Source organism: Limimaricola variabilis, assembly GCF_034371605.1.
Classification (GTDB): Bacteria; Pseudomonadota; Alphaproteobacteria; order Rhodobacterales; family Rhodobacteraceae; genus Limimaricola; species Limimaricola variabilis.
Map to the genome: position 1 here is coordinate 169,574 of NZ_CP139692.1, position 112,086 is coordinate 281,659.

The 112,086-nt window shown below is 68.4% G+C and carries 106 protein-coding genes and 3 pseudogenes (2 of these 109 only partly in view); 74 read left to right on the forward strand and 35 right to left on the reverse strand.

The window, feature by feature from the left end:
* Both T8T21_RS16590 and uraH read left to right on the forward strand, forming a co-directional pair.
* Positions 1-626 carry the 3' portion of a BadF/BadG/BcrA/BcrD ATPase family protein gene (locus T8T21_RS16590; protein WP_322337536.1) on the forward strand. It extends 262 nt beyond the left edge of the window, so only the last 626 of its 888 coding nucleotides appear in the window; its start codon lies beyond the left edge, outside the window; the stop codon is at positions 624-626.
* Between the two features lie 80 nt (positions 627-706).
* The gene (gene uraH / locus T8T21_RS16595) at positions 707-1,060 is read left to right on the forward strand and encodes a hydroxyisourate hydrolase (protein ID WP_322337537.1); all 354 of its coding nucleotides are present in this window, start codon (positions 707-709) and stop codon (positions 1,058-1,060) included.
* Here the strand turns inward: uraH and T8T21_RS16600 are convergent.
* From T8T21_RS16600 to puuE, 4 genes are all read right to left on the reverse strand, one after another.
* Complete coding sequence (locus T8T21_RS16600; protein ID WP_322337538.1) at positions 1,045-1,425, reverse strand: DUF4260 family protein; 381 nt, start codon at positions 1,423-1,425, stop codon at positions 1,045-1,047. The genes uraH and T8T21_RS16600 overlap by 16 nt on opposite strands.
* A 70-nt stretch (positions 1,426-1,495) precedes the next feature.
* Positions 1,496-2,929 (reverse strand): uracil-xanthine permease family protein, encoded by a 1,434-nt coding sequence (locus T8T21_RS16605; protein ID WP_322337539.1) that lies wholly within the window; start codon positions 2,927-2,929, stop codon positions 1,496-1,498.
* Between the two features lie 52 nt (positions 2,930-2,981).
* On the reverse strand, positions 2,982-3,485 hold the full coding sequence (locus T8T21_RS16610; RefSeq protein WP_322337540.1) for an ureidoglycolate lyase: 504 nt from the start codon (positions 3,483-3,485) through the stop codon (positions 2,982-2,984).
* Positions 3,482-4,891, reverse strand: coding sequence for an allantoinase PuuE (puuE, locus tag T8T21_RS16615; RefSeq protein WP_322337541.1), 1,410 nt, complete (start codon positions 4,889-4,891; stop codon positions 3,482-3,484). Before puuE ends, T8T21_RS16610 begins: the two co-directional genes overlap by 4 nt.
* A gap of 205 nt (positions 4,892-5,096) precedes the next feature.
* On the opposite strand from puuE, the gene T8T21_RS16620 reads away from it, so the two are divergent.
* The 3 genes from T8T21_RS16620 to T8T21_RS16630 are packed head-to-tail and all read left to right on the forward strand — an operon-like array spanning position 5,097 to position 8,049.
* The gene (locus tag T8T21_RS16620; RefSeq protein ID WP_322337542.1) at positions 5,097-5,945 is read left to right on the forward strand and encodes a bifunctional allantoicase/(S)-ureidoglycine aminohydrolase; all 849 of its coding nucleotides are present in this window, start codon (positions 5,097-5,099) and stop codon (positions 5,943-5,945) included.
* A gap of 32 nt (positions 5,946-5,977) precedes the next feature.
* The gene (locus T8T21_RS16625) at positions 5,978-6,688 is read left to right on the forward strand and encodes a hypothetical protein (protein ID WP_322337543.1); all 711 of its coding nucleotides are present in this window, start codon (positions 5,978-5,980) and stop codon (positions 6,686-6,688) included.
* Entirely contained in the window at positions 6,685-8,049 is a 1,365-nt protein-coding gene (locus tag T8T21_RS16630) for an aldehyde dehydrogenase family protein (protein WP_322337544.1), read from the forward strand. The genes T8T21_RS16625 and T8T21_RS16630 overlap by 4 nt, the downstream gene beginning before the upstream one ends.
* A 103-nt stretch (positions 8,050-8,152) precedes the next feature.
* Here T8T21_RS16630 and T8T21_RS16635 read toward each other — a convergent pair whose 3' ends face one another.
* Genes T8T21_RS16635 through crtI form a run of 4 tightly spaced genes read right to left on the reverse strand, consistent with a single transcriptional unit; the run spans position 8,153 to position 13,116 of the window.
* Positions 8,153-9,268 carry a glycosyltransferase gene (locus tag T8T21_RS16635; protein WP_322337545.1) on the reverse strand — a complete coding sequence of 372 codons (1,116 nt, stop codon included), beginning with the start codon at positions 9,266-9,268 and terminating at the stop codon, positions 8,153-8,155.
* Positions 9,268-10,047, reverse strand: coding sequence for a lysophospholipid acyltransferase family protein (locus T8T21_RS16640; protein WP_322337546.1), 780 nt, complete (start codon positions 10,045-10,047; stop codon positions 9,268-9,270). Before T8T21_RS16640 ends, T8T21_RS16635 begins: the two co-directional genes overlap by 1 nt.
* Positions 10,031-11,569, reverse strand: coding sequence for a phytoene desaturase family protein (locus T8T21_RS16645; protein WP_322337547.1), 1,539 nt, complete (start codon positions 11,567-11,569; stop codon positions 10,031-10,033). Before T8T21_RS16645 ends, T8T21_RS16640 begins: the two co-directional genes overlap by 17 nt.
* On the reverse strand, positions 11,566-13,116 hold the full coding sequence (gene crtI / locus T8T21_RS16650) for a phytoene desaturase family protein (RefSeq protein ID WP_322337548.1): 1,551 nt from the start codon (positions 13,114-13,116) through the stop codon (positions 11,566-11,568). The genes T8T21_RS16645 and crtI overlap by 4 nt, the downstream gene beginning before the upstream one ends.
* 121 nt (positions 13,117-13,237) lie before the next feature.
* On the opposite strand from crtI, the gene T8T21_RS16655 reads away from it, so the two are divergent.
* The 5 genes from T8T21_RS16655 to T8T21_RS16675 all read left to right on the forward strand — a co-directional run bounded on the left by T8T21_RS16655 (position 13,238) and on the right by T8T21_RS16675 (position 17,080).
* Positions 13,238-14,152: a squalene/phytoene synthase family protein gene (locus T8T21_RS16655; protein WP_322337549.1), complete on the forward strand. Its 915-nt coding sequence runs from the start codon at positions 13,238-13,240 to the stop codon at positions 14,150-14,152.
* Positions 14,149-14,982, forward strand: coding sequence for a squalene/phytoene synthase family protein (locus T8T21_RS16660; RefSeq protein ID WP_322337550.1), 834 nt, complete (start codon positions 14,149-14,151; stop codon positions 14,980-14,982). Before T8T21_RS16655 ends, T8T21_RS16660 begins: the two co-directional genes overlap by 4 nt.
* The gene (locus T8T21_RS16665; protein ID WP_322337551.1) at positions 14,979-16,220 is read left to right on the forward strand and encodes a hydroxysqualene dehydroxylase; all 1,242 of its coding nucleotides are present in this window, start codon (positions 14,979-14,981) and stop codon (positions 16,218-16,220) included. Before T8T21_RS16660 ends, T8T21_RS16665 begins: the two co-directional genes overlap by 4 nt.
* Positions 16,221-16,339: 119 nt before the next feature.
* Complete coding sequence (locus T8T21_RS16670; RefSeq protein WP_322337552.1) at positions 16,340-16,549, forward strand: DUF1127 domain-containing protein; 210 nt, start codon at positions 16,340-16,342, stop codon at positions 16,547-16,549.
* Between the two features lie 324 nt (positions 16,550-16,873).
* Positions 16,874-17,080, forward strand: coding sequence for a cold-shock protein (locus T8T21_RS16675; protein ID WP_322337553.1), 207 nt, complete (start codon positions 16,874-16,876; stop codon positions 17,078-17,080).
* Between the two features lie 153 nt (positions 17,081-17,233).
* Here the strand turns inward: T8T21_RS16675 and T8T21_RS16680 are convergent, their stop codons facing one another.
* Complete coding sequence (locus tag T8T21_RS16680; RefSeq protein WP_322337554.1) at positions 17,234-18,313, reverse strand: ParB/RepB/Spo0J family partition protein; 1,080 nt, start codon at positions 18,311-18,313, stop codon at positions 17,234-17,236.
* On the reverse strand, positions 18,291-19,694 hold the full coding sequence (locus T8T21_RS16685; protein WP_322337555.1) for an AAA family ATPase: 1,404 nt from the start codon (positions 19,692-19,694) through the stop codon (positions 18,291-18,293). The genes T8T21_RS16680 and T8T21_RS16685 overlap by 23 nt, the downstream gene beginning before the upstream one ends.
* Positions 19,695-20,288: 594 nt before the next feature.
* Between T8T21_RS16685 and T8T21_RS16690 the strand changes: the two genes are divergently transcribed.
* The 4 genes from T8T21_RS16690 to T8T21_RS16705 all read left to right on the forward strand — a co-directional run bounded on the left by T8T21_RS16690 (position 20,289) and on the right by T8T21_RS16705 (position 24,074).
* Positions 20,289-21,614 (forward strand): replication initiation protein, encoded by a 1,326-nt coding sequence (locus T8T21_RS16690; RefSeq protein ID WP_322337556.1) that lies wholly within the window; start codon positions 20,289-20,291, stop codon positions 21,612-21,614.
* Between the two features lie 66 nt (positions 21,615-21,680).
* On the forward strand, positions 21,681-22,457 hold the full coding sequence (locus T8T21_RS16695; RefSeq protein WP_322337557.1) for a hydroxypyruvate isomerase family protein: 777 nt from the start codon (positions 21,681-21,683) through the stop codon (positions 22,455-22,457).
* A complete protein-coding gene (locus tag T8T21_RS16700; RefSeq protein WP_322337558.1) occupies positions 22,424-23,389 on the forward strand; it encodes a 2-hydroxyacid dehydrogenase in 966 nt (321 codons plus the stop codon). The genes T8T21_RS16695 and T8T21_RS16700 overlap by 34 nt, the downstream gene beginning before the upstream one ends.
* A 103-nt stretch (positions 23,390-23,492) precedes the next feature.
* Entirely contained in the window at positions 23,493-24,074 is a 582-nt protein-coding gene (locus T8T21_RS16705) for a hypothetical protein (RefSeq protein WP_322337559.1), read from the forward strand.
* A gap of 38 nt (positions 24,075-24,112) precedes the next feature.
* On the opposite strand, the gene T8T21_RS16710 is transcribed toward T8T21_RS16705, so the two are convergent.
* A complete protein-coding gene (locus tag T8T21_RS16710) occupies positions 24,113-24,958 on the reverse strand; it encodes a fumarylacetoacetate hydrolase family protein (protein ID WP_322337560.1) in 846 nt (281 codons plus the stop codon).
* A 139-nt stretch (positions 24,959-25,097) separates the two neighbouring features.
* Between T8T21_RS16710 and T8T21_RS16715 the strand changes: the two genes are divergently transcribed.
* The 4 genes from T8T21_RS16715 to T8T21_RS16730 all read left to right on the forward strand — a co-directional run bounded on the left by T8T21_RS16715 (position 25,098) and on the right by T8T21_RS16730 (position 28,849).
* Positions 25,098-25,862: an SDR family oxidoreductase gene (locus tag T8T21_RS16715; protein ID WP_322337561.1), complete on the forward strand. Its 765-nt coding sequence runs from the start codon at positions 25,098-25,100 to the stop codon at positions 25,860-25,862.
* Between the two features lie 133 nt (positions 25,863-25,995).
* Positions 25,996-27,009 (forward strand): TRAP transporter substrate-binding protein, encoded by a 1,014-nt coding sequence (locus tag T8T21_RS16720; RefSeq protein ID WP_322337562.1) that lies wholly within the window; start codon positions 25,996-25,998, stop codon positions 27,007-27,009.
* An 8-nt stretch (positions 27,010-27,017) separates the two neighbouring features.
* Positions 27,018-27,533, forward strand: a complete 516-nt coding sequence (locus T8T21_RS16725) for a TRAP transporter small permease (RefSeq protein WP_322337563.1) — start codon at positions 27,018-27,020, stop codon at positions 27,531-27,533.
* On the forward strand, positions 27,530-28,849 hold the full coding sequence (locus T8T21_RS16730) for a TRAP transporter large permease (protein WP_322337564.1): 1,320 nt from the start codon (positions 27,530-27,532) through the stop codon (positions 28,847-28,849). Before T8T21_RS16725 ends, T8T21_RS16730 begins: the two co-directional genes overlap by 4 nt.
* A 7-nt stretch (positions 28,850-28,856) precedes the next feature.
* Here T8T21_RS16730 and pcaQ read toward each other — a convergent pair whose 3' ends face one another.
* Positions 28,857-29,774, reverse strand: a complete 918-nt coding sequence (gene pcaQ / locus T8T21_RS16735; protein ID WP_322337565.1) for a pca operon transcription factor PcaQ — start codon at positions 29,772-29,774, stop codon at positions 28,857-28,859.
* Positions 29,775-29,867: 93 nt separating this feature from the next.
* On the opposite strand from pcaQ, the gene pobA reads away from it, so the two are divergent.
* From pobA to T8T21_RS16770, 7 genes are read left to right on the forward strand one after another with little or no spacing between them, the layout of a single operon-like run.
* Positions 29,868-31,037 carry a 4-hydroxybenzoate 3-monooxygenase gene (gene pobA, locus T8T21_RS16740; protein WP_322337566.1) on the forward strand — a complete coding sequence of 390 codons (1,170 nt, stop codon included), beginning with the start codon at positions 29,868-29,870 and terminating at the stop codon, positions 31,035-31,037.
* 16 nt (positions 31,038-31,053) lie between these two features.
* Positions 31,054-31,431 (forward strand): 4-carboxymuconolactone decarboxylase, encoded by a 378-nt coding sequence (gene pcaC / locus T8T21_RS16745; protein WP_322337567.1) that lies wholly within the window; start codon positions 31,054-31,056, stop codon positions 31,429-31,431.
* Positions 31,428-32,204 carry a protocatechuate 3,4-dioxygenase subunit beta gene (gene pcaH, locus T8T21_RS16750; protein ID WP_322337568.1) on the forward strand — a complete coding sequence of 259 codons (777 nt, stop codon included), beginning with the start codon at positions 31,428-31,430 and terminating at the stop codon, positions 32,202-32,204. The genes pcaC and pcaH overlap by 4 nt, the downstream gene beginning before the upstream one ends.
* The gene (gene pcaG, locus T8T21_RS16755) at positions 32,201-32,806 is read left to right on the forward strand and encodes a protocatechuate 3,4-dioxygenase subunit alpha (RefSeq protein ID WP_322337569.1); all 606 of its coding nucleotides are present in this window, start codon (positions 32,201-32,203) and stop codon (positions 32,804-32,806) included. The genes pcaH and pcaG overlap by 4 nt, the downstream gene beginning before the upstream one ends.
* A 9-nt stretch (positions 32,807-32,815) precedes the next feature.
* Positions 32,816-33,658: a BKACE family enzyme gene (locus T8T21_RS16760; RefSeq protein WP_322337570.1), complete on the forward strand. Its 843-nt coding sequence runs from the start codon at positions 32,816-32,818 to the stop codon at positions 33,656-33,658.
* Positions 33,655-34,443, forward strand: a complete 789-nt coding sequence (gene pcaD, locus T8T21_RS16765; protein ID WP_322337571.1) for a 3-oxoadipate enol-lactonase — start codon at positions 33,655-33,657, stop codon at positions 34,441-34,443. Before T8T21_RS16760 ends, pcaD begins: the two co-directional genes overlap by 4 nt.
* On the forward strand, positions 34,440-35,495 hold the full coding sequence (locus T8T21_RS16770; RefSeq protein ID WP_322337572.1) for a 3-carboxy-cis,cis-muconate cycloisomerase: 1,056 nt from the start codon (positions 34,440-34,442) through the stop codon (positions 35,493-35,495). Before pcaD ends, T8T21_RS16770 begins: the two co-directional genes overlap by 4 nt.
* A gap of 103 nt (positions 35,496-35,598) precedes the next feature.
* On the opposite strand, the gene T8T21_RS16775 is transcribed toward T8T21_RS16770, so the two are convergent.
* The 5 genes from T8T21_RS16775 to T8T21_RS16795 all read right to left on the reverse strand — a co-directional run bounded on the left by T8T21_RS16775 (position 35,599) and on the right by T8T21_RS16795 (position 40,192).
* The gene (locus tag T8T21_RS16775) at positions 35,599-36,027 is read right to left on the reverse strand and encodes a hypothetical protein (RefSeq protein ID WP_322337573.1); all 429 of its coding nucleotides are present in this window, start codon (positions 36,025-36,027) and stop codon (positions 35,599-35,601) included.
* A 222-nt stretch (positions 36,028-36,249) separates the two neighbouring features.
* Entirely contained in the window at positions 36,250-36,981 is a 732-nt protein-coding gene (locus T8T21_RS16780; RefSeq protein ID WP_322337574.1) for a peptidase, read from the reverse strand.
* Positions 36,982-37,000: 19 nt separating this feature from the next.
* Positions 37,001-37,804, reverse strand: a complete 804-nt coding sequence (locus T8T21_RS16785) for a transglutaminase family protein (protein WP_322337575.1) — start codon at positions 37,802-37,804, stop codon at positions 37,001-37,003.
* A gap of 22 nt (positions 37,805-37,826) precedes the next feature.
* Positions 37,827-38,771: an alpha-E domain-containing protein gene (locus T8T21_RS16790; RefSeq protein ID WP_322337576.1), complete on the reverse strand. Its 945-nt coding sequence runs from the start codon at positions 38,769-38,771 to the stop codon at positions 37,827-37,829.
* Positions 38,768-40,192, reverse strand: a complete 1,425-nt coding sequence (locus T8T21_RS16795; protein WP_322337577.1) for a circularly permuted type 2 ATP-grasp protein — start codon at positions 40,190-40,192, stop codon at positions 38,768-38,770. The genes T8T21_RS16790 and T8T21_RS16795 overlap by 4 nt, the downstream gene beginning before the upstream one ends.
* Positions 40,193-40,526: 334 nt before the next feature.
* On the opposite strand from T8T21_RS16795, the gene T8T21_RS16800 reads away from it, so the two are divergent.
* From T8T21_RS16800 to T8T21_RS16820, 5 genes are all read left to right on the forward strand, one after another.
* On the forward strand, positions 40,527-41,135 hold the full coding sequence (locus T8T21_RS16800) for an EF-hand domain-containing protein (protein ID WP_322337578.1): 609 nt from the start codon (positions 40,527-40,529) through the stop codon (positions 41,133-41,135).
* Between the two features lie 209 nt (positions 41,136-41,344).
* Positions 41,345-42,076: a sporulation protein gene (locus tag T8T21_RS16805; RefSeq protein ID WP_322337579.1), complete on the forward strand. Its 732-nt coding sequence runs from the start codon at positions 41,345-41,347 to the stop codon at positions 42,074-42,076.
* A gap of 356 nt (positions 42,077-42,432) precedes the next feature.
* Positions 42,433-42,696 (forward strand): hypothetical protein, encoded by a 264-nt coding sequence (locus T8T21_RS16810; RefSeq protein ID WP_322337580.1) that lies wholly within the window; start codon positions 42,433-42,435, stop codon positions 42,694-42,696.
* A gap of 320 nt (positions 42,697-43,016) precedes the next feature.
* Positions 43,017-43,676, forward strand: coding sequence for a sugar transferase (locus T8T21_RS16815; RefSeq protein WP_322337581.1), 660 nt, complete (start codon positions 43,017-43,019; stop codon positions 43,674-43,676).
* 47 nt (positions 43,677-43,723) lie between these two features.
* A complete protein-coding gene (locus tag T8T21_RS16820; protein WP_322337582.1) occupies positions 43,724-44,494 on the forward strand; it encodes a metallophosphoesterase in 771 nt (256 codons plus the stop codon).
* Between the two features lie 267 nt (positions 44,495-44,761).
* Here T8T21_RS16820 and T8T21_RS16825 read toward each other — a convergent pair.
* A pseudogene (locus T8T21_RS16825) lies at positions 44,762-45,613 on the reverse strand (IS3 family transposase); the annotation flags it as partial.
* 65 nt (positions 45,614-45,678) lie between these two features.
* On the opposite strand from T8T21_RS16825, the gene T8T21_RS16830 reads away from it, so the two are divergent.
* On the forward strand, positions 45,679-46,728 hold the full coding sequence (locus T8T21_RS16830; RefSeq protein WP_322337583.1) for an IS110 family RNA-guided transposase: 1,050 nt from the start codon (positions 45,679-45,681) through the stop codon (positions 46,726-46,728).
* 226 nt (positions 46,729-46,954) lie between these two features.
* Here T8T21_RS16830 and tnpA read toward each other — a convergent pair.
* A pseudogene (gene tnpA, locus T8T21_RS16835) lies at positions 46,955-47,218 on the reverse strand (IS66 family insertion sequence element accessory protein TnpA); the annotation flags it as partial.
* 189 nt (positions 47,219-47,407) lie between these two features.
* On the opposite strand from tnpA, the gene T8T21_RS16840 reads away from it, so the two are divergent.
* Positions 47,408-47,602 (forward strand): hypothetical protein, encoded by a 195-nt coding sequence (locus T8T21_RS16840; protein ID WP_322337584.1) that lies wholly within the window; start codon positions 47,408-47,410, stop codon positions 47,600-47,602.
* A gap of 62 nt (positions 47,603-47,664) precedes the next feature.
* Positions 47,665-48,924: an IS256 family transposase gene (locus tag T8T21_RS16845; protein WP_322337585.1), complete on the forward strand. Its 1,260-nt coding sequence runs from the start codon at positions 47,665-47,667 to the stop codon at positions 48,922-48,924.
* 349 nt (positions 48,925-49,273) lie between these two features.
* On the opposite strand, the gene T8T21_RS16850 is transcribed toward T8T21_RS16845, so the two are convergent.
* Positions 49,274-51,451, reverse strand: coding sequence for a GumC family protein (locus T8T21_RS16850; protein ID WP_322337586.1), 2,178 nt, complete (start codon positions 51,449-51,451; stop codon positions 49,274-49,276).
* A 563-nt stretch (positions 51,452-52,014) separates the two neighbouring features.
* Between T8T21_RS16850 and T8T21_RS16855 the strand changes: the two genes are divergently transcribed.
* Entirely contained in the window at positions 52,015-52,272 is a 258-nt protein-coding gene (locus tag T8T21_RS16855; protein ID WP_322337587.1) for a hypothetical protein, read from the forward strand.
* A gap of 105 nt (positions 52,273-52,377) precedes the next feature.
* Positions 52,378-53,211 (forward strand): sulfite exporter TauE/SafE family protein, encoded by an 834-nt coding sequence (locus T8T21_RS16860; RefSeq protein ID WP_322337588.1) that lies wholly within the window; start codon positions 52,378-52,380, stop codon positions 53,209-53,211.
* Between the two features lie 61 nt (positions 53,212-53,272).
* Here the strand turns inward: T8T21_RS16860 and T8T21_RS16865 are convergent, their stop codons facing one another.
* From T8T21_RS16865 to T8T21_RS16890, 6 genes are all read right to left on the reverse strand, one after another.
* Positions 53,273-55,183: a beta-galactosidase gene (locus T8T21_RS16865; protein ID WP_322337589.1), complete on the reverse strand. Its 1,911-nt coding sequence runs from the start codon at positions 55,181-55,183 to the stop codon at positions 53,273-53,275.
* Positions 55,184-55,194: 11 nt separating this feature from the next.
* Positions 55,195-57,279: an alpha-galactosidase gene (locus T8T21_RS16870; RefSeq protein WP_322337590.1), complete on the reverse strand. Its 2,085-nt coding sequence runs from the start codon at positions 57,277-57,279 to the stop codon at positions 55,195-55,197.
* Positions 57,276-58,124: a carbohydrate ABC transporter permease gene (locus tag T8T21_RS16875; RefSeq protein ID WP_322337591.1), complete on the reverse strand. Its 849-nt coding sequence runs from the start codon at positions 58,122-58,124 to the stop codon at positions 57,276-57,278. Before T8T21_RS16875 ends, T8T21_RS16870 begins: the two co-directional genes overlap by 4 nt.
* A gap of 1 nt (position 58,125) precedes the next feature.
* Positions 58,126-58,491 (reverse strand): MmcQ/YjbR family DNA-binding protein, encoded by a 366-nt coding sequence (locus T8T21_RS16880; RefSeq protein ID WP_322337592.1) that lies wholly within the window; start codon positions 58,489-58,491, stop codon positions 58,126-58,128.
* A complete protein-coding gene (locus T8T21_RS16885) occupies positions 58,488-59,426 on the reverse strand; it encodes a carbohydrate ABC transporter permease (RefSeq protein ID WP_322337593.1) in 939 nt (312 codons plus the stop codon). Before T8T21_RS16885 ends, T8T21_RS16880 begins: the two co-directional genes overlap by 4 nt.
* A gap of 71 nt (positions 59,427-59,497) precedes the next feature.
* Complete coding sequence (locus T8T21_RS16890; protein ID WP_407660142.1) at positions 59,498-60,763, reverse strand: ABC transporter substrate-binding protein; 1,266 nt, start codon at positions 60,761-60,763, stop codon at positions 59,498-59,500.
* Between the two features lie 142 nt (positions 60,764-60,905).
* Here T8T21_RS16890 and T8T21_RS16895 point away from each other — a divergent pair, with 142 nt between their 5' ends.
* The 12 genes from T8T21_RS16895 (at position 60,906) to T8T21_RS16950 (ending at position 72,872) form a co-directional block, all read left to right on the forward strand.
* A complete protein-coding gene (locus T8T21_RS16895; protein ID WP_322337594.1) occupies positions 60,906-61,733 on the forward strand; it encodes an IclR family transcriptional regulator in 828 nt (275 codons plus the stop codon).
* Positions 61,726-62,787: an ABC transporter ATP-binding protein gene (locus T8T21_RS16900; RefSeq protein WP_322337595.1), complete on the forward strand. Its 1,062-nt coding sequence runs from the start codon at positions 61,726-61,728 to the stop codon at positions 62,785-62,787. The genes T8T21_RS16895 and T8T21_RS16900 overlap by 8 nt, the downstream gene beginning before the upstream one ends.
* A gap of 492 nt (positions 62,788-63,279) precedes the next feature.
* The gene (locus T8T21_RS16905; RefSeq protein ID WP_322337596.1) at positions 63,280-64,428 is read left to right on the forward strand and encodes a muconate/chloromuconate family cycloisomerase; all 1,149 of its coding nucleotides are present in this window, start codon (positions 63,280-63,282) and stop codon (positions 64,426-64,428) included.
* An 80-nt stretch (positions 64,429-64,508) separates the two neighbouring features.
* Positions 64,509-65,897 carry a benzoate 1,2-dioxygenase large subunit gene (gene benA / locus T8T21_RS16910; protein ID WP_322337597.1) on the forward strand — a complete coding sequence of 463 codons (1,389 nt, stop codon included), beginning with the start codon at positions 64,509-64,511 and terminating at the stop codon, positions 65,895-65,897.
* A 4-nt stretch (positions 65,898-65,901) separates the two neighbouring features.
* Positions 65,902-66,429, forward strand: coding sequence for a benzoate 1,2-dioxygenase small subunit (benB, locus tag T8T21_RS16915; RefSeq protein ID WP_322337598.1), 528 nt, complete (start codon positions 65,902-65,904; stop codon positions 66,427-66,429).
* Positions 66,430-66,504: 75 nt separating this feature from the next.
* Entirely contained in the window at positions 66,505-67,518 is a 1,014-nt protein-coding gene (gene benC / locus T8T21_RS16920) for a benzoate 1,2-dioxygenase electron transfer component BenC (RefSeq protein WP_322337599.1), read from the forward strand.
* Complete coding sequence (gene benD, locus T8T21_RS16925; RefSeq protein ID WP_322337600.1) at positions 67,515-68,294, forward strand: benzoate diol dehydrogenase BenD; 780 nt, start codon at positions 67,515-67,517, stop codon at positions 68,292-68,294. Before benC ends, benD begins: the two co-directional genes overlap by 4 nt.
* Before the next feature lie 43 nt (positions 68,295-68,337).
* A complete protein-coding gene (locus T8T21_RS16930; protein WP_322337601.1) occupies positions 68,338-69,504 on the forward strand; it encodes an ABC transporter substrate-binding protein in 1,167 nt (388 codons plus the stop codon).
* Positions 69,505-69,572: 68 nt separating this feature from the next.
* Entirely contained in the window at positions 69,573-70,445 is an 873-nt protein-coding gene (locus T8T21_RS16935; protein ID WP_322337602.1) for a branched-chain amino acid ABC transporter permease, read from the forward strand.
* A 4-nt stretch (positions 70,446-70,449) separates the two neighbouring features.
* Positions 70,450-71,442, forward strand: a complete 993-nt coding sequence (locus tag T8T21_RS16940; RefSeq protein ID WP_322337603.1) for a branched-chain amino acid ABC transporter permease — start codon at positions 70,450-70,452, stop codon at positions 71,440-71,442.
* Positions 71,435-72,178 (forward strand): ABC transporter ATP-binding protein, encoded by a 744-nt coding sequence (locus T8T21_RS16945; RefSeq protein ID WP_322337604.1) that lies wholly within the window; start codon positions 71,435-71,437, stop codon positions 72,176-72,178. The genes T8T21_RS16940 and T8T21_RS16945 overlap by 8 nt, the downstream gene beginning before the upstream one ends.
* Positions 72,171-72,872, forward strand: a complete 702-nt coding sequence (locus T8T21_RS16950; RefSeq protein WP_322337605.1) for an ABC transporter ATP-binding protein — start codon at positions 72,171-72,173, stop codon at positions 72,870-72,872. The genes T8T21_RS16945 and T8T21_RS16950 overlap by 8 nt, the downstream gene beginning before the upstream one ends.
* 43 nt (positions 72,873-72,915) lie before the next feature.
* Here the strand turns inward: T8T21_RS16950 and T8T21_RS16955 are convergent, their stop codons facing one another.
* Positions 72,916-73,806 carry a LysR family transcriptional regulator gene (locus T8T21_RS16955; RefSeq protein ID WP_322337606.1) on the reverse strand — a complete coding sequence of 297 codons (891 nt, stop codon included), beginning with the start codon at positions 73,804-73,806 and terminating at the stop codon, positions 72,916-72,918.
* 101 nt (positions 73,807-73,907) lie between these two features.
* Positions 73,908-74,783: a dioxygenase family protein gene (locus T8T21_RS16960; RefSeq protein WP_322337607.1), complete on the reverse strand. Its 876-nt coding sequence runs from the start codon at positions 74,781-74,783 to the stop codon at positions 73,908-73,910.
* A gap of 221 nt (positions 74,784-75,004) precedes the next feature.
* On the opposite strand from T8T21_RS16960, the gene T8T21_RS16965 reads away from it, so the two are divergent.
* Genes T8T21_RS16965 through T8T21_RS16975 form a run of 3 tightly spaced genes read left to right on the forward strand, consistent with a single transcriptional unit; the run spans position 75,005 to position 77,495 of the window.
* Positions 75,005-75,385 carry a hypothetical protein gene (locus T8T21_RS16965; protein ID WP_322337608.1) on the forward strand — a complete coding sequence of 127 codons (381 nt, stop codon included), beginning with the start codon at positions 75,005-75,007 and terminating at the stop codon, positions 75,383-75,385.
* The gene (locus T8T21_RS16970) at positions 75,382-76,245 is read left to right on the forward strand and encodes an alpha/beta fold hydrolase (protein WP_322337609.1); all 864 of its coding nucleotides are present in this window, start codon (positions 75,382-75,384) and stop codon (positions 76,243-76,245) included. Before T8T21_RS16965 ends, T8T21_RS16970 begins: the two co-directional genes overlap by 4 nt.
* Positions 76,242-77,495 carry a benzoate/H(+) symporter BenE family transporter gene (locus T8T21_RS16975; protein ID WP_322337610.1) on the forward strand — a complete coding sequence of 418 codons (1,254 nt, stop codon included), beginning with the start codon at positions 76,242-76,244 and terminating at the stop codon, positions 77,493-77,495. The genes T8T21_RS16970 and T8T21_RS16975 overlap by 4 nt, the downstream gene beginning before the upstream one ends.
* Here T8T21_RS16975 and T8T21_RS16980 read toward each other — a convergent pair.
* The 3 genes from T8T21_RS16980 to T8T21_RS16990 all read right to left on the reverse strand — a co-directional run bounded on the left by T8T21_RS16980 (position 77,447) and on the right by T8T21_RS16990 (position 80,294).
* Positions 77,447-78,730: a TRAP transporter large permease gene (locus tag T8T21_RS16980; protein WP_322337611.1), complete on the reverse strand. Its 1,284-nt coding sequence runs from the start codon at positions 78,728-78,730 to the stop codon at positions 77,447-77,449. The genes T8T21_RS16975 and T8T21_RS16980 overlap by 49 nt on opposite strands.
* Positions 78,730-79,260: a TRAP transporter small permease gene (locus T8T21_RS16985; RefSeq protein WP_322337612.1), complete on the reverse strand. Its 531-nt coding sequence runs from the start codon at positions 79,258-79,260 to the stop codon at positions 78,730-78,732. The genes T8T21_RS16980 and T8T21_RS16985 overlap by 1 nt, the downstream gene beginning before the upstream one ends.
* Before the next feature lie 62 nt (positions 79,261-79,322).
* Entirely contained in the window at positions 79,323-80,294 is a 972-nt protein-coding gene (locus tag T8T21_RS16990) for a TRAP transporter substrate-binding protein (protein ID WP_322337772.1), read from the reverse strand.
* Between the two features lie 250 nt (positions 80,295-80,544).
* On the opposite strand from T8T21_RS16990, the gene T8T21_RS16995 reads away from it, so the two are divergent.
* On the forward strand, positions 80,545-81,261 hold the full coding sequence (locus tag T8T21_RS16995) for a ribonuclease activity regulator RraA (protein WP_322337773.1): 717 nt from the start codon (positions 80,545-80,547) through the stop codon (positions 81,259-81,261).
* The gene (locus T8T21_RS17000) at positions 81,237-81,998 is read left to right on the forward strand and encodes a FadR/GntR family transcriptional regulator (RefSeq protein WP_322337613.1); all 762 of its coding nucleotides are present in this window, start codon (positions 81,237-81,239) and stop codon (positions 81,996-81,998) included. The genes T8T21_RS16995 and T8T21_RS17000 overlap by 25 nt, the downstream gene beginning before the upstream one ends.
* A gap of 56 nt (positions 81,999-82,054) precedes the next feature.
* Here T8T21_RS17000 and T8T21_RS17005 read toward each other — a convergent pair whose 3' ends face one another.
* Positions 82,055-82,402, reverse strand: a complete 348-nt coding sequence (locus T8T21_RS17005) for a cupin domain-containing protein (protein ID WP_322337614.1) — start codon at positions 82,400-82,402, stop codon at positions 82,055-82,057.
* A 361-nt stretch (positions 82,403-82,763) separates the two neighbouring features.
* Between T8T21_RS17005 and T8T21_RS17010 the strand changes: the two genes are divergently transcribed.
* The 11 genes from T8T21_RS17010 to T8T21_RS17060 all read left to right on the forward strand — a co-directional run bounded on the left by T8T21_RS17010 (position 82,764) and on the right by T8T21_RS17060 (position 97,434).
* Positions 82,764-83,873: an ABC transporter ATP-binding protein gene (locus tag T8T21_RS17010; protein ID WP_322337615.1), complete on the forward strand. Its 1,110-nt coding sequence runs from the start codon at positions 82,764-82,766 to the stop codon at positions 83,871-83,873.
* A 59-nt stretch (positions 83,874-83,932) separates the two neighbouring features.
* Positions 83,933-84,862 carry an ABC transporter permease gene (locus T8T21_RS17015; protein ID WP_407660145.1) on the forward strand — a complete coding sequence of 310 codons (930 nt, stop codon included), beginning with the start codon at positions 83,933-83,935 and terminating at the stop codon, positions 84,860-84,862.
* 13 nt (positions 84,863-84,875) lie between these two features.
* A complete protein-coding gene (locus tag T8T21_RS17020; protein WP_322337617.1) occupies positions 84,876-85,754 on the forward strand; it encodes a carbohydrate ABC transporter permease in 879 nt (292 codons plus the stop codon).
* Positions 85,755-85,783: 29 nt separating this feature from the next.
* On the forward strand, positions 85,784-87,331 hold the full coding sequence (locus T8T21_RS17025) for a type 2 periplasmic-binding domain-containing protein (RefSeq protein WP_322337618.1): 1,548 nt from the start codon (positions 85,784-85,786) through the stop codon (positions 87,329-87,331).
* A 72-nt stretch (positions 87,332-87,403) separates the two neighbouring features.
* Positions 87,404-89,737 (forward strand): DUF4962 domain-containing protein, encoded by a 2,334-nt coding sequence (locus tag T8T21_RS17030; RefSeq protein ID WP_322337619.1) that lies wholly within the window; start codon positions 87,404-87,406, stop codon positions 89,735-89,737.
* A 65-nt stretch (positions 89,738-89,802) separates the two neighbouring features.
* Complete coding sequence (locus tag T8T21_RS17035) at positions 89,803-90,549, forward strand: SDR family NAD(P)-dependent oxidoreductase (protein ID WP_322337620.1); 747 nt, start codon at positions 89,803-89,805, stop codon at positions 90,547-90,549.
* A 166-nt stretch (positions 90,550-90,715) separates the two neighbouring features.
* On the forward strand, positions 90,716-92,236 hold the full coding sequence (locus T8T21_RS17040) for an aldehyde dehydrogenase (NADP(+)) (RefSeq protein ID WP_322337621.1): 1,521 nt from the start codon (positions 90,716-90,718) through the stop codon (positions 92,234-92,236).
* Positions 92,233-93,177 carry a sugar kinase gene (locus T8T21_RS17045; protein WP_322337622.1) on the forward strand — a complete coding sequence of 315 codons (945 nt, stop codon included), beginning with the start codon at positions 92,233-92,235 and terminating at the stop codon, positions 93,175-93,177. Before T8T21_RS17040 ends, T8T21_RS17045 begins: the two co-directional genes overlap by 4 nt.
* A 63-nt stretch (positions 93,178-93,240) precedes the next feature.
* Entirely contained in the window at positions 93,241-94,704 is a 1,464-nt protein-coding gene (locus tag T8T21_RS17050; protein WP_322337623.1) for a polysaccharide lyase family 7 protein, read from the forward strand.
* A 151-nt stretch (positions 94,705-94,855) separates the two neighbouring features.
* Entirely contained in the window at positions 94,856-96,220 is a 1,365-nt protein-coding gene (locus tag T8T21_RS17055) for an MATE family efflux transporter (protein ID WP_322337624.1), read from the forward strand.
* 125 nt (positions 96,221-96,345) lie between these two features.
* A complete protein-coding gene (locus T8T21_RS17060; protein WP_322337625.1) occupies positions 96,346-97,434 on the forward strand; it encodes a DUF2332 domain-containing protein in 1,089 nt (362 codons plus the stop codon).
* 46 nt (positions 97,435-97,480) lie between these two features.
* Here T8T21_RS17060 and manD read toward each other — a convergent pair whose 3' ends face one another.
* From manD to T8T21_RS17075, 3 genes are all read right to left on the reverse strand, one after another.
* Positions 97,481-98,707, reverse strand: coding sequence for a D-mannonate dehydratase ManD (gene manD / locus T8T21_RS17065; protein ID WP_322337626.1), 1,227 nt, complete (start codon positions 98,705-98,707; stop codon positions 97,481-97,483).
* Between the two features lie 13 nt (positions 98,708-98,720).
* Positions 98,721-99,869 (reverse strand): Gfo/Idh/MocA family protein, encoded by a 1,149-nt coding sequence (locus tag T8T21_RS17070; protein ID WP_322337627.1) that lies wholly within the window; start codon positions 99,867-99,869, stop codon positions 98,721-98,723.
* Between the two features lie 194 nt (positions 99,870-100,063).
* Positions 100,064-100,210, reverse strand: a complete 147-nt coding sequence (locus T8T21_RS17075) for a hypothetical protein (RefSeq protein ID WP_322337628.1) — start codon at positions 100,208-100,210, stop codon at positions 100,064-100,066.
* A 412-nt stretch (positions 100,211-100,622) separates the two neighbouring features.
* On the opposite strand from T8T21_RS17075, the gene kduD reads away from it, so the two are divergent.
* From kduD to T8T21_RS17130, 11 genes and pseudogenes are all read left to right on the forward strand, one after another.
* Positions 100,623-101,366, forward strand: coding sequence for a 2-dehydro-3-deoxy-D-gluconate 5-dehydrogenase KduD (gene kduD / locus T8T21_RS17080; protein ID WP_322337629.1), 744 nt, complete (start codon positions 100,623-100,625; stop codon positions 101,364-101,366).
* 334 nt (positions 101,367-101,700) lie between these two features.
* Positions 101,701-102,039, forward strand: a complete 339-nt coding sequence (locus tag T8T21_RS17085) for a MarR family EPS-associated transcriptional regulator (RefSeq protein WP_322337630.1) — start codon at positions 101,701-101,703, stop codon at positions 102,037-102,039.
* A gap of 270 nt (positions 102,040-102,309) precedes the next feature.
* Positions 102,310-103,441 (forward strand): annotated as a pseudogene (locus T8T21_RS17090) (IS3 family transposase).
* A 189-nt stretch (positions 103,442-103,630) separates the two neighbouring features.
* Positions 103,631-104,962: a nucleotide sugar dehydrogenase gene (locus T8T21_RS17095; protein WP_322337631.1), complete on the forward strand. Its 1,332-nt coding sequence runs from the start codon at positions 103,631-103,633 to the stop codon at positions 104,960-104,962.
* 12 nt (positions 104,963-104,974) lie between these two features.
* A complete protein-coding gene (locus T8T21_RS17100; protein WP_322337632.1) occupies positions 104,975-105,925 on the forward strand; it encodes a Gfo/Idh/MocA family protein in 951 nt (316 codons plus the stop codon).
* Positions 105,922-106,527 carry an acyltransferase gene (locus T8T21_RS17105; protein ID WP_322337633.1) on the forward strand — a complete coding sequence of 202 codons (606 nt, stop codon included), beginning with the start codon at positions 105,922-105,924 and terminating at the stop codon, positions 106,525-106,527. Before T8T21_RS17100 ends, T8T21_RS17105 begins: the two co-directional genes overlap by 4 nt.
* Positions 106,524-107,642: a DegT/DnrJ/EryC1/StrS family aminotransferase gene (locus T8T21_RS17110; protein WP_322337634.1), complete on the forward strand. Its 1,119-nt coding sequence runs from the start codon at positions 106,524-106,526 to the stop codon at positions 107,640-107,642. Before T8T21_RS17105 ends, T8T21_RS17110 begins: the two co-directional genes overlap by 4 nt.
* A 350-nt stretch (positions 107,643-107,992) precedes the next feature.
* Positions 107,993-108,625 (forward strand): glycosyltransferase family protein, encoded by a 633-nt coding sequence (locus T8T21_RS17115; RefSeq protein WP_322337635.1) that lies wholly within the window; start codon positions 107,993-107,995, stop codon positions 108,623-108,625.
* A gap of 6 nt (positions 108,626-108,631) precedes the next feature.
* Positions 108,632-109,660 (forward strand): glycosyltransferase, encoded by a 1,029-nt coding sequence (locus T8T21_RS17120; protein ID WP_322337636.1) that lies wholly within the window; start codon positions 108,632-108,634, stop codon positions 109,658-109,660.
* Between the two features lie 5 nt (positions 109,661-109,665).
* The gene (locus T8T21_RS17125; RefSeq protein WP_322337637.1) at positions 109,666-111,069 is read left to right on the forward strand and encodes a hypothetical protein; all 1,404 of its coding nucleotides are present in this window, start codon (positions 109,666-109,668) and stop codon (positions 111,067-111,069) included.
* Positions 111,066-112,086 carry the 5' portion of a glycosyltransferase gene (locus tag T8T21_RS17130; RefSeq protein ID WP_322337638.1) on the forward strand. Its footprint extends 89 nt past the window's final position, so the window shows 1,021 of its 1,110 coding nt (coding positions 1-1,021); the start codon lies at positions 111,066-111,068; its stop codon lies off the right edge, out of view. The genes T8T21_RS17125 and T8T21_RS17130 overlap by 4 nt, the downstream gene beginning before the upstream one ends.

Consider the following 112,086-nt stretch of genomic DNA (forward strand, 5'->3'; position numbering starts at 1 on the left):
TGCAGAGCCCGGCCCAGGCGTCGTGGCTCGCCGCCCGGCTGCCCGGCCGCTGCCGCGTCACCGAGGATCGCGACACCGCCGTCGCCGGCGCGCTCGGCGCCACGGGCGACGGCGCGGTGGCGGCGATCGGCACCGGCAGCTTCGTGGCGCTGCGCCGGGACGGTGTGCTGCGCGCGGCCGGCGGCTGGGGGCTGGCTCTGTCGGACAATGCCTCGGGCGGCTGGCTCGGCCGCGAGGCGCTCGCCGCGACGCTGGCGGGCTGCGACGGCACCGGCCCGCGCTCGGAACTGACCGCCGCGCTGCTGGCCCGCTTCGGCGCGGCGCAGGACATCGCCGCCTTCGCCGCCACCGCCCGGCCCGCCGATTACGCCGCGCTGGCCCCCGAGATCGTCGCCGCCGCGCAGGCCGGCGACACCGTGGCCGGGGCGCTGATCGCGCGCGGCGCGGACTGGATCGAGGCCGCGCTCGCCGCGCTCGGCCATCGCGACGAGCCGATCTGCCTCACCGGCGGGCTGGCGCCCTGCTACCGCGCCGCGCTCGACCGGCCCGGCCGCCGCTTCATGGCGCCCATCGGCACGCCGCTCGACGGCGCGCTGGCGCTGGCCCGATCCGCAGGGGTTTCTTGAAACTGTCTCGCCGCCCGACCGGGTTTCGCCGCCCCGCCGGGCCGCGCTAGGCTCGCGCCGACTGAAAGAGGAGCGACCCGATGCCCGGCTACCTGACCACCCATGTTCTCGACACCGCCCGCGGCCGCCCGGCCGAGGGGATGCGCGTGACGCTCTACCGCCTCGACGGCGGGGCCCGCGAGAAGCTGCGCGAGACCGTGACCAACGCCGATGGCCGCACCGACGCGCCGATCCTGCCCGAGACCGAGTTCGCGACCGGCGGCTACGAGCTGGTCTTCGAGGTCGGCGCCTGGCTCGACGCGACCGGCACCCCGCCCGAAAGCCCGCGCTTCCTCGACGAGGTGCCGCTGCGCTTCGGCATGTCCGAGGCCGCGCATTACCACGTGCCGCTGCTGGTCTCGCCCTTCGGCTACTCGACCTATCGCGGCAGCTGAGCCCGGCCGATCCGGCCCAGATGCGTCTCGTTGAAGCCCCGGCGGGACTTGAGCCCGTAGCCCAGCATCCGGTCAAAGCCCGAATGGCCGAGCCAGAGCGCGCCGAGCGCACCGAGCAGCGGCGCGGCCAGCAGGATGCCGAGCGCGAGGCACAGCGCCCCCAGCGCGTAGAGATGCACGGCGTTGTAGGCCGCGGCGCCCGCGCGGGGGCCGATCGCATAGGCCGCGAAGCTCAGATCCGGGGCGAAGAACAGCGCCAGCGCCCATCCCCATGACAGCTCCGCCGGGCTGGCCGCGAACAGCGCCAGCCCGGCGGCGAAGACCAGCGCCCCCTCGACGCGCTGCCACAGGATCGTTCCGCTCATCGCCTTCTCCCTGCGCGCCCCGACAAAACGTCGATCCGGGCGCGCCCGCGCCCGGACCTTTCTGCCGCGCTCAGTGGCGCGGCGTCTCCATCGGCATGCCGCGCGGCTTGGGCGCGGGTACCGGCTCCGGCGCCTCGTCGGCCAGAACCTCCGGCAGCACGAGGTTCAGCACGATGGCGAGGAACGCCGCCGGCAGCAGCCCCGAGGTCAGCAGCACCCGCGCCGTCTCGGGCAGGTACTGCACCGCCTGCGGCTCGAGCTGCAGCCCCAGCCCGAGGCTGAGCGACACCGCGAAGATCACCATGTTGCGGCGGTTCCACTCCACATCCGCCAGCATCGACACGCCGGCCGCGACCACCATGCCGAACATCACGATCACCCCGCCGCCGAGCACCTCAATCGGCACGGTGCGGATCACCGCGCCGACCTTGGGCACCAGACCGCACAGGGTCAGGAACAGCGCGCCGCAGGTAACGACGTGGCGGCTCATCACCCCGGTCATCGCGATCAGGCCGACATTCTGGCTGAACGAGGTGTTGGGCAGCCCGCCGAACACCCCGGCCAGCGCGGTGCCGAGGCCGTCGGCATAGGTCGCGCCCTCGATCTCGCGGTCGGTCGCCTCGCGGCCCGCGCCGCCCTTGGTGATGCCCGACACGTCGCCCACCGTCTCGACCGCCGAGACGAAGGCCATCAGGCAGAAGCCGAGGATCGCGGCCACGGTGAACTCCACGCCGTAGCGCAGCGGGTCCGGCAGCGAGAAGGCCGCCGCGTTCGACCACGACGCCGACACGTCGGCGGGGGTCAGGATGCCGACCGCCATGGCATAGGCATAGCCCGCCAGCAGGCCGAGCAGCACCGCCGAGACCGCGATCATGCCACGCGCGAAGAACTTCAGCGCCAGCGTCACCACGATCACCACGCCCGCCGCCGACCAGTTCAAGAGCGAGCCGTATTCGGCCGCGCCCGCCGCCTTGGCCGGCACGCCGCCCGCCGCGTACTGGATGCCGACCTGCACCAGCGCGAGGCCGATCAGCGTCACCACCAGTCCGGTCACCAGCGGCGGCAGCGCGAAGCGGATCCGGCCGATGACGAGGCCGAGCGAGGCATGGAACAGACCCCCGACCATGATGCCGCCATAGAGCGCCGCGAGCCCGTCGACGCCCTTGCCGGCGACCAGCGGGATCATGATCGGCAGGAAGGCGAAGCTGGTGCCCTGCACGATCGGCAGCGCCGCGCCGACCCGGCCCAGCGTGATCGTCTGCAACAGCGTCGCCACCCCGGCGAACAGCATCGACATCTGGATCAGGTAGAGAAGCTCCGGAAAATCCGGGCTGTTCGAGCCGAAGCCGAAGCCCGCGGCGCCGGCGACGATGATCGCCGGGGTAACGTTGGCCACGAACATCGCCAGCACGTGCTGGATGCCGAGTGGCACCGCCTTGTAGAGCGGCGGCGTATAGTCCGGATCGCGCAATTGCGCCGGGGTTCCGATGGATGCATCGGCCATGAACTTCCCTCCTGTTGGGAGCGGGCCCGGTCTTGGCGCCGGGTCACCGCGGTCAGCCGGTGACGCGCCAGGGCACGTCGTACCGGAATTCCTCGAGATTGGCGGTGTCGCCGATCCGGTCGACCACCGCGAACAGCCCCGGCGCGGCGAGCGGCGTCAGCACGCCGTGCCAAGTGTTCCTGAGCAGGTTGATCCCCTGCCCCGGCGTCGTCACGAAGGCGCGCGGCGCGCCGGGCCGGCCATCCTCGTCGGGGGCCACGATGACCAGAAAAGAGGCGAGGCTGAGCGGAATGAAGGCCTGGCTGCCATCGGGGTGCCGCTCGACCAGCGTGAACTCGTAAGGCAAGGCGCGGGGCTTGGCGTCGAAGACCGAGATCCCGGCCCGGCCATCCGCGCCGAAATCAAGGCGGGCGAGGTCGTGATGCCGCCCGCACATCCCCTCGTTGATGATCTTGTCCGGCGCGCCGCTGGCCTCGATCACGTCGCCATAGGCCGCGAAACTCGCGCGGGTCAGCGGCTCGGTGCGGATCTCGCGCGCGGTCGCTCCCAGGCTCACGGCAGCATCGCCTTGAGCCGGTGCAGCGCGATCCGCTCGACCTGCCGGCAGGCCTCGGCGAACTCGGTCTCGCGGTCGCTGTCGATCCGCCGCTCGAAGGCGGCGAGGATGCCCGCCTTGTCGTGGTCGCGCACCGCGATGATGAAGGGAAAGCCGAACTTCGCCACATAGGCGTCGTTCAGCTCGGTGAAGCGCGCCCGCTCCGCATCGGTGAGCGCGTCGAGCCCGGCGCTGGCCTGCTCGGCGGTGCTCTCCGCCGTCAGCCGCTTCGCCGCCGCGAGCTTGCCGGCGAGGTCGGGGTGGGCGGTCAGCACGCCCAGGCGCTCCTCCTCCGAGGCCGAGCGGAACATCCGCGCCAGCGCGTTGTGCAGGCCGATCGCGGTGTCATGCGCGCGCCCCAGTTCCAGCCCATGCGCCCGCTCGGCGATCCAGGCCGAATGCTCGAACACGCCGCCGAACCGGGCGACGAAGTTCTCGCGATCCATCTCCGAGGGCCGCTCGCGCGGCGCCGGCGGATGGGTCGCGGCCCAGTGCTCGGCGATCTGCAGCCGGGTGGCGAACCACACGCCCTCGTGGCTCTGCGCGTGCTCGATGAAGCGCTTGAGCGCCATCGCCCGGCCCGGCCGCCCGACCAGGCGGCAATGCAGCCCGACCGACATCATCTTCGGCGCCCCGGCGCAGCCCTCCTCGTAGAGGCAGTCGAAGGCGTCGCGCAGATAGGCGAAGAACTGGTCGCCCGAGTTGAAGCCCTGCGGCGTGGCGAAACGCATGTCGTTGGCGTCGAGCGTGTAGGGCACCACCAGCTGGTCATGCGCGCCGAACCGCATCCAGTGCGGCAGGTCGTCGTCATAGACATCCGCCGCATAGGCAAAGGCGCCGGTCTCGGCGATCAGCCGCACCGTGTTTTCCGAGGAACGCCCGGTGTACCAGCCGCGCGGCGCCTCGCCGGTGACCTCGGTGTGCAGCCGGATCGCCTCGGCGATGGCGGCGCGCTCCTCGGCCTCGCCCATGTCCTTGTGCTCGACCCATTTCAGCCCGTGGCTGGCGATCTCCCAGCCGGCCTGCTGCATCGCCGCCACCTGCTCGGGGCTGCGCGCCAGCGCCGAGGCCACGCCATAGACCGTGACCGGCAGGTCCCTGAGCATCCGGTGCAGCCGCCAGAACCCGGCACGGGCGCCGTAGTCGTAGATCGATTCCATGTTCCAGTGCCGCTGGCTCGGCCAAGCCTGGGCGCCGACGATCTCCGACAGGAACGCCTCCGAGGCCGGGTCGCCATGCAGGATGTTGTTCTCGCCCCCTTCCTCGTAGTTCAGCACGAGGTTGATCGCGATCTTGGCACCGTTCGGCCATTTCGGGTCGGGGGTCTCGGCGCCATAGCCGATCAGGTCACGGGGGTAGCGGTTCACTGTGGGCCTCCTTGTTGCGGCCGAGCATAACCGCTCGCCCGGCGCCGCACTTCAAGGAATTATTTGAAACTGTCTCGTTCGCGCCCTGCCGGATTTCCGGGCAGCGATTATCAAGCGCAGGCTGAAACAGCCTGTGCCCCGCCACCGCTTTCCCCCGGCGCCGCGCCCGGCCAGACTGGCCACCGACCCGCCGCAGGAGAGAGCCATGACCGAACGCAGCTATTTCGACAGCCCCGGCGGCCACCCGCCGCAGACCGCGCTGATGACCGGTCGCGCCGTCTTCACCGAGGCCTATGCCCTGCTGCCGCGCGGCACGATGCGCGACATCACCCACAGCCTGCTGCCATTCTGGGACAAGACCCGGCTCTGGGTGATCGCCCGCCCGCTCTCGGGCTTCGCCGAGACCTTCTCGCAATACCTGATGGAGGTCGGACCGGGCGGCGGCTGCGCCCGCGGCGAGACGGCCCCGGGGGTGCAGGGGGTGATCTTCGTCACCGCGGGCCAGCTCGCGCTGGAGATCGCCGGCGCCCATCACGATCTCGGCCCCGGCAGCTTCGCCTACCTGCCGCCCGACACCGACTGGTCGCTGCGCAACCCCGGCGACGCCACCGCCGGCTTCCACTGGATCCGCAAGCGCTACGAGGCGGTGGACGGGCTCGACCGGCCCGACCCGCTGGTCACGCGCGACGCCGACGTCACCCCTTCCGAGATGCCGGGCACCGAGGGCCGCTGGGCCACCACCCGCTTCGTCGATCCCGCCGACCTGCGCCACGACATGCATGTCACCATCGTCACCTTCCAGCCCGGCGGCGTGATCCCCTTCGAGGAGACCCATGTGATGGAGCACGGGCTCTACGTGCTGGAGGGCAAGGCGGTCTACAAGCTCAACCGCGACTGGGTCGAGGTCGAGGCCGGCGACTTCATGTGGCTGCGCGCCTTCTGCCCGCAAGCTTGCTATGCCGGCGGTCCGGGGCCGTTCCGCTACCTGCTCTACAAGGACGTGAACCGCCACGCCGCGCTGATCGCCCCTTGGGGCCGGGCGCGGCCGCGCTAGGTGATGCGCCGACGCCCCCGACCGAGGCCCCGATGACCGACACCGCGCGACCGCCGACCCGTGCCCGACCGGCCCCCGCCCGCCTGCCCCGGCTGATCCTGTGGGGCGGCACCACGGCGCTGGCGGCGGGGGCTGCGCTGGCCGGGCGGCCACTGCTGGCGCTCGCCGCGCTCGGCGCGATGGCGCTGGCCGGGCTGCTGCCGCTCTACACCCGCGTCTCGGGCATCCACATGCCGCGCGGGCTGGCCAGCGGCGTGCTGCTCTACTGCCTCGCCGCCTTCGTGGCCGGCGAGGCGGTGGGCCTCTACCAGAACAGCGCCGTTTGGGATCTCGCGCTGCATGTCCTCTCGGCCATGGTGCTGGCGCTGGCCGGGCTGGCGCTCGCGCTCCTGCCCACGGCGGGCGCGCCGCCGCGCACCGCCGCATGGGTGCTGGGGGTGCTGGCGGTGGGCTTCGCCGCGCTGGTCGGCGCGGCCTGGGAGCTGTTCGAGTTCTCGATCGACCAGATCTTCGGCACCAACGCGCAGCGCTCGGGCCTGCCCGACACGATGGGCGACGTCGCCGCCAACCTCGCCGGCGCCGTCTACGGCGCTATCGCGGGCATCGCCCGGCTCTCGACCGGGGCGCGCTGGCCGCTCTCCGGGCTGCTGGCCGAGTTCTGCGCCCGCAACCCCGTCATCTACGGCGACTGGCGCCCGCGCCCCTTCGCCCGGCCGCGCGCCGCCACCCGGAGCCCCCGATGATCGACGACGCCGACCCGATCGCCGCCGCCTTCGCCGCGCTGCCGCCCGAGGACAGCCCGCCCGACCGCCGCGCCCGCGACGCCCATCTCGCCGCGCTGGCGCGCGAGACCCGCCGCCACGCCGAGGAGGCGGCCCGCGCCGTGTCGCGCGATTACGGCCACCGCCCGCGCCCCGAGACGCTGCTCGCCGAGGTGGCGATGGTGCTCGAAGGCGTGCGCCATGCCCGCCGCAACCTGCGCCGCTGGATGCGTCCCGAACGCGCCCCCCTGCCCTACCACCTCTGGCCCTCCAGCGCCCATGTCACCCGCGTGCCCCTGGGCCGGGTCGGCATCATCGGGCCGTGGAACTACCCGCTGCAGCTCACCCTGCTGCCGCTGGTTGCGGCCATCGCCGGCGGCAACCGCGCGATCCTGCACCCGTCGGAGCACACGCCCGAGACCGCCGCGCTGGTGGCCCGCATCGCCGCGGCCGCGCTGCCCGGCCGCGTCGTCACCCTCGCCCCCTCGGCCCGCACCGCCGCCGCGCTGGCCGCGGCCCCGCTCGACGGGCTGTTCTTCACTGGCTCCACCGCCACCGGCCGCCGCGTCGCCGAGGCCGCGGCCCGAAACCTCGTGCCGGTGACGCTGGAGCTTGGCGGCAAGTCACCCGCGATCCTGCTCGACGGCGCCGATCTCGACGCCGCCGCCCGCTCGATCATCGCCGGAAAGCTCCTGAACGCGGGCCAGACCTGCGTCGCGCCAGACTACCTGATGGTGCCGCGCGCGCAGGTCGAGCCGATGCTCGCGGCGCTCCGCCGCGCCACCGCCGCGCTCTATCCCGACCCCTCCGGCCCCGACTACGCCGCCATCGCCCGCGCCCCCGACCGCGACCGGCTCGAAGCGCTCCTCTACGGCGCCCGGGCCGAGCCGCTGATGGAGCGGATGCCCGCGCCGCCGCGCATGGGCGCATGGGCGCTGATCGATCCGGCCCCCGACCACCCGGCGATGCAGGCCGAGATCTTCGGCCCGGTGCTGCCGATCCTGCCCTATGACGACCCCGCCGAAACCCGCGCCTTCGTCAGGGCCCGCCCCTGCCCGCTCGCGCTCTATGTCTACGGCCCGGAACGCGCGGCCCGCGCGCTGGCCGAGGCCACCCCGTCGGGCGGCGCGGTGGTCAACGAGACGGTGGTGCATGTCGGCGTGCAGTCCCTCGCCTTCGGCGGCGCGGGCGAGAGCGGCATGGGCGCCTATCACGGCGCCGAGGGCTTCCGCGCCTTCACCCGGCCGCGCGCGCTGATGGTGGCGCGACCCTCGCTCGCCCGCCTCGTGCGCCCGCCCTATGGCCGCAACATAGAACGCATCCTCGCCTCGCTGATCCGCTAGGCCGGGTCGCGCGGAACGCGCGCAAGCCGAGTAATCGCGGAACGCGCGCAAGCTGGGTAATCGCGAGACGCGCTCAGGCAGAGCAGTCACGCAGACACCCCCTTCAGGCCGGATAGTCGCGCCCCCGCCACGAGGCCCGCCCGCCGCGCCGGGCGCGGGCCAGCGCCGCGAACTGGATCGCCAGCACCACCAGCACGCCCAGCGGATGCGCCGCCACCGACAGCCAGGACTGCCGCAGCCGCACCGCCATCGCCACCCGCGCGCCCAGCACCAGCGCGCAGGCCAGCGCCGAAAACGCCGCCGCCCAACCCGCCCCGGCGACCAGCGCCGCCGCCAGGGTCAGGAACGGCAGCACGTGCCCGCCGAACAGCAGCAGCGTCCAGATGGGGAGCGCGCGCGGCGTCGCCATCCCCTCGGTCGCGTTCTTGGAAAACCCGTCCCAGATCTGGCGCGGCGTGGCGTACATCCGGCAGGCGGCGATCCCGGTCGCGTCGCACAGATCGCTGCGCCCGCCCGCCGCCCGCACCCGGCGCGGCAGCTCCAGCCCGTCATGCATCTTGCCCGCAAAGGCCGCGTGCCCGCCCGCCGCCCGGTAGGCCGCGCCCCGCACCATCAGAAGCTGGCCGCAACCCGCGCCGAAGGCCGGATCGGGCCGGGCGCGGGCCATCGGCAGCGGCAGGTAACCCAAGAGCGTGGTGAAGATCTGCGGGATCACGATCCGCTCCGCCCATGTCGGCGTCAGCTGCCGGGGAAAGCCGCTCAGCAGGTCGAGCCGCTGCCGCCCCATCTCGCTCGCCAGCCGCGCCGCCGCGTCCGGCGCCAGCCGCACGTCCGCATCGACGAAGAGCAAGAGCGGATGCCGCGCCGCCCGGCCGAGCTGGGCGCAGGCATGCGTCTTGCCGATCCAGCCCACTGGCAGCGGCGCGCCGCGGATCAGCCGCAGCCGCGCATCGCGCCCGGCCCGTTCGGCGACGATGGCGTCGGTCCCGTCCGTCGACCCGTCATCGAGCACCACCACCTCGACATCGACGCCGCGCTGCCCCAACGCCGCGTCGAGCGCGGCCCGGATGTTGCCCGCCTCGTCGCGCGCCGGGATCAGGATCGACACCGGCTCGGCGGCCTCGCCCTCCGGCGCGCGCAGCACCGTGAGGTTCACCGCCACCATCACCGCGAAGAGCGCGGCCAGCGCGAGGCCAAGGATCGACAGCGCCAGCAGCATCACCCCTCCTCGTGGTCGGGCACGAAGCGCCGTCCGGCAAGTGCCGCCCGCCCGCGCTGCCACAGCCCATAGACCCCGCCGGTGCCGCGCGCGCCGCCGATCACCGTGCGGAACGCCGCCGGATCGCGCGCCATCGCCAAGGCCGCCAGCGCGTCGCAGCTCGCGGTCAGCGCCGCCTCCAGCCGCGCCCCGACCTCCGCCGCCGCCTCGCCCTCGCGCGCCGCCACCGGCGTGCCGAAACGCAGCATCGCCTCGGGCCGCTTCTCGGACCAGAACGGGTATTCGAGCGCCAGCGGCAGCGCCACCAGACCGGGCTGCCGCGCCAGCAGATGCGCCGCACCGGGGCGCAGCCCGAGGGGCCGCTCGCGCGGATCGGCGAACCGGCCCTGCGCGGTGATCCAGAGCACCCGGTCGGGCCGCGCCATTAGCCGCCCCGCCACCCGCAGGAACCCGGCCGCGCCGCGCGCGCCCTCCTCGACCCCGAACAGGCCGATCCGCCCCATGAATGGGTATTTGTCGAGCATCGCCGCCTCGATCGGGCCGAACCCCGTCCGCCCCGGAAACAGCGTGTCGTGCAGCGCGATCATCACCGCCGGGTCCCACCATGAGGGGTGGTTGGTGACCACCATCACCGGCCGCGCCACGTCGAGCGGCGGCAGCCCGGGCCGGGCGATCCGCACCGCCCGGAACTGCCGCGCGAGCTGGCGCCGCATCACCCCCGCGAAGAACCGCGCCATCCGCGCGGAGCGCGCGGCCTCGGGATCACTCGGCCGCGACATCGGCCCTCTCGCGCGCCACGTCGCCTGCGCCCCGCGCATCGGCGTCGAGCGTGTCGGCGGCGATCCAGCCCGACATCAGCGCCATCGGCATGCCCGGCCCCGGATGCGCCGAACCGCCCGCAAGATAGAGCCCCTCGACCTGCCGCGACCGGTTGCCCGGCTTGAAGGCGCCCATCACCTTGCCGTGGCTGGCAAGGCCGTAGATCGCGCCGTTCAACACCTTGTAGCGCTCGTGGATGTCCTGCGGGGTGAGCGCGCGCTCGACCTGGATGCGCGACCGGATGTCCTCCATCCCCGCCGCGCGGCCCAGCTTGTCGAGGATCACCTCCCGGTAATGCGGCAGCATCCGGCTCCAGTCGTGATGCGAGCGCAGATAGGGCGTGTGGACGAGCACGTAGAGCGCCTCGCCGCCCTCCGGCGCCACGCCCGCCTCGGTGCGCGCGGGTGCGGCGATGTATGCGGTCGGGTCCGGCGCCGGCTCGCCGTGATCGTAGATCGCGCCGAACTCCTCCTTTGGGTCGCGCGAGAAGACGAAGTTATGATGCGCCAGATGCTCATAGGCCCGGTCGATCCCGAGATAGAGCACCACCCCCGAACAGGCCGCCTCGCGCTTGCGGGTCCGGGCAAAGGCGCGGCCCTCGGCGCCGCCGACCAGCTCGGCATAGGTGCGCACGCTGTCCATGTTCGACACCACCCGGTCGCAGGCCACGCGCTCGCCGGTATCGGTGATAACGGCCCGCGCCCGGCCCGCCTCGACCTCGATCCGCTCGACCCCGGTGCCGGTGCGGACCTCGACGCCGAGGCTCTCGGCCAGCCGCGCCAGCGCCAGCGGCACGGCCCGCGTCCCGCCCATCGGGTACCAGACCCCCTCGCCCTGCTGCATCTGCGCGATGCCGCAAAGCACCGCCGGAGAGGCCAGCGGCGAGGAGCCGACATACTGGATGAAATGCTCCAGCATCTGCGCCACGCGGCCATCCTTCACGTCGCGCTTGATCTGCCCGGCCACGGTGCGATGCATCCTGAGCGCCATCACGTCCTTCAGGGTGGCGAGGCTCATATTGGCCTTGAGATCCATGGTGTCGCGCAGATCCTCGACCGACTTCCAGAAGAAGAACCGGTCGGAGACATCCGACAGCCGCGACGCCACCGCCATGAACCGCTCGAAGCCTGCGCGGTCCTCGGGCGACAGCCTGCCGATCTCCTCGGCCGCGCGCTTCGGGTCGTCGCGCAGGTCGAGCACGGTGCCGTCGTCGTAGAAGCAGCGCCATTGCGGATCGAGCCGGCGCAGATCCAGCTCGCGGTGCAGCTCGCGCCCGGCCTCGGCAAAGATCCTCTCAAGCACCCGCGGCATGGTCAGGATGGTCGGCCCCATGTCGAAGCGGTAGCCGCCCTGCTCCAGCAGCGCCGCCTTGCCGCCGAGCCAGTCGTTCTTCTCGAACAGCACGACGTCATGGCCGCGCGCCGCCAGCGTGCAGGCCGCCGCCAGCCCGCCGAGGCCGCCCCCGATGATCCCCGTCTTCATTCCGCAGCCTCCATCGGCAATGTCGTTGATATGTCGCCCGCCCCCGGCAGGCCCAGATCCTCGCCGCAAAGCTTGGCCGCGATCCGCGCGCTCTCAAAGATCGTCGGCAGGCCCGAGCCGGGATGCGTGCCGCCCCCGGTGAGATAAACCCCGTCGATATCCTCGAACCGGTTGCGGGGCCGGTAATGCAGCATCTGGCCGAGATTATGCGCGAGGTTGAAGGTCGCGCCATTGTAGACGGCGAGCTTGGAGCGCCAGTCCTCCGGCGTGAACATCAGCTCGGTGCGGATCAGCGGCCGGATGTCGTGCCCCGCCAGCTTCGAGACCCGGTCGAGGATCTTCTCGCGGTAGGCCGGCGCCAGCGCCGCCCAGTCCTCGCCCCCGGTCAAATTGCCGACCGGCGCCAGCACGTAGAGCGCCGAATGCCCCGCGGGCGCCAGCGTCGGATCGGTGCGGCTGGCGTTCTGCACGTAGATCGTCGGCTCGACGGGTGCCTTTCCCGCGTCGATCTCGGCGACGTTGCGCTGGTAGTCGCCCGAAAAGGCGATGGTGTGATGCTGCATGTCAGGCAGCGTCCCTTCGATGCCGAGATAGAGCATGAAGGTGGAGCAGGAATAGCTCTTGGACTTGATGCGCTTGTCGCTCCAGCGCCTGCGCGCCGCATCCGGCACCAGCGTCGTCATCGCATGGGCGAAATCGGCGTTCATCACCACCGCGTCGGCGTCGTGATCGCCCCTAGCGGTCACCGCGCCCACCGCGCGCCGCCCTTCGAGCTTGAGCCGCTCGACCGGCTCCGACAGCCGGATATCGACCCCCATCCGCCGCGCCACCCGCGCCATGGCGGCGGTGATCGCGTTGCAGCCGCCCTTGGGGTGCCAGACCCCGAAGCCGTATTCGACATGGGCGATGATGGTGAAGAGCGAGGGGCACTTGAACGGCGACATGCCCAGGTATTTCGACTGGAAGGAGAAGGCCACGCGCACATCGGGGTTGCGAAACCAGCGATGCAGCTCGCCATCCACCGTCGACCAGGGCCGGAACTTGGGCAGCGCGCGGAGCATGTCCGGCTGGGCGAGATCGCGCAGGCTGGCGAAGGGCCGCTGCAGGATCGGGCGGAACGCCTCGAACTTGGCGCGGTTGGCCTCCAGATAGCCCGCCACGTTGCGCGCGTCGCGGGCGTCGATCTTGGCCACCTGCGCGGTCAGCCGCTCGACATCGGCGGTGGCGTCGATCATCCGCCCGTCGTCGAATTGCAGCCGGTACATCGGGTCGAGCTTCACCAGCTCGACCTCGGCGTCGAAATCATAGCCGCAGGCCGCAAAGATCTCGCGCGGGATCTCGGGATAGAGAAAGAAGGTCGGCCCGATGTCGAAGGTGAAGCCGTCGCGGCGGATCGCGCCGGTGCGCCCGCCGGGCTGGTCTTCCTTCTCGAGGATCGTCACCTCGGCCCCGGCCGCCCGCAGCAGCATCGCCGTGGCCAGACCGCCGGGGCCCGCGCCGATCACCAGCACCCTGCGCGGCGCGGGTCGCGCCTGCATCACGTTCATCGCGGAACCGCCGCGCCGGCCGCGATCGTCTTGCGGTTTCCGCTCTCTACCATCAGTGTCACCTTTCGATCCCCGCTTTCGCGCGGGCGCAGGACCAATTAGGGCGCGGATGGGCGGCGACATGGAAAAAATCGACACCGCCCCCTCTTCCGGCGCGACGTCGCAGCCGGTGCGCCCGACCCGGCCCGCGCGCCCGCGGCCGCCCGCGCGCCCGCGCGGCCCTGAGCACGAGAACTTCCCCGTCGCCTCGCGGCTGATCGCCGCACCGCTGCGCGCGCCGGTCCGCGCCTTCTACGCGGTGGTGCGCGCCGCCGACGAGGCGGCCGACGCGCCCGGCCTCGACCCGGCGCAGCGCCGCGCCCGTCTCGACGCGATCGAGGCCGGGCTGCGCGGCGAGGCCGAGGGCGATCCGCGCGCGCTGACGCTGCGCGCCAGCCTCGCCGCCATCGGCCATCCCGGGCTGGAGCGCCACGCCGCCGACATGCTGCGCGCCTTCCGCGCCGACCTGACGCTGGAGCATTGCGACAGCTGGGAGGCGCTGCGCGACTATTGCCGCGCCTCGGCCGAGCCGGTCGGCCGCTTCCTCCTCGACCTGCATGACGAGGCCGAGGCCGACCGCGCCAGCGCCGACGCGCTGTGCACCGCGCTGCAGCTGCTCAACCACCTGCAGGACCTGCGCGAGGACAAGCGCGAGCTGAACCGGATCTACCTGCCCGCCGACTGGATGCGCGGCGCCGGCGCCACGCCGCGCGATCTAGCCGCCGATCAGGCCTCGCGACCACTGCGCCGCGCCATTGACCGCGCGCTCGAAACCTCCGAGGCGCTGCTCGCCCAGGCCGCCCAGCTGCCCCCCACGCTGCGCTCGCGCCGGCTGCGGGCCGAGACGGTGGTGATCCTGTCGCTGGCCCGCGCCCTGCACAGGCGGCTGCGCGACGAGGACCCGCTCGCCACCCGCGTCGCCCCGTCCCGCGCCGACCGCGCCCGCGCCATAGGCCGCGGTCTGGCCGCGCTCATGCTGCCCGCGCCGCGGCGATGACCGAGGCCCGGCGCGAGGTCGCGCGCATCGTCGCCGCGTCGAACAGCAGCTTCGGCGCCGCGATGCGGCTGCTGCCCGGCCGCCGCCGCCGGGCGATCCTCGCCGTCTATGCCTATTGCCGGCTGCTCGACGACATGGTCGACGGCCCCGCGCCGCTCGCCGAGAAGCGCGCCTTCCTCGACGGCTGGGCCGACGAGCTGGGCCGGATCGAGGCCCGCATCCCGCAGACCCCGGTCGGCCGCGAGCTGCGCCACGCCATCGACGCCCACGCCCTGCCGATCGAGGAGCTGGCGCTGGTGCTCGAAGGCATGCGCATGGATCTCGACGGCGTCGTCGCCCCCTCGCCCGAGCGGCTCGACGCCTATGTCCGCCGGGTCGCGGGTGCGGTCGGCATCCTGTCGATGCATGTCTTCGGCGCCTGGCGCGGCGCCCCCTCGCGGCGCTTCGCGCTGGCCCTGGCCGAGGCGCTGCAGCTCACCAACATCGCTCGCGACATCGAGGAGGATGCCGGTTTCGGCCGCCTCTATCTGCCCGCGCCGCTCCTGGCCGAATGCGGCCTGCCCGCCGATCCCGCCCGGCTGCCCGACGCCGCCGGGCTGGCGCGGGCGCGGCTGCAGCTCGCCGCGCGGGCCCGCGCCGGCTTCGACGCCGCCCGGGCCGAGATCCCGGCCCATCCCCGGCTGCGGCTCGCGCCCGCGCTGATGATGATGGGCGCCTATGCCGCGCTGCTGCGCCGGATCGAGGCCGCGCCAGACCGCCCGCCGCCGCGCCAGACCCGCTGGGACAAGCTCGCGGCCGGGCTGCGCTGCCTCGCCACCGGCCAGGCGTGAGGCGGGTCCATGTCATCGGCGCGGGGCTCGCCGGCCTCGCCGCCGCGCTGCGGCTCAGCGAGGCCGGCATCGAGACCCATCTGCACGAGGCCACCGCCCGCGCCGGCGGCCGCGCCTGGAGCTTCCACGACGCCGCCACCAACCGGCTGGTCGACAATGGCAACCACCTGATCCTTTCGGGCAATGCCGGGGCGCTTGCGCATTGCGGCCGGATCGGCAGCCGCCACATGCTCGAGATCGCGCCGCGCGCCGCGCTGCCCTTTCTCGACCTCGCCAGCGGCGCGCGCTGGCGTTTCGCGCTGCCCGACGGCCTCTCGGGTCTCTGGCGCGACCTGCGGCTGCCCCCCGGCGCCGCCCTGACGCTCGGCCCCGACCTCGCCCGGCTGATGCGCGCGGGGCCCGGCGTCACCGTGGCGCAGGCGATCCCCGGCCGCGGCGCCGCCTGGACCCGGCTGTGGGAGCCGCTGACCCTGGCCATCCTCAACGCCCCGCCCGAGCACGCTGCCGCGCAGCCGCTGGCCGCGACGCTGCGCCAGAGCGCGCTGCGCGGCGGCCGCGCCTGCCATCCCGTCACCCTGCCCCGCGGCCTCGGCCCGACGCTGGTCGACCCGGCGCTGGCGCTGCTGGCGCGGCGCGGCGTGACGCTGAACGCGCGCCGCCCGCTCACCGGGCTGGAGAGCGGCGCCCGTCTCACCGCGCTGCGCTTCGGCGAGGAGCTGGTGACGCTTGGCCCCGACGACGCCGCCATCCTCGCCCTGCCGCAGGAGGCGGCGGCCCCGCTGCTCGGGCTCGCGCCCCGTCCCGGCGCGCCGATCCTCAACGCGCATTTCCGCGTCGACCCGGCGCTGGCCGCGACGCTGCCGCCGATCCTCGGGCTGGTCTCCGGCCTGTCGCACTGGCTGTTCACCCGCGACGACGTGGTCTCGGTCACGATCTCGGCCGCCGATGCCTGCCTCGCGGCGCAGGGCCTCGGGGACGCCGACCGCGCCGCGCTGACGGCAAGGATCTGGGCCGATGTCGCCCGCGCGCTCGGCACGGACGCGCCGCCGCTCGCCGCCCGGCTGGTCCGTGCCCGCGCCGCCACCGCCGACCCCTCGCCGGCGGCGCGCGCCGCCCGGCCCGACCCGCGCCCGCTGCCCAACCTGATGCTGGCGGGTGGCTGGCTCGATCCGGTGCTGCCCGACACGATCGAGGCGGCGCTGCTCTCGGGCCGCGCGGCGGGTGCCGCCTTCGCCTGACGTACCGGGAGTTGCATCAGGCGCAACCCGGCCATGGCGAAGCGTCTGTTGTCCCGCGCGGGCCACGGGCGCATATCCTGTGACAGAACAAGGCATTCAAGCAGATGAGAGGCCATCCCATGGCACAGACCGCCACTTCCTCGCTGACCAGCATCCTCGTCGCCCCCTTCGCCGCGATCGGTCGCGGTCTGGTGGCGCTCGCCGAGGCCGGGCCGCGCATGCAGCAGGTGCGTCGCCTCAACGAGATGAGCGACGAGGACCTCGCCGCGCTCGGCACCACCCGCGCCGAGATGGTGCGCCGGATCTTCGGCGGCTCGGTCTACCTCTGAGCCGCGCGGCACCCGCCATCGGGCGGGGCGCGACCACCGGGTTCGACCCGGTCGATACGGGGGCCTTCATGGCCCCCTTTCTCGTGGCGCGGGCCCCCCTGCCCCGCCCTTCGCCCGTCGGGGCCCGCACGGCGGTCCATCCTGCCTTTCGGGACAATCGGGCGGCCAAGGCTTGCAATCTGTGGCGACTGCGCCATATGTGACGGGCTGACGTTTTCTTTGTCGACCCTACTGTCTCCGCTCATCCGGCTCAGTTGATCGATCCAGACTGCAATGCCGTGCTGCCGCAATCTCGCGGGCAGCGGACAGACAGGAGACACGGATATGGCCACTGGCACCGTGAAATGGTTCAACACCACCAAAGGCTTCGGCTTCATCGCGCCCGATAACGGCGGCAAGGACGTCTTCGTCCACATCTCCGCCGTCGAGCGCTCGGGCCTGAACGGCCTGGCCGACGACCAGAAGGTGTCGTTCGACATCGAGTCCGGCCGTGACGGCCGCGAATCGGCGGTGAACCTGTCGCTCGCCTGAGCGCCTGACACCTCTGATACGAAAAACGGGGCCCTTGGGCCCCGTTTTTTTGTGGCATTGCGGAACGTGGCGGGCGCTTCGCTTCGCCAAACCACATTTTATCGTTATCGATCAATGCCTTAGGGCGACACCCTGAGGCATCGCCCGAGCTGTTCAGCCGCGCGCTTCCTCGGCGATCACGGCCATCAGCCGCTCCGCCAGCGCCCGCCGGGCGCCATGCTCGCCCGGCCCTTCCAGCGCCAGAACGATCCGCGTCCCCTCCTCGCGCAGCCGCGCCCGCGTGCCATCCGGCAGCACCGTCTCGGCCAGCGTCTCGGGTGCCTTGCGCTTGGGCCGCCCGCCGCGCGGGCTCGGCTTCGGCGCGGCTTCGAGCGGCGCCAGCGCCGCCTCCAGCAAGGCCCATTCCTCCGCCGCATCCGCAGGGTCGCCATGCTCCAGCGCGTCGCGGAGTTTCGCCGCGAAACCGGCCTTGAGTGCCCCCGCCAGCCGCAGCCCCGCCGCCTCGCTCAGCGCCCGGCCATGGGTCAGCAGATCGCTCAACTCGAAATGCACCAGCGCGAAGCTGCGGATCTTCGACCGCTTGGCCTTGGACGCCGCGGCGAAGATCGCGTCGACCGCCGCCTCCATGCTCTCGAAGGCACCGCTATGGGCGGCGACGGCAGCGATCCGGCCGCGCTCATAGGGGGTGAGCTGGGCGCGGATCTCGTTCTCTTCGACCATCGCGGCATAGGCGTCACCCGCCTCCCCGCGCGGCCGGATCACCGCCTTGGCCGTGGCCCGCGTGCCGTCCTCGGCGGCGATCAGCGCCAGCGCCCGCAGGCGGCGCCAGCCGGAGACGAGGCCGTAGCGCCCCTCGCCCAGCTCCACCACCTCGACCGGCAGCCGCTGGCCGCTGGCGCGGATCGAGGCCATCAGCTCTTCCATCGCCTCGGCGTCGGTTTCGATCCGGTCGCGGGTCAGGTGGTCGAGCGCGATCGCCTCGATCGGCAGGGTGACGATCACCCGCCCCTCGGCCCGGGCATCGCGCCACGAGGCGGCATCCGCAGCGGTACGCGCCGCCGCCGCGCGGTCGGCGGCGGGACGGGCGTCGCGATCGGCGGCAGCCTCGGCCGCGACCTGGGCGATCGGGGCCGCGAAGCCCCCCGGTCCGCCCGTCGGTTTCGCGGCGAAACCCGCCTCGATCTCCGCCAGTGCCTTGGGGTCCGGTGCCTCAAGCGTCCTGCGTCTGGCCATGGCTCTGCTCCTCCTCCTCGATCATGTCGCGATACCAGCTGCCCAGCAGCAGCTCCTTGAACTCGGCATAGGTCCGGTCGAACGCCTCGCGGCCGCGCAGATAGGTCTCGCGGTTGAAGTCGCGGTGATCGGCCTCGTAGATGCCGTTGATCTGTTCCCCGGCCTGTCCGACCAGCGCGGTGAACTCCTGCCGGTAGGCGGTCATGAAGTCGCCGAAATAGGCCTGGATCACGTTCGCCAGGTCGGTCTGCTGCGCGGCGTCGTAGCGGGTGATGATGGCCCGCACCACGTCCCACTCGAACCGCATCTCCGGCAGGCCCGCCCGCCGCCGCTGTGCGTTCTCGCCTTCCTCGATCGAGGCGAAGGTCGAGTAGAGCATGTCGAAGAACCGGCCCGTGGAGTCGAACTCGAGGAAGGAGGCCCCGAGCGGCACCAAGAGAATGTCGGCGGCGGACAGCGAATTGATCGTAAGGTACCCAAGTGCAGGAGGCGTATCGAGGAAGACGATGTCGTAATCGTCGAGCAGACCCTCCTCGTTGAGCGCGTTGTTGAGCGCGTCCCACAGCGACCAGCTCTTGAGGTTCATCCGCCAGACCGGGATCTGGAACTCCGACCAGTAGAGGTTCAGCTGCGCGCCGATCAGGTCGATGTTCGGCCAATGCGTCGACTGGATCAGGTTTCGCGGCGAAACCTCCAACGCCTCGGTCAGCGTCTCGTCGAGGGGCAGGGGGGGCTGACCCTCGGCCTCGCGCACGGCGTTCTCCTGGGTCACGGCGCGGGCGTAGTCGCGAGCCAGCAGCGGGAAGACGGTCTGCCATTCATCGGCGACCTTGCCGCCCAGCAGCGAGGTCATCGAGGCCTGGCTGTCGAGGTCGATGACCAGCACCTTGTAGCCGTCGAGCGCGGCGGCCATGGCGAGATGGACGCAGGTCGTGGTCTTGCCGGAGCCGCCCTTGAAGTTGGCGACCGCGGCGATCTTGGCCGGCAGCCCCTCGGGCCGCCAGGGGCGGTATTCCTTGTTGGCGGCGCCTTCCTCGGCGAAGTGGTCGCGCAGGCGCAGCACCTCGTTGAGGCTGAACCACTTGGCGCCGGCCTCGCCTTCGCCCTGGGGCAGGTCGGGGTTGGCCTTGAGCACCCGGCGCAGATGCGCGGCGGCGACCGGGATCAGGTAGCGGGTGATCTCCCAGATCGAGAACTTGCGCAGCCGCTTGGTGCCGTCGGGGGCGTAGCCGCGCCGGGCCATGTCGTCGCGGCCGCGGGCGCAGAAGGTGGCGGCCTTGGCGAATCGCGTGGTATCCACGCGGGGGCCGAGACGGGCCGCTGCTCGGGCCGGGTCGATGTTGTGGAAGGGCGGGGGGGTCGCGTCCGCGCGCTTGGTCATGCGAATCCTGTCCTCATGTGCGCCGTTCGTGGCGCTATCGACGGAACTGTCGCACATCGTCGCGCGCGGTGGAATATGCCGCCGAGATCGGTTGGCGCAGCGTGGCAAATCGGGTTTCGCCGCGAAACCCTGCCCCAAAACCCCAAATAATTCTCGAAAACACAGCCCGCGTGATGTTTGAATCCTTTGGAATCTTTAAGAGTCTTTGGCTGGGAAAAACGACGTTTTTCCATGAGGATACGCGGCATTGGGTACCCGGTTACGGGATCAACGGCACCCGAGTTCGGGGCCAAGGGTACCCGTCTTCGGGATGGTGGGAACCCGGCTGCGGGGGGTGCGAAACCCGCGAAACCATGGGGTCGGATGCATGAAAACCGCGCAGATCGGGGCCGAAACGGGCCTCGATTCGCCGGATCGGACCCCGCTGGCAACCCGTTGCGCGGCGCTTGGGGACCCGCGCACGGTGGCTTCATCGAAAGGTACCCCTTTACGGGATAGGCTGGTCGCGATGCTGAGGTACCCGGATCGCGCTTGCGTGAAGGTGCCGATCGGTGCAGCCTGCGGGCGAGCCGGCAACCGGCGGGGAATCGGACCATGGCGAGCGAAAAGCAGGCAAAGGGCGGAGGCCGCATCGACATCGATGCGCTGCCGGGCGCGCTGCGTCGGGGCACCGTCAAGAAGAACGTCGCCGCGATCCATATCGGCGGCAAGCTGACCCTGTTGCAGCGCAAGCTGTCGAACGTGCTGCTGCTCAATGCCTATGACACGCTGCTCAGCCAGCAGGTCCACCGGATCGATGCGCGGACCCTGTGCCTGATGATCGGCTACAACTCGAACGACATCGACTCCCTGCGCGACGCGCTGCGCGGCCTCGCCGAGACGGTGGCCGAGTGGGACATGCTCGACGAGAAGGGGCGGCAGGAATGGGGGGTCTCGGCGCTGCTGGCGCATGCGCGGCTGCGCGACGGGGTCTGCGACTACGCCTATTCACCGGCGCTGGCCGAGAAGCTGCACGACCCGCGGGTCTTCGCGCTGATCAATCTCGACATCCAGCGGCGCTTCACTTCCGGGCACGGGCTGGCGCTCTACGAGAACTGCTACCGCTTCGTGCGCACCGGCTCGACCGGCTGGTGGCCGCTCGAGGTGTTCCGGCGGCTGATGGGCGTCGATGACAGCGACTACTACCGCAGCTTCAAGCATCTCAACGCCAAGGTCATCAAGCCGAGCGTCGAGGAGGTGAACCGCTCCTCGAACATCCTGATCGAGCCCGAGTTCAAGCGGATGGGCCGCTCGGTCACCGAGCTGCGCTTCCTGATCCGCGAGAACCCGCAGCTCGCCATGCTCGACATCGATGACGGCCACGCGACGCGCAGCCAGCCGGTCTATGAGCGGCTCAGGGCGCAGGGCGTGTCGGACCGGCTGGCGCGGCAGTGGATCGCCGAGCACGGCGCCGAGGCGGTGGCCGAGAAGCTCGACTGGGTGGCGACCAAGGAGAACGTGCGCAGCCCGGTCGGCTATCTGCGCGCGGCGCTCGACCAGGGCTGGGCCGGGGAGACGGTGCCCGAGGCCACGCCTGCGGCCGCGCCCGCCGCGCCGCCGAGCGAGGCCGCCCGCCGGGCGGTGTCGACGCGGGCGGCCAAGGTCGCCGAGGAGGAGGCCGAGATCGACGCCCGCGCGGCGCGGCGCGCCGCCCGGGTGGCGCGCTTCGAGGCGGTGGCCGAGGCGGCGCGCAAGCGCAACCCGACCCAGCGCGACGCCGACCGGCGGCTGATGGCGGCGCGGCTCGAGGGCGAGCTGGAGCGCGAGGACTTCCGCCGCCATGGCTGGGAGAGCGCGCTCAATGCGCGGGCGATCTTCGGCTTCTGGGAGGAGATGCAGCCGGGCATCTTCGACGAGCTTCCGCCGCTGCCGCCGGAATGAGCGATGTTGACGGGGCAGGGGGGTGTAGACTGTGCTGAATGAGGGCCAAGACGGGATGCGCGTCTGATGTTCTCCGCCAATCTGGGCATGCTGTTCACCGACCGCGACCTGCCGGGCGCGATCCGCGCCGCGCGCAACCACGGCTTCGGCGCGGTGGAGTGCCACTGGCCCTACGGCGTGGCGGCGGAGGCGGTGTGCGCCGCGCTCGACGAGACCGGGATGGAGATGGTGTCGATCAACACCGTGCCGGGCGAGCGGGCGGGCGGGGATTTCGGCCTCGCGGCGCTGCCGGGCCGGGAGCTGGAGGCGCGGGCGGCGATCCGGCAGGCGGTGGATTACGCCGCCCGGATCGGCGCGCGCCACGTCCATGTCATGGCCGGGCGCAGCACCGATCACGAGGCCGCCGAGGCGGTGTTCCGCGAGAACCTGCGCTATGGCTGCGACCTCGCCGGGCCGCAGGGCGTCGGGCTGCTGATCGAGCCGATCAACCGGCGCGACGTGGCGGGCTATCACCTCGCCCATATCGAGCAGGCGGCGGCGACGGTGGCGGCGGTCGGCTCGGACTGCCTGCGGATCATGTTCGACTGCTACCATCTGCAGATCATGCAGGGCGACCTGATCCGCCGCTTCGAGGCGCATCGCGAGATGGTGGGCCATGTGCAGATCGCGGGCGTGCCCGACCGGCACGAGCCAGATGGCGGCGAGGTGCATTACGCCAACCTCGTGAAGGCGCTGCGGCGGCTCGGCTGGGACGGGCCGATCGGCGCGGAATACCGGCCGCGCTCGGGCCGGACCGAGGACGGTCTGGGATGGCTCGCGGCGTTCCAGGGGGAGCGGGCGTGAGCGCGATCCTCGGGCTGGGCCGTTACCCGGAGGCGGAGCGCGCGGCGCTGGAGGCGCTCGGCGCGCGGATGGTCGCGGATCTCGACGCGCTGCGCGGGCTCGACGCGGCGGCGCGGGCCGGGGTGCGGGCGCTGGCCTTTCGCGGCCACGCGCCATTCGGCGCGGCGGAGATGGCGCTGCTGCCGCGGCTCGGGCTGATCGCCAATTACGGCGTGGGCTATGACGCGATCGACATCGCGGCGGCGGACGCGGCCGGGATCCGGGTCAGCAACACGCCAGACGTGCTCACCGACGACGTGGCCGATCTGGCGGTCGGGATGCTGCTGATGCAGCAGCGGCGGATGCTGGCCGGCGACGCGCATGTCCGCACCGGTCGCTGGGCGGCGGGGCAGGGCTTCGGGCTGTCGCGCAAGCTGTCGGGGCGGCGGGTCGGCATTCTCGGGCTGGGCCGGATCGGTCGGGCGGTGGCCGAGCGGCTGGCGGCGTTCAACTGCGAGATCCACTACTTCTCGCGCAGCGAGAAGCCGACGCCGGGCTGGCGCTACCACGCCGATGCGGTGGAGCTGGCGGCGGCGGTCGACCATCTCGTGGTGACGCTGGTCGGCGGGCCCGCGACCGAGGGCGCGGTCTCGGCCCGGGTGATCGCGGCGCTGGGGTCCGAGGGGGTGCTGATCAACGTCTCGCGCGGGGCGGTGGTCGACGAGGACGCGCTGCTCGACGCGCTGGAGGCGGGACGGCTGGGGGGTGCCGGGCTCGACGTGTTCTGGGACGAGCCGCGGGTGAACCCGCGTTTCGCGGCGTTGGAGCAGGTGGTGCTGCAGCCGCATCAGGGCTCGGCCACGCGGGAGACGCGGGCGGCGATGGCCCGGCTGCAGCGCGACAACATCGAAGCCTTTCTCGAGGGGCGCCCGCTGCCGACGACGGTGAACTGAGCCCGCCCGGGGAGCGACGAAATCAGCGCAGGACGGGGCGATTTGCGCTATAATGCGCGGCGCCGGCCCCGTGCCGGGGCGCGGCCTTCCGTGGAGGTTTGCGATGTTCAGGACATGTGCTGCAGGCGCGGCGTTGGGGCTTTTGGCGACCCCGCTCGCTGCCGAAACCTACGATCTCGAGGCGCTGCGCGCGGCGACCGAGAAATACCGCGATGTCGAGGTGGCCCTGGCCGATGGCTACATCCCCGACCCGTCGGGTCATTGCGTCTCGGCGGCGGCCGAGGGGCTGCCCGCCGAGCTCGGCGCGATGGGGATCCACTACCTGCATCCGGCGCTGCTGGGACTGGCGGAGCCGGGCGACCGGGTCGACGGGACCGGGACCCACACCGATTTCACGAAGCCCGCGATCCTGCTCTACGAGCCGCAGGCGGATGGCTCGGTCGAGCTGGTCGGAGTGGAGAACCTGGTGTTCGCGAAGGCCTGGGCCGAGGCCGGGCATAACGGGCCGCCCGAGATCAACGGGCGGCTGTGGGACGCGATGGCTGACGACCCGGCCACCGATGCCGACGAGGCGCATGGTTTCACCGATCACTTCGATCAGCATGTCTGGCTGTTCCGGGAGAACCCGGCCGGTCCGCTCGAGCCGATGAACCCGAACGTGACCTGCGACCACGCCGGTCACTGACACGCGGCGCGGCCCCGTCGATGGCGGGGCCGCCCGGATCAGCCGGCGGCGACGACTTCCTGCCGCTGCCGGCCCAGCCCCTCGACCTCCAGCTCCATCACGTCGCCCGGGCGCAGGAAGCGCTGCGGCGACATGCCGAGCCCCACGCCCGAGGGGGTGCCGGTGGCGATCACGTCGCCGGGCACCAGCTTCATGAAGCGCGACATGTAGGCGACGATCTCGGCCACCGAGAAGATCATGTCGGCGGTGCTCTCGTCCTGCATCCGCGTGCCGTTGAGGTCGAGCGTCAGCCGCAGCGCCTGCGGGTCGGGCACCTCGTCGGCGGTCACCAGCCACGGGCCCAGCGGGCCGAAGCCGGGGGCGGACTTGCCCTTGATCCACTGGCCGCCGCGCTCGGCCTGGAAGGCGCGCTCGGAGACGTCGTTGATCACGCAGTAGCCCGCCACGTGGTCGAGCGCCTCCGCCTCGGAGACGTAGAGCGTCTCGCGGCCGATCACCACGCCGAGCTCCACCTCCCAGTCGCATTTCTCCGAGTCGCGCGGGATCACCACCGGGTCGTTCGGACCCGACAGCGCCGAGCTGGCCTTGGAGAACAGGATCGGCTCCTTGGGGGGCTTGGCGCCGGTCTCGGCGGCGTGCTTGCTGTAGTTCAGCCCGACGCAGAAGAAGTTCGGCACCCGCGCGAGGCAGGGGCCGATCCGGCCAGGCTTCTCGACCATAGGGAGGCCTTCGGGATCGAGGCCGCGCAGCCGGTCGAGCGTGGCCGGCTCGAGCGCCGCGCCGGCGAGGTCGGGCAGATGCGCCGACAGGTCGCGGACCCGGCCCGCGGCGTCGAGCATCCCGGTCTTTTCCTGCCCCGCGGGGCCGTGGCGCAGCAGCTTCATCGCTCTCTCCCTCAAGCCGTGGCCGTCGCGGCGGCCCTCGCGCACCGGTATAACAAGCCCCGCCGGGCTGTCGAGCGCCGCCACTTGCACCCCGCCCGGGCCTCGCCGATGCTGCGGCAACCGGCGAGGAGGGCAGGGCATGACGGACGGCAATGGCGGGGCGGGCGAGCAGCGGACGATCCTGATCACCGGCGCGGGCAGCGGCATCGGACGCGCCACGGCGCGGCGGTTTCTCGAGGCGGGCTGGCGGGTCGCGCTCACCGGGCGGCGGGAGGCGCCGCTCAAGGAGACCGCGCGCGGCCATGACGCGGCGCTGGTGCTGCCCTGCGACGTCGCCGACCCGGCCTCGGTCGACGCGCTCTACGAGGGGATCGAGACCGAGTGGGGCCGGCTCGACGCGCTGTTCAACAATGCCGGCGTCGGCGCCTTTGGCCGGCCGATCGACGAGATCCCGGTCGAGGATTGGCTGCGGGTCTGTGACACCAACATCACCGGCATGTTCCTGGTCGCGCGCGGCGCCTTCGGGATGATGCGCCGCCAGCAGCCGCGCGGCGGGCGGATCGTCAACAACGGCTCGATCTCGGCGCATGTGCCGCGGCCGGGCTCCACTCCCTATACCATGTCCAAGCACGCGGTGACCGGGCTGACGCGGTCGCTGTCGCTCGACGGGCGGGCCTATGGCATCGCCTGCGGCCAGATCGACATCGGCAACGCGCTCACCGAGATGGCCGCGCCGATGGCCCAGGGCGTGCCGCAGGCCGACGGCCGGATCATGGCCGAGGCGGTGATGGACGTGGCCCATGTCGCCGACGCGGTGCTGCACATGGCCTCGCTGCCTCTGGAGGCGAATGTGCAGTTCATGACGGTGATGGCGACCAACATGCCCTTTATCGGGCGCGGCTGACCGGTTGCTTGCCCGGAACGGCAAGCATCTCCGCCAAGAAGTCACTTTTCATTCCAGTTTCCTGTGCCATCCTGCCCGCCAGGAGGGGACCCGTGCCACGGGCGCGGGCCGGATGGATATGGGAGACATCGCGATGACGAGGATTCTGAGCGCCGCGCTGGCCGTGGCGATGATGGGCGGCGCGGCCCAGGCGCAGGAGGTGACGCTCCGGCTGCACCATTTCCTGTCCGCCGAGGCGCCGATGCATGCCGGGCTGTTCGAGGTCTGGAAGGAGCGGGTCGAGAGCCAGTCGGACGGCCGCATCGAGGTCCAGCTCTACCCGTCGATGCAGCTCGGCGGCAAGCCGCCGCAGCTCTTCGACCAGGCCCGCGACGGCATCGTCGACATCGCCTGGACGCTGCTCGGCTACACCCCCGGCCGGTTCCCGATCGCCGAGGTGTTCGAGCTGCCCTTCGTCGCCGGCACCGCGACCGAGACCACCATGGCGCTGCAGGGCTTCCAGGACAAATACCTCGCCGAGGAGCTGGACGACGTGCATCCGCTGCTGCTGCATGCGCCGGCGGCCTACAAGTTCCACATGCGCGGCGGCCCGGTGGAGAGCCTCGACGACCTCGCCGGCAAGAAGATCCGCGCCCCCTCGCGCACCATGACCGAAGGCCTGGGCGCGCTCGGCGCGACGGCGGTGGGCATGCCGGTGCCGGAGGTGGCGCAGGCGCTGACCACCGGGGTGATCGACGGCGCGGTGCTGCCCTGGGAGGTGTTCGGCTCGCTCCGGATCGAGGAGATGGCGAAGGACCACACCGAGATCGGCGTCGAGAATGGCGGTCTGTCGACTTCGGTGATGGCGCTGGTGATGAACAAGCGGGTCTATGAGGGGCTGCCCGAGGATCTGCGGCAGGTGATCGACGACAATTCCGGCGCCAATCTCGCGCCGCTGGCGGGCGAGGTGCTCGACGCGGCCGAGGCCGAGGAGCGCGAGAAGGCGCTGGCGGCGGGCGGCACTGCGGTCGTCATCCCCGAGGAAGATCTGGAGGCGTGGAAGGCAGCGACGCAGCCGGTGATCGACGACTGGGTCGCGAACACCGAGAACGGCGCCGAGATCCTCGCCGCGGCGCGCGCCGCGATCGACGCGCAGCGCGGCGAATAGGGCGCGCCATGTCGCAGACCGAGACCATCGAGGGGGGGCGCGCCGCGCTCCCTTGCTGGCTGATGTCGCTGGTGCGGCTGTTCGCCGGGATCGGCGGGGTGGCGCTGCTGGCGATCATGCTGGTGACGGTGACGAGCGTGACCCTGCGCGGGCTGATCGGCCGGCCGATCCCCGGCGATTACGAGCTGGTCGAGATCGGCTCGGCGATCGCGATCTTCTGCTTTCTGCCCTGGTGCCAGGCGACCGGGGGCAACGTGGTGGTCGATTTCTTCACCCAGAAGGCGGGGCCGCGACTGACCCATGCGCTCGATGCGATGGGCGACCTCGTCTATCTCGCCATCGCCGCGCTGCTGCTGTGGCGGCTGTCGCTGGGGGGCGTCGAGATGCATGAATACAACGAGCAGACCATGGTGCTGCGGCTGCCGGTCTGGTGGAGCTTCTTCGTCGTGCTGCCGGCGATGGCGCTGTTGGTGGCGACCTGTGCCGCGACGCTGGCCGGGCATCTGCGCGGGGTGCGGTCGTGACCGGGATCGCCGCCGGGATGGCGGGCTTCGCGGCGCTTCTGGCGCTGATGGCGGTGCGGGTGCCGATCGGGGTGGCGATGCTGGCGGTCGGGATCGCGGGCTACGGGCTGCACACCGGGACGGTGCCGCTCCTGGCCTTTCTCAAGACCTCGACCTTCCACCAGTTCTCCACCTATTCGCTGTCGGTGATCCCGCTCTTCGTGCTGATGGGCGAGTTCGCGACCCGCGCCGGGATGAGCCGGGCGCTGTTTCGCACCGCGGCGGCGTTTCTCGGCCACCGCAAGGGCGGGCTGGCGATGGCCTCGATCGGCGGCTGCGCCGCCTTCGGCGCGATCTGCGGCAGCTCGCTGGCGACGGCGGCGACCATGGCGCAGGTGGCGCTGCCGGAGATGCGGCGGCACAATTACTCCGGCGCGCTCTCGACCGGCTCGCTGGCGGCGGGCGGCACGCTGGGCATTCTCATTCCGCCCTCGGTGATCCTCGTGCTCTACGCGCTGATGGCCGAGCAGAGCATCGCCAAGATGTTTGTCGCGGCGATGGTGCCGGGGCTGATGGCGGCGGTGGGCTACATGATCGCGGTCGCGGTCTTCGTGCGCCGCAACCCCGAGGACGGCCCGGCCGGGCCGCGCATGGGCTGGGGCGAGAAGCTCTCGGCGCTGCGCGAGACATGGACGATCATCGCGATCTTCGCGCTGGTGGTGATCGGCATGTATCGCGGCTGGTTCACGCCGACCGAGGCGGCGGCGATCGGCGCCTTCGGCACCGGTCTGCTGGCGATCGCGCATGGGGGGATGCGGCTCGAGGGGCTGATGGCCTGCCTGCGCGGCACCGCCGGGACCACGGCGATGATCTTCCTGATCCTGCTCGGCGCCGAGACCTTCAACGCCTTTCTGATGCAGACCCGCACGCCGCTCCTGATCGCGCAGGCGATCGGCGAGGCCGGGCTGTCGCCGATGCTGGTGCTGATGGCGATCCTCGCGCTCTATCTGGTGCTGGGCTGCGTGATGGATTCGATGTCGATGCTGCTGCTGACGATCCCGATCTTCTACCCGATCGTCGCCGGGCTCGACTTCGGCATGTCGCAGGAGGAGACGCTGATCTGGTTCGGCATCATCGCCGTGGTGGTGGTCGAGGTCGGGCTGATCACGCCGCCCGTCGGCATGAACGTCTTCGTCATCAACGGCATGGCGCGGGACGTGCCGATGATCGAGAGCTTTCGCGGCGTGCTGCCCTTCCTGGTCTCGGACGTGATCCGGATCGGCGCGCTGATCGGCTTCCCGGCGATCACGCTGGGGCTGGTGCGGCTGCTGGGCTAGCGGCCGCTCAGGCCAGCTCCAGCGCCGTCGCCGCGTCGGTGAGCGATTGCCGGAAGAGCCGCTGCGCGGGCAGCGGCTCTTCCTCGGCGCGCATCATGATGCCGACCGGCCCGGCGGTGGCCGCCATGTCGATCGGCAGCGCCACCAGCCGCCCGGCGGCGATGTCGCGCTCCACCACGCCGTGGCTGATGAACCAGACCGCCCGCGCCTCGCCGAGCGCCATGTTGCGGCCGAAGGCGCCGGAGACGCTCTCGATCCGGGTTTGCGGCACGCCCGCCCCGGCGGCGATCAGCGCGCGGTCGACCAGCGGCCGGATCGCCGAACGCTCGGACGGGTAGACCACCGGCCAGCCGGTGATCAGCGCCGGATCGTCGGTTCCGGCCAGCGGGTGATCGGGCGCGACCACCACGGCGACATGTTCGGAATAGAGCTGGGTAAAGCTCAGCCCGCGCATCGTCTCGGCCGCGCCGAGCCGTCCGACCACCATGTCGAGCGCGCCCTCGCGCAGCCGGTCGGTGAGAAAGCCGTGCGGCCCGTCCTCCATGTGCAAGAGCGCGCCCGGCGCGCGGTCGGCATGGATCCGTACCGCCTCGGGCAGCAGCCGGGCCGCGACCGATGGCAGCGCGCCGACCGCCAGCCGCGCCGCGGTGCCGGCGCCGATCCCCTCGATGCTGTCGAGCCCCTGCTGCAGCGCCGCGATGCTCATCTGCGCGAATTGCAGGAACACCGCCCCCTCAGGGGTCAGCGTCACCCCGCCGCGATCGCGCAGGAGCAGCGTCGCGCCGAGCTGGGTCTCCAGCTCGCGCAGGGTCTTGGAGATCGCGGGCTGGGTCAGGTGCAGCCGCTCCGCCGCCGCCTTGAGGCTGCGCCGGCGGGTGATCTCGACGAAGACCTCGACCTGCCGGAATTTCAGTCGGCGATCCATTTGCTTTCCATTCTTCGCAATGAAATGGGCGGAAACGTCATTTTACTTGTGATAATCGCGCGGCTAGCCTCTGCGCAAGAGAGGGAGGACGCGATGCGCACACAGGTGGTGATCATCGGCGGCGGGCCATCGGGGCTGCTGCTGTCGCAGCTCCTGCTGCGGCGGGGCATCGACAACGTGGTGCTGGAGCGCAAGACCCGCGACTACGTGCTGAGCCGGATCCGGGCCGGGGTGCTGGAGCGGGGACTGCTGGAGCTGATGCGCGAGGCCTGGGTGGCCGGGCGGATGGAGCGCGAGGGCTTCGCCCATGACGGCGCGCTGATCGCCCATGAGGGCGGGACCTTCCACATCGACTTCAAGGCGCTGACCGGCCATTCGGTGATGGTCTATGGCCAGACCGAGGTGACCCGCGACCTCTATGACGCGCGCGAGGCGGCCGGGGCCGAGACGCTGTTCGAGGTCGAGCAGGTCGAGATCCACGACGCCGATGGCGACGCGCCCTATGTCAGCTTTCGCCAGCATGGCGAGACGCGGCGGATCGACTGCGATTTCGTGGCGGGCTGCGACGGCTTCCATGGGGTGAGCCGGCAGACGATCCCGCTCTCGGTGCGGCGCGAATACGAGAAGACCTACCCGTTCGGCTGGCTCGGCATCCTCAGCGAGACGCCGCCCGTAGATGACGAGCTGATCTACGCGAACTCGGCGCGCGGCTTCGCGCTGTGCTCGATGCGCAACGCCAATCTGAGCCGCTACTACATCCAGTGCGCGCTTTCGGACAAGCCGGAGGACTGGACCGACGCCGCCTTCTGGCAGGAGCTGAAGCGGCGGCTGCCGGGCGAGGTAGCCGAGCGGCTGGTCACCGGGCCGTCGATCGAGAAGTCGATCGCGCCGCTGCGCAGCTTCGTCTGCGAGCCGATGCGCTGGGGCCGGCTGTTCCTGTGCGGCGATGCCGCGCATATCGTGCCGCCGACCGGGGCCAAGGGGCTGAACACCGCCGCCTCGGACGTGCATTACCTCTATAACGGGCTGCGGCAGTTCTACGAGGAGGGCGATTCCGAGGGGATCGACCGCTATTCCGAGCGGGCGCTGGCGCGGGTCTGGAAGGCGGAGCGGTTCTCGTGGTGGTTCTCCTCGCTGCTGCACCGCTATCCGGACCAGAGCGCGTTCGATCTGCGGATGCAGACCGCCGAGCTGGAGTTCCTGCGCACCAACCGGGCGGCGCAGCAGGCGATGGCCGAGAACTATGTCGGGCTGCCATATTGATACGGGGGACGAGGCGATGAGCGATCTGACAAAGACCGGGACGGCGACGCGAAGGCGGGTGCTGGGCGACGCCCATGTCGACCGGGCCGAGGCGGCCCGGACCGGCTTCGACGCGCCGTTTCAGGCGCTGATCACCGACGCGGCCTGGGGCCATGTCTGGAGCCGCGACACGATCAGCGACCGCGAACGCTCGATGCTGACCATCGCGCTGCTGGCGGGGCTTGGCAACGACGCGGAGCTGGCGCTGCATATCCGCGCCACGGCCAATACCGGCGCGAGCCGCGACGACGTGCTCGAGGCGCTTTTGCACGTGGCGATCTATGCCGGGGTGCCGCGCGCCAACCACGCGATCGCGATCGCCAAGCAGACATTCGAGGAGATGGAGGCGTCATGACCCCCGACCGGAAGCCCCCCGTCACCCAGACCCCGGGCGGGCAGTCGCGCCCGGGCGGCGGGCTCTATGCGCGCGACCGCGCATGGCATCCCGCGGCGCTGACCCCGGCCTACAAGACCTCGGTGGCGCGCTCGCCCGCGCGTGCGCCGATCTCCTTTCCGACCACGCTGAGCGAGGAGACCGGGCCGGTTTTCACCCGCGACATGCTCGGCCCGCTCGACGCCGACCTTATCCACAACTACGCCAAGCGCCCCGAGGGCGCGATCGGGCCGCGCATCGTGGTGCAGGGCAGGGTGCTCGACCAGGACGGGCGCGGCGTGCCCGGCGCGCTGGTCGAGGTCTGGCAGGCCAATGCCGGCGGGCGGTATCGCCACAAGAAGGAAAGCTACCTCGCCCCGCTCGACCCGGATTTCGGCGGCTGCGGGCGCTGCCTCACCGACGAGGTCGGCAATTACGAGTTCCGCACCATCCAGCCGGGGCCGTATCCGTGGCCCAACGGGCCGAATGACTGGCGGCCCGCGCATATCCATTTCTCGGTGTTCGGCCGAAGCTGGGGCCAGCGGCTGATCACCCAGATGTATTTCGATGGCGACCCGATGATCTGGCACTGCCCGATCGTCGGCACGATCCCGTCGCGCGAGGGGATCGAGAGTCTGGTGGCGAGGCTCGACATGGAGGCGACGATCCCGATGGATGCCCGCGTCTACCGCTTCGACATCGTGCTCAGGGGGCGGCGGCAGACCCTGTTCGAAAACCGCATGGAGGGGCTGTGATGCAACGGATCGAGCGGCTGAAGGAAAGCCCGAGCCAGACCGCCGGGCCCTATGTGCATATCGGCGCGTTGCCGAACTTTGCCGGGATCGACGGGGTCTATGACGAGGATCTCGGCCAGAAAATGGTGCTCGGCGCGGTGCGCGGCGAGCGGATCACCCTGCGCGGCACCGTCTATGACGGCACCGGCGCGGCGCTGCGCGACGCGATGGTCGAGATCTGGCAGGCCGACGCCGCCGGGCTCTATGCCGGGCAGGACGGGGCCGACCCGGCCTTTGCCGGCTGGGGCCGGCAGGCGGGCGACATGGAGACCGGCGCTTTCGCCTTCGAGACCGTGAAGCCGGGGCCCGTGCCGTTCCGCGACGGGCGGATGCAGGCGCCGCATGTCTCGGTTTGGATCGTCGCGCGCGGCATCAATCTCGGCTTGCAGACGCGGATCTACTTCGCCGACGAGGAGGAGGCCAACGCCGCCGACCCGATCCTCGCCCGGATCGAGCATCGCGACCGGATCGCGACGCTGATGGCCCGGCCGGAGGGGCAGGGGGTGTACCGTTTCGACATCCGGCTGCAGGATGAGAACGAGACGATCTTCTTCGACATCTGAGGTCCGCCCATGTCCGATCCCTGTATCATCTGTGTCGCCATCACCGGCTCCGTCGCCGGCAAGGCCGACAATCCCGCCGTTCCGATCAGCATCGAGGAGCAGGTCGAGAGCACCCACGAATCCTTCGAGGCCGGGGCCAGCATCGCCCATTGCCATGTCCGCGACGATGCGGGCCGCCCGAGCTCGGACCCGGAGCGCTTCGCCCGGCTCAAGGAGGGGATCGAGCGGCATTGCCCCGGCATGGTCATCCAGCTCTCCACCGGCGGGCGGTCGGGCGCCGGGCGCGAGCGCGGCGGCATGCTGCCGCTCGCGCCGGACATGGCATCGCTGTCGGTGGGGTCGAACAACTTTCCGACCCGGGTCTACGAGAACCCGCCCGACCTCGTCGACTGGCTGGCCTCGGAGATGCGCGCATATAAGGTGAAGCACGAGATCGAGGCCTTCGATCTGAGCCATATCGTGCAGGCGGCGCGGATGGCGCAGGACGGGCGGATCGAGGGGCCGCTCTACGTGCAGTTCGTGATGGGGGTGAAGAACGCGATGCCGCTCGACGAGCCGATCTTCGATTTCTACATCGAGACGCTGAAACGCCTTGCCCCCGACGCGCTGTGGTGCGCGGCCGGCGTCGGCGCGGCGCAGATCACCGTCAATGAATGGGCGATCGCCAAGGGCGGGCACACCCGCACCGGGCTCGAGGACAATGTCCGGCTCGACCGCGAGACGCTGGCGCCGTCGAACGCGGCGCTGGTGAAGCGGGCGGTCGAGCTGTGCGACAAGCACGCCCGCCCGGTGGCGACATGGCGGCAGGCGCGCGAGATGCTCGGGCTGCGGATGCCGGAGGGCGTGGCATGAGCGGGCTGCGTTTCGCCGCGCCGCATGGCGCCGTGCTGCACCACGTGATCCGCGAGGGGCGCGGCCGACCGGTGGTCTTCGCCAATTCGCTCGGCACCGATCTGCGGATCTGGCAGGCGGTGGTGGCGCGGCTCGACCCGGAAACGCCGGTGCTGCTGTGGGACAAGCGCGGCCACGGGCTGTCGGAGGAGGGGCCGGTCGGGATGGAGGGCCACGCCGCCGATCTCGCCGGGCTGATGGATCTGCACGAGCTGTCGGGCGCGCTGGTCTGCGGCGTTTCGGTCGGCGGCATGATCGCGCAGGCCCTCTCGGCGGAGCGGCCCGATCTCGTGGCCGGGCTGATCCTGTCGAACACCGGCCACAGGATCGGCGACGACGCCAGCTGGAACGCGCGGATCGACACGGTTGAGCGCGAGGGCATCGCCGCGATGTCCGAGACCATCCTCGAACGCTGGCTCTCGCCGGGCTACCGCGCCGCGCAGCCCGAGATGCTGGCGGGCTGGCGGATGATGCTGACCCGGACCCCGGCCTCGGGCTATACGGCGGTTTGCCGGGCGATCCGCGACGCAGACCTGACCGAGGTGGCGCGCGGCATCGCGGTGCCGACGCTCTGCCTCGCGGGCAGCGATGACGGCGCGACCCCGCCGGAGCTGGTCTCGGCGCTGGCCGCGCTGGTGCCGGCGGCCGAGTATCGCTGCCTCGACGGGGCGGGGCATCTGCCCTGCATCGAGCGGCCCGAGGAGGTCGCGACGATGATCCGCGAGATGCTGGACCGGATCGGGTGAGCGGGGTCTTCGACCATCCCTGGCTGTCGGGGCTGTTCGGCGATCCGCAGGCGGCGCGGATCTGGAGCGCCGAGGCCGATCTGGCGCGGATGATCGCCTTCGAGGCGGCCTATTCCCGGGCGCTCGGCGCCGCCGGGCTGGTCGCGCGCGACATCGCCGAGGCGGCGGCGGCGGCGATCGAGGCCGCCGATATCGATCCCGCCGCGCTGGCCGAGGGCACGGCGCGCGACGGGCTGCCGGTGCCGGCGCTGGTGGCGCAGTTGGAGATCGCGGCGGGACCGGCAGCGGAGGCGGTGCATCGCGGCACGACCTCGCAGGACGTGATCGACAGCGCGCTGGCGCTGGCGCTGCGCGAGACCTCGGGCCTGCTCTCGGCGCGGCTGGCGGAGCTGGAGCAAGGGCTGGCCGGGCTGGAGCGGCGGTTCGGCGCGCGGGCGCTGATGGGGCGGACGCGGATGCAGGCGGCGCTGCCGATCACCGTGGCCGACCGGATCGGCGCCTGGGCCGCGCCGTTGGCCGATCACCGCGCCCGGCTGGCCGCCCTGGCGCCGCGCGTCGAGCGGCTGCAATTCGGCGGGCCGGTGGGGCTGCGCGACGGGTTCGACGGGCGCGGCGTGGCGGTGGCCGATCATCTGGGCCGGGCGCTCGGGCTCGCGGTCGCGCCGCAATGGCAGACCCGGCGCGACGGGCTGGCGGAATATGCGGGGCTCATGTCGCTGATCACCGGCAGCCTGGGCAAGATCGGGCAGGACGTGGCGCTGATGGCGCAGCAGGCGCCGCGCGAGGTGTCGATCGCCGGGGCGGGCGGCTCCTCGGCGATGGCGCACAAGCAGAACCCGGTGCTGGCCGAGCTGCTGGTGACGCTGGCGCGGTTCAACGCGACGCAGCTCGCCGGCATGCATCAGGCGCTGGTCCATGAGCAGGAACGCTCCGGCGCGGCGTGGAGCCTGGAGTGGATGATCCTGCCGCCGATGGCGCGGGCCACGGCGCGCGCGCTCGGCGCGGGCTGCGACCTATGCGCGGCGGTGACGTCGCTGGGGGCCGAGGGCTAGGAGCGCGCCGACCACTTTGGCAATCAAGAAACCCAACGGCGGCGCCGTGTGGCGCCGCCGCGTTGCAGGTCGGTGGGGTCGGTCCGGAATTCGGGCGTCGGGGTCAGACCGGGGTGGCGTGGCGGCCGCGACCGGCGAGGCGGACGATCTCGGCCGAGCCGTTGATCCATTCGCTCTCGGTCTCGTTGACCTCGCGGACCACGTGCTGGGCGCAGCGTAGCCAGAGCCGCATCCAGTCCTCGGCATCGGCGGCGAGCCGGGTCCGCGCGCCGTCGCGCCACAAATCGAGCGCGTGGGCGGCGCGGCCGGTATCGGGGCCGGCGGCGATCATTTCGGCGGTGAGATCGCCCAGATCGGCCATCGCCTGGCGGCGGCGCTCGGCCCAGGCGGCGTGGAAGGTGCGGGTCTCGTCGAGCAGCCGCGACTGCACCGCCTGCAGATGGCGCATCTGCGGCGAGACGAACTGTTCGGGTGACGGCATCGGCGCGTCCGGCCTGAGCCGGGGCGCGGCGGAACGGGAGGTGCGGGTCATGTCGGATCTCCTTCGAGATGGCGCGGGACCGCGCGGGCCGCCGGGCACAACGCCCCGGCCCGGATCGGTCGACAGGGAATGACGCAGCCTTGATGTCCGCGATCCGGGCCGGGCCCCGTGGCGGGGCGGGCAGGGGTCGCGCGCCCCGGTGATAGCATGATCGGGCCCCGCTGTCAGTTGGCCGAAAATGCAGGCGGCCGCATCGCGCCGATCCGCGCCGGATCAGAGCGCGACATCGGGCAGGCTGTCGAAGGCCGATTTCAGCGCCGCGCTCCAATTCTCTGAAACCGCGAGATATTGCGGGTCCTCGGCCTCGATCCGGCGGGTCGGGCCGGGGGTCAGGCTGTCGGCGGCGTAGATCTGCAGATCGAGCGGCAGGCCGACAGAGAGGTTGGCCTTGATGGTGGAATCATAGCTCACCATCAGCAGCTTCACCGCCTGCTCGAAGCTCATCCCCGCCTCGAAGGCGCGCACCAGGATCGGCCGGCCATATTTGGTCTCGCCGCTCTGGAACCAGGGCATGTCGTCGCCGGCCTCGATGAAGTTGCCCTCCGGATAGATCAGGAACAGCCGCGGCGGCGAGCCGCGGACCTGGCCACCGAGGATCAGCGTCGCGCCGAAGGTGCCGGCATCGGCGTTCATCTGGCCCGACCCGGCGCGGGCGATCTCCTCCTTGAGCAGGTCGCCGACCATCCGCGCCACCGCGAACATCGAAGGCAGGCCGAGGATCGAGGGGTGCCGCTCGCCCGGCGATTTCAGCCGCTCGTCGATCATGCTGACCACCGCCTGGGTGGTGGCGAGGTTGCCGGCGGTGAGCAGGGTGATCACCGCGTTCTCGTCCGACCAGCCGAACATCTTGCGGCAGCTCGAGATGTTGTCGACCCCGGCATTGGTGCGGGTGTCGGACATGAAGACGAGGCCGCGGTCGAGCCGCAGCGCGCAGCAATAGGTCATCGGGGGTCCTTTACTGGCGTCATTGCTGTTGGCGTACGTCGAGCGCGACGTGCAGATCCTCGCGCGCGCCGCCGGTGCGGAAGCCGTTGACCGGCGCGGCCTCGGCGTAATCGAGCCCGGTGGCGACACGGACATAGCGCGCATCGGGCGAGATGCCGTTGGAGACGTCGAAGCCGACCCAGCCGAGATCGGGCAGATGCGCCTCGGCCCAGGCATGGGTCGCCTCCTGCGCCACCCGGTCGTCCATCATCAGGTAGCCCGAGACGTAGCGCGCCGGCTGGCCCATGGCGCGGGCGCAGGCGATGAAGGCATGGGCGTGGTCCTGGCAGACGCCTTCGCCGGCGGCGAGCGCCTCCTCGGCGGTGGTGGCGATGCCGGAGCGGCCGGTGCGGTAGGCGATCGTCTCGCGCACCAACTCGGAGAGCAGGTGCAGCCGCTCCAGCGGGCCGGAACGTGGCTCGATCCGGGCCACCAGCCTGCGGCAGCCGGCGCCGGGTCGGGTCAGCGGGGTCTGCCGCTCGAACAGCCAGAGCGGCATGTGCCCGGCATGGGGGCCGTGGACCCCGGCGCGGTCCTCGATCTCGATCTCGCCCTCGGAGACGATCTCGATCTCGGTGGCGCCGGGATCGACCGAGACCAGATCGACGGTGTTGGCGTGGTGGTCCTCGAAGGTCAGCTCGCGGCTGCCGCCGCCGATCCGGGTCGACCAGTCGATCACCCGCTGGCCGCCGGTCGATTTCGGGGTCAGCCGCAGCTGCTGCATGCCGAAGGCGACGGGGCCGTCATAGGCATAGGTGGTGCGGTGCGAGATGCTCAGCCGCATGGGCGCGCTCCGAAAATGGGGATCATCGGTAGAAACTGAAATCGATCTCGATCTGCGCGCTGAGCCGGCCGATACAGCCTTGGAAATCGACCAGGAACTCGTGCAGGCCGCTCTCGAAGATGGCGCCGATCGGCCGCGACAGCAGCTTGTCGTTGAGCGCGTCGGCAAGATCGTGCGCCGGCAGCCGGGCGCCGTAATCCTGGGCGATGTAGTTCAGGTTCTCGCGCAGCTTGTGGGCGCAGAAGGCGAGGCTGCGCGGCATCGCCCGGTCGTGGATGATGAATTCGGCGATGGCGCGCGGGCACAGCTCCTGGCCGAAGCGCATCTGGTAGGCGCCGACCCCCGAGACCGAGCGCAGGATCGTCTCCCACTGCACGTCGTCGAGCCGCGAGCCGACCGCGCTGGCCGAGGGCAGCAGCACGAAATACTTCACGTCGAGGATCCGCGCGGTGCAGTCGGCGCGCTCCGCGAACATGCCGAGCCGGCAGAAATCATAGACGTCGTTGCGCAGCATGGTGCCGTGGATGGCGCCGCGCACGAAGGCGGCGCGCTGCCGGATCAGCGCCAGCACCTGGCCGAGGTCGCGATCCGTCACCCGCCGCGCCAGCGCCGCCGAAAGCGTCATCCAGGCCTCGTTCACCGCCTCCCAGACCTCGCGGGTCAGCGCGGTGCGCACGACGCGGGCGTTGTCGCGCGCCAGCTTGATCACCGACAGCACCGCCGAGGGGTTGTCGGCGTCGCGCAGCATCCAGTCGATCGCCGCCTCGCGGCTGACCGTGCCATGCGCGGCGGCGAAACCGTCCCAGGTGCCGGAGGCGCGCAGCACGCTGGCCCATTGGTCGTCATCGGCCGAGCGGGTCAGCGCGATGCGCTGGCCGGTCTCGATCATCCGGGCGGTGTTCTCGCTCCGCTCGAGATAGCGGAACATCCAGTAGAGCCCGCCCGCCGTCTTGCCAAGCGTCGTCATTCTTCCAGCACCCAGGTGTCCTTGGTGCCGCCGCCCTGGCTCGAATTGACCACCAGCGAGCCCTTCTTGAGCGCGACCCGGGTCAGGCCGCCCGGGGTGATCGAGACCCCCTCGGGCGAGACCAGCACGAAGGGGCGCAGGTCGACATGGCGCGGCGCGAGCCCCGCGCGGGTGAAGATCGGCACCGTCGACAGCGCCAGCGTCGGCTGGGCGATGTAGTTGCCGGGCCGGGCCTTGAGCTTGTCGCGGAAGGCGGCGATCTCCTTCTTGGAGGCGGTCGGGCCGATCAGCATGCCGTAGCCGCCGGAGCCGTGCACCTCCTTGACGACCAGCTTGGACAGGTTGTCGAGCACGTAGGCCAGCGCCTCCGGCTCGGCGCAGCGCCAGGTCGGCACGTTCTTCAGGATCGCCTTCTCGCCGGTATAGAACTCCACGATTTCGGGCATGTAGGAATAGATCGCCTTGTCGTCGGCGATGCCGGTGCCCGGCGCGTTGGCCAGCGTCAGCCGTCCTGCGCGGTAGACATCCATCAGCCCCGGCACGCCGAGCGCGCTGTCGGGGTTGAAGTTCAGCGGGTCGATCCAGTCGTCGTCGACCCGTCGGTAGAGCACGTCGATTGCCCGGTAGCCCTGGGTGGTGCGCATCGCCAGTCGGCCGTCGACCACCCGCAGATCGTGGCCCTCGACCAGCTCCACCCCCATCTTGTCGGCGAGGAAGCTGTGCTCATAATAGGCGGAGTTGTAGCTGCCCGGGGTCAGCACCCCGACCACCGGCCGGCCCGAGACCCCCGACGGCGCGCAGGCGCAGAGCGAGCGGTGCAGCATCGACGGGTAGGAGGAGACCGGCCGCACCCGGGTCTGCATGAACAGCTCGGGGAACATGTGCAGCATCGTCTCGCGGTTCTCGAGCATATAGCTGACGCCCGAGGGGGTGCGGGCGTTGTCCTCGAGCACGTAGAACTCGTCCTCGCCGGTGCGCACCAGGTCGGTGCCGACGATATGGGTGTAGACCCCGCCCGGCGGGTCGACGCCGATCATCTGCGGCAGGAAGGCGGCGTTGCGTGCCACCGCCTCGACCGGCACCCGCCCGGCGCGCAGGATCTCCTGCCGGTGGTAGATGTCGTGCAGGAAGGCGTTGATCGCCCGGACCCGCTGCTCGATGCCGCGCGACAGCCGGTCCCATTCGCGCGCCGCGATCACCCGCGGCACGATGTCGAAGGGGATCAGCCGCTCGCGCGCCTCGCTTTGCCCATAGACGTTGAAGGTGATGCCGGTGAGCCGGAACAGGTCCTCGGCCTCGCGCGCCTTGCGGCGCAGTCGGGCGGGGTCCTCGGCGCTGAACCAGCTCTCGATCGCCCGGTAGGGGCGGCGCAGGGCGGCGTCGCGGCCCCACATCTCGTCGAATGTCGCGTGTTCGGTCATGAGTCGAGGCTAGGAGGGCGCCGCGGCGGGGTCTGCCGGGATCATGCGCGGCGGCCGGGCGGCGCGCCGCATTTCGCGCCGCCGCGCCCGGATCATGGGCGTTTCGCCGCTTTACTGGGCGACTGGGGAACTGAGGCGCTCTCCTTAAGCGTGTGTACGGTGGGGCACGGGGAGGAGGAGTTGTCGCAAGCTGTAACGCCCGGACGGCCTGCGACAGCGGGCGACAAAGCCAGCGTGGTGCGGCTCTGGCGCGGCTGGCATCACGGTCCCAGTTGATCGACACGGCACCAAGACGACGGGCCGCGACGACACGACAGACACAAAGGTTGAAGCCATGAAGACGACCAAGATCCTCCCCACCGCCTTTCTCGTGACCGCGCTGATGGGCGCGGGCGCCGTGGTCGCCACCGCGCAGAGCAACGACGCCGCGCCTGAGGCCCCGGCCGCAACTGCGACCGAGGTCGCACCGGAAGCCGCGCCGGAGCGGGGCCCGGCCGAGCGTGACGGCCGCGGCTTCTTTGCCCGGATGCGTGGCGGTGACGATCACCGCGGCGAGCATGGCGAGCGTCGCGGCGGTCGCGACGAGCATCGCGCCATGCATGGCGGCCACGGCATGCGCGGCGGCATGATGATGCAGCAGATCCTGACTGAGGCCGACACCGATGGCGACGGTGCCCTGACCCAGGCCGAGATCGACGCCTATCGCAGCGCGCAGGTGAGCGCGGCCGACGCCTCGGGCGATGGCAACCTCGAGATCGAGGAATTCGCGACGCTCTATAACCAGTTCATGCGCCCGCATATGGTCGACGCCTTCCAGGAGCTCGACGCCGATGGCGACGGCGCGATCACGGCCGAGGAGCTCGACACCCGGGTCGATGGTCTGGTGGACCGGCTCGACCGGGATGGCGACGGCGCGATCAGCCCGGCCGACCGTCGCCGCTGACCCCTTCGATCCGCGAGACGGATGATGCGCGGGCCCGGCAATCGCCGGGCCCGCCGCATGTGAGTCTGGGAAGGAGGCGCCTTCGCGGCGTTGTGCGGGCGTGGCCGGTGAGGGGAGCGGCGCATCTACCATCGGACCAGCGGGCCAGCTCTTTTCGGGGCGGTCGCCGGCCCCATATCGCGAGGCGATCAAGGCAAGGGAGACGAACGATGTTCGGCAAGGTTCTGTCCAGTCTCGGCATCGGCGGCGCGACCGTCGACGCGGTTCTGGAGCACGAGGCACTGGCGCCCGGCGACACGCTGCGGGCCGAGATCCGCATTCAGGGCGGGAATGCCGCGCAGGAGATCCGTGCCGCGCATCTGTCCCTGGTCACCCGCTGTCTGGTCGAGGGCCCGCATGGCCGCCGCCATGGCGACATCGTGCTGGTGGAGGGGCAGGCACCGATCGGCCGGATCGAGGTCGGCGAGAGCCTGATCCTTCCGATCGAGATGGACCTGCCGCGGGCCGCGCCGATCACCATCGGCTCGACCAGCACCCGGCTGGAGACCCGGCTCGAGGTGCCGGGCGCGGTCGACCCGCGCGATTCCGACCCCGTCACGATCCGCCCCGGCGTCACGATGGCGCGGGTGCTGCAAGGAATCGAGGCGGCGGGCTTCCGGCTGAGCGAGACCGAGGTGGAGTACCAGCCCCGCCGCGACCCGCCCTTCCTGCAGGAGTTCGACTTCCGCCCGGTGGGTTTGGGCGATCTGGGGATCGAGGAGGTCGAGGTGGCGTTCCTGCCCTATGCGGGCGGGGTCGAGCTGCTGCTGACCGTGGACCGACGCGGCGGTCTGTTCCTCGGGGGTGGCGAGCGGATGATGCGGCTGCGGATCGACGACGCCGAGGCGGGGCGTATCGACATGGCCGCGGAGTTGCGCCGGGTGATTGAGCGGCTGCGTTGAGGGAGGGGGGGCGGCTATTCGACGGATAGGGTCGACTGGACCGCTGAAGCCGGCTTTTCAGCCTAAAGTTGAATCGATGTGGCTCGGGATCCAGCGTTTTCCCCGTGAGAGAGACGGCGGCTCTCAGAACCACTTTGTCCAGGTTGGTCACCGGAGCTACCGTTGAACGAGCGCCAAGTGGCCGCTTTGCAACGAATAATCCGATTATTGGCTGGATGAGGTCGAAAACATACACTGATTCTTCAGGCAAGCATAGATCTGTCGCGGCTTCGATTGACGCCGTGACAGCCTTGCCACTGGCAGGCTAGATTCCGCTGTGCTACCACAACTCCGAAGTGCTCTATAAGGATATATTCATGCTGCGTTATGTTTCCGCTGCTGGCCTCGCCCTGACCGTCGTTCTGGCTGGCCCGGTGCAGGCCGGTGGTCTCGCCAACGAAATCGTCGAGCCGGCCGTTGCCGCTCCCGCTGCCGGCGGCCCCATCGTTGCCGTGCCGCCGCGCGGGCTCTTTGGTGGCCTCGGTGCTCCCGCCGTCGCCGGCCTCGGGGCTCTTGCTCTGGCCAGCGCCGTTCTGCTGAGCTCGAGCGACAGCACCAACTCGACGACCGACACCCAGTAAGACTGGTTCGGGCGGCCCTCGTCGGCCGCCCGACTTCTTCGGGCTGCTCTCGACGGCAACCCCGTCAGGAGCGGCCGATTGAGCCTAATCTCTTTGAATTTTCTTGGGAAACGGTGTTTTTCCAAGCCAGTATTAGTGAGCATCGCAATGCTACAAAAGAATTGCGTAGTCACAACTTAAGCGTGAAATTTTTTCGAGCAGATATTGACCTTTTAGACAGGTTGGTCGAATGAGGGCAGAGAGATCGCGCCTGGTGCGCATTGGTTGAAAATCAAGAGAAGCAGCGGCAAGAGGCTTCCGCGCTGAGGTGCGTTTCCATTATGAATGACACGGTAGTCACGGAGGCGTTCATCCCCGCCGAGAAAAGCGAACCATCGAAATTTCGGGTCTTCGAAACCCATGGCCGCCCCGGCAAACGCGCGTTTGATCTGCTGATGTGCCTGGCGCTTCTGCCGTTCTTCCTGTCAGCGGCACTCCTGCTTCTGGTTCTCAACCCGTTCTTCAACCGTGGTTCGCTGTTTTTCGTGCAAACCCGCATGGGCCGCGACTGTGAGCCGTTCCGCGCCTTCAAGTTCCGCACCATGACCGAGGCGCCCGCCATTATCCGTGGTCCTTTCGACGCGCTCGAGACCAACCGGATCACCCGGCTGGGTCGCATCCTGCGCAAGTCGCGCGTCGACGAACTGCCGCAGATCCTCAACGTGCTCGCCGGACATATGAGCATGATCGGGCCGCGGCCGGATTTCTATGATCACGCACTGGTCTATGTCGGTAACGTCCATGGCTACCGGCGGCGCCACGACGTGCTCCCCGGTATCACCGGCCTGGCGCAGACCGAGGTCGGTTATGTTGTCGGGCTCGACGGACTGCGCCGCAAGGTGGCTGCAGATTTGCTCTATATTCGTCGTTCGTCGATGCGCTTCGATCTCTGGGTGACCTGGCAGACGATCGGCACCGTCCTAGGCCGGCGCGGCGCCTAAACGGGCGCTCTGGTCAAGCCGGTCCGCGCGAGGATAAAGTCCCGCTCATGCGTGGATTCATCTTATCCTTGCGGAACCGGCTGACCGGCCGGACCGCTACCGCCCCCGAATTCGACGCGCCGCTGGCGCCCGAGGCGCCGATCGCCGTGATCGGCGACGTGCATGGCCGCGACGATCTGCTCGGACAGTTGCTGGACCAGCTCGCCGATGAAGCGCCCGAGTACAAGATCGTGCTCGTCGGCGATTATGTCGATCGCGGCGAGCAGAGCCGCGCCGTGATCGAGCGGCTGCGCGCCAGGCCGGATCTGATCTGCCTGAAGGGCAATCATGAGGCGATGTGCCTGGCCTTTCTCGACGACCCCGAGAAGCATGGCACGCGCTGGCTCCGGAATGGCGGGCTGCAGACACTGGCGAGCTTCGGTGTCGGCCTCTCGGGGCAGGGAACGGATGTCGAGCGGATGACCGCCGCCCGGGACGCCTTTGTCGAGGCGCTCGGTGCCGAGGGCCGGGCATGGATGGCGGCACTGCCGCTGCAATGGCGCAGCGGCAACATCGTCGTGGTTCATGCCGCCGCCGACCCGGCGCAGCCGCTGCAGCTTCAGGCCGAGCGGACCCTGCTCTGGGGCCATCCAGATTTCGAGAACCGAGTACGTGAAGACGGCATCTGGATCGCACATGGTCACGTCATCCATGACCGGCCCGTGGCGGATCAGGGCCGCATCGCCACGGATACCGGCGCCTATGCAAGCGGTCGCCTCACCGCCGCGCTGATCGCGCCGGGCGAACTGCGCTTCGTGCAGACAGGGGCGGTTCGATAGCGTACCCGATCTTTTATCGACGACATGGTTTCCAAGTGAAGTCGGTAGAGATCAAACAAAAGGGCGCCCGATGGGCGCGAGCCCATGCTGTAAATGTTGTGTCTGAGGCGAGCCGCCTTGCCTTATTGGGGTTGCGAGGCACAACAACTGGCGCGTGCTCTCGAAGATTTCTTCGGGAAGGCAGAAACCTCGGCGAGCCGAGGAAACCATGCTCGTCTAGAGGCAGGGTATGGGAAGGTAATGACCCGCTCCCCTGAGAGTCCTCGTTTATAGGTTAGCTCTGTTCAGGGTTTGGTCGTTTTCGGCCCGGTGGTGATACTCGCGGGGCGTCAGCCCGTCGAGGCTCGTATGGGGGCGGTGGTGGTTGTAGTCGTCCCGCCAGGCCTCGATCAGCTGACGGGCATGGCGCAGGTTCGAGAACAGGTGCTCGTTCAGGCATTCGTCGCGCAGTCGCCCGTTGAAGCTCTCGACGAAGCCGTTCTGCATCGGCTTTCCCGGGGCGATGTAATGCCATTCCACCTTGCGGTCCTCCTGCCATTTCAGGATCGCATTGCTGGTCAGCTCCGTGCCGTTGTCGCTGACCACCATGCAAGGATAGCCCCGCAGTTCGGCGATCCGGTCGAGCTCACGTGCCACCCGCAGGCCGGACAGCGGGGTATCGACGACGGCTGCCAGGCATTCCCGGCTGAAGTCGTCGATCACGCAGAGCACCCGGAACCGCCGGCCATCGGCGAAGCTGTCGGATACGAAGTCCAGGCTCCACCGCTGGTTCGGCCCCTGCGGGATCGCCATGGGCGCCCTTGTCCCGATGGCGCGTTTGCGGCCGCCGCGCTTGCGCACGGTCAGCCCTTCCTCGCGGTAGAGCCGATACAGCTTCTTCCAGTTCAGCACCCAGCCCTCCCGCTCCAGCAGGAGGTGCAGGCGGCGATAGCCGAAGCGTCGTCGCTCGCCGGCAAGTGCTCGCAGCCGTCGGCGCAGTTCCTCGTCGGAGGGTCTGGTGGGTCGCCGCCGATACACGCGCGGGTCGATCCCGACCAAGGCGCAGGCGCGCCGCTGCGAATAGCTTTTCTCTGTCATGGCCCAGTCCACGGCACGTCTCCTCGAACCAGGCCTCAGAAGTAATGGGATGGTCCGCCCCGCATCCAGGCATAGCCTTTGTCGCTATAGGAGAAGGAGGATAACGGATGCGCATCAATCCCAAACCGGAAGCCGCCGTCTACGGCATCGACCTTGGCAAGAAAGTATTCCATCTCGTCGCACTCGATGCAGGGGGTCGGCCCATCCAGAGAGCCAAGTTCACCCGCGACACGCTCCTGCGCTTCTTTGCGTCAGCCACGGCTGCACGGGTGGGCATGGAGGCTTGTCCCGGCTCCCAATGGCTTGCTCGGAAGCTTATCGAGCTCGGCCACGACGCCTGCATCATCCCCGCAAAGTTCGTGAAGCCCTATGTGAAGTCGAACAAGACGGATGTGGTGGATGCCGAAGCCATTGCCGAAGCGGTGACCCGTCCAACCATGCGCTTCGTCCAGGTGAGAACGCCCGAGCAGATTGATCTGCAAGCACTGCATCGTATCCGCGATCGACTGATCCGCAGCCGGACCGCGCTGATCAATCAAGCCCGCGCTTTCTGCCTTGAATATGGTTTGGCAATGCGAACCGGCGCCGGCGTGTTCCATATCGACATCCGGCGCCATCTCGACTGCACAGAGAACGATCTGACTGACATCATGCGCGCGATGCTGCGTGATCTCCTCGACGATCTCGACCACCTCGAGCGGCGCATTGCGGAGATCTCGAAGGCAATCGAAGCGACGGCCCATACCGACGAGGTCGCACGTCGTCTCATGACCGTGCCCGGAATTGGACCGTTGGGCGCCACCGCCCTCATGGCTGCGGCCGGGAATGGGTTGCAGTTCCGCAAGGCGCGGGACATGGCCGCCTGGCTCGGTCTCGTGCCCGCCGAGCATTCCACTGGCGGCAAGCAGACCCTTCGCGGGATCAGCAAGCGAGGCAACGGCTATGTCCGACGCCTGCTCATTCACGGAGCGCGATCATGCTTCCTGCACCTCGATCGCGAGAAGCACGCGCTCGGCCGGTGGCTGAGGGCACTCGAGGGGCGCACGCATCGCAACAAGGCGGTTGTGGCGCTGGCGAACAAGATCACACGGATTGCTTGGGCGATCCTTACGCGGCCCGGGCAACTCTATCTCCGCTCGAAGGGAGCTGCTGCCTGACGCCGACTGCCCACCGATTGCAGGAGGCACGATGACCAAACGGCTGATCAGCCACGGGTAAACCATTCGCAAAAAAGCGGGACGCGATCCCGTAGCAACTAATCTGGAACCCGAGGCGCGGATCTCATCAAGGCCTGGCCGCCAAAAGCGGCCCACTGATCAGAGGCCGGATACATTTACGCAAGCCTGAATGGCATCGCGCAGCTTGCAAGCGCGGGGCGGACCATACATTTTTTGCGAGCATTTCCTTGAGCGTGGCCATGTCCAGCATCTGCTCCGCCAACATCTTCTTCAGCTTCGCATTCTCGGCCTCCAGCGCCTTCAGCCGCTTCGCGTCCGGCACTTCCATGCCGCCATACTTCGAGCGCCACTTGTAAAAGGTCGCATCACTGATCCCGTGCTGTCGGCACAGCTCCTTCACCCCGAGCCCGGCTTGGTGCTCCTTCAAGATGCGGATGATCTGCTCCTCGCTGAACCGGCTTCTTCTCATCGTCTGTCTCCTCGCTTGGGGAACAGGCTAACTTCAAAGCGCGGACATTTCAGGGGAGCGGGTCAGTAAGGATGGCGCTGTTAGTGCCTCTTACTCAAATATGTGGCCTTTTATCCAGCTCATCCAGCCACCATCCGTCATATGGCTGTAGTTCTTTCTGAAGACAGCTATGAATTAGTCTAGGAATAAATGGTCCCGGCGCGTGACACGTTGACCCGCACGGGGGCCAACCGGTATTCGGTGGTTCTGGTCGTCGTCACCGGCGTAAGCTCGCTGGCGAGCGGGGTTCTTGTCCGCTCCATAAGCCTCGTCGAGCAGGCCGAGAAGATAGTTCCGCTCAGCCTCAAACGTGAGCTATGGCTGAAAATGGGTGATGCGGCCTGAGAAGGCGGCGTATCGTGGCGGGTGCTGAAGCCTGCCAGAACCTCCCGAAGGAGCGATACGCCATGAAGAACGATACTGACATCATCCCGCTTCGTCAGCCCCATTCGCTGGACGATCCCCTGACCGAGATCGCCCGTGAGGGGGCGCGCCGGATGTTGGCTGCGGCCCTGCGGGCGGAGGCGGATGCCTTCGTCGCAGAGCTTGCCGAAACCCGCCTGCCAGATGGGCGCCAGCGCGTGGTTCGGCATGGCTACGGCCCCGAGCGTGAGATCCAGACCGGGATCGGCGGGCTCGCAATCAGGCGGCCGAAGGTCCGGGATCGGTCAGCGGAGAACGAAGCGGATAAGATCCGGTTCACATCCGCGATCCTGCCGAGGTGGGCGCGGCGCTCGCGCAGCTTGGACGCGCTGTTGCCGGTTCTCTACCTCCGCGGCATCTCGACCGGGGACTTCCAGGAGGCGCTCGCGGCCCTGCTCGGCGAGAACGCCCCGAACCTGTCGCCTGGCGTGCTGGCGCGCCTGACCGGTGAATGGGAAACGGAGTATGGGCGCTGGCAGCGCCGCGACCTCGCCGCGCGTCGTTACGCCTATGTCTGGGCCGACGGCGTCTATCTCCAGGCCCGAATGGAGCCGCAGGCCGAATGCATGCTGGTTCTCATCGGCGCGACGCCGGAAGGAAAGAAAGAGCTCGTGGGCTTTCAGGTCGGCATGCGCGAGAGCGCGCAGAGCTGGCGCGAGCTGCTAGTCGACCTCAAGGCGCGTGGCCTGACCTGCGCGCCCGAGATCGCTGTCGGCGACGGCGCGCTCGGGTTCTGGAAGGCGCTCGACGAGGTATTCCCCAGCACCAGGCACCAACGCTGCTGGGTTCACAAGACGTCGAACGTGCTGAACAAGGTCCCCAAGTCCCTCCAGCCCGCCGTCAAAGCCGACCTGCGCGAGATCTGGCAGGCCGAGACCCGTGTCGCCGCCGAGGCTGCGCTGGACGTCTTCGTCGAGAAATACGGCGCGAAATACCACAAGGCCGCAACCTGCCTGACCAAGGACCGCGAGGCGCTGTTGGCGTTCTATGATTTTCCCGCCGCGCACTGGGATCATCTGCGGACCTCGAACCCCATTGAAAGCGTGTTCGCCACCGTCAGGCACCGCACCGTCCGCACGAAAGGTGCGCTATCCCAGAAGACGGCTCGGCTGATGGTCTACAAGCTCGTGCAAGCCGCCGCGAAGGGGTGGCGTCGCCTGAAGGGCGCCAACCAGTTGCCAATGGTGATCGAGGGCGTCAAATTCACCGACGGCGTCCTCGACGCCAAGAACCGCGCCGCCTGATCAAAGCGCGTCACCCAAATTCGGGCATAGCTCCCTCAAACGCCACGTAGTGGTTTGCCCAGCAGGCGCTAGTTTTGCGCTCACTCGCCAGCAAATCCCACAACTCGTTAGATCTTGCGAGCTTTGGCCTCGCTGTCCGCTTTATACTCGTTGACGGAATTGATCAGCGCGCCCTGGGAGAACTCTCCAGCCATCAGTTATCCTCTTCTTTCAGGCGCCCGTAGTGGGACGTATACAGCTTGGCACCTTCTATCGGCACAGTCGATTCTGGTCGTCGGCATGACATTTCAACATTTATTGCATGGGCTGGCCGGTAGGCGCCCCTTTTTTTTTAGCCGTCTAATCTTGGTCAGATATCGTAGTATTTGTTGCCATAGACGCCATAGGCGCCGCTCTGCCCGCCATAGCCATAACGCTTCATCTTCTTGGTGTCGATCTGCGACAGCGACAAGCCGGTGATCGGGGCACCGACGCTGGCGAAGAGCTTGAGACCCTCGGCCACCTGCGACCGGGGCGTCTTGTCCCACTGCACCACATAGACCACCGCATCCGCCACGGCAGCCATGACGCGGGCATCGGGAACGACCAGCACCGGAGGCGTGTCGATGAGGATGTAATCGTATTGCTGGCGGGCCTGTTCCATGAAGCTCTTGAAAGCCTCCGAGGAGAACAGGTCAGCCGCGTTCACGCTGGTCTTCTGGCCCATCAGAATGTCGACCGGGAAATCATCGGGCCGTAGCGCGGCCTCCTCGATCGACAGCCCTTCGGAGAGAACCGAGACCAGCCCGGCCTTCGGGTTGCCCTTGAAGTACTCGTTGAAGGTACGGCGACGGATGTCGCCCTCGATCAGCAACACCTTCTTGCCGAGGCCGGCGAGGTTATGGGCGAGGCCGATCGTCTGCGTCGTCTTGCCTTCGCCGGGCACCGAGGAGGAGAGCAGGATCACCTGGGGCTGGGCGTCGATGTTCGACAGCAGCACCGAGGTGCGCAGGTTGCGGATCGCCTCGGAAGCCGCGGAGGTCGGCTTGTCGTTGAGATAGCTCACCAGCTGCTGACGCTTGCGGATCGGCATGCGCGGGATCTGCCCGAGGACCGACCGGCCGGTCTGGGATTCGACCTCATCGGAGCTCCGGAAGCCGGATTGCATGGCCTCGCGCAGCAACACGATGCCGACCCCGACCATCAGGCCCAGGATCAGCGCGAGCGCGGTGATCCTGGCCTTGCGCGGGGCTACCATCACCCCAGGCGTGGCGCTCGACAGCACCCGCGCATCGGCCTGCTGCAGGCCGCGCTGAACCGTAGTCTCCTTGAGCCGAGCGAGGAAGGTTTCGTAGAGCGTCCGGGTTGCCTGCGCCTCGCGCTCCAGCTGCAGAAGCTGCGTCAGATCCTCGCTTTGGGTCTCGGTCTGGGCCTGCAAGCGCTGCAGCGAGTTTTCCAGCGACGCGACCTGCGAGGTCGAGCGCTCGAGATCAACTTCGGCGCGGGCGAGCACCGTCTCGGCGCGGCGTTCGTATAGTTCCGAAGCCTGCGAGTCGCCGTTCTCGAGCCGCTGCGCGATCTGGCGCAGCGTGGCATCGTTTGCAAGGCGAACGGCCTCAGCCACGTCACCGCTTTCGAAGGCGGTCTCCAGCTGGAACAGCCGTGTTTCATCGCGCGCGGCCTGCTGCTTGAGCTCGGTCAGGCGATCGCGGACATCCTTGACCTGCCGATTCAGCAGTTCGAGCGCCTCGGGGCTGACCAGCTCGGAATCCGAGCGTAGCGCGGCGATCTGGTCCTCTTTCTCGCGCAACTCCTGCTCGAGCGCGGCCACCCGTTCGGAAAGGAAGGTCACGGCCTCTTCCGTGCCCTTGAACTTCACCGCGATCTGGTCGGCGATGTAGAGTTCGGCCAGCGTGTTCGCGAGGCGCGCCGATTTGCGCGGATCGCTGGTGGTCGCGCGGATGTTGAGGATGAAGGTGTCGCGCTGCACCGAGGCGCCGAGCGATGCCCTCAAGGCGTCGACAGTGCCGTTCAGGACCGCCTCCTCATCGACGACGGGTGCCTCATCGACGACGGGTGCCTCGGTCGGCCCGCCCAGCACCGGCGCCAGCAGCGCAGAAACAGAAAAACCGTCCTGCGGGCGGAGGCTGGCGTTGAACTCGGGATCCTCCAGCAGGTCGAGCTCGGCCACGAGCTGTTCGAGCAGACCGCGCGAACGGATCACCTCGACCTCGGTGTTCATGCTGGCGTCGTCGGTCGAAACGCCGGACATGACGCTTTCGAGATCGACGACCTGCGGGCCGGAGACTTGGAGCGCGATCGAGGTGGAGGCGGTGTATTGCGGTACGGCAACCCGGGTCGCGTAATACACCCCGCCAGCCAGCGCGAGCAGGGCCGCGAGCAGGATCAGCCACTTGCCCCGCCAGACCGTGCGCAGCAGGGCGAGCAGGTCGATTTCGTCATCCGCTGCCGCGTTGCTCACCTGTGCCGGCGCGGCCGTCACCGCCGCCAGCCGCGGCCGCTCGCGCTCGAGTGCCTGTCCCGTCATGCCCTGCCCCTTACCCGTTTTCGACCGTGGGTTGTCGGTTTCACCGCGTGCCCTGTCAACCGGTGGCCCGGCGCATGGCGTGTTGCGGCCCTTTTAGCGATCGAGGGGAGCGGGGCAAGCTTCGCGGCCCGTCACGGCGGGATTAAGCGCGAATAGGTGCAGCCGGCAAGCCTAACCTCTGGCGGTTCAGGCCTCATGCCTGATCCGCGGGAGCGGTCGAAGGCGGGCAAATTCCTACCCCTAGCCTCACCTAAGCTGCGCCCGGAGATGGCGCGAATTCGTGCGACAGTAGAATGGCGGGTGACAGGGCGTCCATGCGGGCACATCGGCCACTGCCGACGGCGCCCGCATTTCCGACGCCTGACCGTCGCGCACATTGCCTGAGATGATGCTTTTTCCATTCAAAACATGAACTGCCCAGAGGCCGGGACACCGTCGCCCTTGTCGCAGTTGCAGACGCTCCCTTGACGGCGACGCTCTCCGGAGATCGAGTTCGCTTGAGACTGCGAACCAAGCGATACGCTCGACCCAGGCTGAGATTGATCCAAACCAGAGACGCAAGAATGATCGCCTTCACCACCTGCCCGACCATCGATTACGTCCGCGACGGCCGCCCGATGCTGCCGCGGGCGGCAGCGACGCAAGGGTTGGCTTCGTATATCGAGGCGGCGTGGCCGAGTTCTGTCGCCGTCTCTTTGCACGTCGCCCTCCATGGCGACCTGGCCGATGCGGACATACTGGCGGGGACGCCGCTGTCGGATGCCCCCGTCGCCACAGCGGCTCGGCAAATGCAGGCCTACATGTCGGAGCGCCGAGCATGACCTGGTCGATCATCGCGCATGACCCCGTGACCGGCGAGGCCGAGGCGCGGCGCCGGGCCGAGGGCCGCGTCTCGCGCTCGCGCGCGACAGAGACGGGTGCCTGAGATGGATCTCGGCACCGTCACGACGCTGCTCGCCGTTGCCGTGGCGGCGGGGGTCGCGGGCGGCATCCTCGCCGGGCTCCTCGGGGTCGGCGGCGGCATCGTCATCGTGCCTGCGCTCTACTTCGCGCTGTCACTCACCGGCATGGAGCCGGGGCTGACCATGCAGGTCGCGGTCGGCACCTCGCTCGCCACCATCGTCTTCACCTCGATGTTCTCGGCCTGTGGCCATCACCGCCGGGGCGCGATCGATCTCGACCTGCTGCGGCTGTGGGCGCCGTCGATCCTCGTGGGCGTGGTTCTCGGCAGCTTCGCGGGCGGGTTGATCGACGGGCGGATCCTGATCGCGGTCTTCGCCGTGGTCGCGGCGGCGGTCGCCGCCGACATGGTGCTGCGCGGCCGCAAGGGCGAGATCGTGCCCAAGGATTTCTCGAAACCCGCCTGGGCGGGCTTCGGCGTCTTTGCGGGCGCGGTGTCGTCGATGATGGGGATCGGCGGCGGCACGGTCTGCGTGCCGCTGCTGAACTTTCTCGGCTACGACATCCGCCGCGCGGTCGGCACCTCGGCGGCGATCGGCTTCGTGATCGGTCTGCCCGGCGCGCTGATCTACATGCTGACCGGGTTCGGCGCCGAGGGGCTGCCGCCCTTCTCGCTGGGCTACGTCAATCTCGTCGCGGTGGCGGTGATCATCCCGCTGACCACCAGCTTCGCGGGCGTCGGGGTGCGGCTCGCCCACGCGATCCCGCAGCGCGCGCTGCGGCTGTCCTTCGGCCTGTTCCTGGCGCTGACCTCGGCCCGGATGATCCGGGATCTCGTCGGCGCGATGGGTATGGCCTGAGAGACGGCAGCCGGTGGCGGCCACGCCGGGGTCCAGGCCCGGCGCGGCCGCGCGGCCGCGTCTAAAGCAGTTGCCGCGTGACCGAGAGCGGCGGCAGGTCGAGGCCGTCGACCACCGCGCCGGTCCGGCCGTGGTTGAACCAGAACCGCTCGGTCGCGGTGTCGCGGCGGCGGATGCCCTCGGGCAGCTCCTGGGTGTCGATCCCGGCGCGGGCGCAGGCCTCGGCGACGATGCGCCGGGCCGCCACCGGGTCGGGCCAGCCGCCGAGATAGGCGATGCGCCCCTCGCGCATCAGCGCCCCGGCGCCGTCCTCGCAGCGCTCGACCACCCGCGCGCTGCCCTCCAGCCGCTCGCTGTAGCCCTGGAACGCGCCGCCGCCATCGAGCCGCTCCGGTGCGTCGGGGCGCAGGCTCTCGACATGGGCGACGGTGACGTCGAGGCCGGGAAAGGCCGGCGGCAGCGGCACCGGGATCGAGAACTCGCCGTCGCGCGCGCCCGCGCGCGGGCCGATCAGCACCTCCGCCGCGGCGGAGGCGAGGGCGGATTTGAGATCGTCGGGCATGTGCATCAGCCCCGGCGCGGCGATCATCCGGTAGCCGGTGAAGTCGCGTGTCGTGGCCGGCAGGATGTCGATCGAGAGGCCCAGGCCCCGCATCGCCTTGTAGAGATCGAGCACGAGGCCGAAATAGCTCAGCCCCGCGCCATGCGGCTGCACCGCCCAAGCGGCGTCGGCATCGTAGTCGAACAGCAGCGCCACCTCGGCGCGGGCATTGGCGACGGCGGGGGCCTGCGCGATCTCTTGCGCGACCTGGCGCGCCTCCTCCAGCCCCGGCGCGGGCTGGCTGTCGGGGCGCAGCAGCCCGGAATGCAGCTGTTCCTGCGCGAAGGGGGCCTGCCGCCAACGGAAGTAGCTGACGCATTCGGCGCCATGGGCAAAGGCCTCCCAGCTCCACAGCCGGACCATGCCCGGCAGCGGCGCGGGGTTGTGCGGGGCCCAGTTCACGGGCCCCGGCTGCTGCTCCATCACCCACATCCTACCGCGTCCGACGGCGCGGTAGAGGTCGTGGTGGAAGGCCTGGAAATCGGGATCGCCCTGCCGTGCATAGGCGCGCTGCTGCTCGGGCGTGGCGCCGGCGCGGTCCTCGAGAAAGCCCAGCGGGTAGCTGTCCCAGGAGGCGAAATCGAGGTCGCGGCCCACCGCGAAATGGTCGAAATCGGTGATCCGGCCCATGTAGTTATGGGTGATCGGCGCCTTGGAGCGGGCGCGGATGATCTCCACCTGGCGGCGGTTGAAGCGCACCACCTGGTCCGAGGAGAACCGCCGGAAGGCCAGCGCATGGGCCGGGTTCGGCTCGGTCACGGTGAGGTTGGGCAGGTCGATCTCGTCGAAATCGCGATATTCCATCGACCAGAACACGTTGCCCCAGGCGGCGTTGAGCGCGTCGATCTCGCCGTAGCGGTCCTTCAGCCAGCGGCGGAAGGCGGTGCGGGCCGCGTCCGAGTAGGAGATGGTGGTGTCGTGGCAGCCATATTCATTGTCGGTCTGCCATGCGCCGATATGCTCGTTGCGGCCGTAGCGGTCGGCGAGCAGCCCGACGATGCGGTCGCTCTCGGCGGCGAAGCCCTCGTGGCTGAAGCAGTAGTGGCGGCGCGAGCCGAACTTGCGCGGCCGGCCCTCGGCATCGACTGCGAGCATGTCGGGATGCCGCTCCAGCATCCAGCGCGGCGGCGTCGCGGTCGGCGTGCCGAGCACGACTTGCAACCCGGCATCGCCCAGCGTCCAGATCGCCTCGTCGAGCCATTCGAACTGCAGCTCGCCCGGGCGCGGCTCCAGCCGGCTCCAGGCGAATTCGCCGATCCGGACCCATGTCAGGCCGGTCTCGGCCATGCGGCGGGCATCCTCGGCCCAGACCGAGCGGGGCCAGTGCTCGGGGTAGTAGCAGCAGCCCAATGTGCGGGTGAGATCGGTCATGGCGGTGTCCGTCAAAGGCGGGTGCCCTCCAGCACCCAAATGGTATCGGGGAAGGCCTGCGGCAATTGCAGGCCTTGGCTCATCAGGAAGGCGCCCGGCAGCTCGACCGGGCCGTCCTTGAGCGGCAGCGCGCCGCGCGACAGCGGGCCGAGATCCTCGCGGTTGACGATCTCGACGCGGTAGCTGGCCTCCGGGTCGAGCCCGGTGAGGCAGAGTGGGCGCGGCAGGATCTGCGACGAGGTGCCGGCGCGGCCGGCGAAGACCACGAAGCGGCCGCCATCCTCGGCGATCTGCGCCTCGGCGGTGATCGCGGGATCGGCGCTGTCGAGGCAGTGGATGTCGGCGCGCATGGTCCAGTCGCGGTTCGACTTCCACCAGGCGGTGACGCGGGTGAGCACCTGCGCCTCCTCCTCGGTCAACTCGCGCGGGTCCATCTCGAAGCCCATGTGCCGCTGCGCCGCGACCCAGGCGCGCAGCCGGATGTCGTGCACCCGGCCCGAGGTGTGGCAATGGCGCGGGCCGACATGGCTGCCGGTGATCGCCGCCGGCAGGAACAGCGCGGCGTCGTGCTGCATCCTGAGCCGCTCGGCCGCGTCGTTGCTGTCCGACAGCCAGACCCGGTGGGTGCGGGCGAGGATGCCCGCGTCGATGCGGCCGCCGCCGGAGGCGCAGCTTTCGATCTCGACGGTGGGATGCGCGGCGCGCAGCCGGTCGAGAAGGTCGTAGACGCCGCGGGTCTGGGCCGCGTCCGGATAGGGCAGCAGCCGGTTGTGATCCCACTTGATGTAGTCGATCCGGTGGTCGCGCAGCACCGCGCCGATCCGGTCGTAGAGGTAGTCGCGCACCTTTTCGTTGGCGAGGTCGAGCACGCGCTGCTGGCGGCCCTCGATCTGGTCGACGGGGCCGAGCGCCCAGTCGGGATGAGCGCGGAAGGTGTCGCTGTCGGCGTTGATCATCTCCGGCTCAAACCAGATGCCGAAGGTCATGTTCAGCTCGTGGACATGGTCGATCAGCGGCGCGAGTCCGTCGGGATACTTGCGCGCGTCGACCCACCAGTCGCCCAAGGAGGAGGTGTCGTCGTCGCGGGTGCCGAACCAGCCGTCATCGAGGACGAAACGTTCGGCGCCGAGGGCCGCGGCCCGGGTCGCGATCTCCTTGAGGGCGGCGACGTCGTGGTCGAAATAGATCGCCTCCCAGCAATTGTAATGCACCGGGCGCGGCCGGTCGGGGTCGGGCCATTGCACGATCCGGTCGCGGATGTGGCGCTGGAAGGCAGTGGCGCAGCCATTGAGGCCCGCGCGTGAATAGGTGACGAGAAGGGGGCCGGTCGCGGCGCGGGTGACCGGCTCCAGCTCGGTCGCGCTGGCATGGCCGAACTGCACCTGCCGGCGCCCGTCGGGCAGCTCCTCGGCGATCATCCGGTGCCCGCCCGACCAGCCGTAATGGAAGGCATGCGCCGCGCCGGCGCCGTTGCTGGTGCCGCGGCCAGGCACGATCAGCCCGGGGAAATGCTCGTGCCCGGAGCGGCCGGTGCGGGCCTCGCGCAGGCGGATGCCGGCGCTCCACGGCGTGCGCTGCAACTGGAACTCGCCGATCCAGCGACCGGCGACGTCGATCATCTCGTCCGAGAGCTGCGGCGCCGGCAGCACCGGGGCGGCGAGCCAGTCGACGATCACCGGCGCTTCGCTCTCAATCTCGGTCGAGAGGGTCAGCACATGGGTGGCCGGGTCGATCGCCATGCGCGCGACGTAGCGCAGCCCGAGCTCGGCATCCGCGCAGGTCAGCACCAGCGCGTCGCGCGCCGCCTCGACCTCCGAGAGCCGCAGCCGGGGCCGCAGGACGCGGCCCTGCGCGTTGCGCAGCGCCAGCCCCGGCTGGCCGGGAAAGCCACGATCGGCCTCGGGGCAGATCGACAGAGGCGGGTTCGCGTCGAGCATGCCGCCGGTGACGTCGCGCGCCTCCGAAGCCGCGATGGCGGCGAGGTCGCAGCCGCGCGGCAGCGGCGCGCCCCAGTAGACGACGCGGGGCATCCGCTTGTCCTCGGCGGCGAGGACGAGGGTCTGGGCGAAGCTGTCGAGACGCCAGCAATCGGTCATTTCACGGCTCCGAGGGTCAGTCCGGCGATGAAGTGGCGCTGCATCAGGAAGAACATCGCCACCGGCGGCAGGGCGGCGACGATGCTGCCCGCGCTCATCAGGTGGTAGGCGGCGCGGTACTGCGCGTTGAAGGAGGTGATGCCCGCGGTCACCGGCTGGCTCTCGGCGCCCTGGGTCAGCACCACGGCCCAGAAATAGTCGTTCCAGATGAAGGTGAAGATGAGCACGGCGAGCGCCGCGATGGCGGGCTTCATCAGCGGCAGCACCACGAACCAGAAGATCCGCCATTCCGAGACACCCTCGACCCGCGCCGCCTCGATCAGCTCGAAGGGCAGGGCACGGATGAAGTTGCGCATGAACAGTGTGCAGAAGCCGGTCTGGAAGGCGATGTGGAACAGCACCAGCCCGGTCTTGGTGTTGTAGAGGCCGAGATCGAGAGTCAGGTCGCGCACCGGCACCATCAGGATCTGGAACGGCACGAAGTTGCCCGCTACGAATAGGAAGAAGATCCAGATGTTGGCGCGGAACTTGTAGATGCCGAGCGCGAAGCCGGTCATGCAGGACAGCGCCACCGCGCCGATCACCGTGGGCACGGTGATCAGCACCGAGTTCCACAGGTAGCGCGGCATGTCGCTCTCGAAGAACACCTTGGAGTAGTTGGTGATGCCCTCGAAGGAGGACGGCCAGCCCCAGTAATTGGCATTGGCGAAATCGGCGTCGGGGCGGATCGAGAACACCGCCACCGCGATCAGCGGCAGCAGCCACAGCACCAGAGCGACGGGGATCAGCGACTGGTAGGCGATCTGCGCGCCGCGCGGCTGCTTTTCGATCGGGGTCGGGAACATCTCAGATTTCCTCCATTGGCGGCAGTTCGGCCTGCGCCTTCTTCGTCAGGCCCGCGCGCACCCGGCCATAGCTCACGGCGATGCGGTGGCGGGCCTCTTCGGGGTCGAGCCCGTCGAGCGTCAGCCCGACCCAGGCGCCGCGGAAATAGGGGGGCCGATGCGCGGCGCCGGCATCGACCAGCATCTCGGCCGTCTCCCGGTCCGGCGTGGCGACGACCACGGTGTCGGTGTTGGTCTCGCGCGTGGCGCCGTCGCCCCAGCAGGCGAACATCTTGCCGCCGACCTTCCAGGAGTCGAGCTCGCCCGCGCCCGAGCGGACGGCGCCGGGCTGCGCCGCGCAGAGGTCATCGAAATCGGCCCGGGTCATCGACCGCGCTCCTCGCGGTACATCGACCACAGGAAGTAGGTGATGAAGACCAGCATGATCAGGAACAGCACCACCGCGATCGCGGCGCCGTAGCCCATGCGGAAGCCGTATTCCGACAGCGCCACCTCGAACATGTAGAAGCTCAGCACCCGGCTTTCGCCGAACGGCCCGCCCGCGGTCATGATCGAGATCAGGTCGAAGGAGCGCAGCGCGCCGATGATCGTCACCACGAAGGCGATGAAGGTGGCGGGGCGGAGCTGCGGCAGGATGATGTGCCACAGCATGCGGAAGCCCTTGGCGTTGTCGAGGCGGCCGGCCTCGATCTGCTCGGGGTCCACGGCGTTGAGGCCGGTGAGATAGAGGATCATGCAATAGGCGGTCTGCGGCCAGAGACCGGCGGCGATGATGCCGTAGGTCACCCAGCGCTCGTCGCCCAGCACGTTGACGGGCCCCATCCCGAACCAGCCCAGCATCACGTTGAGAAGGCCGAAGGAGGGGTCGTAGAACCAGCTGAAGACCAGGCCGACGACCACCTGGCTGATCACGAAGGGGAAGAAGAACAGCGACTTGTAGATCCGGATCCCGGCCACCGTCTGGTTGAGAAAAAGCGCGATGGCCAGCCCCAGCGGGATCGCCAGCAGGTAGAGCACCAGCCAGATCACGTTGTTGCGGAGCGAGGTGTAGAAGGCGTCGTCCCAATACATCTCCTCGTAATTGCGCAGGCCGACATATTCGGCGGCCCCGAGCCCGTCCCATTCATAGAGCGAGATGTTGAAGCTCTGCCCGACCGGGATCAGCACGTAGATCGCGAAGAACAGGATGCCCGGCGCCAGGAACAGCCAGGGCGTGATGGCGATCTGGTTGCGCCGCCACCAGGAGCGGGGGGCGGGGCCGACCGCGGGGCGCGGCGCGGTGGAAGGGGGAAGCGGGGCCATGGCCGGACCTTTCGGAACGTCGGGGGAGACCGGGGGCGGCGCACCGCCCCCGGCATGAGATCGCCGCGCGATCAGTAGATGCGCTGGCGGGCGCGCTCGAGCCGGTCGAGGATGCGGTCGAGATTGTCGGGCTTGACCATGAATTCCTGGAAGCCCTCCATCGCCACCTTGGCCATCTCGGCCGGCGCGTCGCGGTCGAAGAACTGTGCCACGCCGCCGGGGCTGTTCTGCGACAGGGTCTCGAAGCCCTCCTTGAGGAACTTGTCGTCATCCACCGAGGAGGCGCTGTTCACCGGCAGCTGCCCCAGCGCGTCGCCCGCGTTGATAGCGGTCTGGTTCTCGGCCGAGGTCACGAATTTCAGGAAGGCGCGCGCGGCCTCCTTGTTTTCGGCACCCGAGGGGATGTGGAACGTGTCGGTCGGCGCGTCCTCGGCCAGTTCGACATCCGGGTTGATCGCCGGGAACTGGTAGTAGTCGAGCTGGTCGTCGGTGAGCCCGGCCTCGCGCAGCGGCGCCACGGCGAAGTTGCCCATCAGGTAGGCCGCCGCCTCGCCGTTCACCATGAAGGGCAGCGCTTCCTGCCAGCTATAGGCGGTGTGGTTGTCGACATAGGCGCCCATGTCGATCAGCTCGCGCCAGTTGGCGAAGGTCTGCTTCACGCGCTCGTCGGTCCACTCCACCTCGCCATTGGCGAGCTGCATGTGGAAGTCGAAGCCGTTTGTGCGCATGTTGAGGTAGTCGAACCAGCCGGCGGCGGTCCACAGGAACTTGGTGCCGATGGTGAAGCACTTGATGTCGTTGTCGAGCAGCGTCTGGCAGTTCGACTTGAAGGTCTCCCAGTCCTGAGGCTCCTCGAGCCCGTGCTCCTCGTAGAGATCCTTCCGGTAGTACACGCCCCACTGGTAGTAGGTGTAGGGCACGCCCCACTGCTTGCCGTCGAGCGTCATCGCGCCCTTGGTCGAGGCGAGGTTCTCGCTCAGCTCGCCTTCCCACAGATCCGAGACGTCCTCGAACAGCCCGGCATCGACATAGGGGGCCATGCGGTTGCCGGCGTACCAGTTCGCCACGTCCGGCGGGTTGGCGGTGAGGAAGTTGCGGATCTGGGTCTTGTAGGCTTCGCGGTCGATCACCGTCAGCTCGATGTTCAGATCCGGGTGCATCTCCCCGAATCGCTCGATCATGCCCTCCATCACCGCGCGCGGCGCCGGGTTCGACATGTCCGAGAAGATCTTCAGATCGCCCGTGAGCGCCATCTCGTGGCTCTCCGCCCATGCCCCGCTCGTCAGAGCGGTCGACATGACCAGCGCGAGCAGCGCGGTCTTCGAATGCTTAACCATGATTTCCTCCCTCCGGTGGTGCAAATTTGGTCTCATTATTTGAGACTAGGTTTTGCATATTGAAATCATACTCCGCTTTGCCCTAAGCTTGTCAACAGTCGAGGCGCGGCATTGCGCGTCCGGACGCAACGGAGGAGGGGCAATGACGGCGCAACGAGGCGAGCAGCAGGCGGGCGATGGGACCATCGGCAAGGCGGTCGCGGTGCTCGATCTGGTGGCCGGGTTCGAGCGGCCGGTCCGCTTCAACGAGCTGCGGTCGCATTCCGATTACCCGAAGGCGACGCTCTACCGGCTGCTGCAGACCCTGACCAACCAGGGGCTGCTGGCGCTCGATCCCGAGCGGCAGACCTACGCGCCGGGGCTGCGGCTGATGAGGCTGGCGCATGCCGCCTGGCAGCAATCCTCGCTGGCGCCGGTGGCGCGGCCGCATCTGGCGCGGCTCGCGGCGCGGGCGCAGGAGACGGTGCACCTGGCGCAGCTCGACGCAGGGCAGGTGCTCTATGTCGACAAGCGCGTGCCGTCCCGGCCGATCGAGATGTTCAGCCAGGCCGGCAAGGTCGGCCCGGCGCATTGTACCGGCGTCGGCAAGGCGATGCTGGCCTTTCTGGAGCCGGAGGCGCTCGACCGGGCGATCGCGCTGCAGAGCTTCTACCGCTTCACGCCGCAGACCATCACCGACCCGGACGCGTTCCGCGCCGAACTCGCGGAGATCCGCAGCCGCGGCTACGCCTTCGACCGCGAGGAGCACGAGCCGGGAATCATCTGCGTCGCGATGCCGATCCTGTCGGCCCGCGGCCGGGTGATCGGCGCGCTCTCGGTCACCTCGGTGACCACCCGCCGCAGCCTCGAGGATCTCGAGGCGATGGCGCCGCTGCTGCGCGAGGCGGCCGACCGAATTTCCAAGGATACCGAAGCGTGGCGCTTCCCCGACGAGGGGCGTGCCCGGCAGGAGGAAGAGAAGAATGTCTGACGTCACGCTGCGCGGGCTGATCAAGCGCTATGGCGAGGTCGAGGTGATCCACGGGGTCGATCTCGACATCGAGGACGGGGAATTCGTGGTGTTCGTGGGCCCGTCGGGCTGCGGCAAGTCCACGCTCTTGCGGATGATCGCCGGTCTGGAGGAGACCAGCGACGGCCAGATCCGGATCGGCGCGCATGACGTGACCCGGGCCGATCCGGCCGACCGCGGTGTCGCCATGGTGTTCCAGACCTACGCGCTCTACCCGCATATGACGGTCGAGGAGAACATGGGCTTCGGCCTGAAGATGACCGGCCACAAGAGCGCCGAGATCAAGGAGAAGGTCCGCGAGGCGAGCCGGATCCTCAAGCTCGACGACTATCTCAAGCGCAAGCCCAAGGCGCTCTCGGGCGGCCAGCGCCAGCGCGTCGCCATCGGCCGCGCCATCGTCCGCGGCCCCGAGGTGTTCCTGTTCGACGAGCCGCTGTCGAATCTCGACGCCGAGCTGCGGGTCGACATGCGGGTCGAGATTGCCCGGCTCCACAAGGAGATCGGCGCGACGATGATCTACGTCACCCACGACCAGGTCGAGGCGATGACGCTCGCCGACAAGATCGTGGTGCTGCGCGCCGGCAATATCGAGCAGGTCGGCGCGCCGATGGATCTCTACCGCGACCCCGATAACCGCTTCGTGGCGGGCTTCATCGGCAGTCCGGCGATGAACTTCGTCGGCGGCAGCGCCGCCGATGGCGGGGTGATCGCGCCGGGGCTCGGCGCCGAGACCATCGCGGCCCCGGCGCGGCTGCCGACGCCCGGCACCGAGGTGATCCTCGGGCTGCGCCCGCAGCATATGGGGATCGTGGCGGGCGACAGCCACGCGGTCGACCTGGTCGAAAAGCTCGGCGGCGTCTCCTACGCCTACCTGATCGCCGAGACCGGCGACCGGCTGGTGGTCGAGCTGCGCGAGGACGACCCCACGCCGCGCCCCGGCGAACGCGTCGGGCTGCGGGTCGACGCGAGCCGGGCGATGCTCTTCGACGCCCAGACCGAGCGCCGCATCCGCTGAGAGACCATGCGACGGTCCCGCCCGATCAGGGGCGGGGCCGTTCCTGGCCGTGATGCTCTGCGCGGAAGTTACCTGATAGGCATCATGCGCTGAATCGCGGCCTCAGATACGCCCTTTCAGGGCGTGCTGCGCTTGGCGGTCGAGAAGTACATCGCGCAGCACAGTCGCGGTGATTGTCGACTGGTAACCCCAATAATCGAACTCAGCCCATATTTTAGGTTGGATTCAGGACCGGATGTCCGGTCGATGAGGTGCAAGCGGGACATCCAGTCCTTTCCCAAACCGTCTTAACCTCCGTGCGCAGAACGCTGTGGCGCTGCGCCAATCGCCGAGCTTCATCGCACCCCTGGCCGTTTCCCCGGACCCTCCAGATCGCGCGAGCGACGCGCGCGAGGCCGGGGTATCGCATCAGACCGCCTCGGTATTGGATTCCGACCCCCCGGCTGGACCATGGTCGCCTCAGACCGAAGCCCGAACGCCGCAGGGGGCCTGATGAGCAAGATCGACCACATCGAAACAACGATCCTCGATATCCCGACGATCCGCGGCCATGTGCTGTCGATGACCACCATGACCGTGCAGTCGGTCGTGCTGGTGCGGATCCGGTTCGGCGACGGCTCGGAGGGCTGGGGCGAGGGTACCGCGATCGGCGGGATGAGCTACGGGCCCGAAAGCCCCGAAAGCATCCGGCTCGCCATAGATGCCTATATCGCCCCGGCGATCACCGGGATGGAGGGCGACGACGTCAACGCCGTCACCCACAAGGTCGAGCGGCTGGTGCGCGGTAACCCGATCGCCCGCTGCGCGGTCGAGACCGCGCTGTGGGACGGGCTGGGACGGCGGCTCGGCGTTTCGGTGGCGCAGCTCTTCGGCGGCCCGGTGCGCGAGACGATGCCGGTGGCCTGGACGCTGGCCAGCGGCAATTCCGAGACCGACATCGCCGAGGCACGCGAGATGATCGCCGCGCGTCGGCACAACATCTTCAAGCTCAAGATCGGCAAGCGCGCATTGCGCGACGACCTCGCCCATGTCGGCGCGATCAAGTCGGCGCTCGGCGACGGCGCCAGCATCCGGGTCGACGTCAACCAGGCCTGGAACGTCACCGAGGCGCGCCACGGCCTCAGGGGGCTGCAGGAGATCGGCGTCGATCTCGTGGAGCAGCCGATCGCCGCCCGCTTTCACAAGGCTTTGGGCCATCTCACCGACGCCTACGAGATCGCTGTGATGGCGGACGAGGCGCTGCAGGGGCCCGAGGACGCGATGCGCGTCGCCGCCGAACGCTCGGCCGATGTCTTCGCGGTCAAGATCGCGCAGTCCGGGGGGCTCAGGCGTGCTGCCGAGGTGGTGGCGATCGCCCAGTCGGCCGGGATCGGGATCTATGGCGGCACCATGCTCGAGGCCGGGATCGGCACCGCCGCCGCGGTGCAGCTTTTCTCGACGGTGGAGCGGCTCGGCTGGGGGACCGAGCTGTTCGGGCCGCTGCTGATGAAGGACGAGATCCTGACCACGCCGATCGAGTATCGCGACTTCTCTCTGGTGCGCCCGCAGGGGCCGGGTCTCGGCGTGGTGCCGGACCCCGAGAAGATCGCCCGTTACGACCGCGACGCGGGGCGGGTGCTGCGCAGCGTCGCGGGGGAGTGAGGCGCGGCGTTCGCGCCGCGCGCAACAGCAACGCTGTCCGGGGCGCCACCGCGCCGGACAACCGAGGAGGAGGAAAAGCCATGTTCACATCGACGGATCTCACGGAGATCGAGCGCCGCCTCGACGGCATCGTGCAGGACGACCCGGAGAAGGGCATCTTCCGCGCCCGCCGCGACATGTTCTCGGACGAGGATCTGTTCGAGCTGGAGATGAAGCACATCTTCGAGGGCAACTGGATCTACATGGCGCATGAGAGCCAGATCCCCGAACCGGGCGACTACTACACGCTGACCATGGGCCGCACCCCGGTCGTCATCACCCGCGACAAGGATGGCGAGTTGCACGCGCTGGTCAATGCCTGCAGCCATCGCGGCGCGATGCTGTGCCGCTTCAAGCGGCGTAACCAGAAAACCTTCACCTGCCCGTTCCACGGCTGGACCTTTTCGAACACCGGCAAGCTTTTGAAGGTCAAGGACCCCAAGACCGGCGGCTATCCCGAGCAGTTCAACAAGGATGGCAGCCACGACATGACCCGCGTGGCGCGGTTCGAGAACTATCGCGGTTTCCTGTTCGGCTCGCTCAACCCCGACGTCTCGTCGCTGGAAGAGTATCTGGGCGAGACCCGCAAGCTGATCGACATGGTGGTCGATCAGTCCGAGGAGGGGCTGGAGGTGCTGCGCGGCGCCTCGACCTACACCTTCGACGGCAACTGGAAGCTGCAGGCCGAGAACGGCGCCGACGGCTATCACGTCTCCTCGGTGCACTGGAACTACGTCGCCACCACCGGGCGGCGCGGCCAGGAGGGCAAGGAGGACAAGATCAAGGCCACCGACGCCTCGAAATGGTCCAAGCAGAAGGGTGGCTTCTACAGCTTCGACAACGGCCACCTGCTCCTGTGGACGACCTGGGCCGACCCGACCAACCGCCCGCTCTATGCCGAGCGCGACAATTTCGCTGCCAAGTATGGCGAGGCCAAGGCCGACTGGATGGTCGGCGTGCTGCGCAACCTGTGCCTCTATCCGAACCTGTTCCTGATGGACCAGTTCAGCTCGCAGCTGCGGGTGTTCCGCCCCGTCAGCTCGACCCAGACCGAGGTGACGATCTACTGCATCGCGCCGAAGGGCGAGAGCCAGGAAGCGCGCTCGCGCCGGATCCGGCAATACGAGGATTTCTTCAACGCCAGCGGCATGGCGACCCCGGACGACACCGAGGAATTCCGCGCCACGCAGCGCGGCTACCAGGGCGCGGCCCATGCCAAGTGGAACGACCTGACGCGCGGCGCGACGCATTGGATCACCGGCCCCGACGAGGAGGCGAAGGCGCTTGGCATCGTGCCGATCATGTCGGGTGCGCGCACCGAGGACGAGGGGCTGTTCGTGGTGCAGCACCGGCAATGGGCGGCGCGCATGAACGCGGCGGTCGAGAAGGAGCGCGCCGCGCTCGGCAACGACACCATCGCCGCGGAGTAAGATCATGACCACCCAGACCATCGACCGCCCCGCCACCGCCACCGAGCTGAGCTTCGAGCGGATCCAGGCCTTTCTCTACGCCGAGGCGCGCGCCCTCGACGACCGGCAGTGGGATGACTGGATCGGCTTCTACCATCCCGACTGCCAGTTCTGGATGCCTGCCTGGGATGACTTCGACACGTTGACCGAAGATCCCGAGAACGAGATGTCGCTGATCTTCTACTACGACCGCTCGGGCATCGAGGACCGGGTGTTCCGGATCAAGACCGACCGCTCCTCGGCGACCTCGCTGCCCGAGCCGCGCACCCAGCACAACATCTCGAACATCGAGGTGCTGGAGCGCGCGGGCAGCACGATCAAGCTGCGGTTCAACTGGATCACCAACACCTACCGCTACGGCGAGACCGACACCCATTGGGGGACGTCCTTCTACACGCTCGACGTCTCGGGGGAGAAGCCGCTGATTGCCGACAAGAAGGTGGTGCTCAAGAACGACCGCATCCACCACGTGATCGACGTCTACCACATCTGAGCCGCGGCCATCGATCGATGGCCCAGGCGTCCGCGCGCCCCGGGGAGGGGGCGCGCGACCGGGAGGAGGAACAGCATGAGCTACAGCATCGCGCTCAATTTCGAGGACGGGGTCACCCGCGTCATCGATTGCGACGAGGACGAGAAGGTGACCGACGCCGCCTTCCGCCAGCGGATCAACATCCCGATGGACTGCCGCGACGGCGTCTGCGGCACCTGCAAGTGCTTTGCCGAGAAGGGCGAGTACGAGCTCGAATTCTACATGGATGAGGCGATGACCGAGGAGGAGGCGGAGGAAGGCTATGTCCTGACCTGCCAGATGATCCCGGAGAGTGACTGCGTCATCCGTGTTCCGGCCTCGTCGCTGGTCTGCAAGACCGGCGCCGAGACGCTGGGCGGTACGGTGGCCGGGGTGGATGTGCTGTCGGAGACCTCCTTCGGGCTGCGCGTGACGCTCGACCGGCCGATGGGCTTCCTGCCGGGGCAGTACGTCAACGTCTCGGTGCCCGGCGCGGGCGTGCACCGCTCCTATTCCTTTTCCTCGGCACCCGGCGCGACCGAGGCGAGCTTCCTGATCCGCAACCTGCCCGGCGGGGTGATGAGCGGCTATCTCGCCCAGGCCGACGCCGGTGACCGGCTGGAGCTGACCGGGCCGATGGGCGCCTTCTACCTGCGCCCGGTGGAGCGGCCGCAGCTCTGGCTGGCGGGCGGCACCGGCCTCGCGCCCTTCTTGTCGATGCTGGAGCAACTCGCCGCGCAGGGCTGCGATCAGCCGGTGACGCTCTATTACGCCGTGACCCGCGCCGCCGACCTGGTGGAGTTGGAGCGAGTGAAGGCGCTGGCCGAACGGATCGGCGGGGTCGAAGTGATCACCATCCTCGCCGCTGAGGAGGATGCGCATGAGCGCAAGGGCTTCGTCACCGACCACATCTCGGCCGGGGATCTCAACGAGGGCGATTGCGACGTCTATCTGTGCGGTCCGCCGCCGATGGTCGAGGCGGTGCGCAAGCATTTCGCCACGTTGGGCGTGGAGCCCGCGAGCTTCCACTACGAGAAGTTCGCCCCCACCGAGACGGCAGCGGCGGCATGAGCGGGCGCTTCGCGGGCAAGGCGATGGTGGTGACCGGCGCCGCGCAGGGCATCGGCCGGCGCGTGGCCGAGCGCGCCGCTGAGGAGGGCGCCGAGCTGCTCATCGTCGACCGGGCGCCGCAGCGCCGCGAGGTGGTGAAGGCGATCCGCGCCGCCGGCGGCACCGCGCATGAGACCAGCGCCAACCTCGAAAGCTGGGCCGGATGCCAGAAGGCGATGGATAAGGCGGTCGAGCTGTTCGGCCGGATCGACATCCTGGTCAACAATGTCGGCGGCACGATCTGGGCCAAGCCCTTCGAGCACTATGCCCCGAAGGAGATCGACGCCGAGGTCCGTCGTTCGCTGTTCCCGACGCTCTATTGCTGCCGCGCCGCGCTCGAGCCGATGCTCGAGGCGGGGCAGGGGGTGATCGTCAACGTCTCGTCGATCGCCACGCGCGGGCTCAACCGCGTGCCCTACGCGGCGGCCAAGGGCGGGGTGAACGCGATCACCGCGAGCCTCGCCTGGGAGGTGGCCGAGCGCGGCATCCGCGTCGTCGCCACCGCGCCGGGCGGCACAGAGGCGCCGCCGCGCGCCGTGCCGCGCAACCCCAATGCGGAACAGGAACAGCGCGAGGACTGGTACCGGACCATCGTCGACCAGACGATCCAGTCGAGCCTGATGAAACGATACGGCACGCTCGACGAGCAGGCGGGAGCGATCCTGTTCCTGGCGTCGGACGAGGCCTCCTACATCACGGGCGTCACCTTGCCCGTGGGAGGCGGAGATCTGGGCTGAGCCGTGGGAGGCGGCGAGGCCAAACAACTGGAGGAGAACACCCATGCCGACCATGACCAAGGCGGCCCTTGCCGGGCTCGCCACGACCTTCTGCGTCGAAAGCGCATCCGCTGAGCAGATCGATGTCGGGCTGCTCCTGCCCTTCTCGGGCGTCTATGCGGCGCTCGGCAACGACATCGAGGCGGGCTTCCGGCTCGGGCTCGAGACCTTCGGCGTCGAGACCGACGCCACCTTCGAGGTGCTGCGCGAGGACACCGAGGTCAAGCCGCCGGTGGCGCTCGCCAAGGCGCGCAAGCTGATGCTGCAGGACAATGTCGACGTGATGGTCGGCATCGTGTCCTCGGGCGTGCTGGGGGCGGTGCGCGACATGGTCGACGGCGCGGGCGTGCCGCTGATCGTCGCCAATGCCGGCAATGACGAGGCGACCGGCGCGGATTGCTCGCCCTACATCACGCGGATCTCCTTCTCGAACGGCCAGGTCAACCGCCCGATGGGCACCTGGCTGGCCGAGCAGGGCGTGGAGAAGGTCTACACCCTCGCACCCGACTACGCGGCGGGGCGGCAGATGATCGGTGGCTTCGTCGAGACCTTCGAGGCGGCCGGCGGCGAGATCGTCGGCCAGGAGTTCACGCCGTTCCAGCAGACCCAGGATTTCGGACCCTATCTCGCCCAGGCCAAGGCCAGCGGCGCCGATGCGGTCTATGTCTTCTATGCCGGAGGCGAGGCGATCTCCTTCGTCAAGCAGTATGACAGCTTCGGGCTGAAGGGCGAGCTGCCGCTCTACGGCTCCGGCTTCCTGACCTCGCCGCTCTATGTCGAGGCCGAGGGCGCGGCCGCCGAGGGTGTGGTCGCGGCGCTGCATTACGTGCCGACCATCGACAACGAGGCCAACGCCGCCTTCGTGCAGGCCTTCGAAGCGGCGAACGACCGGCTGCCGTCGGAGTTCGCGGTGCATGGCTACGACGCCGCGCGCGCGCTGATCGAGGCCTCCGCCACCGGCGCCGCCGACCGCGAAAGCCTGGCGCAGGCGCTGCGCGAGGTCAGCTTCGGTGGCCCGCGCGGCCAGATGTCGATCGATCCGGCGACCAACAACATCGTCCAGCCGATCTATGTCTACGAGACCGTCGCGGGCGAGGACGGGCTGACGCAGAAGGTGCTCGCCACCCTGCCGGCCGAGGCCGACCCGGCCAATGGCTGCGAGATGAACTGAAGGCCCGTGGCCGCGTCCGTCCCGGGCGCGGCCGATCTTTCACTGCGATCCGAACCGGGAGACCCGCCATGACCCATGACGCCGGCTTCTGGGTGCTTCAGGCGCTCAACGCGCTGCAGCTCTCGATGCTTCTCTTCCTGCTTTCCGTCGGGCTGACCGTGATCTTCGGCCTGATGCATTTCGTCAATCTCGCCCATGGCGCGCTCTACGCGCTCGGCGCCTATGTCGCCGCCAGCGTGGCGGGCGCCACCGGCGGCTTCTGGGTGGGGCTGATCGTGGCCCCGATTGCCGTCGCCGCGATGGGGGTGGTCCTCTATGGCGGGCTGATCCGCCGGATGCGGCGATCCGGCCCGATGGCGCAGGTGCTGGTCACCTTCGGCCTGATCTTCGCGCTTCTGGATCTCACCCGCATCATCTGGGGCGACGTGGCGCTGGCCTCCGACGTGCCGGTGCTGCTCGAGGGGCAGGTCCGGCTACTGGGTGTCGACTACCCGGCCTACCGGCTGTTCGTGATCGGGCTGGGTCTGGCAGTGCTCGCCGCACTCGCCTTCGTGCTGGGGCGCACCCAGATCGGCGCGATGATCCGCGCCGGTGTCGACAATGACGCCATGGCCGCCTGCCTCGGCATCGATGTCGAGCGGCTGTTCTTCGTGGTGTTCTGCGTCGGTTGCGCGCTGGCGGGGCTGGCGGGCGCGGTGGCGGCGCCGCTGCTGTCGGTGACGCCCGACATGGGGCTGCAGATCCTGATCCCGGTGCTGATCGTCATCGTCATCGGCGGGCTGGGATCGCTCAAGGGGGCGATCGCCGGGGCGCTGATCTACGGGGTGGTGCAGACCTTCGGCGCGGTGCTGGCGCCGCAGTTCTCCTCGGTTCTCATCTATGCCCTGCTGGCGCTGGTCCTCGTGACCCGGCCGACCGGCCTCTTCCCCGCGAAAGGATAGAGCGATGTTCAGACACACTCCCCTGCGCGTCGCGGCGCTGGCGCTGCTCGCCGCCGCGGGCATCGGATACGCCTTCGGCGCGAGCTATTTCGGGCTCGAGATCCTAACCGAGATCGCGATCCTCGCGATCCTGGTGTTGGCGCTCGACATGGTGGCGGGCTTCGGCGGTATGGTGTCACTGGCGCATGGCGCGCTGGCCGGCGTGGGCGCCTATGGCTACGCCATGCTGCAGACCCAGACCGGGGTCGCGCCACCGCTGGCGCTTTTGGGTGCGGTCGGGCTGACCGGCGCGCTGGCCTGGGCGATCGGCGCGGTCTGCGCCCGCAGCCACGGCATCTATTTCATCATGGCGACGCTGGCCTTCGGGCAGATGGCCTATTCCTACATCTTCGAAACCCCCGCCTTCGGCGGCGATGACGGGCTGGGCGGCATCGCGCGGCTCGACCTGTCGGTGTTCGGCATCGACCTGATGGACAGCCGCAGCTTCGCACTGTTCTGCCTCGCCATGGTGGCGCTGGCCTATGCCGCCTGCGCCTTCGTGCTGCGCTCGGGGCTGGGGCGCAGCCTGTCGGGCGTGCAGCAGAGCGAGCAGCGGATGCGCGCGCTTGGCCTCACCGTCTGGCGGGTCAAGGCGCATGTGTTCGGCCTGTCGGGCATGATCGCCGGGCTGTCGGGCGCGCTGGCGGCGCAGCACATCATGTATGTCTCGCCCGGCCTGCTGTCGTGGACCGTCTCGGGCGAGGCGCTGGTGGTGGTGATCCTCGGGGGCCTGGGCACGCTGGTCGGCCCGCTGGTCGGCGCCGCCTTCTTCGTGGTGCTCAAGCACGAGGTCGGGGCGATCACCCCCTACTGGCACCTGGTCACCGGGCTGGTGCTGATCGCCGTGGTGATGAGCCGCGCGAACGGCATCTTCGGCGCCATAGAGACATGGGTCGCGCAACGCCGCACGGCCCGTCGCCCGCAACCCCTGGCCGAGGAGGTGCCCGGCAATGCTTGAGACCCGCAATCTCGACAAGAGCTTCGGCGCGATCCACGTCACCCGCGACGTGTCGCTGAAGCTGGGGCGCGGCGAGCGCCGCGTGATCCTCGGCCCCAACGGCGCCGGCAAGACCACGCTGTTCAACCAGCTTACCGGCGAGATAGCCCCGAGCTCGGGGCGGATCATCCTCGACGGCGAGGACGTCACCGCGCTGCCGGTGGCGCAGCGCGCCAGGGCCGGCCTGTCGCGCAGCTACCAGAAGAACACGCTGTTCGACGGGCTGAGCGTGGCCGACAATCTCGGCCTCGCGGCGATGGTGGCGCAGGGACGGGGCATGGGGCTGGGCCGCGACGGGCTCCTCCACCCGGAGGTCCGCGAGACGGTAGCGGAGGTCGCCGCGCAGCTGCGCCTGTCGGATCATCTCGACGCGCGGGTGAGCGAGATCTCCTACGGCATGCGCCGCCAGCTCGAGGTCGGCGTGGCACTGGCCACGCGGCCCAAGGTGATCCTGATGGACGAGCCGACCTCCGGGGTGGGGCCCGAGATGGCCAGGGGCTTCCACGAGCTGCTGGCATCGCTACCGCGCGACCTGACGCTGCTGATCATCGAGCACGACATGGATCTCGCCTTCGCGGTGGCCGACACGATCACGGTGCTGAACTACGGCGAGGTGGTGTTCGACGGGCTGCCCGAGGCGGCGCGCGGCAGCAGCCTGCTCAAGGAAATCTATCTGGGGAGCTGGGAAGATGCTTGATCTGGTGGACGTCCGGTCCGGCTATGGCGAAACGCAGGTGCTGCACGGGCTGTCGCTCGCGGCCCGGCCGGGGCGGGTGCTGGCGGTGCTGGGCCGCAACGGCGCCGGCAAGAGCACGACGCTCAAGACCATCATGGGGCTGCTGCCCTGCCGCGGCGGCGAGATCCGCCTCGACGGCGCGCCGATCGCCAAGCGCCCCTTCGACGTGGCCCGCGACGGCATCGCCTATGTGCCCGAGACGCGGGACATCTTCCCTTCGCTCACGGTGCGCGAGAACCTCGACCTCGCCGCGCGGCGCTTTGCCGGGGCGGGGGAGGGGCGCTGGACGCTCGAACGGGTGCTCGAACTGTTTCCGCGCCTGGGGGAGCGGATGGAGAATGGCGGCACGCAGCTTTCGGGTGGCGAGCAGCAGATGCTGGCGATTGCGCGGGCGCTGCTGATGAACCCGCGGCTGCTGATCCTCGACGAGCCGACCGAGGGGTTGGCGCCAATCATCGTCAAGCTGATCCATGACAAGCTGCAGGAGCTCAAGCGTGCCGGGCTGACCATGGTGGTGGTCGAGCAGAATTTCGGCTTTGCCACCTCGCTGGCCGACGACGTGGCGGTGGTCAGCAAGGGGCAGGTGGTCTGGACCGGTACCGCCGCCGAGATCCGCGCCGACGCCGAGGCGCAGCATCGCTGGCTGGGGGTCTGAACCCAATGGCACGGCCCGGGCCGCCGGCGCGGCGGCCCGTGGTTCAGAAGACCTTGCGCGCGACCTTCTGGGCGATGCCGACGAAGTTGCGCACATGCGCGCCCTGTTCGTCGTAGCGGTAGTTCAATGCCAGTGCGGTACGCGCGATCTCTGGCTCGATGCGCAGGAACTTCATGCCCTTGCGCGGCGCTGACGAGACCGACTCCGGGACGATGCAGACCCCTTCCCCGACCGAGACGAGGCTGAGCGCGGTCTGCAGGTCCATGCACCAGACCCGCAGCGGCACCGGAAAGCCCGCCTTCTCGCAGGCGCCGAGGATGAAGTCGGCGTAGCTCGGACGCGGGTATTCCGGGTAGAGGATCAGATTGTGCGTCGCCAGCCGTTCGAGCTTGGCCACCGTGCGCCCACCGGTATCGACGGTGTCGGGCAGGGCCAGGATCAGCCGCTCCTCGAGCAGCTCGCGGGTGACGAATTCGGGGTCCTCTAGCGCCGGGCGGCCGAACGCCACGTCGATTTCGCGCGCCACAAGCGCCCGGTGCAGCTGCGCGTTGTTCATCGGCAGCAGGCTGAGATTGACCTCCGGAAAATTGGCGCGAAACGATTTGATGATGGTCGGCAGGATGCCGAAGGTCGATGAGCCGACGAAGCCGATCCTCAGCCGCCCCTCGGCACCCTGTCCGATCCGCTTCACCTCGAGCTTGGCATCCTCGATCTGGCGCAGGATCGACACGCCGCGTTCGTAGAGCCGCTCCCCCGCTTGGGTGAGCGAGATGGCGCTGCGGCTTCGGTCGAAAAGCTGGGCGCCGAGCTCCTCCTCGAGCTGCTTGATCTGGCGGCTGAGCGGTGGCTGCGCCATGCCGAGACGTTCCGCCGCACGGCCGAAGTGAAGTTCCTCGGCCAGTGCCGTGAAGTAGGTCAGTTGCCTGAAATTCATTGCTCTCTCCCTGGCCCGCGATCTTACGGCGCCGCAAAGGGGCTGGCACGAGAAAAACCCCTGCCGAGGCAGGGGTTTGGGGTCGCCAGGCGGGCCGATTTCTACTCCGCGGCGAGCGCGGCCTCGGCGGCGCCCTCCTTGAGGACGAAATCGAAGCTCACCCGCAGGTCGGTGTCGAGATCGCTGCCGGCCTTCTCGAACTTCGCGATCAGGCTCTCCTTCACCGCGAAGACCGAGTCGCTGTCGAGCCAATCGCTGTCGGCGTCGTAGACCTGGCTGACCAGGGTGCGGTAGCCGTCCTTGGACAGGATGAAATGCATGTGGCCGGGGCGGTTCGGGTGATGGCCCATGTAGCGCAGCAGCTCGCCCGCCGTCTCGTTGTCGGGGATCGGGTAGGCGACCGGGCGCACCGCGCGAAAGGCGTAATGGCCCTGCTCGTCGGTCTCGAAGCGGCCGCGCAGATTGTAGTCGGGCTGGTCCGGGTCGTGGTTCTCGTAGAGCCCGTTCGGCGCATCCTCCCAGACGTCGATGGTCACGCCGGTGACGGGGTTGCCATGGGCGTCGCGGACATGGCCCTCGAAATAGACCGTCTCCTCGTTGTCGAAATGCTTCTGCACGGTCGAGGCGCCCTTGGGCAGCACCGGCGGGTTCTCGCGGTAGAAGGGGCCGAGCACCGTGGACTCGCTCTCGCCGCCCTCGACCGGGTGGGTCAGCATGTCAGCCAGCACCTCGACGCCGAGGATGTCGCCGAGCAGGATGAATTCCTGTCGCTTGTCGTCGCAGACCGCGCCGGCGCGGGCGAGGAACTGGCAGGCCTCGATGAATTCGCCATGGGTCAGGGTCACGTCGCGGCAGAAATCATGCAGGTGACGGATCAGCGCGCTCATGATCTCGCGCTGGCGGTCGCTGATCTCGCCATGCTGGCCGAGCGAGGCGATCACCGCGTCCGTGACGGTCTCTCTGGTAACGTTGCGCATCCTCATTCCTCCTCCAAGGGGTCGCTTCGCCGGCATCCTGTGCGAGTGGCCCCAGCCGGCCAATGCCCGGCCCGGTATCGCGCGATACCCTGCCTCCCGCATCGCCCGTGACGCGAGCCGCGGGGGTATCGCGGGATACCCTGCGCGACATTGCCCGGCGCGGCGGATCCACGGCAGCTTGGGCCCCGAACGCCCATCCGGGCGAGCGAGAGGAGAGGATCATGCAAGCCAGACTGCGCGCCATGCAGGCCCGGCTCAACGGCACGCCGCATCTGCGGCGGCTGGGGCGGCTGTTTTCGGAGACCGTGCTGCTGAAGGTGGACGACGCCGAATATTACCTCGTCTTCGACCGTGGCGCGCTGGCGGCGATCCAGTGCGGCCCGAGCCGCAAGACGCCTTGGCGCTTCGCGCTCTCAACCGACGCGGCGGCGCTGGAGGCGTTCTGGCAGGCGCGGCCCGAGCCGGGATTCCACGACATCTTCGGGTTGGTGAAGATCGGCCGGGGCCGGGTCGATGGCGACATCCTCGCCCTCGTGAAGAACCTGCGCTTCTTCAAGGAATTCATGGCGCTGGGGCGCGACGTCGAGGAGGTGCCGGCATGAACGGGACGATCGAGGCGATCACCGGGCGCTACCTGACGCTGGACTTGGGCGGGCGCGCCCACCGCGTCTATTTCGAGGAGGCCGGGCAGGGTCGCCCGGTGCTGTGCCTGCACACGGCCGGGGCCGACACGCGGCAATGGCGGCACCTGCTCAACGACGCCGAGATCACCGGCTCGAACCGGCTCATCGCCTTCGACATGCCGTGGCACGGCAAGTCGTTGCCGCCGGAAGGGTTCGAGACCGAGGAATACCTGCTGACCACCGAGGCCTATATCGAGACCGTGCTGGCGATGGTCGAGGCGCTTGGGCTCGAGCGGCCGGTGCTGGCGGGTTGCTCCATGGGTGGGCGGATCGCGCTGCAGCTCGCGGCGCTGCATCCCGAGCGCTTCTCGGGCTTCATCGCGATCGAGGCCAGTGACTTCCAGCCCGCCTGGTACGACATCGACTGGTTCCACCGCCCCGACGCGCATGGCGGCGAGATGGGGGCGGCGCTGGTCTCGGCCAACATTTCTCCGCACGCGCCGGCGGCCGAGCGCTGGAACACCCAGTGGATGTTCATGCAGTCCGGGCCCGGCGTGTTCCGGGGCGATCTGAGCTTCTACACGCGCGACGACAGCCTGATCGGTCGGCTCGGCGCGATCGACACGGCGCGTACGCCGGTGCACCTGATGGTCGGCGCCTATGACCTGACCTGCACGCCCGAGGATGCCCGGCGCACCGCCGCGGCGATCCCCGGCGCGACGCTGGCGGTGATGGATGAGCTCGGCCATTTCCCGATGAGCGAGCACCCCATCGGCTTCCGCCCATACTTCCTCGAAGCGCTGGCGCGGATGCCCGACACGGCGCGCCGGGCGGCGTGAGCGCGGGCGCGGCACCCGAGCGCAGCGGGGGTCTGCGCGACGTCTCCGCTTCGGCGGTGACGGCCGGGCTGCTGGCGGTGCTGGTGTCCTGCGCCGGGCCGCTGCTGATCCTGTCGCAGGCGGCGCAGGCGATGGGGGTCGGGGCGCAGGCCTTCTCGTCATGGGTCTTCGCGACACTGGTCTCGGCCGGGCTGGCCTGCATCGGGCTGAGCCTGTGGTTGCGCGCCCCGGTGCTGGTGGCTTGGTCGGCGCCCGGCGCGGTGCTGCTGATCTCGGCCGGGCCCGCGCTGTCGCCGGGCGAGGTAGCGGGGGCCTATCTCGTCACCGCCGCCGCGATCCTGGCGATCGGGGCGAGCGGGTTGTTCGACCGGATCGTCGCTCTGGTGCCGCGCGCGGTGGCGAGCGGCATGATGGCGGGCATCCTGTTCCGTTTCGGCGCCGAGGCGATGGGTGCGCTCGGCGCGGTGCCGCTGGCCTTCACGGTGCTACTCGCGGCGTTCCTTGTGCTGCAGGCGCGGCTGCCGCGGATGGTGATGCCCATCGTGCTGTTATTGGCGCTGGCGCTGTCATGGGGGATCTACGAGGTGCCGTTGAGCGAGGTCGGGCTGCGGGTGGCGCAGCCCTTCGTGACCTGGCCGGTCTTCTCCGCGCAGGCGCTTCTGGGGCTGGCGCTGCCATTGGTGGTGGTTACGCTGACCGGGCAGTTCCTCGGCGGGCTGGCAGTGCTGCGCTCGAACGGCTTTGCCGCGCCGGCCCGGCCGATCCTGGTGGTGGCGAGTCTGGCGGCGCTGCCCGCCGCGCTGATGGGCGGGATCACCACCGCGTTGGCCTCGATCACCATGGCGCTCGGGGCGGGACCCGAAGCGCATCCAGACCCGTCGCGCCGCTATGTGGCCGGGGTGGCCTGCGGGGTGTTCTTCTGCCTCGCGGGGGTGTTCGGTGGCAGTATCGTCGCGGCGCTGACGCTGTTGCCGGGCGAGGTGATCGCGCTGCTCGCGGGGCTGGCGCTGCTCGGGCCGATCGGGCGCGGGCTGTCGGAGATGATGGCCGATCCGCAGGAGGCACAGGCCGGGCTGCTGACCTTCGTCGTGACAGCGTCGGGCGCCAGCCTGTGGGGCCTCGGCGGCAGTTTCTGGGGGATCGTGGTGGGGATCGCCGCCGTGGCGCTGCGGCGGGTCGGGCGACCCGCCGCAACGCAGGATCAGAGCCCCATCAGCCGCGGCAGGCCGAGCGAGACCCAGGGTACGTAGGTGACCAGCAGCAGCGCCCCGGCCAGCGCGATGTAGAAGGGCCAGATCGCGCGCACCGCCTCCTCGATGCGGATGCGCCCGACGACGCAGCCGACGAAGAGGCAGGTGCCCACCGGCGGGGTGCACAGCCCGAGGCCGAGATTGACCAGCAGCATGATGCCGAACTGCTCGGGCTCCATGCCGAGGCTGCGGGCGATCGGCAGGAAGATCGGCGTGCAGATCAGGATCAGCGCCGCCATGTCCATGATCATGCCCAGAACCAGCAGCATGACGTTGATCATCAGCAGGATCAGGATCTTGTTCTGGGTCAGCGCCAGCAGCGCGTCCGACAGCCGCGCCGGCACCTGGTAGAGCGCCAGCAGATAGGCGAAGGAGGCCGCGAAGCCGATCAGGATCATCACCATCGCGGTGGTGCGCACCGAGTTGACGATGGCGGTGCGGAAATCCTCCCAGCTCAGGCTGCGATAGACGATCGCGGTGAGCGCCAGCGCGTAGAGCGCGCCGAAGGCGCCGGATTCGGTCACCGTGAACACGCCCGAAAGCACGCCGCCGATGATGATGATCGCGGTGACGAGGCCGGGGATGGATTCGGCGGCCGAGAGCAGCACCGCGCGCCAGCCCGGGAAGGCCTCGGCCGGGTAGTTGTGGCGGATCGCGAGGATGTAGGCGGCGATGGCGAGGCACAGGCACATCAGCATGCCGGGCACCACGCCCGCGACGAAGAGCTTGGAGATCGAGACGCCGCCGCCGGCCGCGATGGCGAAGATGATCATGTTGTGGCTGGGCGGGATCACGATGCCGGCGATCGACGAGGTCACGGTGACGTTGACCGCGTAGTCGGCGCGGTAGCCACGCTCCTTCATCACCGGCACCAGCAGCGATCCGAGCGCCGAGATGTCGGCGATGGCCGAGCCGGAGATGCCACCGAACAGCATGCTCGACAGGATGTTGACCGAGCCGAGCCCGCCGCGGATATGGCCGACCAGCGTCGAGGCGAAGTTGACCAGCTTGCGGGCGATCCCGCCATGCAGCATCAGCTCGCCCGCGAAGATGAAGAACGGGATCGCCAGCAGCGAGAAGGCGGAGATGCCGGAAATCGTCCGCTGGAAGGTCATCAGCAGCGGCAGCCCCTCGAACCAGAAGGTCAACGCCGCGGCGATGCCCATCGCGAAGGCCACCGGCACGCCGAGCAGCAGCAGCGCCGCGAAGGCGCCCATGAGGATGGCGAGGCCCATCAGATCTTCTCCGGGAGAAAGGGGTCGGTGCTGGGCATCTGCCCGAGCATCCGGCGCAGCGCGCGGGTGCCGCAGAACAGCGTCGCCAGCAGGCCGCAGATCGCCGCCGGGACGGCGCGCATCCCCTCGGGGAGGTGCAGCATCGGCAATTGCGAGGACCAGCCGAAGCGCGCCAGCTCGGCCGAGGCCGAGAACATGACGATGCCGAAGCCGGCCATGATCAGGTCGGAGATGCAGCGCAGCACCGAGGAGACGCGCGGCCCGAAGCCGTCGCGCACGAAGCTGACGCCGAGATGGCCGTCGTCATGGATGCCGGCGGCGGCGCCGAGAAAGGTGATGTATCCCACCAGCAGCAGCGAGAGCTGCTCGACCCAGGTCGGCGTGGTGTTGAGCACGTAGCGGCCGAAGACCAGCCAGCCGAAGCTGGCGATCAGCACCACTAGGCAGAGCGATCCGACCAGCAGGCAGGCGTTGCGCAGCAGCCGCAGCGCGGCGTCGAGTCCGGCGATCAGGCGGGGATGGGCGGTCATGGGCGATGTCCCGGCGAGGGGGAAGGGGAGGCGGGGGCCGGAGCGGTCCCCGCCGGGTCGGTTCACTGCGCGGCGCGGATCATCTCGACCAGCGGCGCCATGTCGGGATTGTCGGCGACATAGGCATCGTAGACCGGGGTCATCGCTTCCTGGAAGGCGCTCTTGTCGGCGATCTCGTTGATCTCGACGCCGGCGGCCCGGAGCGTCTCGAGGCTCGCGGCCTCGCGCTCGTCCCACAGCTCGCGCTGGTAGGTGGCGCTCTCGCGGCCGGCCTCGGCCACGATCTCCTGCTGCTCCGGCGTCAGCGCGTCCCAGGACTTGAGGCTGATGCAGAGGCATTCGGGGATGATCAGGTGCTCGGTCAGCGAGTAGAACTTCGCGACCTCGTAATGGTTGGTCGATTCATAGGAGGGCGGGTTGTTCTCCGCGCCGTCGACCACCCCGGTGCGCAGCGACTGGTAGACCTCGGCGAAATCCATCGGCGTGGCGTTGCCGCCCATCGCCTCGATCATGCCGACGAAGAGGTCGTTGTTCATCACCCGCACCTTCATGCCGGCGACGTCCTCGGGCGTCTCGATCGGGGCTTCGCCGTTGTAGAAGGAGCGCGCACCGGCGGCGTACCAGCCGACCGGCACGATGCCGCGGGCGCGCATGCCCTCGCCGATCGCGGCGCCGAGCTCGCCATCCATCAGCGCGTACATCTGCGGCACGTCCTTGAAGATGAAGGGCAGCAGCGTGACGTTGGCCTCGGGCACCGACTGGCCCATCGGGCCCAGGTTGAAGACGCCGAAATCGATGACCCCGAGCCGCAGCTGCTCGATCGCGTCGGGCTGCGAGCCGAGCACGCCGGAATGGAAGGTCTTGGCGGTCAGTTCGCCGCCGGTGCGCTCCTCGACCAGCGCGCCGAAGCGCTCCATGCCGTGGCTGACCGGGTAATCCTCGACATGGATGTTCCAGCCGCGCCATTCCTCGGCGGCGACGCTGCCGCCGGCCATTGCGATCGCTGCGGCACAGCCGAGCAGGATGCCTCTCATGAACATGTCACTGTCCTCCCTCTCCCTTGTAAGATTTGATTCGTAGTCCGAATTACAAAAAAACGCAACATTGATGTTGGAAACGCGTAATCTCCATATATATTGGCCATCGCAGGGCGGGCTTCCGGCCGAGGGTGGCGGGTCTTGTAAAAATAACGATTACAAATCTTGACAAGATGCGGGTGGCCGTCTAGCTTGGGCTCAACATTTGGCAGAGCCGTCACGGGACGGGCAGGAGGGGACGATGGAAATGACGGCGCTCGGGTCGCAGACCCATGCGAGGTTGATGCAGGTCAGCACGGCGACCTTGACGACCGCGCTCTTCAAGCGGGGCTTTCGCAACATCTACCTGCAGGGGCCGCAGCGGCTCCGGTCGGGGCGCAACATGGTCGGCCTCGCCTACACGCTGCGCTACATCCCGGCGCGCGAGGATCTCGACGTGCTCGAAAGCTTTGCCGACCGCGAGAACGCGCAGCGCAAGGGCGTCGAGGAATGCCCCGCCGGCGCGGTCTTCGTGATCGACTCGCGCGGCGACGCGACCGCGGCTTCCGCCGGCTGCATCTTGGCGACGCGGCTGCAGCAGCTCGGCTGCCGTGGCATCGTCACCGATGGCGGCTTTCGCGACACGCCGGAGATCGCGCAGCTCGAGATGCCCGCCTACCACTCGCGACCGAGCGCGCCGACCAACCTCACCAAGCACCACGCGGTTGCGATCAACGACCCGATCGCCTGCGGCGGCGTGTCCGTTTTCCCCGGCGACGTCATTGTCGGTGACAATGAGGGGGTTGTATGCATACCGAGGCACATGGCCGATGAAGTCGCCGAGGAGGCCATCGAAATGACCTCCTTCGAGGATTTCGTGATGGAGGAGGTGCAGAAGGGCGCGTCGACCTTCGGCCTCTACCCGCCGACCGATCCGGCAACAAAGGGGAAGTACAGCGCATGGCGACAGGCAAACGGGCGATAGAGTTTCCCCAAGCGGCGGCCCCGGTGCGGGCCGCCCGTGAAACCCGCGACCGGACATTGGCCGATACGGTCTATGAAAACATCCTCTCGCGGATCGTGCGGGGGGATTTCCCCGTGGGCGAGAAGCTCCCCACCGAGCACGATCTGAGCGAGGAGATGGGCGTGTCGCGCCCGGTGCTGCGCCAGGCGCTCAAGCAGCTGCGCGAGGACGGGGTCGTGGTGTCGCGCCAGGGCTCCGGCTCCTTCGTGCGGCGCAAGCCCGAGGAGGCGGTGCTCGACTTCGCGCCGATCGGCTCGATCGCCGACATCCAGCGCACCTTCGAGTTCCGCGCCGCGATCGAGGGCGAGGCGGCCTATCTCGCCGCGCAGCGCCGCTCGGAGCGCGAGCTGCGCCAGATCCAGGCCGCGCTCGAAGAGCTGGACCGCTGCGTGCGCACCGGCGAGCTCGGCGTCGATGCCGACGAGGCGTTCCACGCCGCGGTCTGCGCGGCCTCCGACAACCACTACTTCATGTCGGCGCGCAACTCGATGAAGGCCAACATCCTCACCGGCCTCAACCTCACCCGCAACCTGTCGCTGACCAAGTCGCAGGAGCGGCTGGTGATGGTGCAGGCCGAGCATGACGCGATCTACGAGGCGATCGCGGCGCGCGACGGCGAGGCGGCGCGGGCGGCGATGCGCGGCCATATCGAGAACGCCCGCAGGCGGGTCTTCGAAGGCGATATCGGCCACGCCTGACGCGGCCGTGACGGCATGATCTGAAGGGCCCCCGCCATGGCGGGGGCCCTTTGCGTTCAGCCGGTCGGCAGGCCGTGCGCCTCCATGAAATCGGCGCGGCGCGGGGTGAAGGCGTCGATCAGCACGCCCTCCTCGAGGCACAGGCAGGAGTGCTCGGCGTTCGAGGGGATCAGCATCGCGTCGCCGGGGCCCAGGTCGCGGGTCTCGCCCGCGACGGTGAAGCGGAACAGCCCCGAGGTCACGTAGGTCGTCTGGACATGCGGATGGTGGTGCGGCAGGCCGCGCCCATCCTTCTCGAAGCGGAACTCGACCATCATCAACTCGGGGTTCTCGCACAGGATGCGCCGCTGGGCGCCGGGGCCGGAGGTCATCCAGGCCTCCGGGGTATCGCTGTTCACCTGCATCATCGTCTCCTCTCTCGTGGCAGATCGCCGCGCGCCGTCACGGTGCGGGGCATGACAGGGGCCTCCGGGCGGGGAGGCCGAACAAATTCGTCCCGATCCGGGGCGCGGCGGCCGGAACTTGTAAAGTCCGGTTCGACAGCGCGCGTTCCGTCGAATGGAGCGAACCTATGGGCGGTAAAGCGCTTATTAACCTTTCTTTCCCGCCAGGCGGTCGCGTGCCTCTCGGCAGTCGGGACATGATCTTGTTAACAGTTGATTGCCGGTTTGCCAGTCAGTTGTCAATATTTGTATTGATCACTCCTGACGAATCCGATAGTCATGCTGCCAGTGCTTCCACGTCGGGGCCGAAAGGGAGGGGACCATGTCAGGCGTCAGTCTCGAAAAAATCGTCAAACGCTACGGCGCGCTCGAAGTCGTCCACGGCATCGACCTGGAGATCGCGGCAAAGGAATTCGTGGTGCTGGTCGGACCGTCGGGTTGCGGCAAGTCGACGACGCTGCGGATGATCGCCGGGCTCGAGGAGATCTCGGGCGGCACCTGCCGGATCGGCGGGCGGGTCGTGAACCGCGTCGCGCCCAAGGATCGCGACGTCGCGATGGTGTTCCAGAACTACGCGCTCTACCCGCATCTGAGCGTCGCGGACAACATCGCCTTCGGGCTGCGCATCCGCCGCACGCCGAAGACCGAGATCGCCGCGTCGGTCGAGGAAGTGGCCGGGATCCTCGGGCTCACCCCCTATCTCGACCGCCGCCCCGCCGACCTGTCGGGCGGCCAGCGCCAGCGCGTCGCCATGGGCCGCGCCATCGTCCGCCACCCGGAAGTGTTCCTCTTCGACGAGCCTTTGTCGAACCTCGACGCCAAGCTGCGCACCCAGATGCGGGCCGAGATCAAGCGGCTGCACAAGCGGCTCGGCGTGACCTCGGTCTATGTGACCCACGACCAGGTCGAGGCGATGACGCTGGCCGACCGCATCGTGGTGATGCGCGACGGCCGGATCGAGCAGGTCGGCACGCCGATGGAGCTGTTCAACAACCCCGCCAACACCTTCGTCGCGGGCTTTCTCGGCTCGCCGCCGATGAACCAGTTCGAGGCGGTGGTCGAGGGCGGCGACGCCCAGCCGGTGGCGGTGACGCGCGGCGCCCGGATCGCGCTGCCGGCGCTCGAGGCGCTGCGCCATGCACAGGGCCGCCGGGTGATCATCGGCATCCGCCCCGAGCACGCCTCGATCAGCCCGGTCTCGGGCGGCTCGACCGTGCCGGTCGAGCTCGACCTGATCGAGACGCTGGGCTCGGAGGCGCTGCTGCACAGCTCGATCGGCGACACGCCCTTCGTGATCAAGGCCGAGACCGGCGGCGACACCGCGCATCTGAGCGGCGTCAACGCCTTCCACGTCGCGCCCGAGCGGGTCAAGGTCTTCGACCACGACACCGGCCGGGTGCTCTCGGCGCCCCGGGTGGGAGTGGCGGCATGAGCCATCAGGAGAGCATCGGTCCATCGACCGAAGAGCTGGTCATCGAGTCGCGCGAGGCGCTGCGCGACCGGGCCAAGAAGCGCGCCGCACGGCTTGGCGATCATTTCAAGCGCGAGTGGCAGATCTACGTGCTGCTGCTGCCGACGATCATCTGGTTCCTGCTGTTCCTTTACAAGCCGATGTACGGGCTGCAGATCGCGTTCAAGGACTACTCGATCTTCCGCGGCATCGACGGCAGCCCCTGGATCGGCTTCGAGCATTTCCGCACGCTGTTCGACAACGACCAGTTCCTGCGGGCGATCAAGAACACCGTCATCATCAGCTTCTTCAGCCTGCTGTTCGGCTTTCCGGCGCCGATCCTGCTGGCGCTGATGTTCAACGAGATCCTCAACCAGACCTACAAGCGGACCGCGCAGACCATCGTCTACCTGCCGCACTTCATCTCGACCGTGATCATCGCCGGCATCGTGATGACGGCCTTCTCGCCCTCGGCGGGGATCGTCAACACCGTGCTGGAATGGCTCGGCATGGAGCCGATCTACTTCCTGACGCGGCCCGAGTGGTTCCGCCCGATCTTCATCGGCTCCGGCATCTGGCAGGAGGCGGGCTTCCAGTCGATCGTCTATCTCGCGGCGATCGCTGGCGTGAACCCCTCGCTCTACGAGAGCGCGGTGGTCGACGGCGCCAGCCGCTGGCAGATGATGTGGAAGGTCACGCTGCCCTCGATCCTGCCGACGATCATCATCATGCTGATCATCCGCATCGGCAACCTGCTCGAGGTGGGCTTCGAGCTGATCATCCTGCTCTACCAGCCCGCGACCTACGAGACGGCGGACGTGATCAACACCTTCATCTACCGCCAGGGCCTGCAGCAGGGGCAATACGACCTCGCCGCCGCGGCCGGCCTGTTCAACGCCGTCGTCGCCTTCGTGCTGGTGATGACCGCCAACACCATCTCCAAGCGCGTGTCGCGCACGTCGCTGTGGTGAGGAGGGCAACGCCATGAACATGAATCTCTACTCACGCGGCGACAAATGGTTCGTCATCGCCAACATGGTGCTGGTGGGGCTGTTCACGATCTCGACGCTCTACCCGTTCATCTACATCGCCGCGGTTTCCTTCAGCTCGGGCTTCGCGGCGGCCGCAGGCACCGTGGTGCTGGCGCCGGTCGAGTTCACGCTGGCGGCCTATGAGCGGGTGCTGAGCGAGCCGGAGTTCTGGCGCTCCTACGCCAACACCTTAGTCTACACCTTCGGCGGCACGGCGGTGAGCCTGCTGATCATCATCCCCGGCGCCTACGCGCTGTCGCGGCCGCAGCTGATCGGGCGCAGGTTCTGGAACCTCTTCGTGGCCTTCACCATGTGGTTCAACGCCGGCCTGATCCCGTTCTTCCTGAACATGCGCGATCTGGGCCTGCTCGACAGCTATTTCGGGATCATCATCGGCTTCGCGCTGAACGCCTTCAACATCATCCTGCTGCGCAACTTCTTTGAATCCATCCCGTCCTCCTTCGAGGAGGCGGCGCGGATGGACGGCGCCAACGAGTTCCAGGTGCTGTGGAAGGTCTACGTGCCGCTGTCCAAGCCGGCGATCGCCACCATCACCCTGTTCTGCATCGTGGCGCGCTGGAACGGCTTCTTCTGGGCGATGGTGCTGCTGCAAAGCGAGGACAAGATCCCGCTGCAGGTCTATCTGCGCCAGCTGATCGCCGAGCTGTCCGACGACGAGGAGTTCACCAGCACGCTGATCGACGCGGCCTATTCGGTCGAGACCGTCACCGCCGCGATCATCGTCTGCTCCATCATCCCGGTGCTGCTGATCTACCCCTGGGTGCAGAAGTACTTCAACAAGGGCATCCTTCTGGGAGGGGTGAAGGAATGACCGACAACACGCGATTTGGGAGGAGAACCATGCGTAAAACGACACTGTCCGCCGCGTTCCTGGCCACCACCATGCTGGCCCAGCCGGGCTTCGCCGAAGAGCATCTGAGGATCGTCGAGGAGCCGCTCGAGCTCACGATCCACTTCCACTGGCCCCGCAACCAGGGCTACGAGGAGAACTACCCGGTCGAGCAGGCGGCGCGCGAGATGACCGGCATCCACCTCAAGGACGCCACCGCCGGTCGCAACACCCCCGACCACAACGAGGCGATGAACCTGCTGCTGGCGCAGGGCAACCTGCCCGACATCGTCGGCGGCAACCGGATCAAGGACCCGGTCAACCAGTACGGCCCCGAGGGCGCCTTCCTGCCGCTCGACGAGCTGATCGAGGAGCACGCGCCGCACATCAAGGCGCTGTTCGACGAGCGGCCCGAGCTGCGCGACGCGATGGCCTCCTGGGACGGCAACATCTACTACGTGCCCTACCTGCCCGACGGCAAGTTCGGTCGCGCCTGGTACATCCGCCAGGACTGGCTCGACGCGCTGGGGCTGGAGCAGCCCGACAATGTCGAGGAGCTTTACCAGGTGCTGGTGGCGTTCCGCGACCAGGACCCCAACGGCAACGGCAAGAAGGACGAGATCCCGATCTTCGAGCGCCAGTGGGAGGAGCTGATCCGCTTCGTCACGCTGTGGGACGGCCGGTCCTCGGGCTCGGACACCTATCACGACTTCTACGTCGACAATGGCGAGATCAAGCATCCCTACGCCACCGAAGGCTACCGCGAGGGGATCAAGAACCTCGCCAAGTGGTACGCCGAGGGGCTGATCGACCCCGAGATCTTCACCCGCGGCTCGAGCGCGCGTGAATACCTGCTGTCTGAGAACCTCGGCGGGCTGACCCATGACTGGTTCGCCTCGACCTCGGGCTACAACGACGCGCTGCAGGAGAAGGTGCCGGGCTTCAACTTCGTGCCGATGCTGCCACCCGAGAGCGTCAGCGGCCAGCGCATCGAGGAGCATCGCCGCACCCCGCTCAAGCCCGATGGCTGGGCCATCAGCTACGCCAACGAGCATCCCGTCGAGACCATCAAGTATTTCGACTTCTGGTTCACCGAGGAAGGCCGCCGGCTGTCGAACTTCGGCGTCGAGGGCGAGCATTACGAGATGGTCGACGGCACGCCGACCTACACCGAGGAGGTGCTGACCAGCGACCAGCCGGTCAACAGCCAGATGTGGGAGATCGGCGCGCAGATCCCGCGCGGCTTCTACATGGATTACGGCTATGAGTGGCAGTGGACCTCCGATGCCGCCCGCGAGGGCATCGAGCTCTACGAGGCCAACGACCTGCTGATCGACCAATTCCTGGGCGTGAGCTTCAACCAGGAAGAGCAGGCGACCTACGACAAGTACTGGCCCTCGATCCTGACCTACATGCTGGAGCGCCAGCAGGCCTGGATCCTCGGCACCGGCGACGTCGAGGCGGATTGGGACGACTACATGTCCCAGCTCGAGAAGCGCGGCCTCGATGAGGTGCTGGAGGTGATGAACTCCGCCTATGAGCGCCAATACGAAAGCTGATGCCGGCAACGGGGGGCCGCAGGCGGCCCCCCGGACCACGCCCCATTCCCATACGACCGAGGACGCACGCGCATGGCCATCATGACCGCCGAACCCCAGACCGCCTATCTCGACGAACCCGCCGCCGGCCGTCTCAACATCCGCTACGCGCCCGATGAGGGGGCGGCCCTCACCGAGAACCCGCCGCGCTTCACCTGGCTGCCGGTGGTCGACGAGGCGGCGCGCTACGTGCTGCGCCTGTCGACCGATCCGGAGTTTCCCGAGGGCGCGACGCAGCTCTTCACCGACCTGCCGCTCAACTTCCTGACGCCCGACGCGGCGCTGCCGCCGGGCCGTTGGCACTGGTCCTACGCGGTGTGGGACGCCGCGGCGAAGCGCCCCGCCACCCGCTGGAGCCGGAGCCGCGCCTTCGACCTGCCCGAGGGGCTGCCCGAGACGCCGCTGCCGGGCCGCGCCGACCGCTACGCTAAGGCCGACATGGCGCATCCGCGCCTCTGGCTCGGACCCAGGGAACTCACGGCCTTCCGCGAGGCGGTGGCCGCCGATCCTCAGCATTGCAACTGGCAGAATTTCTTCGACAAATCGGTGGCGCCCTGGCTCGACCGCGAGATCATGGCCGAGCCCGCGCCCTATCCGAACAACACCCGCACCGCGCCGATCTGGCGGCAAACCTATATCGACTGCCAGGAGCTGATCTACGCGATCCGCCACCTCGCCATCGCCGGCAAGGTGCTCGGCGACGAGGCGATGGTGGCCCGCTCCAAGGAATGGCTGCTCTCGGCTGCCGACTGGGATCCGGCGGGCACCACCTCGCGCGGCTACACGGATGAGTGGGCCTTCCGCGTCGCGGTGGCGCTGGCTTGGGGCTATGACTGGCTGCGCGACGTGCTCGACGCGGAGGAGGAGGCCCGGGTGCGGCAGGCGCTGCTGGCGCGGACCCGCGAAGTTGCGGATCACGTGATCCGCCACGCCCATATCCATCTCTTCCCCTATGACAGCCATGCGGTGCGCTCGGTCTCGGCCGTTCTCGTCCCGGCCTGCATCGCGCTGCTCGACGAGGAGCCCGAGGCGCGCGACTGGCTCGACTACTCGATCGAGTTCCTCTGGACGGTCTATTCGCCCTGGGGCGACGCCGATGGCGGCTGGGCCGAGGGGCCGCATTACTGGATGACCGGCATGGCCTATCTCACCGAGGCCGCCAACCTGCTGCGCAACTTCACCGGGCTGAACCTCTACGAGCGGCCCTTCTTCCAGAAGACCGGGGATTTCCCGCTCTACACCAAGGCGCCCGACACCCGCCGCGCCACCTTCGGCGACGACAGCACGATGGGCGATCTGCCCTGCCTGAAGATCGGCTACAATCTGCGCCAATATGCGGGCGTCACCGGCAACCCGGCCTATCAGTGGTATTTCGACGAGATCTGCCGCAACGACCCGGGCACCGAAGGCGCGTTCTACAATTACGGCTGGTGGGACCTGAACTTCGACGATCTGATGTATCGCCACGACTGGCCGCAGGTCGAGGGCGCCGCTCCCGGGCCGCAGGACCGGCTGCGCTGGTTCAAGGGGATCGGCTGGGCCGCGATCCAGAGCCACATGGACGACCCGGACCGGCATCTGCAATTCGTGATGAAATCCTCGCCCTTCGGCTCGATCAGCCACAGCCATGGCGACCAGAACGCCTTCTGCCTGTCGGCCTTCGGCGAGGATCTGGCGATCCAGTCGGGGCACTACGTCGCCTTCAACTCGACCATGCATCAGGGCTGGCGGCGTCAGACCCGGTCGAAGAACGCGATCCTGATCGACGGCAAGGGGCAGTATGCCGACAAGGACAAGGCGCGCGCCATGGCGGCGACCGGCCGGATCCTCGCGGCCGAGGATCGCGGCGAGGAGATCTACATCCATGGCGACGCGACCGAGGCCTACCGCTCGCTGAGCCTGGAGGTGACCCATGTCAGCCGCGAGGTGCATTTCGTCCATGACGACTACTTCGTCATCGTCGACAGCATCGACGCCGAAAGCCCGGTCTCGATCGACTGGCTGCTGCACGCCAACGGCCCGTTCGATCTCGGCCAGGCCTCGTTCCGCTATACCGGGCAGAAGGCGGGCTTCTACGGCCAGGTTGTCTGGTCCGAGGCGGGGATGCCGGAGCTGAGCCAGAAGACCGGCTTCGAAGGTGTCGATCCCAAGGAGATCGAGGGGCTGCCGGTCAGCACCTGCCTGACCGCGCGCTTTCCCAAGGCGACCCGCCACCGGATCGCGACGCTGCTGGTGCCCTACCGGCTGGAGGCGCCGAAGCGGATCTTCCACTTCCTCGACGATCAGGGCTACGACTGCGACCTCTACTTCACCGACGCCGAGGAGCGGACCTTCAAGCGGGTGATCAAGAAGCTCGCCCGCACCTGACGCATCCCGCCGCCCGGACGCGGTCCGGGCGACGCCAATCCACCAAGACACGAAGGACCGAACACATGGAACTCAAGGGCAAGACCGCGATCGTTTCGGGCGGCGGGCGCGACATCGGCCGCGCCTGCGCTATCCGCCTCGCCAAGGCGGGCGCCAATGTCGCGATCAACTACTACAAGAGCGGCGAGGGCGCCGAGGCGGCCGTGCGCGAGATCGAGGAGATGGGCGGCCGCGCCTTCGCCATGCAGGGCGACATGACCGACCCCGCGCAGGTCAAGGCTTTCGTCGCCGCGGCGGCCGAGACCTTCGGCGCCATCCACGTGGTGATGCCGGTGACCGGCGGGCTGATCGCCCGCAAGACCATCCCCGAGATCACGGTCGAGCATTGGCAGGCGGTGATGGACGTCAACGTCACCTCGGCCTTCCTGCTGATCCAGGCGGCGCTGCCGCACATGACCGAGGGCGGGGCGATCGTGAACATGGCCAGCCAGGCGGGCCGCGACGGCGCCGGCGGCGGCGCGCTGGCCTATGGCGCGGCCAAGGGCGCGATCATGACCATGACCCGCGGCATGGCCAAGGAGCTGGCCCCGGCGATCCGCGTCAACGCGCTCTGCCCCGGGCTGATCGACACCGACTTCCACAACATCTTCACCAAGCCCGAGGTGCGCAAGATGGTGGCCGGCAACACACCGCTGAAGCGCGAGGGCACCTCCGAGGAGGTGGCCGAGCTGGCGGTGTTCCTGGCCTCGCCAGCGGCGTCCTTCATCACCGGCGCCAATGTCGACATCAACGGCGGCCTGGTCTTCTCCTGATCCTCCCCCGGGGCCGCCTTGCGCGGCGGCCCCGTCAATCCCCCACGGGCTCCGAGCGCCGCCCCCTTTTTTGGGGCGCGGCCCGCTCGCCCCAGATTTCATCCCCATCTGCCCGCCTGACGCGGGCGGGCTGGCCCGCCGCGACGACATCCGAAAGGAGCTTTCCATGCTCAAGACCAAGCACCTGATCGCCGGAGAATGGCTCGACGGCAGCACGACCTTCGAGAACCAGCCGATCCACGGCACGCCGGAGACGTTCCAGGCGGGCAACCCCGAGCTGGTCGAGCGGGCCTGCGCGGCGGCGGAAGCGGCCTTCGACAGCTATTCGGCCACCAGCGGCGCGCAGCGCGCGTCCTTCCTGCGCCGCATCGGCCAAGAGATCGAGGCGCGCGGCGCCGAGATCACCGAGATCGGCATGCGCGAGACCGGCTTGCCGGAGGCGCGGCTCAACGGCGAGCGCGGGCGTACCGTGGCCCAGCTCAACCTCTTTGCCGACCATGTCGAGGCGGGCAAGCATCTCGACCTGCGCCACGACAAGGCGCTGCCCGAGCGCCAGCCGCTGCCGCGCCCCGAGCTGCGGATGATGCAGCGCCCGATCGGCCCGGTGGCGGTGTTCGGCGCCTCGAACTTCCCGCTCGCCTTCTCGAGCGCCGGCGGCGACACGGCGGCGGCGCTGGCGGCGGGCTGCCCGGTGGTGATCAAGGGCCACTCGGCGCATCCCGGCGTGGCCGACATCGTGGCGCAGGCGGTCGATGCCGCGCGCGCGGCCAAGGGGCTGCATCCCGGCGTGTTCGGCCAGATCCAGGGCGGCAACCGCGCCGTGGGCGAAGCGCTGGTGCGGCATCCGCTGATCCGGGCGGTGGGCTTCACCGGCTCTCTCGCCGGGGGCCGCGCCCTGTTCGATCTGTGCGCGCAGCGACCCGACCCGATCCCGTTCTTCGGCGAGCTGGGCTCGATCAACCCGGTCTTCGTGCTGGAGCGCGCGCTGGCCGCGCGCGGCGGCGAGATCGCGCGGGGCTGGGCTGCCTCGCTGCTGATGGGGGCGGGGCAGTTCTGCACCAATCCCGGCGTCGTGGTGCTGCCCGCCGGCGACCGGGCCGAGAGCTTCATCGACGCGGCGCAGGCGGCGCTAGAGGAGGCCCCCGACCAGCCGATGCTGACGCCGGGCATCGCCAGTGCCTTCCGCGCCGCGCGCGATGCGATGGTCGCCAATGGCCGCGCCGAGACCCGGATCGCCCGCGAGAGCGACCCGCGCCACGCGGCACCTGCGCTCTTCGTCACCCGCGCCAGCGACTGGCGTGCCGATCACAGCCTGCACGAGGAGGCCTTCGGCCCCTTGGGCGTCGTGGTGCTGGCCGAGAGTGCCGAGGAAATGCGCGAGGTGGCGCGCGAGCTGGAGGGGCAGCTCACCGCGACCCTGCAGATCGAGGACGCCGATGCCGAGGCCGCCGCGCCGCTGCTGCGGATCCTCGAGCGCAAGGCGGGACGGGTGCTGGCCAACGGCTTCCCGACCGGGGTCGAGGTCTGCGACTCCATGGTGCATGGCGGGCCGTATCCGGCCTCGACCAATTTCGGCGCCACCTCGGTCGGCACGCTTTCGATCCGCCGTTTCCTGCGGCCGGTCTGCTTCCAGAACCTGCCCGAGGCGCTGTTGCCCGAGGAGATGCGCGGAGCGGCGCAGTCATGAAGCCGCCGCTCGTCCTCTTCGTCGGCGAGCCGATGATCGAGCTGTCGGTGCCGGAAGACAGGGACACCGCGCGGCTCGGCGTGGCGGGCGACGTGCTCAACGCCGCGATCTACATGCGCCGGGCGCTGCCACCGCCGGCGCGGATCGAGCTGGTCACGGCGCTCGGGCAGGACCGGTTCTCGGACCGGATCGAGGCGTTCATGCGGGCCCACGGGGTGGGCTGCGACCGGGTCCGACGCGATCCGGAGCGCGGCCCTGGCCTCTACGCGATCGAGACCGACGCGGCGGGCGAGCGCAGCTTTGCCTATTGGCGCGACGCCTCGGCCGCGCGGCGGATGTTCGGCGCCGATGACGCGCCCGACTTCTCGGCGCTCGACGGGGCGAGCCATGTCTTCCTGTCGGCGATCACCCTGGCGATCCTGACGCCCGCCATCCGCGCCGCGCTGCTTAACCGGCTGGAGGAGATGCGCGCCGAGGGGGTGACGATCTGCTTCGACAGCAACTACCGCCCCCGCCTGTGGGAGAGCGTCGAGGCGGCGCGCGCGAGCGTCGCGCGGGCCTGGTCGATCACCGATATCGGCTTTCCCTCGATCGACGACGAGATGGCGCTCTTCGGCGAGAGCGAGGCCGAGGCGACGCGTCGGCTTCGCGGCTATGGCATGTCGCTTTGCGTGCTCAAGCGCGGCGCCGAGGGGCCGCTGCTGCTGGCGCCGCGGCAGGCCGGGCCGGCGCCGGACTATGCCCGCGCCGATCGGGTGGTCGACACCACCGGGGCGGGCGACGCCTTCGACGGCACCTTTCTGGGGGCCTGGCTGGGCTGGCGCGGCACGCGCGAGGCGCTGCGCCGCGCGCATGAGATGGCGTCAAGAGTCGTGGCCGCGCCGGGCGCGATCCTGCCCGACATGGCCGAGGACGGGGAGGTGCTGCGGGGCGTGGGCTGACCGCCTCCCGGTTTCACAAGTTTTCTGCGCGCAAGCGCGTTTGCCCGCTCGGGGAGGAGCGACATGACGAACAGGACCATTTTCAATCGCGGGGGATCCGCGCTGCTGATCGCGGGGGCGCTGTGGCCCGCCGCCGCCGCGGCGCAGGCGCCGCAGGACTGCGCCGAGATCTCGCCGCTGGCCGTTGTCGCGGCCACGGATGACGGCAGCTTCGACGCCGAATACGGCCCCGAGCGGGTCTTCGACAATGATTTCGATCCGGACTCGCGCTGGTCGTCCGAGGGGGTTGGCAAGCGGATCACCCTCGATCTCGGCGCGGAGCAGGCGCTGCGCGAGGTCGGCCTCGCTTTCTACAAGGGCGACGAGCGGCGCACGAGCTTCGATATCGAGGCGTCGCAGGACGGCGAGATCTGGGTGCCGTTGATCGAGTGCGGCCAGAGCGGCGGCAAGAGCACCGCGATCGAACGCTTCGAGGTGCCCGCCACCGCCGCGCGCTACCTGCGGCTGACGGGGCAGGGCAACGAGAAGAGCGGCTGGAACAGCCTGATCGAGATGCAGGCCTTCGGCTGCGGGCCGGGCGCGGTCGCAGAGCTCAACGATGGCAGCGACACGGCGCGGAAGGCGAGCATGAGCAAGACCGGCCTCGACCTGCGCATCGACGTGCCGCCGAGCGAGAATTTCGACCTTGCGGGATGGAAGCTGACCCTGCCCGCCGATCTCGACGGCAACGGCAAGGTGGACGAGATCTCCGAGACCGATCTGCAGGGCTGGTCGGATGAGCGGTTCTTCTACACCGACCCCGTGACCGGCGGCATGGTGTTCCGCACCGTGCCGGGCGGCGTCACCACCTCCGGCTCGAGCTATGCCCGCTCGGAACTGCGCGAGATGATGCGGCGCGGCGACGAGAGCATCCCGACCCGCAACGATGACGGCACGCCCACCGCCAACAACTGGGTCTTCTCCTCGGCCCCCGAAGAGGCGCAGGCGATGGCCGGCGGCGTCGACGGGGTGATGCGCGCGACACTGGCGGTCAACCAGGTCACGCGGATCGGCGAGGCGGGCAAGGTCGGCCGGGTCATCATCGGCCAGATCCACGCCAAGGATGACGAACCGATCCGGCTCTATTACCGCAAGCTGCCCGGCAACAAGTTCGGGTCGATCTACTACGCCCATGAGGCGGTGGGCGAGGACGACGTCTATGTCGAGATGATCGGCGACCGGGGCGATCATGCCGAGAACCCCGCTGACGGGATCGCGCTCGACGAGACCTTCTCCTACGAGATCGCGGTGCGCGGCGAAGAGCAGGACGGTGCGCTGCGGCCGATGCTGCATGTCTCGATCAGCCGCGATGACGGAAGCGTGGTCGAGGCGGAGCCCTACGACATGAGCGGCAGCGGCTACTCGGTCGCCGACGACTTCATGTACTTCAAGGCCGGGGCCTATTCGCAGAACAACACCAGCGACCGGCCGGACCGCGATTTCGACCAGGTGACCTTCTTCGCGCTCGAGGCGACGCACGACCGCTAGGTCCGTGCCCGGGGCGGCCGGGAAGCCATCCCGGCCGGCCGCGGCCGCCTCGCGCCCCCTGCCGGGGCCAGGGCGGCCAAACCCGTCGGAATGACGATTTCCCCGCGCGTCGATCCGGCCCGGATCCGCGCCTTTCGGTTTGATGGAACAGATGTCTGACACCGCCTCCCGCCCCGCCGTGCCCACCAACCGCACGGTTTTCGACGTCGCATGGCCGTTGACCTTCAAGGCGATGATGGTCAACGGCATCGTGCTGATTGACGCCTACCTCGTCTCCGGTCTGGGCGAGCCGGCGCTGGCCGCGATGGGCCTTGCCGCGGCCTTCGGCAGCCTGATGGTCGGCACGCTCTTCGCCTTCTCCACCGCGACGCAGATCCGGCTCGCACAGGCGGCGGGGTCGGGGCGGGCGGTGGCGCTCAAGACCGGGTTCTATGCCGGGTTGATCACCAATCTCGCGGTCGCGGCGATCGGCATCCTGTTCGTCGCGATCTTCGGCGGCATGGTGCTGGAGCGAGTCGCGCACACGCCCTGGATCGCGAGCCAGGCGCAAAGCTATCTCAACGTCTTTCTGCTGGTGGTGTTGTGCGAGGCGGTGGCGCAATGCATCGGCAGCTTCTTCAACGGCAGCGGTCGCACCATCATCCCGCTCAAGAGCTACGTCGTCTCGATCCCGATCAACGTGGCGACGAGCTGGCTGCTGATCCATGGCGCGGGCGGATTGCCCGCCTTTGGCGTCACCGGCGCCGCGATCGGCAGCGTGCTCGGCGCGTTGGCCCGCACGCTGTTTCTCGCCGTGAGCTTTCACCGCGAGACCGGCAGCTACCGTCACGAGCCGGGCTGGCTGCACGGCACGCTGGCGCGTTCGCTGGGGCGGCATCTCAACTTCTCCACGCCGATCGCCGCCACCTTCGTCAGCAACGCCGTGGCGAACTACGCCGGGACGCTGCTCTTCGCGAAGATGAGCGTCAACCAGTTCGCGGCGCTGACGCTGATCCTGCCATGGGTGCAGGCGGCGGGCACCTTCGGCATCGCCTGGGCGCAATCGACGGGGATCATCGTCGCCCAGCTTCTGGGCAGCAACCGCAGCGGCGACGAGCTCGACCATTTCCTCGGCCGGGCCTGGCGCATGGCCTTCGTCGCGGCGGGGCTGGTCTCGGCGGCCTATCTGGTCATCTGCCTCGGCTCGGGCTGGATCTACGGCAATCTGGAGGCGGAGACCCGCGCCGCGCTGCTGAGCTTCCTGCCGGTGCTGTTGCTGCTGCCCTTTCCCAAGGGGTCGAACGCGATCTGCGGACAGACGCTGCGGGCGGGCGGCGACACGCTCTATGTCATGAACATCTTCGTCGCCGCGCAATGGCTGGTGCGGATTCCGCTGACCGCGCTCTTCGTGCTGCATCTCGACCTGTCGGTGACCTGGGTCTTCGCGCTGTTCCTCGTCGAGGAGCTGGTGAAGTTCCCGCTGTTCCACCTGCGGCTCTACAAGGGCGAATGGAAACGCGGCCTCGCGGCGGAATGACCGGCGGGGCAGGGGCTGGGCGCGCCTAGGCGCGCCGCCTCCCGAAATTCTCGGCCGCCCTCGCGAAGGGCGGCCGCTTGATGCATGGTCCGGGCTGTCACCAGCGAACCGCAAGGGAGGCCGAATTGCCCGAGAGCCAGAAAATCCGCGATGCCTTCATCTTTCAGGGCCGAGCCTGCGAAAGCCTCGGCTCGCCCTTCATGGGGCGGCTGATGCCGCTGCTCGGGGAACGGCTCGGAGACGACATGGCCGTCGGCGCGCGCTGTCTCGCCTGGGAAGGGGATGTCGGGCCTTCGGGGCAGTCGGTGCCGCTTCGGCTAGCGGGGGCGCTTCATGGGCTGGTGCTCGACGGTAGCGCGCCCGCCCTTGCCGCGGCCTATCCGCCGCATGCCGTTTCCGACGAGGCTCTGTGGGCCGCAATCGAGGAGACGTTGCGGGCGCATGAGGCCCGGGTTCTCGACTGGCTCGACCGCGCCCCGCAGACCAACGAGGTGCGCCGGGCCGCGGTGGTGATCGCGGGCCTTTGGTGGGCCCTGGGCGAGACCGGCACCCGGCCGGTGGTGCTGTCCGAACTGGGGGCGAGCGGCGGGCTGAACCTGGCGCTGGATCGCTTCTCGGTCGCGTTGGACGGAGCGCATCACGGCCCTGCCGACGCCGCCGTGGCACTGGCGCCCGAATGGCGCGGCCGCAATCGGCCCGATCCGCATCCGGTCACGGTAGTGGAGCGCGGCGGCGTGGACCTGGCGCCGCTCGATCCGGCAGATCCGTCGGACCGGCTCCGGCTTCTCGCCTATCTGTGGCCCGACCAGCCCGAGCGACTGGCCCGGACGCGTGCCGCGATGGCCGTGGCGACCGCGCGGCCGGAGGCGGGCGATGCCGCGCCCTGGCTCGCCCGCCGTCTTGAGACGCGCCGTCCCGGCGCACTCCATGCCGTCTATACGACCATCGCGGCGCAGTATTTTCCCGATGCGACCCGCCGCGCCATCGCCGACCATCTCCGGGAAGCCGGCAGGGCTGCCACGGCGGACGCGCCGCTCCTGCATCTCGCGCTGGAGGCGGATGGCGGCGAGCCGGGTGCCGGGCTGACCGCGACGCTTTGGAGCGGCGGCGCGCCGCGGCAGGTCCTGCTCGGCCGGGCCGATTTCCATGTAGACTGGATCGAGTGGTCGCCCGAGCCCGCGGATGCACCGTTCTATCCGCTCACGGGACACTGACGGGACGAACCTGCCGCGCCCGATCGGCGGCGCGGCAGGCCTCCGGTCAGTAGTTCCACATCGTTCCGTCCGCGAGCCGCACGACGGGATGGCTGCCGGGCTGATATTCGTAGCGGGCGGCCTCGCGCTCGTCGAAATCGACGCCGAGCCCGGGCGCATCGCTGACATGGACCATGCCGTTCACCATCCGGTGGTCGGACGGGAACAGCGCGTCGCATTCCGGCGTGCCGAGGACGAGGTATTCCTGGATGCCGAAATTGGGCGCCCAGGCGTTGAGATGCGCCTGCGCCGCCATGCTGATCGGCGAATGGCTTGGCGCGCCGTGAAAGCCGGTGCGCACGTGGTGCAGCGCGGCGAGATCGACGATCCGCTTCACATGGGTGATGCCGCCGGCGTAGGTAACGGCGACGCGGATGAAGTCGATCAGTTCCTCCTCGATCAGCCGGTTGCAGTCCCAGATCGAGTTGAACACCTCGCCGATGGCCACCGGCACGGTGGAGTGCTGCCGCAGCAGCCTGAGCGCGTCCTGATCGTCGGCGGGCGTCGGATCCTCGAGCCAGAACAGCCGCGCCGGCTCCACCTCCTTGGCGAAGGCGGCCGCCTCGCGCGGGGTCAGCCGGTGATGCACGTCGTGCAGGATCTTCAGCTCGGAACCGAACCGCTCGCGGATCTGCATCAGCGCCTCGGGCATGAAGCGCAGATACTTGTCGCTGTCCCAGATCTCGAGCTTGGGGCGGATGCCGGTGTAGTCGGTGATGTAGTGCTTCGTGCCGCCCTTTTGCTCCGGCACGGCATAGCTCGCCGTCGGCATGCCGGGGATGCCGCATTGCACGCGCACCGCCTTGTAGCCGTCCTCCACGTAATGCGCGATCGAGTCCATCAGGTCTTCGAGATCGGCGCCGGTGGCATGGGCATAGACCAGCGCGCCCTCCCGGCTCTTGCCGCCGAAGAGCTGGTAGAGCGGCATGTTCGCAAGCTTGCCCTTGATGTCCCACAGCGCCATGTCGATGGCGCCGAAGGCCGCCATGGCGATCGGCCCGCGCCGGAAATAGGCGCCGCGATAGAGGAACTGCCAGATATCCTCGCTGTTGCGCGGGTCGAGCCCGATCAGGTTCGGCACGAGGTAGTCCTGCAAATACGTGGCAGGCAGCGTCTCGCGGTTGTTGAGGGTGGCGTCGCCCAGGCCGTAGACGCCCTGATCGGTCATGATCTTGAGCGTGACGTAGTTCTTCTTGGGGCCGCCGATAAACACTCGGGCATCGGTGATCTTCATCTCTCGTCTCCGTTCAGGCCGCGCGGCTGGGCGTGGCCGGCTGCGCAAGCTGCGTCCAGTTGGCGTTGCGGCGGATCAGCTCGATGATCTGTTGGTACTGGCTGCCCTCGGCGAAGGTCGGGTAGGGTGCGACCGCCTCGCCACGGATGTCGCGGACGAATTCGCGCGCGAGATAGTGCCAGCATTGCTCGGTCTCGCCCTGCACCTGCGGCACCATCGCGGCGATCTCGCCGGGCAGGGGCCGTTCCTGCCAGCCCGTTTTCCGGTCGTGCAGGTAGAGCGGGCCGGTGCCGTAGTGACCCTTGACGTAGATCGCGCCCTCGCTGCCGTAGAAGACGATGTGATCCTCGTGAAAGCGCGGCACCAATCCGCCATGTTTGAACAATACCGAGACCGGTCTTTCGGCCAGCGCGCTCTCGATCTGCGCCAGCACGGTGTAGGACCATTCGACGTTGCTCTCGCCCCATTCGAGGGTCGGGCCGTTCAGGTCCTCGGGGATGAAGGCGCGGCGCGTGGCGAAGTTGTGCACGCCCTCGACAATCGGCGCGCGGCCGAGATCGTCGCGCCCCTCGCCGCTCATCGCGAGGATCCTCTCGCCGATCACCGAGGCCACGATCGACAGCGTGTGGGTGAAGTTGTTGTTGAGCCGACCACCGCCCGCCTCCTTGCGGTGCGACCAACCGAAGGGGATCTCGCGCTCGAGGTTGAAATGCGAGATGCACTCCACCTCGGTCGGCGCACCGATGGCGCCCTCGGCCACCAGCTTCCTGGCGTGCAGCACGCCCGGCGCGTAGCGAAAGCTCGCCGCATAGGCGGTTTTCACGCCGCGCCGCTGCGCCAGCTCGTAAAGCTCCGCCGCCGTCTCGGCGCTGTCGGTCATCGGCTTGTCGCAGAAGACGTGGCATCCAGCGGCGATGGCCTGCTTGATCGGCTCGTAATGGGCGCCGCCCGGCGTCGCGATCGAGACGATGTCGGGGCGGCACTGCTCCAGCGCCGCCTGCCAATCGGTGCCGGCATGCGGGATGCCGAGCTTTTCGGCCACTTCGGCGACGACATGCGGCGTGCGCCCGACCATGCCCACGATCTCTGCTCCGGCCGCGCGGAAGGCTTGGGCATGGCCCTGGCCGGCGAAACCGGTGCCGGCAATCAATACTCTGGTCATCTGGTCCTGTTCTCCGCCTCTAGGGGGATGGTTGAAGCTGCGGGCCGCCCGCCGGGGCGGACCCATGGAAAAGCGCGGGGCGGTGAGCCGCGCCGCCGCACTGGCGGTTCAGCCGTATTGGCGTGCGTAGGCGGCATCGGTAATTCCATGTTCGCCAGGTGGCCCCGGCCTCTATAGTTCGTCGCGGCGTGGCCTCAGTTCGCCATCGGCCGTTCGATCAGACCATGCAGCCGTTCATCGCCGAGCAGCGCGCCGATCTGCCGCGCCGTGTCGCCGATATGCGCCCGCAGCGCCGCCTCGGCCCGGTCCGAGCCGGGCAGATGTGCCGAGATGCTCTGCAATGCTGGCTCCCCTCTGTCAGTCGGGGACTGGCGAGGCTTGCGAACCAGCCATTCCCTTACGGAAGCTGATATGTCAGTCAGGGTTATTTGTAAATAGATTCGTAAACTTGTTCAGTCTGTGTGGGTAAGGGATTTGCTTTGATGGAAAATTTGGCCAAGAGTTGGTAATGATTGGCGGAGAGAGCGCGAGGCGTCTTGCCGAGGAGTGCCGGGGCCGGGCCATCTGGAACTGAAACCACCGCCTCAATGCACCGCCCCTTGTATAAGATTTACAAATACGACAAGTTCATCACGGTGGTGATGGAGCCGCACTGGCGATACACCAAGGAGGCCACATGCAGCGCGCAGTCCTTTCCAGCCCCTTAAGGCATACGATCGGACCGGGCTGTGTCAGGGTAGGCGAGGTGCCGCGATGACCGATCTCTTTTCGCTCGCAGGCCGCCGGGCGCTGGTCACCGGCGCCAATGCGGGGATCGGTCGCGCCATCGCCGTGACGCTGGCAGGGCAGGGCGCCCATGTCATCTGCGCCGGCCGCCGCGACTGCGACGAGACGCTGGCCGAGATCGCGGCAGCCGGAGGCGCGGGTGAAGGGCTTCGGCTCGACTTTGCAGACCCGATGGCGGCGCGTGATGTCTTCTCGGGTGCGGGGATTGACATCCTTGTCAACAATGCCGGCATCATCCGCCGCGCCGACAGCGTCGACTTCACCGAGGCCGACTGGGACGAGGTGGTCGATGTCAACATGAAGGCGGTCTTCTTCACCACCCAGGCCTTCGGCCGCGAGTTGATCGGGCGCGGGCGCCCCGGCGCGGTGGTCTCCATCGCCTCCTTGCTGTCCTTTCAGGGCGGCATCCGCGTGCCATCCTACACCGCCTCCAAGCACGGTGTGGCGGGTCTGACCAAGATCCTCGCCAACGAATGGGCCGCGCATGGTATCACCGTGAACGCCGTGGCGCCGGGCTATATCGCCACTGCCAACACCGAGGCGCTGCGCGACGACCCGGAGCGCTCCCGTGCCATCCTCGAGCGCATCCCGGCGGGTCGTTGGGGCGCGCCAGAGGATATCGGCGGCACGGTCGCCTTCCTCTGCTCGCATGCGGCGCGCTACATGACCGGGGCGGTGATCAATGTCGACGGAGGGTGGCTGGCGCGCTGAGACGAGGGAACTGACCCCCAGTGGATCCGACGGACAGGTCAGCCGCACGGCCTGACGATGGCTCCCGGCATGACGGCGTTCGACGCCATCTCGGTTCCCGGCGCACGAGCGCAGTGAACGTCTCCGCACTGCCGCTATCGAGCCGACCCGATCCGAAAACCTCTGGTCAACCGGCCGACATCGGGGCAATAGGCTACCGACAGGAAACTCCCCACGCCCGATTGCCATTTCCCGCAGTGGTTGATATGCGTTCATTCGTGAACGCTGGATTCCCGCGCATTCCGACATCCCCGAGCTCCCTCGCGAGTCTCGGTGCGGCAGCCATGGACAGGCCATGATCCCCGAAGACCTTCGTTTCCGGCTCCTCCGCCTGCTAGAAACCAATCCTACGCTGTCCCAGCGCGAGATCGCGGCTGAACTCGGTCTGAGCCTCGGTCGCGTGAACTACGTGCTGCGCGCCTTGATCGAGAAGGGCCAGGTCAAGACCCGCAACTTCCGCATGTCGCCGAACAAGCTGCGATATGCCTACCTCCTGACACCTGGGGGAATTGAAGAGAAGGCGCGGCTGACCACGGGGTTCTTGCAGCGCAAGCTCGCCGAACACGAGGCGTTGCAGGCCGAGATCGAGGCGCTGCAACGCGAACTTGGTCGGGCGAGAGGCGACGGTCGATGATTGACGTTATCGCACATTTGCCGATCTTAACGAAACCGTCTACGCCTGCTACGAGAACTGCGCTTGTATCTCGGCCCCCTGCGGTGCGCCGGAGCATCCCAATGTCCGGTTGGATGCCGGGAATGTCGCTGATTCTGGGCGAACCGGTCCTAACCCCACCTGTTTGTTGGAGCGGTGGTTTGGAACGCCGGAGCCGGCTGCCAGTGAGGTGGCCCCCGAAATCCGGACCCACTGCTAAGCTTGCGGCCAACGATGGCGAGGACGAACAGCGTGGCTGGCAAACGGGAGAACCACAGCGCCGAGTTCAAGGCGAAGGTGGCCCTCGAGGCCATACGGGGTGAGGCGACGGTCGCCGAACTGGTGGCGAAGCATGGCGTGCATCAGACGGCAATCAATACTTGGAAGCGCCAAGCGCTCGAGAGCATGGCCGGGATATTCTCTGGCAAGGCCGAAGCGAACGCGGCCGAGAAGGACAGTCAGATCGAGAAACTTCACACGAAGATCGGGCAGCTTGTGGTTGAGCGCGATTTTTTAGCCAAAGCCTCCGGCCGGTGAGCGTGTCCCGGAGGCGAGAGATGATCGAACCTCAGCATCCCGCGTTGCCCGTCAGTCGACAATGCGCGTTGATCGGCATCAGCCACTCGGCCTGATATGGGCTGAGAACGGGAGAAAGCTCACTGAACCTCGCGCTGATGAAACTGATCGACGCACAGTTTCTCGAAACGCCGTTCTATGGCAGCCGGCAAATGGCGCGACACCAGCGGAACCAAGGCTGCAGCGTGGGACGCAAGCGCGTCCGGCGGCTGATGGCGAAGATGGGCCTACGCGCGGTCTAGCAGAGGCCACGCACCTCCGTGCCCCACCCAGAGCACCGCAAATGGCCCTACCTGCTGCGAGGCATGGTGATCGACCGACCGAACCAGGTCTGGTGCGCGGATATCACCTACATTCCGATGCAAGGGGGTTCCTCTATCTCGTCGCTATCATTGATTGGGCGACGCGCCGCGTTCTCTCCTGGCGGCTATCAAACACCATGGATGTCGAGTTCTGCATCGAGGCGTTGGAGGACGAGATGCAGCGCCACGGGCTGCCGAAGATTTTCAACTCAGATCAAGGCAGCCAATTCACCAGCCCGCGCTTCACCCAGCTTTTGCTGGATGCAACGGTGAAGATCTCGATGGACGGCCGTGGACGCTGGATGGATAACGTCATGATAGAGCGCCTATGGCGGTCCCTGAAATACGAGTGCGTCTATCTGAACCCCTTCGAGACCGGCTCGGCGGCCCGGGCGGGTATCGGAAGGTGGATCGAGTTCTACAACACTGCGCGGCCTCACACGGCGCTCGGTGGACGAACACCGGCCGAGGCCCATGCGGGCCCTGACTTGAAAGCGGCGGCATGATTAACAGGCAAACTTAGCAACGCCGCGAACTTGTCTGGAAAATTGGGACCACCTCACATAGCGGGTTTCTTGCAAGCCAGCCGGGGAAATATGAAACCTACGGCCCGAGATCGGAACGCTGCAACAATTCCACACAAAATCGCCCCCTTACCTCGCCGCGCGCGAACCGTGTTTCAAGGAAAACAGGACATGAATGTCATCCAACCTTCTTTCTCCGCGCTGGAGACACTTATCACGCGCCTGCACGACCGCACGGCAACCATCGGCATCGTCGGCTTAGGTTACGTCGGGCAGCCGCTGGCGTTGCGCTATGCGGAGATCGGCTATAAGGTGGTTGGGTTCGACATTAGCCAAGGGCTGGTAGCTAAGCTCAACGGCGGGCAGAGCCCGATCGAGCACATCGACGACACTCGCATCGCCGAGGCCCTAGCAGAGGGCTTCGAGGCAACGACCGATTTTGCACGGATCGCTGAGGCCGACGGCATCATGCTCTGTGTCCCCACCCCGCTGAACAAGTATCGCGAGCCGGACCTGAGCTTTGTCATCGACACGGTGGAGCAGATCGCGCCGTATCTGCGCGAGGGGCAGGTGGTGGCGTTGGAAAGCACCACCTACCCCGGCACCACCAAAGAAGAAATCGTGCCGCGCTTGGAGCGTGGCGGACTGACAGTGGGTAAGAATGTTTTTGCGGTCTACTCCCCCGAGCGCGAGGATCCGGCTAACCCCGAATTCACAACCAGCACCATTCCCAAGGTGGTCGGCGGCCACACGCCCGCCTGTCTCAAGGCGGGCAAGGCACTATACGAGCATGCAATTGACACACTGGTGCCGGTGAGCTCGACCGAGACGGCCGAGATGACCAAGCTCCTGGAGAACATTCACCGCGCCGTGAATATCGGCTTAGTCAACGAGATGAAGATCGTAGCGGACCGTATGGGCATTGACATCTTCGAGGTGATCGATGCGGCGAAGACCAAGCCGTTCGGCTTCACCGCCTATTACCCTGGCCCGGGCTTGGGCGGACACTGCATCCCGATCGACCCTTTCTATCTAACTTGGAAAGCGCGTGAATATGGGTTGCACACGCGCTTCATTGAACTAGCAGGCGAGGTGAATCGTGCGATGCCGGAGTATGTGATCGGCAAGTTGACCAGCGCGCTGAACACCCGCGGCAAGTCGGTGAAGGGGTCACGCATCCTAGTCCTGGGCATTGCCTACAAGAAAAACGTCGACGACATGCGTGAAAGCCCCTCCGTAGAGATTATGGAGGCCATCCGTGCGCTCGGTGGCGCTCTGAGCTACGCCGACCCGCATGTGCCGGTCTTCCCGAAGATGCGCGAGCACCACTTCGACCTGAATGCCACGCCGCTGACCGCCGAGACGCTGACAGCGCAGGATGCGGTGATCATCGCCACTGACCACGCGGCCTTCGATTACGAACTGATCCGCGCGCATGCGCCCCTGATTATCGACGCGCGCGGCATTTATCGCGACCCCGCCGACAACATAGTGCGCGCCTGAGGAGATTCAGACATGAAGACTTTTGCCCTAATAGGTGCCGCCGGCTACATTGCTCCGCGCCACATGAAGGCGATGAAGGAAACCGGCAACGAGTTGGTGGCTGCGCTAGACCCCAACGACTCCGTCGGGATCATAGATAGCTATTTCCCGGATGCACATTTCTTCACGGAGTTCGAGCGTTTCGACCGCCATATCGACAAGCGGCGGCGCGCTGGTGAAGCGCAGATCGACTACATGTCAATCTGCTCGCCCAACTACCTGCACGACAGCCACATGTGCTTCGCGCTGCGCTCGGGGGCAGAGGTAATTTGCGAGAAGCCGCTGGTCCTGGATCCTCGGAACATCGACGGTCTATCCGAGATAGAGCGCGATACCGGCCAAAAGATCAATACCATATTGCAGTTGCGGGTGCACCCCTCGATCATCGCACTGCGGGAGAAGGTGCGCGCCGCCTCGACGCATGGCCGTAAACACGAGGTTGACTTGACCTACATTACCTCGCGCGGACGCTGGTACATGCAAAGCTGGAAGGGTGACACTCGAAAGTCCGGCGGCATCGCCACCAACATCGGAGTGCATTTCTTCGACATGCTGCATTTCCTTTTCGGGGCGCTGCAGGATAACCGTGTCCACCTTAACGATCCGACGAAGGCTGCGGGCTACCTCGAATACGAACACGCGCGCTGCCGCTGGTTTCTGTCGCTCGACGTGAACGACGTGCCGCAGGCCTCGTTTGAGGCGGGGCAGCGCACCTACCGCTCAATCACCATTGACGGCGAGGAGATCGAATTCTCCGGTGGCTTCACCGACTTGCACACCCTTTCCTATAAGGAGATCCTCGCCGGACGCGGCTTCGGAGTCGAAGAGAACCGCGTGGCAATCGAAACCGTATCCGCGATCCGCGAAGCCCGGCCAGTGACGAACGACGACTTGGCGCATCCCTTCGCGAGCCGCGCCGCATGAGCAACGTGATGATCCATCCCAGCGCCATTGTCGACGACGGCGCTCAGATCGGCGCGGGCAGCCGGGTCTGGCATTTCGCGCATGTCTGCGGCGGTGCCCACATCGGAGGTGGGGTATCGCTGGGGCAGAATGTCTTTGTCGGCAACCGAGTCGTGATCGGCGATAACTGCAAGATCCAGAACAATGTGTCGGTCTACGACAATGTCACACTCGAGGAGGGGGTGTTCTGTGGACCTAGCATGGTGTTCACCAATGTGCACAATCCGCGCGCCCTGATCGAGCGCAAGTCGGAGTACCGCAATACAATAGTGCGCCGCGGTGCCACCCTAGGGGCGAATTGTACCGTGGTCTGCGGCAACACGGTTGGGGCGTATGCCTTTGTCGCGGCGGGGGCGGTGATTATCCGTGACGTACCGGATTTTGCGCTGATGGCCGGCGTTCCCGCACGCCAGATCGGCTGGATGAGCGCTTGGGGCATGCAACTCGACCTACCGCTCGCAGGCAGTGCGGAAGCGGTCTGCCCCCACACTGGTGATCGCTACCTGTTGACTGAGGGGGTGCTGCGGCGCGAGGCCGCAGACACGGAAGGAGAACCGACATGATCTCCTTCATCGACCTGGCCACGCAACAGGCTCGCATCAAGGCACGCCTCGATGCCAGCATCGCACGGGTGCTGGCACATGGCACCTACATCCTAGGGCCCGAGGTCGTCGAGCTGGAGGAGCGCTTGGCAATCTTCACTGGCGCGACGCACTGTATCAGCTGCGCCAATGGCACCGACGCGCTGCAGGTGGCGCTGATGGCGCTCGGCGTGGGACACGGCGACGAGGTGATCACGCCAGGCTTCTCCTATATAGCCACCGCCGAGACAGTGGCGGTCCTGGGTGCGCGTCCGGTGTACGTCGACATCGACCCGGTGAGTTATACACTCGACTCGACGCTTCTCGCGGCGGCGATCACGCCGCGCACCCGCGCGATCATTCCAGTGTCGCTCTACGGGCAATGCGCCAATTTCGAGGCCATCAACGCTATCGCGGCGGCGCATGACTTGCCGGTGATCGAGGACGGAGCGCAGAGTTTTGGCGCGACGCTGGATGGCCGGCGCTCCTGCAACCTCTCCGACATCGGCTGCACCAGCTTCTTCCCCTCCAAGCCACTGGGCTGCTACGGTGACGGCGGCGCGATCTTCACTTCGGATGCGGAGCTAGCGCTGCGCCTGCGCCAGGTTGCCCGCCACGGCCAAGACCGACGATACCACCACCTGCGCGTTGGCGTGAACAGTCGGCTGGACACGCTGCAAGCGGCGGTGCTGCTCACCAAACTTGAGATCTTCGAGGAAGAGCTGGTGCTGCGCGATACGGTAGCCGTGCGGTACACTGCCCTCCTGGCGGATCGCGGTATCACAGCGCCAAGCATCGCGGAGGGCCGCAGCAGCGCTTGGGCGCAATATACCATCCGTGTGCCGCAGCGCGACGCGGTGCAAGCGCACTTGAAGTCGGCTGGCATTCCTACGGCAGTGCATTACCCGCTTCCACTGAACCGACAACCCGCAGTGGCCGACGACAGTGTCCACCTACCGGTGGGCGACAGGGCGGCGCATGAAGTCATGAGCCTACCGATGCATCCCTACCTCGAAGCGGCAACGCAGGAACGCATCGCCGATACGCTGGCGGAAGCTCTGGCCGCGGTCGCCGCAAACGAGGGAGCGCCTGCGTAATGGCGGCCCTACGCGTCCTGATCCCGTTTCATGCCTCCCCCGATAGCTTTCAGGACAACGTTGCCTACACGCTGCGCGCGATGGGCCACACAGTCATGTTGGCCCCCGGGCCATTCCGTCGTAACCGGGGGCGTATCAATCGCATGGTCTCGGACACCATAACACGGATTTGGCCAGAGCGCTGGGAAGCACACGAAATATTTGCCGTCGAGGCGGCCCGCAGCTTTCGCCCCGACCTAGTGCTCTGCCTGACCCAGAGCCTGCGCAGTGAGGTGCTGGCATCGCTACGTGAGAACGGCGCACGTCGGCTTGTAGCGTGGTGGGGCGACACGCCAGCTAACATGCGTGGAATGGGACTGCTGGAGGACGGCTGGGACCGGATCTTCATCAAGGACGCGTTGGCGGTGCAGAAGCTCCGCGCCGTGGGGCTCGATGCCGAGTTGATGCATGAAGCAATTAACCCGGACTGGCACTGCCCACAGGGTGCCGTGCGGGACGGCAGCGTGGCGGTGGTGGGCAACTACTACGGCTACCGACAGATCCTAGCGCGCCGACTCTTGGACACTGGGGTCGACGTGGCGCTGCACGGATTCGCCCCACCGCGCTGGGGCGACCCGCGAATTCGCGCGATCCACACCGGGCGCTACGTCACACGAGCCGAGAAGAGTGCCGTCTTTGAGGGCGCGCTGGCCGGGCTGAACAGCACCGCCCTATCAGAGGGCGACAGCCTGAACTGCCGCGCCTTCGAAATATGCGGCGCCGGCGGCTTGCAGCTGATCGAGGCGAAACCCTCAGTGGCAAGCTGTTTCGAGCCGGGCGAGGAAGTGCTAACTTATGCCTCGGTCGAGGACATCTTGGTCTGGCTCGACCGGGCCCGTAGCGATCCCGTCTGGGCCAATGCGGTGCGTGCCGCTGGACGGCGCCGCGCCCATACCGAGCACACCTACGCACAGCGGCTGGCACGCATCTTGGAAGGGCTCTGATCCGTCATGAGCAAACCTGCACCGCAACATCGCCCGATCCGTGTCGGTCTGTTCCTCCGCCATCCGCGACCGGGGTTCCACTCTATCGAGGCGGTGTTCGAGACTGTGCGCGCTGCCCTGCCCGCGGATATCGACGCGCGAGTTTACATCTCGCCCCATCCCTCACGCGGCATTTATAACCGACTGCGCTCGATCTTAGCGGCGCGGCGGCGGATGCGGGAGGACCGGCTCGACGTGGCGCATGTGCTGGGGGACGAGCATTTCCTCACTCTCGGCTTGCCGCGGCGGCGGACGATGTTGACGGTGCATGACAGCAACGCCGTTGCCGGGGCGCGGGGGCTGCGTCGCGCGGTACTGTGGTTCCTGTGGCTCTACCTGCCGCTACGTGCCAGCGGCGTAGTCACCGCCATATCTGAGCGCAGCCGCACGCAGTTGGCCGAGCTGGTTGGGGCGCGGCAGGCTCAGGCCGTCCGGATCATAGAGAATCCGCTGTCGCCCCGTTTCGTGGCGACCGGGCCGCCGCCCGACGCGCGGACGGTCCTGCACATCGGCACCAAGTCGAACAAGAACCTCGAGCGACTGGTCGAGGCCTTGCAGGGGATCGACGCACGGCTGATCGTGATCGGCCAGCTATCGGCAGCGCAGCGCGCGCGACTAGAGGCCTCGGGCTTGGCTTACGAGAACCGGGTGGACCTAGCCGACGCGCAGATGCCGGCGCTCTACCACGATTGCGCAGTGATGGCCTTTATCTCCACCGCCGAGGGTTTCGGCATGCCAATCATCGAGGCCCAAGCCATGGAGCGCCCGGTCCTAGCTAGCGATATTTCGCCCATGCGCGAGGTGGCGGGCGGCGCGGCCGAGCTGGTCGATCCACTCAACACGGCGGCCGTCCGAGCCGGACTGCGACGCTTACTGGACGATCCCGTCCGACGGCAGGAATGCATTGCGCGCGGCCGCTTGAACACTGCGCGCTTCAGCGCGGATCGCATTGGTGCAGCCTATGCCGCGCTATACCGCGAAATTGCAAGGGGCTAGGTACGGTGACCGATCTCGCCGACATCCATATCGCAATGCAGGTGATGCTCGTCATCTGGGTGCTGCTGGTCGTCCAAATCACCCGGGCGTGCAGGGCCCGGGGCAGCGTTGGACTGCCGGCGGCGCTCGTGTTGGCAATGAGCTTTCTCTACGGCGGATGCTTCATTTACGCAGTGCCAGGCTATTCCCACCTGCGACCCGGGGCGCACTGGTACCTCAGCAAGTATGCTGTTTCGGAATGGCTGATCGTGCAAGCGACCTTTGTGTCGCTACTAGGGTTACTAGGGTTTGCCATCGGCGCCGGGGCGTTCCGGCGGCGGCCCGTGGTGCTAGTCACGACACGGCCACCGCAGGTGCCTACCGGCATGACGACTAAGTATGAGCGGGGCGTTCTGGTCGCGATGGGAACCTTTGCTCTTATCGGCTATCTCGGCAACTGGCTGCGCCTGAGTTTTCCTTTGTCCGCTGCGCTCTTTGAGGCGGGGAGGAACATGGGCGTGGCAGTGATCTGCTTGGGCGCTTGGCTGGCCTTGCGCGACGGGCGCTCCACTACATCCTGGAAGATTCTGGCAGCTATGATTCCTGCATATTATCTAGTGCTCTTTGGCTTTGCCTCCTACGGCTTCATGTTTGGTGTGACGCTTTTCTGCTTCTGGCGGGCGCAGGTTCGGCCGCGGCGAGCCACCAGTACTCTGATGGGGACGACTTGGGCCGTGGGCAGCGTCTGGCTTATCCTGACCGGCTTTATAGGCTGGTTCTCCTACCGGGACGAAATCAGGCAGGTGGTCTGGGAGGGCACGGGCGGCAGCCTGACGAGCATTTTATGGCAAGCTGTGAGCCAAATCGAGCTGTTCTCGCCTTGGAACTTCGAGGCGCTCGACCTCGTCAACATCCGGCTGAACCTCAATCTGTTCGTCGCGCATATGATCGAGCAGCACCAGCTATTCCCGGAATTGCAGCAATATGGCGCGACGTTAGTGATCCTGCCACTGGCGCTGCTGCCGCGCTTTTTATGGCCCGACAAGCCCGTCCGAGGCGGCAGCGACTTCATGTCTGAACATACCGGCCTGCTTCTGTCCGACAGCGCCACCTTTGGCTCTGGCACTGTGTTCGAGTTCTATATCAATTTCGGCTTAACTGGTGTCTTTGTCGGGTTCATCATCTTTGGCATGATCCTAAGGCGTATCGATCGAGCGGCGGCGCGCTACCTGCACGAGGGTCAGTTAATGCGCTTCGCTAAGCTCTACGCCGTCGGCATCGTGATGCTCGACCCATTGCTTCGCCCATTCTTCATCGTCAATGGGGCGCTTTTTGCCTGGATCATAATGACTGTGATAGACATCGCGCTAAAAGGCTGGCTTCGGGGCCTGCGCCGCCGCCCCGCACCGCAACACAGAAGTCTCCCATGAGCCCGACGACCTTCATCCTACTGTCGCCGCCGCCAGTCGACGGCTACCCGCCGGTTCAATACCAAGCGCGACTGCTAGCAGAAGCGGGCCACCGCGTTTTCCTTGTAACCTCGACCCGACGTGACGGCGAGACCGTGCCTGATTTCACATCGCCCGGAGTCGAAGTCCGAGCCCTTTCGGCCGCACAGTACCGAAGTCGACGACTGACCCGCACGGGTCTGTTCGTGGCACGCCTGTTGGAAGCGCGGCTGCGCGCGGGGCGCGGTGCGGTGGAGATCTGCTACGATCCGATCGGTGGCTTCATAAGCGACGTCACCCCGTGGCGTCCGCGCCTGCGCATCCTGCACCTGCACGAGTTGTTACAGAACTTCGACACCCTGCATCTGGAACATCGCCTGCGCCAAACGGTGCATGGTTTTGCCCGGGTGGTGGTGCCAGACGAGAGCCGCGCTGCACATACGGCTGACGTGCTGCGGCTCGCCACGCGACCGCTGGTTATCGAGAACTACCCGCTACGCGTTACGGCTCCGATGCCGCGCCGGGATACGGGGCGCTTTGAGGTAGTCTATTGCGGCTCGTTGGGGCTGAACCAGAAGCTTGACATGCTAATCCGTTCGGTTCCCTTGTGGCCGGAAACGGCTCACCTGGTGCTGATCGGCAACGATACCACACCGATCGGGCGCCAGCTACACGCCATGGTAGCAGAGGCCGGGTTGCAAAAACGAGTTCATTTTTTGGGCTGGATGGAGACCTCAGCGGCCGAGCAGCGGCTGGCCGATGCCGACTTGGCGGTGGCGATTTTTGACGATAGCTCCGAACAGTTGCGTACCGCGCTCGGGGCGTCCAACAAGCGCTTCCAGTATATGAAGGCAGGGCTGCCACAGATCGGCGACATGAATCCGGGCGTGACGGAGCTGCTGGATGGCATTGGAGTTTGCCTCTCGGCACATGACCCGGAAGAGATGGCGGGCCTCGTAGCGGCCTATGCGGCCGACCCGGAAAGGTGTCGGGCCGAGG

Excerpts from the sequence above, each read along its gene's own strand:
- uraH (WP_322337537.1), top strand. The coding sequence starts at position 707 with ATGCCCGGCTACCTGACCACCCATGTTCTCGACACCGCCCGCGGCCGC.
- T8T21_RS16600 (WP_322337538.1), bottom strand. The coding sequence starts at position 1,425 with ATGAGCGGAACGATCCTGTGGCAGCGCGTCGAGGGGGCGCTGGTCTTC.
- T8T21_RS16605 (WP_322337539.1), bottom strand. The coding sequence starts at position 2,929 with ATGGCCGATGCATCCATCGGAACCCCGGCGCAATTGCGCGATCCGGAC.
- T8T21_RS16620 (WP_322337542.1), top strand. The coding sequence starts at position 5,097 with ATGACCGAACGCAGCTATTTCGACAGCCCCGGCGGCCACCCGCCGCAG.
- T8T21_RS16625 (WP_322337543.1), top strand. The coding sequence starts at position 5,978 with ATGACCGACACCGCGCGACCGCCGACCCGTGCCCGACCGGCCCCCGCC.
- T8T21_RS16630 (WP_322337544.1), top strand. The coding sequence starts at position 6,685 with ATGATCGACGACGCCGACCCGATCGCCGCCGCCTTCGCCGCGCTGCCG.
- T8T21_RS16635 (WP_322337545.1), bottom strand. The coding sequence starts at position 9,268 with ATGCTGCTGGCGCTGTCGATCCTTGGCCTCGCGCTGGCCGCGCTCTTC.
- T8T21_RS16640 (WP_322337546.1), bottom strand. The coding sequence starts at position 10,047 with ATGTCGCGGCCGAGTGATCCCGAGGCCGCGCGCTCCGCGCGGATGGCG.
- T8T21_RS16645 (WP_322337547.1), bottom strand. The coding sequence starts at position 11,569 with ATGAAGACGGGGATCATCGGGGGCGGCCTCGGCGGGCTGGCGGCGGCC.
- crtI (WP_322337548.1), bottom strand. The coding sequence starts at position 13,116 with ATGAACGTGATGCAGGCGCGACCCGCGCCGCGCAGGGTGCTGGTGATC.
- T8T21_RS16655 (WP_322337549.1), top strand. The coding sequence starts at position 13,238 with ATGGAAAAAATCGACACCGCCCCCTCTTCCGGCGCGACGTCGCAGCCG.
- T8T21_RS16660 (WP_322337550.1), top strand. The coding sequence starts at position 14,149 with ATGACCGAGGCCCGGCGCGAGGTCGCGCGCATCGTCGCCGCGTCGAAC.
- T8T21_RS16670 (WP_322337552.1), top strand. The coding sequence starts at position 16,340 with ATGGCACAGACCGCCACTTCCTCGCTGACCAGCATCCTCGTCGCCCCC.
- T8T21_RS16675 (WP_322337553.1), top strand. The coding sequence starts at position 16,874 with ATGGCCACTGGCACCGTGAAATGGTTCAACACCACCAAAGGCTTCGGC.
- T8T21_RS16680 (WP_322337554.1), bottom strand. The coding sequence starts at position 18,313 with ATGGCCAGACGCAGGACGCTTGAGGCACCGGACCCCAAGGCACTGGCG.
- T8T21_RS16685 (WP_322337555.1), bottom strand. The coding sequence starts at position 19,694 with ATGACCAAGCGCGCGGACGCGACCCCCCCGCCCTTCCACAACATCGAC.
- T8T21_RS16690 (WP_322337556.1), top strand. The coding sequence starts at position 20,289 with ATGGCGAGCGAAAAGCAGGCAAAGGGCGGAGGCCGCATCGACATCGAT.
- T8T21_RS16695 (WP_322337557.1), top strand. The coding sequence starts at position 21,681 with ATGTTCTCCGCCAATCTGGGCATGCTGTTCACCGACCGCGACCTGCCG.
- T8T21_RS16700 (WP_322337558.1), top strand. The coding sequence starts at position 22,424 with ATGGCTCGCGGCGTTCCAGGGGGAGCGGGCGTGAGCGCGATCCTCGGG.
- T8T21_RS16705 (WP_322337559.1), top strand. The coding sequence starts at position 23,493 with ATGTTCAGGACATGTGCTGCAGGCGCGGCGTTGGGGCTTTTGGCGACC.
- T8T21_RS16710 (WP_322337560.1), bottom strand. The coding sequence starts at position 24,958 with ATGAAGCTGCTGCGCCACGGCCCCGCGGGGCAGGAAAAGACCGGGATG.
- T8T21_RS16715 (WP_322337561.1), top strand. The coding sequence starts at position 25,098 with ATGACGGACGGCAATGGCGGGGCGGGCGAGCAGCGGACGATCCTGATC.
- T8T21_RS16720 (WP_322337562.1), top strand. The coding sequence starts at position 25,996 with ATGACGAGGATTCTGAGCGCCGCGCTGGCCGTGGCGATGATGGGCGGC.
- T8T21_RS16725 (WP_322337563.1), top strand. The coding sequence starts at position 27,018 with ATGTCGCAGACCGAGACCATCGAGGGGGGGCGCGCCGCGCTCCCTTGC.
- pcaQ (WP_322337565.1), bottom strand. The coding sequence starts at position 29,774 with ATGGATCGCCGACTGAAATTCCGGCAGGTCGAGGTCTTCGTCGAGATC.
- pobA (WP_322337566.1), top strand. The coding sequence starts at position 29,868 with ATGCGCACACAGGTGGTGATCATCGGCGGCGGGCCATCGGGGCTGCTG.
- pcaC (WP_322337567.1), top strand. The coding sequence starts at position 31,054 with ATGAGCGATCTGACAAAGACCGGGACGGCGACGCGAAGGCGGGTGCTG.
- pcaH (WP_322337568.1), top strand. The coding sequence starts at position 31,428 with ATGACCCCCGACCGGAAGCCCCCCGTCACCCAGACCCCGGGCGGGCAG.
- T8T21_RS16760 (WP_322337570.1), top strand. The coding sequence starts at position 32,816 with ATGTCCGATCCCTGTATCATCTGTGTCGCCATCACCGGCTCCGTCGCC.
- pcaD (WP_322337571.1), top strand. The coding sequence starts at position 33,655 with ATGAGCGGGCTGCGTTTCGCCGCGCCGCATGGCGCCGTGCTGCACCAC.
- T8T21_RS16775 (WP_322337573.1), bottom strand. The coding sequence starts at position 36,027 with ATGACCCGCACCTCCCGTTCCGCCGCGCCCCGGCTCAGGCCGGACGCG.
- T8T21_RS16780 (WP_322337574.1), bottom strand. The coding sequence starts at position 36,981 with ATGACCTATTGCTGCGCGCTGCGGCTCGACCGCGGCCTCGTCTTCATG.
- T8T21_RS16785 (WP_322337575.1), bottom strand. The coding sequence starts at position 37,804 with ATGCGGCTGAGCATCTCGCACCGCACCACCTATGCCTATGACGGCCCC.
- T8T21_RS16790 (WP_322337576.1), bottom strand. The coding sequence starts at position 38,771 with ATGACGACGCTTGGCAAGACGGCGGGCGGGCTCTACTGGATGTTCCGC.
- T8T21_RS16795 (WP_322337577.1), bottom strand. The coding sequence starts at position 40,192 with ATGACCGAACACGCGACATTCGACGAGATGTGGGGCCGCGACGCCGCC.
- T8T21_RS16800 (WP_322337578.1), top strand. The coding sequence starts at position 40,527 with ATGAAGACGACCAAGATCCTCCCCACCGCCTTTCTCGTGACCGCGCTG.
- T8T21_RS16805 (WP_322337579.1), top strand. The coding sequence starts at position 41,345 with ATGTTCGGCAAGGTTCTGTCCAGTCTCGGCATCGGCGGCGCGACCGTC.
- T8T21_RS16810 (WP_322337580.1), top strand. The coding sequence starts at position 42,433 with ATGCTGCGTTATGTTTCCGCTGCTGGCCTCGCCCTGACCGTCGTTCTG.
- T8T21_RS16815 (WP_322337581.1), top strand. The coding sequence starts at position 43,017 with ATGAATGACACGGTAGTCACGGAGGCGTTCATCCCCGCCGAGAAAAGC.
- T8T21_RS16820 (WP_322337582.1), top strand. The coding sequence starts at position 43,724 with ATGCGTGGATTCATCTTATCCTTGCGGAACCGGCTGACCGGCCGGACC.
- T8T21_RS16830 (WP_322337583.1), top strand. The coding sequence starts at position 45,679 with ATGCGCATCAATCCCAAACCGGAAGCCGCCGTCTACGGCATCGACCTT.
- T8T21_RS16840 (WP_322337584.1), top strand. The coding sequence starts at position 47,408 with ATGGTCCCGGCGCGTGACACGTTGACCCGCACGGGGGCCAACCGGTAT.
- T8T21_RS16845 (WP_322337585.1), top strand. The coding sequence starts at position 47,665 with ATGAAGAACGATACTGACATCATCCCGCTTCGTCAGCCCCATTCGCTG.
- T8T21_RS16850 (WP_322337586.1), bottom strand. The coding sequence starts at position 51,451 with ATGACGGGACAGGCACTCGAGCGCGAGCGGCCGCGGCTGGCGGCGGTG.
- T8T21_RS16855 (WP_322337587.1), top strand. The coding sequence starts at position 52,015 with ATGATCGCCTTCACCACCTGCCCGACCATCGATTACGTCCGCGACGGC.
- T8T21_RS16860 (WP_322337588.1), top strand. The coding sequence starts at position 52,378 with ATGGATCTCGGCACCGTCACGACGCTGCTCGCCGTTGCCGTGGCGGCG.
- T8T21_RS16865 (WP_322337589.1), bottom strand. The coding sequence starts at position 55,183 with ATGACCGATCTCACCCGCACATTGGGCTGCTGCTACTACCCCGAGCAC.
- T8T21_RS16870 (WP_322337590.1), bottom strand. The coding sequence starts at position 57,279 with ATGACCGATTGCTGGCGTCTCGACAGCTTCGCCCAGACCCTCGTCCTC.
- T8T21_RS16875 (WP_322337591.1), bottom strand. The coding sequence starts at position 58,124 with ATGTTCCCGACCCCGATCGAAAAGCAGCCGCGCGGCGCGCAGATCGCC.
- T8T21_RS16880 (WP_322337592.1), bottom strand. The coding sequence starts at position 58,491 with ATGACCCGGGCCGATTTCGATGACCTCTGCGCGGCGCAGCCCGGCGCC.
- T8T21_RS16885 (WP_322337593.1), bottom strand. The coding sequence starts at position 59,426 with ATGGCCCCGCTTCCCCCTTCCACCGCGCCGCGCCCCGCGGTCGGCCCC.
- T8T21_RS16890 (WP_407660142.1), bottom strand. The coding sequence starts at position 60,763 with ATGGTTAAGCATTCGAAGACCGCGCTGCTCGCGCTGGTCATGTCGACC.
- T8T21_RS16895 (WP_322337594.1), top strand. The coding sequence starts at position 60,906 with ATGACGGCGCAACGAGGCGAGCAGCAGGCGGGCGATGGGACCATCGGC.
- T8T21_RS16900 (WP_322337595.1), top strand. The coding sequence starts at position 61,726 with ATGTCTGACGTCACGCTGCGCGGGCTGATCAAGCGCTATGGCGAGGTC.
- T8T21_RS16905 (WP_322337596.1), top strand. The coding sequence starts at position 63,280 with ATGAGCAAGATCGACCACATCGAAACAACGATCCTCGATATCCCGACG.
- benA (WP_322337597.1), top strand. The coding sequence starts at position 64,509 with ATGTTCACATCGACGGATCTCACGGAGATCGAGCGCCGCCTCGACGGC.
- benB (WP_322337598.1), top strand. The coding sequence starts at position 65,902 with ATGACCACCCAGACCATCGACCGCCCCGCCACCGCCACCGAGCTGAGC.
- benC (WP_322337599.1), top strand. The coding sequence starts at position 66,505 with ATGAGCTACAGCATCGCGCTCAATTTCGAGGACGGGGTCACCCGCGTC.
- benD (WP_322337600.1), top strand. The coding sequence starts at position 67,515 with ATGAGCGGGCGCTTCGCGGGCAAGGCGATGGTGGTGACCGGCGCCGCG.
- T8T21_RS16930 (WP_322337601.1), top strand. The coding sequence starts at position 68,338 with ATGCCGACCATGACCAAGGCGGCCCTTGCCGGGCTCGCCACGACCTTC.
- T8T21_RS16935 (WP_322337602.1), top strand. The coding sequence starts at position 69,573 with ATGACCCATGACGCCGGCTTCTGGGTGCTTCAGGCGCTCAACGCGCTG.
- T8T21_RS16940 (WP_322337603.1), top strand. The coding sequence starts at position 70,450 with ATGTTCAGACACACTCCCCTGCGCGTCGCGGCGCTGGCGCTGCTCGCC.
- T8T21_RS16945 (WP_322337604.1), top strand. The coding sequence starts at position 71,435 with ATGCTTGAGACCCGCAATCTCGACAAGAGCTTCGGCGCGATCCACGTC.
- T8T21_RS16950 (WP_322337605.1), top strand. The coding sequence starts at position 72,171 with ATGCTTGATCTGGTGGACGTCCGGTCCGGCTATGGCGAAACGCAGGTG.
- T8T21_RS16955 (WP_322337606.1), bottom strand. The coding sequence starts at position 73,806 with ATGAATTTCAGGCAACTGACCTACTTCACGGCACTGGCCGAGGAACTT.
- T8T21_RS16960 (WP_322337607.1), bottom strand. The coding sequence starts at position 74,783 with ATGCGCAACGTTACCAGAGAGACCGTCACGGACGCGGTGATCGCCTCG.
- T8T21_RS16965 (WP_322337608.1), top strand. The coding sequence starts at position 75,005 with ATGCAAGCCAGACTGCGCGCCATGCAGGCCCGGCTCAACGGCACGCCG.
- T8T21_RS16970 (WP_322337609.1), top strand. The coding sequence starts at position 75,382 with ATGAACGGGACGATCGAGGCGATCACCGGGCGCTACCTGACGCTGGAC.
- T8T21_RS16980 (WP_322337611.1), bottom strand. The coding sequence starts at position 78,730 with ATGGGCCTCGCCATCCTCATGGGCGCCTTCGCGGCGCTGCTGCTGCTC.
- T8T21_RS16985 (WP_322337612.1), bottom strand. The coding sequence starts at position 79,260 with ATGACCGCCCATCCCCGCCTGATCGCCGGACTCGACGCCGCGCTGCGG.
- T8T21_RS16990 (WP_322337772.1), bottom strand. The coding sequence starts at position 80,294 with ATGAGAGGCATCCTGCTCGGCTGTGCCGCAGCGATCGCAATGGCCGGC.
- T8T21_RS16995 (WP_322337773.1), top strand. The coding sequence starts at position 80,545 with ATGACGGCGCTCGGGTCGCAGACCCATGCGAGGTTGATGCAGGTCAGC.
- T8T21_RS17000 (WP_322337613.1), top strand. The coding sequence starts at position 81,237 with ATGGCGACAGGCAAACGGGCGATAGAGTTTCCCCAAGCGGCGGCCCCG.
- T8T21_RS17005 (WP_322337614.1), bottom strand. The coding sequence starts at position 82,402 with ATGCAGGTGAACAGCGATACCCCGGAGGCCTGGATGACCTCCGGCCCC.
- T8T21_RS17010 (WP_322337615.1), top strand. The coding sequence starts at position 82,764 with ATGTCAGGCGTCAGTCTCGAAAAAATCGTCAAACGCTACGGCGCGCTC.
- T8T21_RS17020 (WP_322337617.1), top strand. The coding sequence starts at position 84,876 with ATGAACATGAATCTCTACTCACGCGGCGACAAATGGTTCGTCATCGCC.
- T8T21_RS17025 (WP_322337618.1), top strand. The coding sequence starts at position 85,784 with ATGCGTAAAACGACACTGTCCGCCGCGTTCCTGGCCACCACCATGCTG.
- T8T21_RS17030 (WP_322337619.1), top strand. The coding sequence starts at position 87,404 with ATGGCCATCATGACCGCCGAACCCCAGACCGCCTATCTCGACGAACCC.
- T8T21_RS17035 (WP_322337620.1), top strand. The coding sequence starts at position 89,803 with ATGGAACTCAAGGGCAAGACCGCGATCGTTTCGGGCGGCGGGCGCGAC.
- T8T21_RS17040 (WP_322337621.1), top strand. The coding sequence starts at position 90,716 with ATGCTCAAGACCAAGCACCTGATCGCCGGAGAATGGCTCGACGGCAGC.
- T8T21_RS17045 (WP_322337622.1), top strand. The coding sequence starts at position 92,233 with ATGAAGCCGCCGCTCGTCCTCTTCGTCGGCGAGCCGATGATCGAGCTG.
- T8T21_RS17050 (WP_322337623.1), top strand. The coding sequence starts at position 93,241 with ATGACGAACAGGACCATTTTCAATCGCGGGGGATCCGCGCTGCTGATC.
- T8T21_RS17055 (WP_322337624.1), top strand. The coding sequence starts at position 94,856 with ATGTCTGACACCGCCTCCCGCCCCGCCGTGCCCACCAACCGCACGGTT.
- manD (WP_322337626.1), bottom strand. The coding sequence starts at position 98,707 with ATGAAGATCACCGATGCCCGAGTGTTTATCGGCGGCCCCAAGAAGAAC.
- T8T21_RS17070 (WP_322337627.1), bottom strand. The coding sequence starts at position 99,869 with ATGACCAGAGTATTGATTGCCGGCACCGGTTTCGCCGGCCAGGGCCAT.
- kduD (WP_322337629.1), top strand. The coding sequence starts at position 100,623 with ATGACCGATCTCTTTTCGCTCGCAGGCCGCCGGGCGCTGGTCACCGGC.
- T8T21_RS17085 (WP_322337630.1), top strand. The coding sequence starts at position 101,701 with ATGATCCCCGAAGACCTTCGTTTCCGGCTCCTCCGCCTGCTAGAAACC.
- T8T21_RS17095 (WP_322337631.1), top strand. The coding sequence starts at position 103,631 with ATGAATGTCATCCAACCTTCTTTCTCCGCGCTGGAGACACTTATCACG.
- T8T21_RS17100 (WP_322337632.1), top strand. The coding sequence starts at position 104,975 with ATGAAGACTTTTGCCCTAATAGGTGCCGCCGGCTACATTGCTCCGCGC.
- T8T21_RS17105 (WP_322337633.1), top strand. The coding sequence starts at position 105,922 with ATGAGCAACGTGATGATCCATCCCAGCGCCATTGTCGACGACGGCGCT.
- T8T21_RS17110 (WP_322337634.1), top strand. The coding sequence starts at position 106,524 with ATGATCTCCTTCATCGACCTGGCCACGCAACAGGCTCGCATCAAGGCA.
- T8T21_RS17115 (WP_322337635.1), top strand. The coding sequence starts at position 107,993 with ATGGGACTGCTGGAGGACGGCTGGGACCGGATCTTCATCAAGGACGCG.
- T8T21_RS17120 (WP_322337636.1), top strand. The coding sequence starts at position 108,632 with ATGAGCAAACCTGCACCGCAACATCGCCCGATCCGTGTCGGTCTGTTC.